This window comes from Streptomyces sp. WP-1 (assembly GCF_030450125.1).
Classification (GTDB): Bacteria; Actinomycetota; Actinomycetes; order Streptomycetales; family Streptomycetaceae; genus Streptomyces; species Streptomyces incarnatus.
In genome coordinates this window covers 1,195,792-1,311,134 of sequence record NZ_CP123923.1, presented here as the reverse complement: position 1 = coordinate 1,311,134, position 115,343 = coordinate 1,195,792, and the positions used below count along the sequence as shown (strand labels likewise).

The window sequence follows — 115,343 nt, the reverse complement described above, 5'->3', positions numbered from 1 at the left end:
CGGTCGCGGTGGTCAACACCGTCACGCTCCTCGTGACGGGGGTGATGGGCGCGCTCACGCTCCTGCTGTCCGTGTTCCTCCAGGACGTACGGGAGCTGAGCCCGCTGGCGACCGGCGCGGCCCTGCTCCCGCTGGGCCTGGTCACCGCGGCCGTCTCCCATGTGAGCCCTCGGCTGATGGCCGTCTTCGCGCCCCGGCGGGCGCTCGCGGGCGGAGTCGCGGTGTTCGCGGTGGGGCTGCTGGTCCTGGGGGCCGCGGTGGAGTCCGGGTACGACGGTCTGCTGTGGATCGGCATGGCCGTCTGCGGAGCGGGCTTCGGTCCGTTCTTCACCACGGCGACGGTGACCGCGACCCAGGACCTGCCCGCCGCCGACCAGGGTCTCGCGGGTGCCCTGATCAGCATGTCCACCCAGATCGGCACCGCGCTCGGCATCGCCTTCCTGGTCTCGCTCGCCGAACGCCACCCGGGGGACACCGCCTCGGGCATCGCCCTCGCGATGAGATCGGGCGCGGCGGCACTCGCGGTGGCCGTCGCCCTCACCCTGGCCGCACTCCGCGAACGCCGCTCCCGGCACGGTCCGACCGGTGCCTGAGACGGGCCGCGCCGACAGAACCCCGGCCGACCCCGGCCCCACGGCGTCTCTATGACTCCACGACTCCACGGCGACTCCACGGCTCTACGACACCACGGCGTCTCTACGGCTCTACGGCGCACCCCACGGCGCCCCCACCCCACCGCACACCCCCCACGGGCGTACCCCACGGCCACCCTCCCCGCCCCCCCCCGCGCCCCGGAACTCTCCGTAACCGACCCGCCCGTGCTCGTAGCGCGTTGGAGTCGGTCGCGCGCGTCGGTAGGCTCTGCGCCTCGGGGCCGGAGGCAGGCCCGGTAGGGCCTTCGGGAGGCGTACGTGGCGATACATCGGTTCTCGGTGCTCGGACCTCTGGGCGTGCATCGCGGAGCGGACGTCCTCGCCGCCGGGCCTCCCCAGCAGCAGGCGATGCTCGCGGTGCTCCTGCTCAGCCGGAACAAGACCGCGACCGCCTGCGATCTGCTGGACGCGCTGTGGGGCGACCGTCCGCCCGGTCGCCCCATGAGCACCATCCGCACCTACGCGTGGCGCTGGCGCAAACTGCTGGAGGCGGATCCCGCCACCCCCTGCCTGCTCGTCGCGCGCGGGGACGGCTACGAACTGGCCGTCCCCGACGACTGCGTGGACGCGCTGGTGGCGGAGCGCCTGATGGCCGACGCCGAGCGGGCACTGCGACGCGGTGAGCCGGACACGGCCCGCACCCTGCTGCGACAGGCGCAGGACCTGTGGCGCGGCGAACCCCTTCTCGGCGTGCCCGGCCCGTTCGCCGAGCGCCAGCGTCAGCGCCTGCGGGGGCTGCGGCTGGACCTGCTGGAACAGCGGATCACCCTGGACCTGCGCGGTGGCCGCACCGAACAGTGTGTCCGGGACCTGACCGAACTGGTGGCCGCCGATCCGCTGCGTGAACGCTCGCACGCCCTGCTCATGGAGGCGCTCCACCGGGAGGGCAAGCGTGCCGACGCCCTCGCCGCGTTCCGGCACGCCCGCAAGCTCCTCGTCGACGAACTGGGCGTCGAACCGGGCCCGGAACTGGCCGCACTGCACCAGAGCATCCTGACCGGTGCCCCGGCGGAGCCCGCCGTACGGGAGCAGAGCCAGTCCGACGACGACCACGACGGAGCCTCGCCCGGCCCCCGGCCGATGCCGCCCCCGCCCGCCCAACTCCCGCCCGCCCTGCCGGACTTCACGGGCCGTGAGGAACTCCTCGCCGGGCTCGCCGGGGCGCTCACCGAGCAGGACCGGTCCGCGCCGGCGATCGTCGCCGTGTCGGGCATGGGCGGCGTGGGCAAGACCTCCCTCGCCGTGCAGACGGCCCACCGGGTACGCCACTCCTTCCCCGACGGCCAGCTCTACGCCGATCTGCGGGGCAACGCCGGCCGTCCGGTGCCCGCCGAGACGGTCCTCGCCGACTTCCTCATGGCGCTGGGCACCGACCCGGCCTCCCTGCCCGAGGCACTCGCGGCCCGGTCCGCCCTGTTCCGCTCCGCCGTCGACGGCAGACGCCTGCTCCTCGTCCTGGACGACGCGCACGACGCCGCCCAGGTACGGCCGCTGCTGCCGGGCACGCCGGGCTGTGCCGTGGTGATCACCAGCAGGACCCGGCTGAGCTCCCTGCCGGCCTGCTTCCAGAAGGATCTCGACGTACTGACCCCGGTCGAGGCGCTGCGGATGCTGGCGCGCACCACGGATCGGCGGCGCGTCGACGCCGAGCCTGTCGCCGCCCGGGAGGTCCTCGACGCCTGCGGGCACCTCCCGTTGGCCGTACGCGTCGTGGCCGCCCGGCTGTCGGCGCGTCCCGGCTGGAGCATCGGCACGCTCGGGGAGCGGCTCCGGGCCGAGCACCGGCGTATCGACGAGTTGCGCACCGGCGACCTCGCGGTACGGGCCACGTTCGAGCTGGGCTACCGGCAACTGACGCCCGACCAGGCGAGGGCCTTCCGGCAGGCGGCGCTCCTGGAGGGCCCCCTCGTCGCGGTGTCCACGGCGGCCGCGGTCCTCGGGGTGCCGGAGCCCGACGCGGAGGGCCTGCTGGAGTCCCTCGTCGATCTGGCCGTCCTCCAGTCACCGCATCCCGATCGCTACCGCTTCCACGACCTGCTGCGGCTGTTCGCCCGGCAGAAGTCCCGGACGGAGCACCCGGGCGAGACGGTGTCCGTGCCACGTCGACAGCTCGACTTCCTCCTGGCCACGGCTCGCGAGGCGTTCCGCTGGGCGGTCCCCGACGACCCCGTCGGCGGGGTCCTCGCGGAGACGGGCAGCACGGGGCTGGCCTTCGCCGACTTCAAGTCCGCCCAGCGGTGGGCGGTGGACGAGAGCGAGGCCGCGCTCACCCTCGCCGGCCGGATCGCCGACGGCATCCTCGGCCCCGGCCGTCCGGTCGACCGGACCGACGGTGCCGTCGACCCTGCGGCCCCGCCCGGCGCGGACGGCGGACCGGCTCTCGGGCGGGCCGTGGACCTGCTGATCGCGCTGTCGCCGTTCGGCCCGGATCCGCGGCTGGGGGAGGGGCTGCCGACCGTGCGGCGGCTGGCGGAGGCGGCCGTCCGTCTCCAGGACCGCCGCACCGAGGGCCGGGCACGGTTCCTGCTCGGCACCTACCACCTGGCGGCGGGGGAGCCGGTACGGGCCGAGGCGCAGGCACGTGCCGCGGCCGAGGCGTGCCGGGAGAGCGAGGACCTGGTCGTCCTGCGCCAGGCGTCCAACGACCTCGGGCTGATCACCTCCTACCTGGGCCGCCCCGGCGAAGCCGTCGGCCACTACGACGAGGCGATCGCGCTCGCCCGCGCTCTGGGACACCGCTCGGGCGAACTGGTGACGACCGTCAACGCGGCACTCGCGCGGGCGCGCAGCGGGCAGGCCGCCGAGGCGGTCACCGCCTGCGAATCGGTCCTGCGCGGGCTTCGGTCGCGCCCCGACGACGTCGTACGAGCCTTCACCCACTACGTCTTGGGTCTGGCCCTGCACGCGCTGCGCCGCTACGAGGAGGCCGTCACCGCCTTCACCGACTGCCTCACCGTCTCCCGGGACGCGGGCCTGCGCAGCCACGGGGCCCAGGCACGCTTCCGGATGGCCGACAGCCTGCGGGCCCTGGGGAGACAGCGGCCGGCGCTGGAGCATGCGCGGGAGTCGCTGGCGGCGCTGGAGGAAGCGGGGGCCGCCCGGGACACCGCCCAGTGCCTCGTGGTTCTGGGCAGGATCTGGACGGACCTCGGCGACTTCACCGCGGCTCGCGGCTGCCTGGAGCGGGCCAGGGAGAGCAGCCTGCGCCTGGGGCTGCCCGAGACCGAGGAGATCGCCGCGCTGCTGGACGCCGTACCGGCCGCCTGACTTCGGTCGGGGTCCGGTACGGCGTCCGCGGAGCGCGGGTCAGGAGGGGTTGTAACCCGTCCCCATGCTGTTCCAGCTCACCCAGCTGTTCGCGCGCACCGCGGCGGGCGGCTGGGACGTGATGCGAGCCCCCACGAGCAGCACGGCGACGCCCAGCAGGGCCGCGGCTGCGGCGGTGCGGATTCCGGTGTTCCGGTAACGCTTGCTTCTGGCCATCGGTGGCCCGATCCCCCTCATGGACGGCAGCCGGCGCGGTCGTCGCGCCGGTTGAGCTGATTGGTGGTGGCGAGCCCAGGGTCGCGGCACCCGATCTATGTGCGATCGACGGCGATTCTACGGCCCGTGACCTCCCCCGTGGCACAGGAGTTCGTGCCGGGCCACGGCCGTCGACGCACCGTGGAGCGGGCGTGGCGCGCGGGCGTGGAACGGGCGCGGAGCGGGGCGTAGAACGGGTGTAGAGCACGCGTAGAGCGGGCGTAGAGCGCGTCTTGCGACGCTGCGCGGGAACAGCTCCTCCCGCTTGGAGAAAAGCCTTGCCCCCCAGCACCACACCTGTCCGGTCCGCCATGCCCGCCGTCGTCCCGGGCCGGCCGTACACGCACGAAATGGTCATCGTCCACCGGGTGTTCCGGCGCGAGTCCGCCCTTCTGCCCCGGCTCGTGCGCGCCGTACCCGCCGGTGACACCGTGCGGGCCCGGGCGGTCGCGGACTACGCGCGGGAGTACGCGGACGGCCTGCACCACCATCACCACCTGGAGGACGAGCTGATCTGGCCGCTGCTGGGCACCCGTGCGGGCGCCCAGCAGGAGTCGGTGGACCGCATGACCCGTCAGCACTCGGTGATCGACGCGACGCTGGCCCGCCTGCCCGGCCTGCTCGGCGAGTGGTGCGACGACGCGGACCCGGCGAGGGCACGGGCGCTGGCCGACCTCCTCGACGAGCACCGCGACGCGCTGACCGAGCACCTGGACGACGAGGAACGCCTGGTCCTTCCCCTGGTGGCCGACCATCTCACCGTCGCCGAATGGGACTTGGTGGGACGGCGCGGGCTGGAGGCCCTGCCGAAGAACAAGGTGCTGCCGGCACTGGGCGCGATCCTGGAGGACGCCACGGCCGAGGAGCAGGCGTGGTTCCTCGGCAGGGCACCGCTCGCCGGCCGTCTGCTGTGGCGGTTCGTCGGCCGACGCCAGTACGCGGCACGTTGCCGCACCCTGCGCGGGGCGTTGGGGACCGACTGACCATGTCCGCCCCCCTGCACCCCTTGAACCCCCTGCGCCCCCCGCGCCCCCCGCACCCCTCGCACTCCCTGGCCCCCGCTCATCGCGGCGGAGCCGGTTCCCCCGTCGGAGAGACCCGGACCATGCACCCGATCGACGCCGCACTCGGTGCGGCCATCGACGCCTACCGCACCTGCGAGTTCACCACCCTCGGCTCCGGCGGCAGGCCGCTGACCTGGCCGACCGCCGCCTCGCGCAATCCGGACGGGACCTTCCTGATCACCACCAGTCTCGCCTTCGCGCAGAAGGCGCTGAACGTACGCCGTGACGGCCGGGTGGCCCTGCTCTTCTCCGACCCGACCGGAAGCGGTGCCCCCGAGGCGCCCCAGGTCTTCGTCAGCGGTACGGCCGACTGCCCGGAGGAGATCCACACCGGGCCCGACGAGGCGGCCGAGTACTGGCGCACGATGTTCCGGCGCCAGCCGCACTCCCGGGCGTTCGTGCGCGGACCGGGCCGCTGGTTCATGGACTGGTACTACCTGCGGTTCTTCATCACGGTCAAGCCCGAACATGTCGAGGTACGCCCACCGCTCGCCCATGCCCTGGACACGCGCTCCCAGGAGGACCGGTCCGCCGGGGCCGCGCCGGGCGCACCGGCGGACATCCCGGGGGCCGACCTCATCGCCCGTTACCCGAGTGCCGTCCTCGGCGCGGGCGACGCCACCCGCGCACCGCTGCTGGCCCGGGTACGGCCCCGCATCACGACCGACGGCTTCAGCATCCCCGCGACGGCGCTGGAGGGCGCCGAACCAGGACGGGCCAGTCTGCTGGTGCACCGGCACGACGAACTGCTCAACGGCATGCACAACGCCCTGATCTGCGGAGAACTCGTGTCCCGCGACGACGAGTGGACACTGATCCCCGAACGCGTGGTCGAACCCTCCGGCTCGGGCGGCCCCCGGGACGCCTTTCGCACACTGCGTACGGCCCGCCGCTCGACCTCCCGCTATCTGCGTGCCCGCGGCCTCGCCCGCCCCCGCGTCCAGTGGGACCGCTTCCAGGACCTCGCCCGTCCGGAGAGCACCGGCTGAGACAAAACGGCGTCCCCGCCGACAGCTGTGCGCTGAGCCTGTCCCTCCGAGTACTGGTATCGGCGAGATCTGGAACGCGACGATCCGGCCGCCGACCATGAGGGCATGGCACATGTACTCGTCACCGGCGGGACCGGGTTCCTGGGATCCCATACGATCGCGCGGCTCCTGACCGCCGGGCACACCGTCACGACCACGGTGCGCTCACTGGCACGGCGATCCGAGGTCGAACGGATGCTCGCCGTGGCCGGGGCCCCGCACACGGACCGCGTCGCCTATGCGGAGGCGGATCTGACCTCCGACCACGGCTGGGACCGGGCCGTGGCGGGAGCCGACTACGTCCTGCACGTGGCCTCGCCGTTTCCCGGGGCGCGGCCGAAGCACGAGGACGAGGTGATCGTCCCGGCCCGTGACGGAGCCCTGCGGGTCCTGCGCGCCGCCCGGGACGCGGGCGTCCGGCGCACCGTGCTGACCTCCTCGTTCGCGGCCGTGGGCTACGGTCACGAACGGGCCGGGCGTACCGGGCGTACCGGGCAGGCCGGGCGGACGTTCGGCGAGGACGACTGGACGGTGGTCGACGGGCCGGGGGTGTCCGCGTACGTCAAGTCCAAGGCGGTCGCCGAGCGCGCCGCCTGGGGCTTCATCGGGAGCGAGGGAGGCGGGCTGGAACTGACGGTCGTCAACCCCGTGGGCATCTTCGGACCGGTCCTCGGACCCGACTACGCCGCCTCGGTCCGGATCATCCACGCCATGCTGACCGGCGCGATGCGGGCCGCGCCGCCGATCTGGACCAACACGGTCGACGTACGGGACGCCGCCGACCTGCATCTCCGTGCCATGACGGCGCCCCAGGCCGCCGGGCAGCGGTACCTCGCGCTCGCGGGCGAGCCGATCTCCTTCCACCAGATCGCCCTGACCCTGCGCGCACGGCTGGGCGAGGCCGCCGCCAAGGCCCCGACCGGAACCGCCCCGGCCTGGCTGCTGCGCCTGCTGGCCACGGTGAACCCCGCCCTGCGTGAGACGGTGCCGCAGCTGGGCGTCGTACGCCGTGCCTCCAACGCGAAGGCCCGCGAGGAACTGGACTGGGTGCCGCGTGCCAACGAGGACGCCGTGACGGCCACCGCCGAGAGCCTGATCCGCCTCGGGCTGCTGAGCGGTTAGCGTCGAGAGCATGGCACACGAGACGGCCGACACCCTGGGCGAGTTCCTGCGGGCCCGGCGCGGGCGGATCAGCCCGCAGCAGGCCGGGCTGCCCGCCGGTGCACGGCGCCGCGTACCCGGCCTGCGGCGCGAGGAGGTCGCCCAGCTCGCCGGTATCAGCCCCGAGTACTACCTGCGTCTGGAACAGGGCCGCAACCTCAACCCCTCCGACCGGATCCTGGCCGCCCTGGCCGGCGCGCTCCAGCTCGACGAGGACGCGCTCGCCTATCTGCACCGCCTCGCTCATCCCGCCCTGCCCGCCCGCAGACCGCGCACCCGCGCCCGCGCCCGTACGGACCAAGGTGATCTCCAGCCGCTCCTGGACAGCTGGCCGCACACCCCCGCCTACGTCCAGGGGCCCGGCGGACGTGTCGTCGCGGCGAACCGGCAGGCCGTCCTGCTGTGCCCCTTCTTCGCGGTGGGCCACAACCCGCTGCGGGCCGCCTTCCTCGAACCCGAGATGCGCGGCCTCTACCCGCAGTGGGACGACATGACCGCCAAGGCCGTCTCCGGACTGCGCGCCATGCTCAACCTCGACGAGGCCGACCCGGAACTGCTGGAGACCATCGGCGAACTCACCGTCGCCAGCGAACGGTTCAGCACCCTGTGGACCCGCCGCGAGGTCCGCCGCCGCGACACCGGCCGCACACGTCTGAACCATCCACGCGTCGGCGAACTCGACCTCCACTACGAGAAGTTGGTCCGCCCACAGGCCCGCCAGCTGATCGTCGTCTACTACGCCGACCAGGACTCCACCAGCGCCGAGCGCCTGGCGCACCTCAGCGACCTCTGACCGTACGACGGCCTCCGACCTGCGACAACGGCCCGCACCGGGGTCCGCGCGCGTGCGAGGCGACCGGTCTCCGGCTTCCCGGCCCGTTTCGTCCGAAACGCGAGGGGGGACCCGGCACGGACCAGCAGTGCCAGCTTGTCCGTCGTCCGGTGGGTCGGACCGCCGGGGAAGGAAGGGAGTGATCATGAAGGCCGCGGTATACGAAGGACCGCGTACGGTGACGGTCAAGGACGTGCCGGACGCCAGGATCGAGCACCCCTGCGACATTCTCGTCAAGATCACGACCACCAATATCTGCGGTTCGGACCTGCACATGTACGAAGGCCGCACGTCGTTCGAGACGGGCCGCAGCCTCGGCCACGAGAACCTCGGCGAGGTGGTGGAGATCGGCTCCGCCGTCAGCAAGGTGAAGGTCGGGGACTACGTCGTGCTGCCGTTCAACATCGCCTGCGGCTTCTGCAAGCAGTGCGAGAAGGGCCTGACCAACTACTGCCTGACCATGCAGCCGGAACCCGCGCTCGCCGGAGCCGCCTACGGTTTCGCCGAGATGGGGCCGTACCAGGGCGGTCAGGCCGAGTACCTGCGTGTTCCCTACGGCGACTTCAACGCCCTGCGTCTGGGCGAGGACGCGATGGAGCGGCAGAAGGACTACGTGATGCTCGCCGACGTCTTCCCGACGGGCTACCACGCCACCGAGATGGCGGGCGTCGGTCCGGGAGACCAGACCATCGTGTACGGCGCCGGGCCCGTCGGTCTCATGGCGGCGTACTCGGCGATCCTCAGGGGAGCCGGCAGGGTGTGGGTGGCGGACCACCAGCAGGACCGGCTGCGCAAGGCCGAAGAGATCGGCGCCATCGCGATCGACACGACTGAAGAGGATCCCGCCGAGGTCGTCAAGGAGGCGACGCTCGGGCTCGGTGCCGACAACGGCTGCGAGTGCGTCGGCTACCAGGCCCACGATCCCGGAGGCCACGAAGACGCCGCCCTCACGCTGAACGGGCTCATCGACAGTGTCCGCTTCACCGGATCCCTGGGCGTGGTCGGAGTGTTCCTCCCCGAGGACCCGGGCGGCGCCGAGGCCCAGGGCAAGCTGGAGGCCAAGGGCAAGATTCCCTTCGACTACGGCATGATGTGGTTCAAGGGCCAACGCATGGGCAACGGCCAGGCACCCGTGAAGCGCTACAACCGCGCCCTGCGCGACCTGATCGCCGGTGGCCGCGCCGAACCCGGCTTCATCGTCTCCCACGAACTCCCCCTGGACGAGGCGGCGTCGGCGTACGAACACTTCGACAACCGGGACGACGGCTGGATGAAGGTGCTCCTGCATCCCGACGGCGGGCACTGATCCACTCCCGGCAGGCTCCGCACCGCTTGTTCCGGAGAGCTGGACGGCGCGACCGCAGGCAGGGGAGCATCCCGAGCGGTGCCCTCGATCGTTTCTGGGGCCAGGTGGGGGGCTCGGTGAGGGAACTGAAGATTCCGGCGATCTACTGGGACGACGAACAGGCCGTGCGTCTGCTCGCCGAGTACTTCACCCGAGAACGCACCAGAGGGGATCTCTTCTATTCCGGCGCGCACTTCGAGCGTCTGGGCGGTGGCGGGGACGCGGAGGAGGTCGCGAACCGCTTCGACGCCGACGACCTGGTGGCCGTCAGCATGCTCGGTGTCTCGCCCCGGCCGCACGGAGCGATCAACTTGCTCACCGACCCGGGTGGTCACTGGACGCGGCTGCTGTCCCTGATTCCCCGTGACGCGCGTCTGGAAAGCCCCGCGAGCGACGCTCTCATGAAGAGGGGCGGGCCCGCCTGGGAGTTGTGGCAGCGCTTGGCCGGCGTGGGCCGTCCGCACAAGCCCGACGGCAGCGGTCCGACCGTCGCCGGCAAACTGCTGGCGCGCAAGCGTCCTCACCTCGTCCCCGTCTACGACGAACGCGTCAAGCGCCTCTTCGAGCGGCCGACGACGGACCACTCCTTCTGGGCGGCGCTGGCCTCGGCCCTGCGGGCGGACGACCACGCGTTCCGTGACCGGCTGATCCGGCTCCGCGACCGGGCCGGGATCGGCGAGGACATCGGTGTCCTGCGCGTGTTCGACGTCATCGCCTGGATGTACCAGGGCGCCCAGGACGAGGCAGCGGCGAGCTGAGCCCGCGGGGTCGGCACCGGGACCGGAGCCGACCCCGCTCACGCCCCCTTCGTCAGCAGTGTCCACGGTCGAGGTTCCGCCAGGGCCAAGCGGGGTTTTCGGGTGGCCCAGTGGTGGACCGCCGTCGTCATGGCGTCGGCAGGGTTGCGTACGGGGCGCGTCGGGGTGAAGGGGGTGGCCATGCTGGTGTAGCTCTGGAACATGGCCAGGAGCTTGACCGCCTCGGACTGGAAGGGGGAGAGGTAGCGGTCGGCGAGGGGGAGGAAGAAACGGGTCCAGGCGTCCGGGGGGACGATCGGGGGGCGGGCGATCGGCGGGGCGCCGTGTGTGGCGCGGAAGGTGTTCAGCGCCGTGCAGGTCACATCGATGAGCGTGGCGAGGCGGAGACTCTCGGGGCCGGCCGCCACGATCTCGGTACGGGAGGCGGGCGGCGGAACGGAGAGGGTGGCGTCCGTGATCGCGTCGGCGACCTCGTCCACCGGGCTGATCTCCGCGAAGCCGTCCGGATCGCCGACGACGACCGCGGCGAGCCCCGACACCAGGGCGTGCAGCAGCGTGTACGGGCCGGAGAAGCGGGCGATCCGGCCGTCGCGCCGCCGGCCGACGACCAGCGGCGGGCGGACGATCGTCAGGGGTCCGGGGTGCTCCTCGCGCACCACCTCCTCGCACACCGCCTTGGACCACTCGTAGCCGTTGCGGTAGCCGTCGAACTCCGTTGCGGCTGCGGCCCGTTCCCCGGAGACGTACGCCGTGGAGACATGCACCAGATGGGTGTCGCGGCCGGCGAGGGCGAGGACCGCGCGCAGCGGTTCCACGTTCGCGGCCAGTGCCTCCGCACGGGTCATCGTCCAGCGCGTGGAGGCCGCGGTGTGCACGATGACGTCCCAGTGGCCGCCGAGCAGCGCCGGCGCCGGACCCCGCCCGAGAGTCCAGGGCACGATTCCCGCGTCCGTCGCGCGTCGTGCCGTACGCACCAGGTCGTGCGGCGGTCCGTCGGCCGCGCGCAGGGTGTCGACGGTCTCGGTGCCGATCACACCGGTGGCACCGGTGACGAGGATGCGCATGGTTCCGTCTCCGAGCGTGCGCGAGGGTTCAGGGGGCGGGGGAGAGGACGAGGCAGGCGTTCTGGCCGCCGAAACCGAAGGAGTTGGACAGCACGGGAGCCGAACTGATGGCCCGGGGCTCGCCGGTGACCAGGTCCACGAGGTCGGCCTCGGGGCTGAGGCGGGTGTTGGCGATCGCCGGGACCAGCCCCGCCGAGGCGCAGCGCAGCGCCAGCGCCGCCTCCAACGCCCCGGAACCGCCGATGAGATGGCCGGTGACGCCCTTGAGCGCGGTGACCGGCGGGGACTGACCGGTGAAGCAGCGGTCGATCGCGGCGGCCTCGGCACGGTCGTTGAGCAGCGTGGAGGTGCCGTGCGCGTTGACATGGCCGATCGCCGCCGGTGCCAGTCCAGCGTCGGCGAGCGCCGAGCGCATACAGGCCGCGGCGACGGAACCGTCCTTGTGAGGGGCCACGATGTGGAAGGCGTCGCAGTTGTCCGCGTAGCCCGTGATCTCCCCGTGGATGCTCGCCCCGCGCGCCACCGCGAGGTCCCAGCGCTCCAGCACCAGCAGCGCCGCGCCCTCCCCGACCACGAACCCGTCGCGGTCCGCGGCGAACGGCCGACTCGCCAGCCAGGGCTCCTCGTTGCGCAGGGAGACGGCCCGCATCCGGGCGAAGCCGCTCATGATGACGGTCGTCACCGGCGCGTCGGCGCCACCCGCGAGTGCCACGTCCAGCTCGCCGTGCCGGATCTTGCGGGCCGCCTCGCCGAGCGCGGTGGTGCCGCTCGCGCACGCGGTGGCGTACGTGGTGCACGAGCCGCGGAACCCGAACCGCATGGCGATCCGGCACGCCGGGGAGTTGGTCATGGTCCGGGGCACGGTGTGCACCGGCATGCCCATCGGGAAGCCGCCGTGGTCGAGCGCGGTCGCCTCCATGCTGGGCAGGCCGCCGATGCCGGTGCCGAGCTGAACTCCCGTGCGTTGCGGGGGCAGATCGCCGGGCAGCCGGGCGTCGGTCACCGCGTCGGCCGCCGCGCACAGCGCCAGCATGGTCACCCGGTCGATCTGCCGGGCCTCGCGGCGGGTCAGATACGCCTCGGGCTCGAACGGCGGCACCAGGCAGGCGAAGCGCACCGGTACCGCCTCGGCCACCAGCCGGTCGACCGTCGCCGCCGTGGACTTGGCCGCCAGGAAGGTCTGGAACGCCTCCTCGGGCGTATTGCCCGCGGGTGACTTCACCCCGATGCCGGTGACGGCCACCCGGAACCGGCCGCGCGCGTCCCGGGCGTTCACCGCGGCTCCGCCAGCCGGGTCTCCAGCAGCTCCACGGCCTCGCCCAGGGTCTCGGCGGCCGTCAAGTCCCGTACCTGGATGCGCAGTCCGAGCGCCGACTCCAGCCGGGAGCCGATCTCCATGAGTTCGAGACTGTCGATCCCGAAGTCGTCCACCAGACTGGTGGCGCCGTGGAGTTCCTCCGGCTCGGTCCCGATCACATCGGAGACGACGGTGCGCAGCAGGAGGTCGAGCTGTTCGCGGGTCCGGGTGGGCATGGGGGTTCCGTTCTCTTTCGGCGGGGGCGCGGCGCGGACGGGCTTCGGGGTCATCTCTCGGCGCACCGGGCCTCGGCCTCGGCCGTGGCGTGATCCAGGGCGGCCAGCGCCTCCGCCACCTCCGAGGGGCCGCAGGCGAGCGAGGGCAGCAGGCGGACCGTGGTGGGGCGGCTCAGACAGGGGGAGACCAGCAGACCGGCGTCGGCCAGGCCGAGGACGACATCGCCGGCCAGATGCGGGGAGGCGTAGTCGACGCCCCACAGCAGCCCCCGGCCGCGCACCTCGCGCACCGCACCGGCGTGACGGGCCCGGAGCCGGGCCAGCCCCTCGGACATGGCACCGGCCAACTCGACGCCGTATGCAGCACGTTGCTCGATCGCCGTGAGGGCCGGTGGCAGCGCGGCGCACGCCAGTGGATGGCCGCCGAAGGTCGCCGAATGCAGGAACGGGTCCGCCTCCAGCGGCGCGTACAGCTCCTCGGAGCACACCACCGCCGACAGCGGTACGACGCCGCCGCCCAGCGGTTTGCCCACCAGCACCGCGTCCACCGGCAGCCCCTCCGCGAGCGCCACGGACCGCTCGCCGCAGCGCCGCAGCCCGCACTGGATCTCGTCGGCGACGACGAACGCGCCGTGCCGCCGGGCGTCCGCGCACCAGCGCCGCAGTACGGCCGAGGGCAGCGCCACGACGCCGTTCTCGCCCTGCACCGGTTCGAAGACCACGGCCGCCAACTCGCCCGAAGCGGCGGCGCGTTCGACTGCCTCGGCGTCCTCCGGGTCGGCGTGCACCACGTCGATCACGCTGCCGCGCAGCCCGGCGCGGAAGAGCGGGCTGTGGGTGAGGGCCAGCGCGCCGGTGGACTTGCCGTGGAACCCGCCGCGCACCGCGAGGACCCGGCCCCGCCCCGACGCCAGCCGGGCCAGCTTGACCGCGACCTCCACCGCGTCGGCGCCGTTCAGCCCGAAGTACACCTTCGGCAGGGCACCCTCGAAGTACCGCACCAGGGTGGCGGCCGCCCGCGCCGTCACCGGGTTGGCGAGGCTGCGGGTGGCGGTGGGCAGGGTCTCCAGTGCCTCCCGCACACCCGCCACGACCGCCGGGTGCCGGTGCCCGAGCAGCGGCACCGCGTAGGAGCCGAAGTCGAGCACGCTCCGGCCGTCGGAGAGGATCACCCGGCATCCCTCGGCGCCCACTTCCACGGCGCCCCGCCCCGCGAAGCTCCCGGTCAGGGCGAGCCGGGGCGAGAAGTGCCGGCGGACCAGGTCGAACGTCTCCCGGGCGTCCGGGAGTTCGTGATCCAGGGCGAGCCCCGCGGCCGGGCTCCCGGTCACCGCCGTACCCCCGCGTCCGTGTCCGCGGCCCCCAGCCGCCGTTCCAGCGCCCGCAGCATCTGGGCGGCGTTCTCCCGCAGCGCGTCCGAGGCGACCGGGTTGAGCATCTCGGCCAGCAGCGGGATGCCGATGTCGAAGTCGACGTGCAGGGACACCGTGCTGTGCGCCGCGCCCGCCGGTGTCACGGCCCAGTAGCCCGAGAAGTCCCCGAGATCACCGGTGACTTGGCGGAAGTCGAAGCGCCGCGCCCCGTGATCGAGCACCTCCGCCTCGGTCCACCGCAGGACCGAGCCCTTGAGACGGACCGACCATGCCGTCGTACGGTGCCGGGCGTCGCCGCGCTCGACCACCGTCACCGCCTCCACGTTGTCCATGCAGCCCGGATAGGACTCGACGTCGGCCACGGCGGCCCAGGCCTGGTCGGGCGAGGCGGCGATGCGCAGTTCCACGTCAACTCGGGGCATGCGAAGTCCTCTTCTCGGGCGCGGACGGCGGGGCGGCGACGGGTGCGGGGAGCAGATCGGCGTGCGGGCCGAGGGCCTCGGCCAGGGCGGTGTCCAGGGCGCGCGGCAGCAGGGCACGCAGCAGGGCGCGGGGGAGCGGGCGCCGGTGGGTGAGGGCGTAGGACTGGGCGACCAGGCCGCAGCCCAGCTCCACCTTCGGCGTGTACGCGGTCTGCGCGAACCGGATATGGGTGCAGCCCGACTCGATGGCCAGCCGGATCGCCGCGTAGTGCACGGCGTGGTACAGCCGCGCCTCGTGGGCGATCCGGTAGTCGAGGCCGATCCGCGCCCCGGTCGCGCCGGTGCCCCGGAACAGGCAGAGCAGGAAGGCCACCAGGCGGTCGTCCTCGAACGCGGCGACCAGCGCCCGCCGGGGTTCGGCGGATTCGGCCAGGGCGGCGAGGAAGGACGCGTCCAGGCGGTCCAGCGTCTGGTCCGCGCGGTCCATCACCTGTTCGTACAGGGCGAGTACATCGGGCAGCAGGGACGTGAAGTCCTCGACGATCTCGACGCGCGCCCCCGGCCAGGCCGCGAACTTGCGCAGCTTGCTGCGGGCGTTGCGCCGCGGCTTGGCGGGCAGCGCGCGGACGTACGCCTCGAACGACTCGTACCCGAGCCGCAGTTCGGTGTCCGGCATGCTGCGCGTGAAGAAGTACCCGGCGCGCTCCAACTCCGGTCGCAGAAAGGCGAGTTCCCGGTCGCCGAAATCCTTGAACACCACGGTCCCGAGCCCGGACCAGGCGGCCACGTCCCCGGCCGCCGCCACCAGTGGTCGTACGGCCTCCGGCGGCAGCGGTCCCGCCGCCGCGATGTGGCCCTGGCCCAGCAGGTGGCCGCAGAACAGCATGGGCACGCGCAGCAGCCCGGGGCACACGGCGCGCAGCGGGCGCAGCAGCCGGCGTTCGCGCGGCCCCACCACGTCGTCCAGGCGCAGCCCGGGAAAGAGGCACAGCGGCAGCACGGCCACCAACTCGCCGCCCCGGCGCAGCAGCAGATAGCGGTAGCCCTCGGGGCCGAGGCGGCCGCGTTCCATCGCCGCGAACACGCCCTGGGCCCACAGCGGATCGTCCGCCGGGGCCAGCTTCCGCCAGACGTCCGGCGGCACGGTGTCGACGGTGTCGGCGATCTCGACCCGGTAGGACGCCCGCGCGGGCGACGGTGCGCCCGGCCGCGGTGCCGCACCGTGCTCTCGCCTCATGAGTGCCTCCTCGACGGGGTGGGATCGAGGGCCGGAGCCCCTGCGCGCATCGCGTCGCTCAGCCGATGCGCAGCCGGGCGCCGCCGAGGTGCTCCCACAGCGGCCCGGCCATGCGGGCGCGCGACGGCGGATGGAAGCCGAGCCCGGCCGCGGCCGAGGCCAGATAGGTGCCGTCGGGCGAGCCGACGAACGCCATCCCGCCGAGGGCGGACAGACAGCGGGGCGCCGTGCGGGCGATGGCGTCCTGCGCCGCGTACCGGGCGTGCAGCGCCCGCACCAGCAGCGTGTCGTCCCAGGTCTCGGTCTCCATGGCCATCGCCACGGCCTCCACGGCGAGCATCGCGGCCTCGACGTCGACCAGGAACGGCGTCGGATCGCCGCCGAAGCCACCGGGTTTGGCCAGCACCCGTTCGACCAGAGCGCTGACCACTCCCAAGTACCCTGCGGTCAGCAGGAGTTCGAACCAGAGGAAGCCCGCGACATTGAGCGAGTCGGGCACCGCGTCGGCCGTGACCTCCGTGGTGACGACCATCTGCGGATCGAGTTCCACCTCGGTGAGCACCACCTCGTCGCTCTCGGCCCCCGCGAGCACCGGGCTGTTCCAGAACGGCCGCACGGAGAGCCCCGGGGTCTTCGCCGGTACGATCGCCACCGCGAGGCGTGCCACCCCGTCCGCGCCGGTGAGCGTGACGGAGGCGGTGAGCAGGTCCATCGAACGGGACAGGCTGCACGGTTTCTTGCTGCCGTTCAACACCACGCGGCCGTCCCGGAGTTCGGCCCTGATGGCCGGGCGCAGGATGTTCTGGCCGGAGTTGCCCTCCGCGAACCCGGAGGCCAGCAGCAGCCGTTCCCCGGCGACGGCGGTCAGCAGCAGACCCTCCATCCCGGTGCCGTGCCTGGCGGTCTCCACCAGACCGGTGACCGAGAAGTGATGCATGGTGGTGGCGACCGCGAGGGACGGGCAGCGGGCGCCGACGGCCCGCTGCGCCCGGACCGCCTGGAGCACGGTGGCCCCGGCACCGGAGTGCTCGGCGGGCACCAGCAGCCCCGGGCCGCCCGCCTCGCGGAACGCCTCGATCGCGGGGCTCGGCGCGCGCTCCAGCTCGGCCAGCGGATGCGCGGCGAGCGCGGCGTCCAGACCGGGGAGCAGCCGGTCGAGCACGGCGCGTTCGGTGTGCAGGAAGTTCACGGACGTCCCTTCTGTGGGCCGGGGCTCCGGGCGGGTGCGCTCAGCCCGAGGTGACGAGGGGCAGCCGGGTGAAGGCCCGCAGGCTGATGCTGTCCCGGCGCACCGGCGGCCGGGCGTGCGCCAGTCCGGGGAAGCGCGCCAGCAACTGCCGTACGACGGCGGCCCCTTCGAGACGGGCCAGGGCGGCGCCCAGGCAGTAGTGGGCGCCCGCGCTGAAGCTGAGCACCCGGATGTCGGGCCGCAGCACGTCGAAGGTGTCGGGGTCCGGATGCCGGGCGGGGTCGCGGCCCGCGGCGGCGAGCACGGTGGTGATGTTGCCGCCCTGGGGGATCGCGACGCCGCCCACGGTCAGCGGGCGGGTGGCGATCCGCTCCGTCATCCGCACCGGTGTGTCCCAGCGCAGGGACTCCTCCACGCCGTTGGGCACCAGGGCGGGGTCCTCGCGCAGCAGTGCCAGCTGGTCGGGATGGCTGAGCAGGGCGTGCACGGTCAGGCCGAGCAGGCTGGTGGTCGTCTCGAAGCCGGCCACGAACACCAGCAGCAGCATGTCCAGGAGTTCGCTCTCGGCGAGCCTGCCGTCGTCCATCTCGCGCACCGCGAGCAGCGCGGAGACCAGATCGTCGGCGGGTCTGCGCCGGCGCAGGGCGATGAGTCGGGCGAAGTAGCCGCGCAGGGCGGTCACGGCCTCGTCGGCGCGCTTCCAGTCCTCGTCGGTGCGCACCGGTTCCAGCAGTCGGCTGGCGTCCTGCCCGTAGTGGTGGAAGCGGTCCTGGTCCGCGTGCGGGACTCCGATCAGATCGCCCACGACGGCCACGGGCAGCGGGTAGCCGACCAGTTCCTGGAAGTCGGCCGCGCCGCCGTCGCGGGTGGCGTCGGCGAACCGGTCGAGGAGTGCCGCGGTGGTGGTCTCGATGCGCTCCGCGAGGACGGCGATCCGGCGGGCGCTGAAGCGGTCGGCCACCAGCCGCCGCAGCCGTACATGGTCGGTGCCGTTGGCGCGCAGCAGCGAGGAATAGAAGAACACGGCGGCCGGATGTTCCCGCCAGTCGGGCAACTCCGTTTCGCACCAGGTGAGATCGGGAGTGAGACAGGAAGGGTCGCTCAGGACCTGCTGGCAGTCGGCGAACCGGGTCAGGAAGTAGGTGTCGAGCTTCTCGTGATAATAGACGGGGGCGATACGGCGCAGTTCGGCCAGGGCCGGATAGGGGTCTTCCTTCCCCTCGGCCGTGAACATCGACGAAAGCAGTGTTTCCGAATCCACCGTTGCGGCCTTTCCGGCCATCCGGTCCGGGAGCGGAGTGGCACGTCGTCAGTATGTCCCTCAGCTGGTCCGACTGCCATGCCGGTGAATTGTCCGGCCAATTATGATCCACCTCTGGCCGGATCCCATAAGGGGCGTGAAATACGCGCCCTCTTCACCACCCCGGAGTGCGACGGGGTGGTGCAAGAAGGTGAATTATATAAGTCATATAAGCGGTCTTCGGGGTCGGATAATCCAGAGACCGGAAATGGACCGCTCTTCTCGCTCGGGCTCGCGCACGTCGGTACCGCTCGTGGTCATGGCCACCGCGGGCACGGCGGACACCCCCGGCTGACCGCCGCCCCGGTCGCCCGCCAGGCGCCCGGCGACACCTTCCGGGGCACCAGGGGCGGCATCAAGCTCGTCTGCTCCGCCGAGCCGGACGCCCTTGAGAACGCGCTCGGCAAGGCGGAGCGGGCGGACATCCCGGTGGTGGGCCCGAACTCCGGACAGGCCGACCGGAAGCGGTTCGGGCCGCTGGAGTTCTTCGGGCGGGACGAAAGCGTGGCGGGCGAGGCGTTCGGGAACAAGCTGAACACGACCGGCGCCGAACTGAACAAGGATCTCGTGAAGGCCGTACGGAACGGCAGTATCGAGTCCGCCGTAGCCGCCGCCCGCGGTGGCATCACCCACCTGGGCGACACCTTTCCCGAAGGGACCACCTGATCATGCCGCACGTACTCGACCGCGTCCGGGTCGGCTCCGCCCCCGACTCCTGGGGCGTCTGGTTCCCCGACGACCCGCGGCAGGTGCCCTGGGAACGCTTCCTGGACGAGGTCGCCGAGGCCGGCTACGCCTGGATCGAACTCGGCCCCTACGGCTACCTGCCCACCGACCCCGCCCGGCTCACCGAGGAGGTGGCCCGCCGCGACCTCAAGGTCTCCGCGGGCACGGTCTTCACCGGCCTGCACCGCGGCCCCGCCGTCTGGGCCGACACCTGGGCCCATGTCTCCCAGGTCGCCGCGCTCACCCAGGCGGTGGGCGCCCGGCACCTCGTGGTGATCCCGTCCTTCTGGCGCGACGACAAGACCGCCGAGATCCTGGAGCCGTCCGAGCTGACCGCCGAGCAGTGGGGCCACCTCGCCCGGGGCATGGAACGGCTGGGCCGCCAGGTGAAGGAGACGTACGGCCTCGACATCGTGGTGCACCCGCACGCCGACACCCATATCGACACCGAGGCCCACGTCGAACGCTTCCTCGACGCGACCGACTCCGGCTCGGTCGGCCTGTGCCTGGACACCGGGCACTACGCCTACTGCGGCGGCGACAGCGTCAGGCTGATCGAGACGTACGGCGAACGCATCGGCTATCTCCATCTCAAGCAGGTCGACCCGGCCGTGCTCGCCGAGGTCGTCGCGCGCGAGCTGCCCTTCGGTCCCGCCGTGGCCCGGGGCGTCTTCCGCGAACCACCGCACGGGGTACCGGAGTTGGGCCCCGTGCTGGAGGCGGCGCAGAAGCTGGGCGTGGACCTGTTCGCCATCGTGGAGCAGGACATGTACCCGTGCGCGCCGGACAAGCCGCTGCCGATCGCGGAGCGGACACGAAGGTTCCTGCGGTCCTGCGGGGCGTGAGGAGGGGCACCCGCCGCGTCGTCGCGGACGGCGCGCGCACGCCGTACGACCCGTCGCGCGTCCTCGCCGCGCCGGTCCGGCGCTGCCGGACATGACGCCCGAGAGGCGGGCGTCGTTCCTGCGCAACCCTGACGGATTCGCGCCAGACGCGGCCGGGAACCAACCGGGGGCACGTGGGCGTTGTTGAGGTGAACGGGGGCGCCCGCGCAGACGGGAGGACGAGGATGACACACCGTACGGAACCCCGGAACACGGCACAGGACACCGCCGACGCGGCGGCCCGGCGCCGGGAACGCTTCGGCACCCTGCCCGAGCGGATACGTCCCGAGGACACGGTCGAGACCAGCCCGGCCACGCTGCCGGACCCGGCCCGCGACCGGTATCACGCGGACGAGTGGCTGGTGCGGTACTGCGGCTGAGGAAGGCCCCGGTACCGCGTCCGTCAGACCTGCCGCACCTCCGCGACCGTCACCGGGCGGTGCTCGGCGCGGGAGAGCGTGCAGGCCTCGGCGATCCAGCCCGCCTCCAGGGCGTCCTCGACGGTGCACGGGGACGTCCTGGTGCCGGCCACCACCTCGGTGAACGCGGTGAGTTCGGCGCGGTAGGCGTCGGCGAAACGGTCCATGAAGAAGGCGTGCGGGGTGCCGGACGGAAAGCCGGCCCCGGGTTCGGCCGAGCGCAGCGGCAAACGCTCGTCCAGGCCCACGGCGATGGCGTCGGCGAAGCCGTGCAGCTCCATGCGGACGTCGTAACCCCGGCCGTTGTGACGAGAGTTGGAGACCAGCGCGATCGTGCCGTCGTCCAGGGTGAGGACCGCGCCCGCGGTGTCGGCGTCACCGGCCCGCGCGATGGGGCCGGCGCCGCGGTTGCCGCCGACCGCGTACACCTCGGTGACCTCGCGGCCCGTCACCCACCGGATGATGTCGAAGTCGTGCGCCGAGCAGTCCCGGAAGATGCCACCGGAGGCGGCGACGTACGCGGCCGGCGGCGGTGCCGGGTCCAGCGTCGTACAGCGCACGGTGTGCAGCGCCCCCAACTCGCCCGAGCGCACGGCGGCCCGCGCGGCGGCGAAACCCGCGTCGAAGCGGCGGTTGTAGCCGATCTGGACCGGCACCCCGCTGCCGCGCACCCGGTCGCGCAGCGCCACGCCCTCCGCCATGGTGCGGGCCACCGGCTTCTCGCAGAAGACCGGGACACCCGCCGCCACACCGGCGCGGATCAGCGCGGGATGGGCGTCCGTGGCCGCCGCCACGACCAGGGCGTCCACCCCGGCTGCCAGCAGGGCCCCCGGCGAGTCCGCGACCTGTGCCCCGAACCGCTCGGCGGCGGCCTTCGCGGCGTCCGCGAGCGGATCGGCGAACACGAGTGATGCGACGGCGTCGAGCCCGGAGAGGGTCTCGGCGTGGAAGACGCCGATGCGGCCGAGGCCGAGGATTCCGATACGCATGGGTGTTGCCGCTCCTCAGGGGTTCGGACGAAAGGGGCGAGAGGTCACGGGGTGGTCGCTCAACCTGCCTACAGATCGACCCAGTTGCCACTGGCCGCGGACTCGGCCATCGCGTCCAGGACGACCGCGCCGCGCACCGCGTCCGCGAGCGTCGCGCCGTACGGTCTGCCCTCGGCGATGGAGCGCAGGAACCGGTGGGCCTCGACGACCTTCAGATCGTCGTAGCCCATCGCGTTGGCCGCGCCCGGCTGGAACGCGGCGAACTCGCCGTCGCCCGGGCCGGCCTGCACGGTGCACACCGGCTGGTCCTGGATGGCCGTGCCCCGGCTGACCGCGAGTTCGTTCATCCGCCGGAAGTCCCAGAACACCGCGCCGCTCGTGCCGTGCACCTCGAAGCCGTAGGCGTTCTGCTCGCCGACCGAGACCCGGCACGCCTCCAGGACACCCCGGGCGCCGGAGGCGAAGCGCAGCAGGCAGCCGACGTAGTCCTCGTTCTCCACCAGGCCGCGCTCGGCGCCGCCGGTGAGGATGTGACCGGCGGTGGCACCGGCCGGGCGGGCGCGCTCGGGGACGAAGACCGCGGTGTCGGCGGTCAGCGCGGTGATGTCGCCGAGCAGGAAGCGGGCCAGGTCGGCGCCGTGCGAGGCCAGATCGCCGAGCACCCCGCTGCCGCCGCGCTCGCGCTCGTAGCGCCAGGTCAGGGCGGAGTCGGGGTGGGCGGCGTAGTCGCTGAACAACCGGATGCGCACATGGGTGACGGCGCCGATCTCACCCGCGGCGATCAGATCGCGGGCCCGTTCCACGGCGGGCGCGTTGCGGTAGTTGAAGCCGACGGTGCCCTGTACCCCGGCCCGCGCGGCGGCGTCCGCGACCGCGCGGGCGTCCCCGGCGGACAGGCCCACCGGCTTCTCGATCCACAGGTGCTTGCCCGCCTCGGCCATCGCCACCCCGATCCTGCGGTGCAGGAAGTTCGGCGCGGTGACGCTGACCGCCCGCACCCGGGGATCGGCGGCCACCTCCCGCCAGTCGCGGGTCGCGGTGGCGAAACCGAACTGCCCGGCGGCCTCCTCGGCCCGGCCCGGCACCTCCTCGGCGACCGCGATCAGCCGCGGCCGCAGCGGGAGCCGGGGGTAGTGGTGGGGGAGACGGGCGTACGCCCGGGTGTGCACCCGGCCCATCCAGCCGAACCCGACGACGGCGACACCCAGCTCCTCCACCCTGCCCGCCTCTCCGCGTCAGCACCCCGGGACCGGTCCACCGCCCCCGCCCGGCCACCTTTGTCCTGACATGGTGGCGCTGTCAACGCCCCGAACGGGGCGGGATGTCGAGATCGCCGGTTTCGGTGCGCCGCCTCCGGCAGTTCCGCGAGTGCCCTACAGATTGATGGCGTACGCCTTGCGGAGCGTCTCGTGCACGGTCCACGTCGTACGGTCGCCCGCGCGCAGCACCGCCATGTCGCCCGGCCCGACCCGCAGCGTCGGGCCGTCCTCGACGTCGATCGTGGCGGAGCCGCTGACCACGACGAACAGCTCGTCGGCCTCGGTGTCGGTGACCACGCCGGGGGTGATCTGCCAGATCCCGCGGATCTGCCGGCCGTCCGCCGACTCCCAGAGCACCTTCCCGGTGACCTCGGGGTTCCCGGAGACGATCTGTTCCGGGTCGAGGGGCTCGGGTTCGAGGTCGGCGTCGGGAATGTGGAGCGCGAAGCTGTGCGTCATGGGCCCGACCCTAACGGGGCCCGCGCCCCGGGCGCCGTCGACAGAGTGTGCGGCATCGGGCCTGGTCGCCGGACACTTCGTCGGGCCGCGCGGACTGGCGGGCGCGCGGGCCGGGGGTGATCGTGGAAGACATGGCCGACTCGACCGCGGCGGACGCCCACGGACAGGTGGCGGAGGGACCGCGCCCCGGCGGGCACAGCACCCGCGAGGCGCTCCTCTTCGGCGGGGTCTACGGCGCCGTCCTCGCCAGCTCGATGGTCGCCGCCCTCACCCGCTACGGCACCAGCACCCCCGCGACCCGCCGCTACGACGCGCTGTGGCTGCTGGTGACCGCCCTCGCCTCCGCCCTGGCCCACGGGTACGCCCACTACATCGCCGAGCGCGTCCCGCACCGCCGCTGGGACGGCCTGCGGGCGCTGCGCAACGAGTGGCCGCTGGTCGCGGCCGTCGCACCGACGGTCCTCCTGCTCGCGGGCGCGGGCTGGGGATGGTGGCCGGCCAAGGGCGTCGAATACCCCGCCTTCACCCTGAACGTCCTGATCCTCTTCACCCTGGGACTGACCACCGCCCGCCAGGCGGCCCGCCCCTGGCCCGCCGCCGTCCTCATGGGCCTCGGCGACGCCCTCCTCGGCCTGGTCGTGGTCGTCGCCAACGCCTTCATCAAGTGACCCGCCCCCGATGTCAGCGGGCACCCGCGCGCATACGGTAGTGTTGACCTGCGTGATCACGCGATACACCGCGTGGGCCGCATCGGGACGTGGCGCAGCTTGGTAGCGCACTTGACTGGGGGTCAAGGGGTCGCAGGTTCAAATCCTGTCGTCCCGACTCGACAGAGTCGCAGATCAGGGGCGGTTTCGGAGACATCCGGAACCGCCCCTCGATCATTTTTGGGGACCAGGTGGGGTCCAGCGTTCCTTGACCCGTGTCAGCGGGTGAGGACAGTGGGGCCGGGAAGGGCCGGGAAGGGAGCGGGGGACTCGCGGCAGTCACGTAGGACTGCGGTGGAGATGCGTCCTCCGCGTGTGCCGGTGAACATGCGCGGCCACGCGGTCGCGCCCGGCATCGTCGAGTCCCTCCAGCAAAACCTCGAACCAGCTCATGGAGTGCCCGGACTCATCCGCATGGGCGACGAAGGGCCGCCCGGAGCAGACCCGTGTCACTGCGACGGTCAACCTCGTGGGCGACCGGATGTAGTAATGCGGTCGGTAACCCGGGATTGGAGGGGGAGATGCCGGGCACAAGGTGGCCCGGAGGTTGATAATCATGGTTCCCCTGCTTCTCGTTCTTCTGCTCGCTCTGATCCTCTTCGGTGCCGGATTCGCACTCAAGGCCCTGTGGTGGATCGCCGTCATCGTGCTCGTCGTGTGGCTCGTCGGGTTCGTGGCCCGGCCCAAGGGCGGCAGCGCGCGCTGGTATCGCTGGTAAAGCCGACTGCCGACTGCCGACAGTCGGTAGGAGCATCACTGCGGGCCCCACCCCCACCCGGGGGCGGGGCCCGCGGATGCATGTCGTGGATCGGAAGCCGTTACCGGCTGACCCGGACGCCGCCAACGGTTCACGTCAAATGTTTTCGCAGGGCTCCTGTGAAATACACGAACGCGGGTAGAGGGATACGCATGCCGGGGCGGCTGCCGTGAGCGCACGGGAACCGCGCACCTCCAGACACGTCAGCCGTCCCGGTCTCACGTCGCCGTTCGAACGACTTCTTGAGACGGCCCGGAAAAAGCACGGCATGACCGCCCCGGCCACCGGCGGCAGCATCCGCGCCCGGTTGACGCCATCCTCGCCGCAGCCGTCCCCGAACTCGCCGGGCGGGTCCAGGCTGCCGGCTTCGACGAGGACACCGGCCGCCGGGACGTCGTTTCCCGACGTCCCGGCCGTCGGCACGAAGCTGCGCTGGAGCGCCCCGAAGCTCATCGCCGCGATCAACTGGCGGTGCCGGAGGCGAACGTGCGCGCCCTGCACGTCCTGGCGCCCGCGCCGTGAAGGCCGGCCCCGCCGCGGCGGCCGCCGCCCCGGGCCCCGCACCGGCCCGGCGTGAGCACTCGTCGGCGCCTTCAGGAATCGAAGGGTCGGTGTCGTCGCTCCTGGTCGGCGATGGAGGCCGGAGTGCGGTACGGCTCGATCGTCAGGTCGCCGGAGTCGAAGCGGGATCCGGAAAAGCCCAGCCCCTGGTAGCGCTTGCTCACTCGATGGAACTCGCAGATTCCGGTGTGCAGGTGCACGATCTCCGGTACGTAACGCCGCACGGCGGCGTGCTCGCCCAGCGCCGACCCGAGAATTCGATCGCGGATCCCGACAAGGTGGCGCTGCAGCACCTCGCACCTGCCCGCGAGCGCGTCGACGGCCTCCTGCAGATCCAGGTGCTCGTCGCGCATGACGAGCCAGACCGCGTTGAGGGGATCCCGTTCGGCCGCCTCCTTGCGCAGGGAGTAGAGATCACCGAACAGGACCGTGAGGTCGAAAGCCGTGTCCCGCAGCGCCGTGAGGTCCGGATGCCCGGCCGGTCCGCCGCTCATGTCGATGCCGAGGGCGTATTCGGTCAAGGCGGCCATCCAGTCGAGAAAGAAGTCGACTCGGCGCAATACCAGGTACTGATCGAGACTGAGCGCGTCCACCTGGCGTGCCGGCCGGGCGGCCAGGTTCTCGATCTGTTTCCGGACGGCCGCGACGAGCCGCGCCCCGGCCGCCGGGCGGACATCGGCCAGCACGGAAGCGAGCACCTCGGAGAACAGCTTCGCCAAAGGGGCTCCGGCGCGCGGCGCGGCGCCGTCGAGCACGTTCAGGTGGTCCTCGCGCAGCACGGCACACTGGTCGTCGTTGTCCAGCACGTCCGGCCGTGCGAATTCGTCGTCGAGCATGGCGATGTGTTCCAGGGCGCGCTGGAGGTGGAAGATCCGGTCGCCCTCGGCATGCGGCCAGCAGAGGCTGGCGAGAACGGGAACCCGGTGTGCGGCGAAGGCGGCGACCGCCCCGGCGTTCCCGTAGTGCGCTTCGAGGTACGGCTGGTCCGCGATCCGGGTGCGGCGCTCGGCCTCGTCGCCGCCGGGGTGCCGCAGGACCGGAAGCGTCAACTCGACCGGGGGCAGGTGCACCGTGGTGCCGAAGGACGGCATGACCGCCCTGGTCCGGCGCGACTGATCGGACCTGGTCGCGGGTCCGAGCGTGGCGATCAGGCTGGAGACGGCGACCTGGCCGGTGCGCAGTGCGGAGCTCCAGTTCCGGGCGTGGTCGGCGAGTTCGGCGAAGACCCTGGGGCGATCCGCGCCGGGATAGTGCCGCGCCACGTTCGCACCTATGTCGGTCAGCCAGCGGATAGAGTCGCCGACCGAGGGAAGCTGCCGCAGGTCGCGGAGCACGAAGCCGTGACGGTCGAGCGCTCGGGTGAGGTCGGTGACGGTCTTGCGGTGTCCGCTGGCGAGCCGGTCGTCCGGATCGGGTATCGCGGAGCGGTACCGATCGAGATCGGCGTAGGTGTGCTCGGAAATCACCACCGTGCCGCCCGGGCTCATCCGGCGCGCGAGGCCGGCGAGGGTCTCCTCCAGGATCTCCGGGCTGAGGTGGACGATGGCGCCGCGCAGGAGGACCAGGTCGTAGTGCTCGCCGGGGTCGGGCAGCCGGTCGACGTCCCGCGCAGCGCACAGGTACAGGTTGACCCGGCCGGCCAAGCCGGCCCGAGCGAGCCGCCGGGCCGCGTGGTCCAGCTGCGGCCGGCTGACGTTGACGATGTCGAGCCGCGGGCAGTTTGGGAACCGGGTGGCGAGGTACGAGGTCGCCGTGCCCCAGCCGGGGCCGAGTTCGAGAACGCGACGGGGAGGCTCGATCCCGGCGAGGTCGAGCTGGATCTCGAAGTGCCGCGCACCTGCCTCGTCGAGGCTCGTCCCCCGGTCGTAGACGCCGAACTGGAACCACATCGCCTCCCCGATGACCGGCCGCCACCGGTCCGGCGGGTCTTGGTAGACGCGTTCGACGGCGGCCTGGTAGGGATCCGGGGTCGGCCCGCTGATCGGGACGACCGGGATCGCGGCGGGCGTGTCCTGCACGGTGGTGCTCCCTTCAGGTCGCGAGGGTGACCGGGAGGTGGTTCAGCCCGCGGAAGACGGTGGTGGTGTGCCAGTCCAGCCGGTCGGGAGGGACCGCCAGGCGCAGTGCGGGCAGCACGGTGAGGGCCACCTCGGCTTCGAGCAGGGCGAGCGGGGCGCCGAGGCAGCGGTGGATGCCGTGCCCGAAGGAGAGGTGCCCGCCGCCGGTCCTGGTGATGTCGAGCCGGTCCGGGTCGGGGAACCGCCGCGGATCCCGGTTGGCCGGCCCGAGCCCCGCGAGGACGACTTCGCCCGCCGGGACGGTGACGTGGCCGAGCTGGACCGGCACGGTGGTGAACCGGTGTGTCGCCAGGTACACCGGGCTCTCGTAGCGGAGGAGTTCGTGCACCGCGCCGGGGACGAGCCCGGCGTCGGTCCGGATCAGGTCGTACTGCTGGGGGTGGGTCAGCAGGCACAACGTGCCGTTGCCGATCAGATTCGCCGTGGTTTCGTGGCCGGCGACCAGTAACGCGTAGGCCATGGCGACCAGTTCGGTTCTGGTGAGCCGTTCCCCGTCGCCGGGAGCGTTGACGAGCGCGGCCAGCAGATCGTCGGTGCCCTCGCCGCGCTTGGCACGGACGATCCGGGAGAGAACCTCGGCCATTTTGTTGGCCGCGGCGGTGTGGGCCGTGGTTCCGGAAGCGGCCGACCGCAACCGGGACCACGCCGCCCGGAAACCCGGCCGGTCCTCGTTCGGCACGCCGAGCAGCTCGCAGATGACCGTGAACGGCAGCGGAACCGCGAAGTCCGCGATGAGGTCTGCCGGGCCGTCGGCCCGGCGCATGCGGTGAACGAGGCGCTCGGCGACGCTTTCGATGCGCGGGCGCAGCGCCGCGACCCTCGCCGTGGTGAACGCACTGACGATCAGCCGACGCAGCCGGGTGTGCTCCGGCGGATCGGTGAACGCGATCATCCGGTCGATCTCGTGCACCGTTCCCGGCCGCTTGAGGGCTGCCCGGAGGCCGTCGGCGTCCTTGCCCATCGTCGGATCGTCGAGCACCGCCCGCGTGTCCTGGTACCCCGTGGTGATCCACAGGCCGGTGCCGTCGGGCGTGAGCACCTTGTGCGCGGGGGCCCGTGCGCGTAAGGCCGCCAGGGGCCGGTACGGATCACGGGCGAAGTCGTCGCCGAAGATCGGCGGAGAGTTCCGGTCCCCCACGTGAGAAGCCACCACCTTCCGTGGGAGCATCGGTTCAGCGTTCGTCCCGGCGTGCGACCACGCTGTAGGCGGAGACCTGATCGGTCAGCAGGGCCACGGACATGTTCAGGGCGGTGACCCGTAGATCCTCCAGCGCCCCGGTGACGCCGTCGGGAAACCAGGTCTCGATGTTGCTGCGGGTTTCGAGAAACCAGTGCGCCACGTCGGTGTTGGAGGGCAGCACCCGCATGTCCTCGATCGTGAAGCCCGCGCCCTCGATGGTGCCGGCGAAGTACGCCGGGCTCTTGCGATTGCCGCAGGCCAGCCGGTCTACCTCGTCGGGGATCGCGGACTCGTAGCCCTCCGGGGACTTGAACAGTGTGTCCGAGATGACCAGCAGTCCGCCGGGAGCGGTCCGGCGGGCCAGCGCGGCCAGGCATGTCTCGTAGGTGTCGCGCGGGAAGTGGGTGAAGACCCCACGGGCGACGACCAGGTCGTAAGGGTGGCCCCGGTCGGAGATCAGGTCCACGTCCCGGCCATTGCACAGGTAGAGCCGGGTACGGTCGGTGAGCCGGTGGCCGGCCAGGTACCGGGCGCAGTAGTCGAGTTGCTGGGGGCTGATGTTGATGCCGTCGATCAGCGGGCACTCGGGGAACCGGTCGGCGAGGTCCCGCATGATGTAACCCCAGCCGCACCCGAGGTCGAGAATCCGGCGCAGCGGGGGACGGCTGGTTGCCGTGAGCCCGGCCAGTTCGAGCTGTCGTTCGAAGAACCGTATGCCGGCTTCGTCGAGCGACACGGGGCGAGGGGAATCCGGGTGGTTGTAGACGCCCCACTCGAAGAGCAGGTGTTCGCCGAGCACCTTGTGCCAGTCCGCCGGGTCGTCCTCGTAGGTGCGGACGACCTTCTCCTCGTAGGGATCAAGCACACCGCCTCGGACGACGCTGTATTCCGGAGTCGTCTTACTCTTTCCGTCCATGGGCACTCCGCCGCGGAAAAGCGGGACAGGCGGTCACCGCACTTCTCGTATGTCCTCGTTGCCTGCCGCGGCCGGTATCGGTGTTCTCTCCGTCGGCTTGAATGCGCGCTGATCGATCTGGCCGCCTTCATCATTTTCTGGCGAGGCCGTGGTGATGAAATCTTGAGCCCGACCATGGGTCAGGTCCGGGCCGATGCGGGCCTGAGGGCCCGGAGTTACCGGTGATCTCGGGACGTCCCGGCCTCCGGATGCACGATGAGTCGGGGTCGTCATGCGACAACTCGGAGTGTAATCCCGCACGTTGCCGGATGCCAGCACTCCGGCCACCCGGAAAGCAAGGGGAACCAGCGGGAAATTCACGGACGTCGAAGCGTTGGTCCGGCGTACCAGGTGGCTCCGCACTCCGGGCAGCGAGACCGGGGCCGGGGGAGCCGTCGTCCTTCCAGCAGGGCCTTGTGCACCTCGATGGCGGCGAGGCGGGCCCGCTGCCGTACGCCAGGCTCGCGTACGGCAGCGGGCCGAGCAGTACTGCCGTGAGTGTCGGCTCCTAGTAGAAGGCGACCGACCAGGCGTGCGGCACCGTACGGACGTAGGTCGGCAGCAGAATGTCGACGAGGTCCTTGCAGGCCAGGTCCGAGTACACGTAGGCGATGCTGTCGGTGGCGTTGACGATCGTGGCGGGGTCGCCCGGCCAGTTGCTCGCGTGGCAGCCGGTGGGGTTCTCCCAGCGGCCACCGTTGAAGATCAGAACTCCGTTCGCGGCCGAGGCCGACTGAGTCGCACCGAGCGTGAGCGCAACACTCGCGCCGAGTACTCCGAGTGTGGTGGCAAGACGCCGCATGCACATCTCCCTTGATCCGAACCCTCGGTGCCGCCCCGCGCCAGAGCGGCGGGACGGCACCTGGACGATCCGAGCCTGCCGGGCACCCCGTCCGCGCCGCCACAATATCCAGGTACTTCGGGACGCTGGAACACGGAAGCACCCGTTGACCAGGGCAGCCGCAAGCAGCCTGGAACGCGGGCTGGAACGCCTGAGCGCTCCACCAGCCCCCATGCACGGCTCCACGGACGATCACATTGAAGGAAACCGCCCCTCAACCGGACCGCCCTGCGCTCGCGGGACTTGGACCTGGACCTCGGTTACATCCCGTGGGGGGGCAGGCATGAGGGGCAGCGTGGTGTCCGGCGTCGACCCGAGCCCGGATCGCGCTGGCGGCCGCGTTGGAGGCGGCTCGCACCGACGGCGGCGGCCAGAAAGCAAAGGCGAAGCCGCGGCTGATCCGTACGGTGTCGCCGGGACGGGCATGAGCCAATGGGCCTCGAAGCCGCGATCGGCGCGCTGGTCACCGAGCGCGCATGTGAGCTTCCGGCGGCGGCATCCTCGCCGACTTCGAGGCCATCCTTCGACAGTCGTCCTGTCGCACGTGGTCCCCTGGATGGCGTCTTTGGTCCCTGGCTCGACGACCTCCCGGTCCTTACCGTCTAGAAGTGCGGCTCTCCTCGGGAGAAGAGCCGACGCCTGAAGGCCGATGAACTCTGAAGGAGAACAAGTGGATTTGAAGGCCGCCCGCGTGACGTCATGAGCAACGCTCGCAGCCGTCCTGCCGATGGCCCGGAGGGCGCGCTCCTGGCGCCATTTCCGCAAGGCCAGAAAGCGCGGCCTGGTCCGGCGGCAAAGCGAGGCGATCTGCATATGCCACGGTCCAGAACATCCGATCAACCGTCACAGAATCGGACACACGGCGCTACGCCCGGGGCCGTGGGCATGCTGCGGGCCGATCCGGCCGTAATCGGGCTCGATCGCCTCCGCCTCGGCGGTCTCTCCCCCCGATCGCTTTGGACCAACCGCGCCACTGGCCGCTGTCTGTCGTGGACTGACCCATCCACGAGCGGCTTCTACCTCGGTACGCAGCCGGACTCACCATGGTGCGTCAACAACTACAACAACATTTTCTGGGACGATTCACAGAACAACGTATAGGCCCAGACCCGTGCCTTCTGGACGGAGAAGCCCACGGGAAACAGCCGTGAGTGCTTGGCCGCGAATGGGCAGGGCCAGGCATACATGGAGCCCTGTATCACTCCGCACGCGAACTGGAATGGGCAGTGGCAGGAGTGCTGGGTCGGAAACGGATTCAACCTCGTCAACCGCTGGTCGAGCCAGTGCCTCGACGCTAACAGTTCCGGGCGGGTTTAGACACTCCCGTGCAACGGTGCTCAGTACCAGGTTTGGTACTGAGCCCGGACCAACTGGTCGGGGCTGGGTAGGCATGACCCGGTCGGATTTCTGGTCGGGCGTCGTTCAAATTGAAGAATACGGGGAGAACTTACATGTCGAAGAAGCGCATAGGCCGTGCGGTCATGACGGTGGCGGCCGTACCTGCCCTCGTTCTGGCGGTCTCTACGTCCGCGCACGCTGACTCCAGGGTCAGTTGGCAGGATGCCGCCACGGGCGGCTGCCTCCGAACGTATTCCTATGACTATCACACGGTCGACACGGATGCCGGCGCGGGCCTTAACTGCTTCACCGGTAACAATCAGAACACCAACTGGATCGACTCGCAGAGCAACCTGGAGAATCCCGACGGCGCCTGGACCGAGAAGTCGGGGGGCAGATGCCTCACCGCCTATGGAAACTCCGTCTACATCGAGTCCTGCGGTACCGCTAACTACTACGAGCAGTGGTACGAGAAGTGGAACGGTAAAACATGGAATCTGGTGAACCGGCAAAGCGGCTACTGCCTGGACAGCAATTCCAGCGGTAACGTCTACGCCCAGCCGTGCAACGGCGGAAATTACCAGAACTGGAAATAAAATCAGGCAGGTGAGACTCTCGCGGCGGATTCAAGGTCCTGGAAATCGGCAATCCGTGCTCGTTGCGGGCGGTCTGCCGCTCCATCACTTCGGCGATGGCCGGGCCCCCGGGGGGGCCGGGTGGACTCGGCCGTTTCCTGGGTCACCCGGCGCTGGGGGACTTCCCGAGGGATGCGGCCGGGCCGTGCTCGACGCGGCGGCTCGGACCGGGCGTTTTCAACAAGTGGACCGACAAGGCCAACGGCGACTTCACCTGCTACGCGGAGTCCAATCCCAGCGACCCCACCGCCGCCAACATCAACAACTCGAACATCGAGGGCTGGCCGACTACTCAACTCGACCGCGGGGACAGGGATGTGGGACCCTGCCGACCACAACTTCCACCTGCGCAATTCGCGCACCACCGGCCCGAACGAGAAGGACTTCGTCTTCGGGGGCGCCGGGACGAGGCCGGTCCCGGGTGACTCGGACGGCATCGGCACCGACGGCGTCGGCATGTACGACTGCGCGAACCACATCGTCTGCCTCCGTGACAGCACCACCGCCTCGGCAAAGACTGCACCATCAGCTACGGCACCCCGGCGACGGGGACGGCCGGTAAAGCAGGGCACCCGACCCCTCAGGCGTACCCGCACTACTCACAGACGCCATCGGAATCGCGCTCTGCGTCACCGCCCACGACCTCCCGTCATCGGCTGACCGTGCCCCGGCTGACGGCCGCCCGCACTTGCGGGCCGACCGCCAGGTCGAGGGCAGGCCGGCTGGTCAACCGCTGGATGACGACGAGTTCGTGCCGCGCAGAGCGGAGGGGGTGGTGCCGTACCAGCGGTGTACAGCGCGCCGCAGGGAGCGTCCGTCTTTGTAGCCGGTACGGGCGGCTATCGCGTCGACACCGTAGTCGGTCTTCTGGAGCAGGTGTGTGATCTGCGTGCGGCGCAGAGCTTCGAGCTCCGTGTTCCAGGTGGTCCCGTGATCTTCGAGGCGGCGCTGGAGGGTGCGGGTGCTGATGGTCATGCGTTGTGCGACGGCGGCCAGGGTCGGGGCTCCCTCGGCGTGGGCAAAGGACAGGGTCCTACGGAACAGGTGCAGCCAGTCGTACAGGGGGGTGGCGGTGGTGAGTTGCTGCTCGGCCACCTGCCGCAGGACGCGAGGCAGACCGGGCTGGGTGAGCGGGTTGGGGGTTTCGAGGTCGGAGGCCAGGAAGGTGAGCGAGCTGGCGGGGGCTTCGAAGTCGATGGCGCGGGTGCCGTAGAGCTCGGTCAGGGTGTCGTGCCGGCGGGGCGCCTGCGTGGTGAGGGTGACGCGGAGGGGGATGACGGGGCGTCCTGCGGCCTGGCTCAGGCGCTGCCGGTACAGGCCGAGTGCGAAGCCGCGGATGGCGCAGGCCGCCTGGTTCGCCAGGTCGGCGTGGTTGAGGTGGCCGATGGTGACATGGTCGCCGTCTTCGGTGACGGTGAGCGTCTCGGTGGCTGGGTCGGCGACCACGGCGAACGAGGCAGCGGCGTCCTTGATGCCTTCCAGCGGCGTGGCCGCGCAGGTGATCAGGTAGTCCCACACCCCGAGGGCACCGACGGTCGACTGTTGCGCCAGCAGCTGGGAGACGTCCGTCCAGGGCGCGTGCGCCACTGTGAGTTCCGCGATGCGGTTGATGGTGGCGGCCGGGGGACGGCACAGGTCGTCACCGAGGTGCTCGGGGGCCAGACCCAGCAGGTGTCCGAACTCGCCGCGGGGCAAACCGACGCGGTGTGCGACGTTCACACTGAGGCGGGTCAGCGCCGCAGAGGCCGTTCCCTGATGGGCTGGCAATGATGTGGACACGACCAGCCATCATAGCCAGGGGAGTCGATGCACCCTCGCAGCGGTGGGATCTCGGTGGCGGGTGGCACGCACGGCCCCCCGGGCGGCACGCACGGCCCCTCGGGCGGCGCGCGGTCCCTGGTCGGGTGTGCTGGCGCTGCTTAGCGGTCGATTCCCGAAACCATTCGGGGGTTGCCGAAGCGGTAGGTGCCGTGCCAGAGGGCCGGGAGGATACCCGGGCGTGCGGCGGGGATCCCATGTGTGGGCGCCAGGACCTCCTCGGGGGTGCGGGCGCGGGGGCCCTGCCCAGACCGGGCTGGGCGGCGGGCGGCGTGGGGCGGCGGTGACGCGCCGCCCCACGCCCCCCGCCGCCCACCGCGCCGGCATCGGCACCGGACCCCGGGCGGAGTCCTCAGATCACGAACTTGTCCGGGGCGAACCCCTCCATCCGCGGCGAACCCGTCCGGGGCGGCCCCGTCTGGCTGGGGCGGGCCCGTCGCTCTGCCGCTCGACGGCGACGAAGGCCGTGCGGTGGACCGCAGGTCGCGGGGATCAGCGACCGTGCGGGCGAAGTACGGTGCGACGGGCGCCGGACGGGTCAGTGCCCGGGGCCGCCGGCTCCGTAGTAGCCACTGATCTGGTCCCGGTAGGCGGGGTCGCCCAGGTGCTTGTCCTTGTCGAACTCCGGCGCGCTCTTGATCTGCTCCTTGGAGCGGGCGACACTGACGGTCCTCGCCTCGTGGTCGATGAGGGTGATCGTCGCGGCCGGGAGCAGGACCTCCTTGCCGAAGATCCACACACCGGTGTCGACGACGATGTACTGCGATCCGACGTCGTTGGAGTGCTTGTCGACCTTGCCGATGTGTCCGTCCGTGGCCTCCACCGTGTAGCCGGTGAGATCGGCGTCAGGGGTGTGGCCGGCCGTCGGTGTGTAGTCCCACATGTTCTCGGTCATGCCTGTCCTCCGCGGATGCTTGTCGAGGGATGCCCGCGCATCCCGGTTTCCCTCTCGGGAAGCTCCGTCTGTCCGTGAAGCGGATCGGCAAACGCCTGATGCCGCCATCCGGGGTATGCCTGCGCCGGGGCTGCCGTCGGCGAGACCCTCAACGGTCGCCGACGGCTTTCCCTGCGGGAGACCTGAAGCGCTCAGTGCCCGCCGCCGTCCCCGTGGCTCCGTACGACCTCCTTCACTTTGGCCACCGCGAACCCCCAGCCCTGCTCGACGGTCGGCTTGGCCGGAACGGCGATCTCGTCGGGGTTGGTCAGGACGTCGAGCAGCACCGGCCCCGAGGTGCTGAACGCCCGGCGCACCGCGGCGTCCAGGTCGCCCGGGTCGGTCACGCGGATACCGGTGATGCCCATGGCCTCGGCGACGGCGGCGAAGTCGGGATTGTCGAGGACGGTGCCGAACTCGGGCAGGCCGACCTGCTCCTGTTCGAGCTTCACCATGCCCAGCCGACGATTGTCGAAGACGACCAGCTTGACCGGGAGCCGGTAGGTCTTCAGGGTCATGAGGTCGCCGAGCAGCATGCTCAGTCCGCCGTCGCCGCAGAAGGCCACGACCTGCCGTTCGCGGTCCAGGATCTGTGCGCCGAGCGCCTGCGGCATGGCGTTGGCCATCGAGCCGAGGTTGTAGGAGCCGATGAGGCGGCGTTCGCCACGCATCTCGACGAAGCGGGAGAGCCACACCGTGGCCATGCCGGTGTCGGAGGTGAAGACGGCGTCGTCGGCGGCGACCCGGTCGACCACGGCGGCGAGCGCCTCGGGGCGGATGTCGTGGCTGCGGTTGTCCAGCGCGGACCGGATCCGGCCCACGACGCCCTTGTCGTGACCGGGGTCGGCGAGCCGGGCCTGGCCGGCGCGCCATTGGTCGAAACGCTTGCGCGCCTTCTCCAGGTGGGAGCGGTCGCGGGCGCCGTCGGAGCCGGCCGGCGGGGTGTCGAGGCGCTCCAGCAGGTCCCGTACGGTGGCGCCGGTGTCGCCGACGAGTCCGATGTCGACCGGCACCCGGCGTCCGATGTGCGTGGCCTCGGTGTCGACCTGGATCACCTTGCGGCCCTCGGGATACCAGTCCCGGTAGGGGAAGTCGGTGCCGAGCAGGAGCAGGGTGTCCGCGTCCTGGAGGGCGGAGGCGGCGGCGGGGTTGCCGATCAGGCCGGTCTGGCCGACCTGGAAGGGGTTGGTGTCGCCCTCGAAACCGGCCTTGGCCTTCAGCGTGAGCACCATCGGCGCGGCCAGCCGGTCGGCGAGGGCGAGGACGTCGGCGCGGGCGGCGCGGGCGCCCTGTCCGACGAGCATCGTGATCCGCTCGGAGCCGTCGAGGAGTTCGGCGGCGTGGCGGACGGCCTCGTCGTCGGGACGGCTCAACGGGGGGTTCAGGGAGAACCGGGCGGGGCGGTCGGCGGTCAGCTCCCGCTCGCCCAGGTCACCCGGCACGGTGAGGACGGCGACGCCCTTGCGGCCCAGCGCGGTACGCACCGCCGTCTCCAGCATCTGCGGCAGCTGGTCGGGCGAGGTGATGGTGGCGCGGAAGACGGCCACGTCGCTGAAGAGGGCGTCGTTGTCGACCTCCTGGAAGTAGTCGCTGCCGAGTTCGGCGAGCGGTACCTGGCCGGCGATGGCGAGGACCGGGGCGTGGCTCTTGGCGGCGTCGTACAGCCCGTTGAGGAGGTGGACGGAACCGGGTCCGACGGTGCCCATGCACACGCCGAGGGTTCCGGTGAGCTGGGACTGGGCGCTCGCGGCGAAGGCCGCCGCCTCCTCGTGCCGGCAGCCCACCCATTCCAGGTTCTCGGTTTCGCGGATGGCGTCGGTCACGGGATTGAGGGCGTCTCCCACGACGCCGAACACCTGGCGCACACCGAGTTCGCTCAGCGCGTCCACGATGACGCGGGCAACGGTACGGGACATGTGGATCCTCCGGATCAGACGGTGAAACGGTCGGGGTCGGCGGCCTGCCAGTCGGCCGCCCAGGACTGTGGTGGCTCGGCGAGCAGTTGCCCGGGTTCGAGCCACTCGTACAGTTCTTCGTAGGAGCGTTCGGTGTGGGGGTCGATGCGGCGGTGGAGCATGTGGGGGCGCAGGTCGGCGGGATGGGTGACGCCCATGGAGGCCATGAGTTGCATCGCGCTGGCCACGGTCGCTTCCTGGAAGCGGTGGACGCGTGGGGCCTTGTCGGTGACGTCCAGGGCGCGGGCGCGGTGGGGGTCCTGGGTGGTGATGCCGGTGGGGCAGGTGTTGGTGTGGCAGCGCTGTGCCTGGATGCAGCCGACGGCGAACATCATCGCCCGGGCGGCGTTGGCGTAATCGGCGCCCTGGACCATGCGTTTGAGGAGATCGCTGCCGGTGGCGACCTTGCCGCTCGCCCCGATCCTGATCCGGTCGCGCAGGCCCGCCCCCACGAGGGCGTTGTGCACCGTGAGCAGGCCCTCGGTGAGCGGGGTGCCCATATGGTCGGCGAACTCCAGCGGTGCCGCGCCCGTTCCGCCTTCCGCGCCGTCCACCACGATGAAGTCGGGTGCGGTGCCCTCCTCCAGCATGGCCCTGCACACCGCGAGGAACTGCCGGCGTGAGCCCACGCACAGCTTGAACCCGGCGGGTTTGCCACCGGACAGCTCACGCATGCGGGCGATGAAGCGGACGAGTTCGCGCGGGGTGGAGAACACCCGGTGGTACGGCGGGGAGACGACCGTACGCCCCTCGGGCACGCCCCGGACCCGGGCGATCTCCGCGTTCACCTTGGCCCCCGGCAGCACGCCCCCGATGCCGGGCTTCGCCCCCTGGGACAGCTTCAGGGACACGCACCTGACCTGGTCGTGCGCCGCCTTCTCTGCGAACTGCGCCGCGTCGAAGTCCCCGTCCCGGGTACGGCAGCCGAAGTACCCGGTACCGATCTCCCACACCAGGTCGCCCCCCGGACGCAGGTGGTACTCCGACAGCCCGCCCTCACCGGTGTCCTGGGCGAAACCCCCCGCCGCGGCACCACCGCCCAGCGCCAGGACCGCGTTGGCCGACAACGAACCGAAACTCATCGCCGACACGTTCAGCAGCGCCATCTCGTACGGCCGACCGCAGTCCGGCCCGCCGATCCGCACCCGCGGCGGGGTCGTCGGCACCGGGCACGGCGCCATCGACGGCACCAGGAACTCATGACCCGGCCGGTACACATCGCGCTCGGTACCGAACGGCTCCTCCGCGTCCGTACCCTTGGCACGCTCGTAGACGATGCTGCGCACATCCCGGTCGAAGGGGCGCCCGTCGAAGTTCCGCTCGATGAAGTACTGCTGGAGCTCCGGGCGCAGACGCTCCAAGAGAAAGCGGGCATGGCCCAGAACGGGATAGTTGCGCAGCACCGAATGCCGGCGCTGCACCAGATCCCACCCGCCCAGCACGCCCAGGAACATCAGCGGAAGGGCCGCGAACCACCAGTAGGGCGACCTTCCGACGGCCACCGCGGCGCTCGCGATCGCGGCGGTCAGAGTCAGGAAGACGATCAGAATGCGTGTCACCATTGGCGCATTGCCCGATGACCGGCCTCCATGCGCCCTGACCTCCCAAGAACACGTCTTGGACGTCATCACGGGCGGTCTCGGCGACGCGGGTGGTGTCGGCCTTTTCGAGATCGGCGACCACGCCGATGACCTCGCGGCTGTGGCGGCGTGGTCGAGCATGCGTTGTGGGGTTCCGGCTCGGGTCTGGCAGGCACGGCCGACGGGTGACGGTCGTGCTGACGCGGGCTGGTGTCCTGCACCGCTGCAATGGCCCGATGGGCGTGGTCCCAAACCGGTCAAGCCATCCGTGCCCGTCCCCGGGGGCCCTTATCCGGTGCCGCAGCAATCAACGAGGCTTCGGGAGATCCATGCCGAGCTGACCAGGAAGGGCTACGGCCGTGTGCTGGCGGCCCCCGCAGCCGCCGCCCGGCGCTTGGTTCGTACCGCCTGTGCTGTCTGGGGGCTGGACGCATTGGCCGAGGACAGGGCGCTGATCGTGTCCGAGCTGGTGGCGGATGCTGTGCAGCACGCCCGGCGGGAGTCCACCCGGGTCGTCATCGACCGCCCCGGCACCGCGCGGGTGCGTGTCGGTGTCGCGGACCTCTCCCAGGTGCGGCCGGTGGAGCGCGAGGCGGACGACAGCGAAGAGGGTGGGCGCGGCCTGCTCCTCGTGGCGGCGCTGGCCGCCGACTGGGGTGCGGATGAGCGGCGCCGGGGCAAGATCGTGCGGGCGGACCTGGAGGGGCGCGGGTGACCACGGGAGAGACCCCGGCCGGTGGCTTGTGGCGCTGACCTGGACGTCTCCGAACCGCCTGGATCTCACGGACCCGGTGTGCGGAAAGTGCCGCGCCGACGGCCGTGGTCTTGTGGGTGCCCGGGTGCCCGGGTGCCCGGGTGCCCGGGTGCAGGCGTCAGGTGTGGGCGGAGCCCGGCGGGACCTACCGGGCCGTCGCTCCCGTACAGGCGGACGGTGCTCGTCGAGGAGGCATCCTCGGCGGGCTGATCGGGAACGGCAACGGCTCCGGGGACCGGCGGCCCGCGGCACCGGTCTCACGGTTCACGGCGCGGGAGCCGTCCTCGTCGCGCGCCCAGGGCCTGGGCGTGTGGACCCAGGGAGGGTGCGGCGGTTCCGCGTACAGGGAACGGCGATACGGTGTGCGGCAGTCGATCGCCTGTTCCGCGATCGCTGAGCCACTAGGGGGTTCCATGAAATTCCGCCACCCTCGCCGCCGTCGCAGAGTGATCGCCGGGGCGGTCGGTACGGCGAGCGCGCTCGCCGTCGTCCTGGGCGCGGGGACGCCGCCGGCGATGGCCGCCGGGGCGACGCACGGCAAGGACGTGGCCGGCGCGGCCGCGCCCGACGGCAAGGCGCCCTGGGCGCCGGAGAACGACGAGCCGTCGACGCGGCACAAGGCGCTCGCACCGTCGGCCACGCCGCGCGGCTCGATACGGGCGTCCGGGCTCAAGCTCAGCGTTCCCGCGCCGTCCGGGAGTCACAGCGTGGGCATGGTCGGGCTGCACCTGGTCGACAAGTCCCGCACCGACCCGTACGTGCCCGGCAAGAAGCCCCGCGAGCTGATGATCTCGCTCTTCTACCCGACCTCCGCGCCGTCGGGGCACTACCAGGCGCCGTGGATGTCGTCGCTCTCGGGCGCCCACTTCCTCGCCTCGCGCGGCCTGTCACCGCAGCAGGTGACGCTGCCGACGACCGCCGGGCACGTCCTCGCGCCGGTCGACACCAAGCTCGGCAAGCTGCCCGTCCTGCTGTACTCGACCGGGCTGCACTCCGACCGGGCGCAGGGCACCGCGCTCGTCCAGGACCTCGCCAGCCGCGGCTACCTCGTCGTCACCGTCGACCACACCCACGACGCCAACGAGGTGCAGTTCCCGGGCAACCGGGTCGAGGTCAACACGATGCCGTCCACCGCGCACTCCTCCGACACCCTCAACGTGCGCGCGGCCGACATCAAGTACGTCATCGACCAGCTCGGCGTGCTCAGCAAGGGCGGCAACCCGGACGCCGGGCACGCCACGCTGCCCACCGGGCTGACGAAGGCCGTCGACATGTCCCACATCGGCATGTTCGGCTGGTCGCTGGGCGGCGCGGCGGTCGACACCGCCATGCAGCTCGACCACCGGATCGCGGCGGGTGCCAACCTGGACGGCCAGTTCTTCGGCTCGGCCCCGAGCAAGAACCTGGACCGCCCGTTCCTGCTCTTCAGCTCCGGCACCCACAACCGCAGCAACGACAGTTCCTGGCGCACGCTCTGGTCGCACCTCAAGGGCTACCGGCTGGACATCCAGCTCCATGGCGCGGCGCACCTGTCGTTCAGCGACAACGAGTGGATGGTGCGTCAGGAGGCGCCCCTGCTCGGGCTCTCCCAGTCCCAGCTGCAGCAGCAGTACGGCACGATCGACCCGAAACGCGCGTTCACGGTGCAGAGCACCTATCTCGCGGCCTTCTTCGACCAGGAGCTGCGGCACAAGTCCCAGTCTCTGCTGAACGGGCCGAGCAAGACGTACCCGGAGATCTCGTTCGTCCGCTGACCGCCGGGCGGCCCCGGGCCGCGACCAGGTGGTACGAGGAGGGGCTGACCGCTTTGCCCGGGTCGGCCCCTCTTCTTCTGCCGCTTCTCCCGCCGCCGGGTCCCGGCCGGTACCGCGCGCGGCCGACGGCCGGTTCCGTCACCGTCGGCACCCGGTCACCCCCGGCGTTCGGCCGGAACACCCCCACTCGTACGAGACCGGGACGAAACCGTGATGGACATGCCATCACTCGGCACTAGAGTGTTCGTTCGCACCATCGAACGCTCATGCGCTCGGCCTCAGAGAGGAACCCCTGCCCTGCCCACCGAGTCCCGGGCGCCACGCCGACACCGTATCCGCCGCCGCGCCGATATGCCGCTCCTCGGCGGAGTGCGCCCACCCATAGCCTCGCTCGTCCTGCTGCTCCTCGTGGTCGCCGCCCTGACCGTGGCCGGTCTCGGCGCGATACACGCCGAGCGGGTGCCGTCGGCCGTGCTCACGGCCGAACAGCGGATCGCCGCGGACACCGCGCTGTCGGTGCGCACCTCGATCGACGTCGAGGCGAACACCGTACGGCGGAGCGCCGACACCTACACCCCGACCCGTACCACCTCCGCGCCCGCGAGCGCGCTCAAGGAGCTGACGTCCGGGAGGAAGGCCGTCCTCGGCGGCGCGCTGCTCGACGCGCGCACCGGTAAGCCGCTGGCCTCCGGCGGCAAACCCGTGCCGCTGGCCGGCCTGGACGCGGCCGAGCTGTCGTCCGCGCACGGCCCCCTCCCGCCCCGGCTGGTGACCTCCGAGGGCCCGGCGCGGCTGCTGTACTTCGCCCGGGTGACCCTGCCCGCGCAGGCGGAGGACGCCAACCAGGACCAGAACCAGGCGGACACCACCGAGCGGCGGTGGCTGCTGGTGGTCTCCGAGGCACTGCCCGCCGTCGCGGCGCACGGCCAGGGCGGCACCGCCCGGATCCTGGACGCCAAGGGCGACACGCTCGGCAGCGCGGCCCACGCCGCCGCGGCGCCGGCCGGGACCGACGACGGACTGTCCGCGTCGGTGTCCCGGGCGGCGAGCGCGTCGGCACCGGACACCGACGCCTCGGGCAGCCTGCTGGGCGCCACCACCGGCGACCGGCGCACCGTGGGCGGCTGGGCGCAGGTCGCCTCCGCGACCGGGCCCGGTGACACCGACGACCTCGGGCTGGTGGTCCTCACCTCCCGCCCGGTGCCCGTCCAGGCAGCCGCCGTCGACTACTCGGGCTTCGCGCTCAGGGCCGCGGCGGCACTCGCCGGGCTCGCCGTCCTGCTCGGGCTCGGGCTGTACCTCCTCGTCCAGCGGCCGCTGCTGCGGCTGTACCTGTCCGCGGGCCGGCTGGCCCGGGGCGCGTCCGAGAACGGGCCGGCCGCGTGGGCGGAGCTGGACCGGCCGGTCCCGGTGCACGGCTTCGGGGAACTGGCGCGCATCGGACGGGCACTGGAGTCGCTGCGCGGGCAACTGCGCGGTGACAGCGGCCCGCAGGAGTTCCCCGCCCGCCGTACCCCGGGTTACCGGGCGCTGGCCGTGGTCGGTGTGCTGCTGGTGGCCTGCTGGTCGGTGCCGATGATCTTCCTGCTGAACCGGGCCGACACCGCGACCGCCGTTCCCGCCCCGGTCCTCTCCGGTCAGCAGGTGCGCACCGAGATCGCGGCGAACCGGGTCCGGCAGTCGCTCGACGAGTCGTACAGCGCGCTGAGCGATGTGGCCGCCCGGCTGGCGGGACAGAGCCGGGGCGCGCAGAGCGAGGCGCTGCGCAAGACCCTGGACGAGCACAAGCAGTACCGCTCGCTGTATCTGCTGGACCGCTCCGGCGCCATCACGCTGCGGGTGGGCGACAGCCCGCTGCGCACCCTGGTGCACGTGCCCCAGGGCGGCGGGGTCACCACCGTCAACGACTCCGGCCGGATACCGGCCATCGCCGCCTACGCGCAGGTCCGGGCCGCCCGGGGCAAGACCCCGGCGGACGGGGTGGTCCTCTTCGGCGAGATCGACGTCAAGACCCTCAACTCGGTGCTGGACAGGCCGGATCTGGGCAGTGTCTGGGTGACCGACGAGAACGGCAAGGTGCTGGCGGCCAGCGTGGGGTACCGCGCCTTCCAGGCGTTGCCCGAGCCGGGCCTGTCCCGTCTCGCCCGCGGCGCGCAGAGCGCCCCGGGCACGGTGGGGGCCGCGACCTCGGCGGTGCTCGCCTCGTCCTCCGGGCCCTCGGTCGACGCCGCCGCACCGCTCGCGCAGAGTGGCCCGACGGCCCACCTCGGCTGGCGGGTGGTCACCGCGGAGCCCGCGGCGGCCCTGCGGCTGCCCGCCGTACAGGCCCAGCAGCGCACCATGCTCGCGGGCATCCTCGCCCTCGCCCTGGGCACCGCCTGCCTGGGCTGGCTGCACGTCGTGGTGATCCGGCCGCTGCGCGCGGTCGCCCGGCTCATCGAACAGCTCGCGGCCGGCGACCGTCGTACCGTGCTCCACCCCGTCAACCACGACGAGGTCGGCTCGGTCACCCGCGGCCTGGAGCTGATCCGCCAGGCACTGGCGGAGCGCGGCCGGGCGGGCCGGTCCGGACCCACCGCGGGCCTTCCCGGGCCGCGGCGCGAGAACTCACTCCAGCGGTAGAAAGACGATTCGGCGTGCTCTTCCTCTATGTCATCGTCCTGCTGTGCTGCTGCGCACTGTGGGTCGCCGGGATCCTCGAACAGAAACGGCACTTCGCCTCGCTGGAGCAGATACCGACGCGGGTGCTGGTCAACGGCATCCGCGGCAAGTCCTCCATCACCCGGCTGTGCGCGGGCGCGCTGCGCGGCGGGGGTCTGGTGACCGTGGCCAAGACCACGGGCACCGCGGCCCGGTTCATCCACCCGGACGCCACCGAGGAGCCGGTGTACCGCAAGTTCGGGCTGTCCAACATCGTGGAGCAGATCGGCATCGTGCGGCGGGCGGCGACCTACCGGCCGGACGCGCTGGTGATCGAGTGCATGGCGGTGATGCCCGCGCTGCAGGAGATCAACCAGGAGAAGCTGATCCGCTCCACCATCGGCGTGCTGTGCAACGTCCGTGAGGACCACCTGGAGGAGATGGGCCCGACGCTGGACGACGTGGCGCGCTCGCTGTCCCGCTCGATGCCGGTCGGGGGAGTGTGCGTGACCGCGGAGAAGGACCGGCTGCACATCCTCCAGGAGGAGGCCGACAAGCGGAACTGCCGTCTGGTGTCGGTCGACCCGGAGTCGGTGAGCGACGACGAGCTGCGTGGCTTCAGCTGGTTCACCTTCAAGGAGAACGTGGCGATCGCGCTCGCCGTCGCCGAACTCTGCGGGGTGGAGCGGCAGACCGCGTTGCAGGGCATGTGGGACGCGCCGCCCGACCCGGGTGTGCTGTCGGTGGAGCGCTATGTCACCCCCGACGGCAAGCGGCTGCGGTTCGCCAACGTCTTCGCGGCGAACGACCCCGAGTCGACGCTGATGAACGTCAAGCAGCTGCAGGACCTGGGCGCGATCAAGCATCCGGTGAACGTGGTCATCAACTGCCGCCCGGACCGGGTGGAGCGCAACGGCCAGATGGGCGCGATCGTCTCCGACCTCGCCGCCGGGACGGTCTTCCTGATCGGCCATCCGACCAAGAGCGCCCGCGACACCATCCCGGGCGGTTTCGCCGGGCGGGTGGTGGACCTCGGCGGCGACCGCCGGGACCCCGAGGAGCTGACCGCGGCGATCCTCGCCGAACTCGGCCCGGCTTCCTCGCTGGTGGCGATCGGCAACATCCACGGCCAGGGTGAGCTGTTCCTCGAATGCCTGGCCGAACTGCCGCTGGACGAGTCCGAGGAGGAGCCCTCCGCCGTACCCGCCGACGGGGCGGGCGCCACCGGCGACGGCCTCGACCAGGAGACCATCCAGATCGCGATGCCCCGGCGGATGGCGGTGTCCCCGCCGCCCGCCCCGGAGCCGTTCAGCTGGGTGGCACCGCTGGAGACACCGGCGTACGGCTTCCACGTCCCCGGTCAGCGGGAGCTGTCCCGCCGGCTCGCCGCCCGCCACGAACGGCTCGACCGGCACGACCGCCACGACGGCCACAGCGGGCACGGCGACGGCCACAGCGGGCACGGCGACGGGCACGACGGACACCGCGGTCACGGCGGCGGTCCCCACCGGCAGGAGCCGCATGACCGGCCCGACGGCTACGACCGGCAGGACCGGCCCCGTGCCGAGTGGCCCGAGGACGGCCCGCACCACCCCTACGAATCCCACCAGTTGCCGAGGAACCCGTAAGTGATCCCCGCTCACCTCACCGCACAGACCGCCGCGCTCGGGATCGCCCTCGGGCTGATCTTCTCGCTCGTCTGCTACCTCACCACCAACCTTTCCCCCGGTGGCATGATCACCCCCGGCTGGATCGCGCTCACGCTCGTCACCGATGTGCAGATGGCCGCGCTGATGGTGGGTGTCGCCGCGCTCACCTTCTTCATGACGAAGCTGCTGCAGCGCACGGTGATCCTCTACGGCAAGCGGCTGTTCGCCGCCGTGGTGCTGTGCGCCGTACTGATGCAGACCACCGTGATGCTCGCCCTCAACCACGAGTTCCCCCTGCTGTACACGTCGCAGACGCTGGGCTTCATCGTCCCCGGCCTGGTCTCCTACCAGATGGTCCGCCAGCCGCTGGCGCCCACGCTGATCTCGACCACGGCGGTGACGCTGGCCACGTACGTGGTGCTGGTCGCCGGACTCCTGCTCGGCGCCCTGCCCGTCGGCTGATCCGCCCGCCCCTGTCACCCCGCACCCTCCAGGAGGTCCGACCATGCATCCTGAACGCACCGGCAACCGCGGCCGCCCTACCCGCCGCGCCGTACTCGGGACGATCGCGGGCGTGGCGGCTGTCGGGGTGGCGGGCGGCTTCGGGTACGACCGCCTCGCCCACGGCGGTGGCGGCGGCGAGGGTGCCACGGGCTCGCGCGGCCGGGCGGGCGGCCCCCACAGCTTCGAGCGGCTGACCGGCCCCGGCCGCACCGTGGTCCGGGACGCCGACGGCGCCACCCTGGCCACCTTCACCGACGGCGCCCGTACCGCCGTACTGACCGGGCCCAGCCGTACCTTCAGCGAGCCGCGCACCACCACCGCCACGCTGACCACCAACGCCTGGGTACGGGTGCTGCCGCACACCTGGCAGCAGGGCGCGGAGAAGTCCGCCTGGTTCACGCCCTGGTTCACCAAGACGCTCGGTGACTCCGGACCGGACGTGTTCGCGGTGGCGTTCGAGTACAGCAGCGCCGGGGCACCGGACAAACGCGACTCCTCCGGTGTGCGCTACGCGGGCACCGCGCACTTCGGGCCACGCAACCAACGGGTCGCCAACCCGCTGGACTTCGCCTTCCACGACGAGCAGTCCGACTTCTACGACTACCTGGGCGTCCCCTGGACCTTCGCCGACGGCACCCGCGTCCAGCCCGAGCAGGCCCGCTACGGCGACGTCGACTGCTCCGGGTTCCAGCGGCTGCTGTGGGGCTACCGCATGGGCATCCCGCTGCACAACACCAACACCAAGGGCGTCGGCCTGCCGCGCCGCGCCTTCGCCATCGCCGCCTACGGCCCCGGCCTGACGGTGATCCCCGACAAGGGCCGCCAGCCGACCGAGCTGAGCGCCCTGCAACCCGGGGACCTGGTGTTCTTCGCCATCATCAAGGACCAGCCGAACTTCATCGACCACTGCGGTATGTACCTGGGCCTGGACGACCAGGGCCGGCACCGCTTCTACTCCAGCCGCTCCGCCGCGAACGGCCCCACCATGGGCGACCTCTCGGGGCACTCCCTGCTGGACGGCACCGACTTCTACGCCCGCGGCTTCCGAGCGGCCCGCCGCCTGTGAACCCGCCGCCCCACCCGAACGCCGATCCGAGGACCACTGCCATGGCCACCACCCCCGCCGCCCAGCCCACCGGGGCGCGCCCGCTGCACCGGCCGGACGAGCCGCCCGCCGGCCGGCCGGACGCGGCGCCGCGCTGGGAGCGTCCGGCGCTCGCCGCGGTGCTGGTCGCCGCCGCGGTGCTGTACTCCTGGGGCATCGGGCACGCCGCGCTCCACCCGTTCTACGGCGCGGCGATACGGTCGATGGCCGAGGGCTGGCGCGCCTTCTTCTTCGGCGGGCTCGACGCGAGCGGTTCGATCACCATCGACAAACTGCCCGGTGCCTTCTGGCCCGGTGCCGTCTGCGTGTGGCTCTTCGGCCCGCACACCTGGGCGGCGGCGCTTCCGCAGGTCGTCGAGGGCGTGCTCACCGTATGGCTGCTGCACCGGATCGTACGGGTGTGGGCCGGGCCGCTCGCCGCGCTGATCGCCGCGCTGGCGCTCACCCTCACTCCGGTCACCGCGGCCCTCAACCGGGCCACCATCCCGGACACCGCGCTGACGCTGCTGCTGGTGGCGGCCGCGGGTGCGTTGCAGAAGGCGGTGCGCACCGGCCGGTTGCTGCCGCTGATCACCTGCGGGGTCTGGGTGGGTCTCGCCTTCCAGGCCAAGATGCTCCAGGCGTGGCTGGTGCTGCCGGTGTTCTGGCTGGTATACCAGCTCGCGGCGCCGGGCACGCCGGTGCGGCGGGCGCTGCGCTCGCTGCTGGCCGGGGCGGTCGCCCTGGTGGTGTCCTGCTCGTGGACACTGCTCGCCTGGGCGACCCCGGCCGCCGACCGCCCTTACCTGGACGGCACCACCGGCAACAATCCCTTCGCCCTGGTCTTCGGCTACAACGGCCTGAGCCGGTTCACCGGGGACTCCACCGCCTTCGGTGCCGTCGCGAGCACCGCCGCCAGCCGCACCACCGGCAACACCGGCTGGTCGATGCTGGTCAACCACACGGTCGGCCCCCAGATCGCCTGGCTCCTGCCGCTCGCCGCGGCCGCCGCGGTGCTGGGCGTCGTCTGGCGCGCCGGGCAGCCGCGCACCGACGCGCTGCGCGCGGGGTTCGTCCTCTGGGGCGGCTGGCTCGTGGTGCACGCGCTGGTGTTCAGCGTCTCCAACGGCAACCACGCCTACTACACCGCCGTCATCGCCCCGGCCCTGGCCGCGCTGGCCGGCGGCGGGTTCGCGCTGTTGCGCACGGAGTACGAGGCGGGCGGGCGGCGGCGCGCGGTGCTTCCGGCGGCGATCGTGGTCACGGCGCTGTGGGCGCTGGTGCTCGACCTGCCCACCGGGTTCGTGTCCTGGCTGCTGCCGGTCGCCGTGATGCTCGCGCTGTGCGGCGCGGTGGGGCTGTGGTCCCGGGGGCCCCGCACCTCCCCGCGGATGGTGAACGGCGCGCTCGCCGCCGGGGTCGCGGCGACGCTGGTCGTACCGGCCGGGTGGGCGCTGTCCACCCTGGACCCGCTCTACGCGGGCGCCTCCACCTCGCCGATGGCCGGCCCGGTGGGCAACGCGTACGCCGAGGCGCTGCACAACCACCGGACCGTGGTCCGGGTCGGCCTCGGCCGGCCGAGCGCCCGCGACCGGGCCCTGCTGAGCTATCTCACCGAGCACCGCCACGGGGAGCAGTACCTGCTCGCCACCCAGGCCGCGTACACCGCCGAGCCGTTGCTGCGCGCGGCGCCGGAACCCGTGCTCGTCATGGGCGGCTTCACCGGCAACACCCCGTTCCCCGCGGCCCGGCAGCTCATCACCCTGGTGACGACCCACCGGCTCCGCTACGTCCTGCTCACCTCCCGGCGCCCCGCCACCGCCGACACGGCCTGGGTGAAGTCCCACTGCGCACGCGTCCGCCCCACGGCGTACGGCCGCCACACGGACGGCAGCTTCAAGCTGTACGACTGCGCGCCCAACTCCTGATCGAACCCGGTACGGAGGTGTCAGGCACTCCACGCGCCGGAGGTGTCACGGTGTCGTCCGCCGGGACACCTCCGTCGGCCGGAGGCATGGCCTCCCACCTGGTAATTTCTGTAGATGATCATTTCGCTTCGCTTATCCCGGCCGGCCCGGGCCGCTCTCATCTCCGCTCTCGCCCTGACCGTGCTGCCCGCCTCGCCCGCCACCGCCGCCGACGCGGCCACTCCTCATCTCGACGCCGTGGAGCGCACGTTGCGGGAGGTCTCGCCCGGCCTCGAAGGGGAGGTGTGGGAGCGGACGGCCGGCAACCGGCTCGACGCCGGGACGGACGATCCCGCCGGCTGGCTGCTCCAGACGCCCGGCTGCTGGGGTGACGCCGGCTGCCGGGACCGCGTGGGAACCCGGCGGCTGCTGGCCAAGATGACCGAGAACATCTCGCGGGCGACGCGCACCGTCGACATCTCCAGTCTGGCGCCCTTCCCGGACGGCGCCTTCCAGGACGCCGTCGTCGCGGGTCTGAAGTCGTCCGTGGCCTCCGGACACCGGCTCAAGGTCAGGGTCCTGGTCGGAGCCGCGCCGGTCTACCACATGACCGTGCTGCCCTCGAAGTACCGGGACGACCTGCGCGACAAGCTGGGCCCGGCCGCCGACGCCGTCACGCTGAACGTCGCCTCGATGACCACGTCGAAGACCGCCTTCTCCTGGAACCACTCCAAACTCCTGGTCGTGGACGGCGAGTCCGCGATCACCGGCGGCATCAACGACTGGAAGGGCGACTACCTCGACACCGGCCATCCGGTCAGCGACGTCGACCTCGCCCTGACCGGTCCCGCCGCCGGGACGGCCGGGCGCTACCTGGACCGGCTGTGGGGCTGGACCTGCCGCAACAAGGCCAACCCCGCCAGCGTGTGGTACGCCGCGTCGGGCGGATCGGACTGCATGGCCGCGATGGAGCGGGACACGAACCCCCGCGCGGTCCCGGCCACCGGCGACGTGCCGGTGATCGCCGTCGGCGGACTCGGCGTCGGCATCGAGGACTCCGACCCCGCCTCCACCTGGCGGCCGGCCCTGCCCGCCACCGCCGACACCCGGTGCGTGGTCGGCCTGCACGACAACACCAACGGGGACCGCGCCTACGACACGGTCAACCCCGAGGAGAGCGCGCTGCGTTCGCTGATCTCCAGCGCGACCCGGCACATCGAGATCTCGCAGCAGGACCTCAACGCGACCTGCCCGCCGCTGCCCCGCTACGACACCCGCGTCTACGACGCCCTCGCCGCCAAGCTCGCCGACGGCGTGAAGGTCCGGATCGTCGTCAGCGACCCCGCCAACCGTGGCGCCGTCGGCAGCGGAGGCTACTCGCAGATCAAGTCCCTCTCCGAGGTCAGCGACGTGCTGCGGGACCGGCTGGCCCGGATCACCGGTGACGAGACCAGCGCCGGGGCGGCACTCTGCTCCAACCTCCAGCTCGCGACCTTCCGCAGCTCTTCGAGCGCGCGCTGGGCGGACGGGCATCCCTACGCCCAGCACCACAAGCTGGTCTCGGTCGACGGCTCGGCCTTCTACATCGGCTCGAAGAACCTCTACCCGGCGTGGCTGCAGGACTTCGGGTACATCGTGGAGAGCCCCGGCGCGGCCCAGCAGCTCGACGCACAGCTGCTGAGCCCTCAGTGGACCCACTCGAAGGAGACCGCGACGGTCGACTACGAGCGGGGCGTGTGCCACATCTGACGCCCCGTCCGTTCGCGGTGACGGAACCTTCAGCTCCGAGGCCGCGAACGTCAGCGAACTCACCGGAGCACCGAGGCCGATCGTCATACAGGTACTCGGGGGCCGCCCCAGCGGATGTCCGTAGCTGTCCCGGGACAGACCGACGACGCGGGCGACACGGACGCCGAGCCTCGTCAGGGCGCCGGAGGTCGTCCCCTGGCGCGTGGGCGGAAACACGGTGCCCCAGCACAGGCCGAGCGAACCGGTGCCGGGAACGGTGCTCGGCGTTCCCCCCGGTGACCCGGCAGCCGTCCTGTCGCACGCGGTCCCCTGGACGGCGTCCGCGGTCCTGGTTCGACGGTCTTCCGGCCCTTATCGTTTTGGAACGCGGCTCTCAACGGGGGTAGAGCCGACACCTTAGAGGTCGGCACTCCGGGGACGGGTGTGTCCACCGCTCTCTGCGCGGTGGACACACCCGGAGCAGTGCTCCGTTCCTGCCGACGCGGGGTCTACCGGTTGTGCCGCTCCAGGTGGATGGAGGTGAACACGGCGACCTTGGCGCGCAGGGCCCAGGGGTCGAAGGGCTTGCTGATGTAGTCGACGGCGCCGGCCGCGTAGCCGCGTGCGGAGTGCTCGGAGCCGAGGCCCATCGCGGTCAGGAAGATGATGGGGATGTCCCGGGTCCGGGAGCGGCGCTTGATGTGGGCGCAGGTCTCGTAGCCGTCCATCTCCGGCATCTGGACGTCCATGATGATGACGGCGAAGTCGTCGTGGTCGAGGAGGGCCTTGAGGGCTTCCCGGCCGGAGGAGACGGTGACGAGTTCCTGTTCGAGCGTCGCCAGGACCGCCGTCATCGCCAGCAGGTTGTCCGGCTGGTCGTCGACGATGAGGATCTTGGGCATGCGCTGACGTCCCGGCGGCAGGGGGGCCGGGGCGGACTGCTCGACGGCCTCCAGCTGGCGTTCGAGCAGGTCGCAGCGGCTCTCCGCCGCGGCGCGCTGGGCCTGTGCCTCCTGGAGGGCCGCCCCGAGCCGTTCGACCTCCAGCTGGAGTTCGTCGCGTTCCTGGATGAGCCCGTAGACATCCGGATGCGCGTCCGCGAGCTCGTCCGCCCGTTTCCGTTCCGCGATGCGGTCGGCCTCCAGCTGGTTGAGCCGCGTCTCCAGGTCGGCGATGCGCTGGGTCCGGTCCAGCAGCGCGTCGCCGAGGACGTCACCGCGGACGCTGGACCGCCGGGAGACATGGTCGGCGTCGGCCAGCTGCTGCTCCAGGATCTCCACCGCGTGCTTGGGCGAGGACGCGGCGTCCACGGCCGATCCGTACAGGCCCCGCACCAGCTCGATGGCCTCGGTGGTGACGGCGGTGCCGCGATGCTCGGCGACATCGGTGAAGAGATCGTTGATCACCCCCCACGGGGGCAACCGGGTGCCGTTCAGATAGCGGGAGACCGTGCCGGGGTCGAGTCCGCGCCGGGCCGCGTACCGGCGCACGGACACATGAAGGCTCTCGAACAGCTCGCGCAGCGCCTCGGCCAGGGCCCGGGAGGCCTCGTTGAGGTCGTCTCCCAGGGGCCGTAATTCACCCATGGTCCGCCCCCGTGGCCGTCATCCCGCTTCTCGCCGTACCGGCGGGCAGAGGTGGCGCAGTCGGTCTCGGCGGTAGCAGGGGGTCCGGGTCCATCAAGTCCTCCATTCGTCCGAACCAGGATGGAGGAAGCCGGGAGCGTTGCGGCCCACGAATCAGCGGCGGGCTCCAACGAGGGCCTGTTGCGCGGGCGTTGTCGCCGTTCGCCGTGAAGTCCCCGGCAGGTCAGGGGCATTGGGGTGGCGGCCGTTGCCGGAGTGTTGCTCCGCAACGCTCTCGACGGCCGACAACACGGGCAACGCCCGCAACCCTCGCAACGCCCGCAACGTCGGCAACAGGGAGGGGACCGCGTACCGTTGCGTCCCGTCGCGCGGCTCCTCAGGAGGCGGGCGCAGAGGCCGAGTGGCGGTCCAGGAGGGCCTCCACGATTCTCATGAGCCGTTCACCCGCGTGCTCGACGCATCCGTTCTGGGCGCTCACCTGGGCCCCTTCGAGGATGAAGGTGATCTCCGCCGCCGCCTCGTCCGGAGCGGGCAGCCCGGCCCGTGCGCACAGATCGGTGAGCCGGCGCAGCTGCCCGGCCTTGTGGGTCTCGATCAGCCGGCGTGCCGGGTGCGCGCGGTCCGGCAGTTCGGCGAGCGAGTTGATGAACGGACACCCCCGGTGCGAGATCTCGGGAAGCCCGTCGGCGATGAACCGGGCCATCCCCAGGATCTGCTCCCGGGGCTCGTCGGGGTGCGCGTCCGCCAGCCGGTCGAACACGGCGGTGTAGTCGGCCGCGACGATGCGCAGCCACTCCTCGACCAGCGCGTCCTTGGTCGCGAAATGCCGGTACAGCGCCATCTTGGTGGTCTTGGCGCGGTCGGCGATCGCCTGGACCCCCACCGCCTTGATGCCCTCGCGGGAGAAGAGTTCCTCCGCCGCGTCGAGGATCCGTTCCCGCGGGGGCAGCTTGGCCACCCTGCTCTGCCTGCTGGCTCTGTCCATGGTCGCCGTACGGCTCCTCGTCGGTCCCGGTGGGCGGTGCGCCGCCCGATCCCAATGCTACGGTACCGATCAGTCCCGGACGATACCGCTCGGTATCGTCCGGGACTGATCGGTACCGTTTTTCTGAAGGGACGACCATGAAACTCTCCGAGTACGTGAGCTACGACGGCATCGGCCTGGCCGGCCTGGTGGCGCGCGGCCAGGTGACCGCCACGGAACTCGCCGCGACCGCCCAGGCGGCGTACGACGCGGTGAATCCGCAGCTCAACGCCGTGGTCGAGACCTGGCCCGCCCAGGACATACCGGCTCCCGGCAGCACGCCGCTGGCGGGGGTGCCGTTCCTGATCAAGGATCTCGCGGTCGCGATGGCCGGCCGGCGGCTGGAGCTGGGCAGCCGTATCGCGGCGGGGAACGTCGCCGGGGCCGACTCCTCGCTCATGGCGCGCCTGCGCCGCGCCGGGCTGGTGACGCTCGGCCGCACGGCGACTCCGGAGTTCGCGTACAGCACCACCACGGAAGGCGTCCTGTACGGCGCCACCCGCAACCCCTGGGACCCGGCCCGCAGCCCCGGCGGCTCCAGCGGCGGCTCGGGGGCCGCCGTCGCCGCGGGCATCGTCCCGATCGCGCATGCCACCGACGCGGCGGGCTCCATCCGGGTCCCCGCCGCCGCCAACGGCCTGTTCGGGCTGAAGCCGACCCGGGGCCGGATCTCCATGGGACCGGACACCGACGAGGTCTTCAACGGGCTCGCCGTCCACGGCTTCCTCAGCCGCTCGGTGCGCGACAGCGCCGCGCTGCTGGATCTCGTCCAGGGCCCCGAGGCCGGTGACCCCTACGCGGCCCAGCGGCCGGAGCGGCCGTACGCACAGGAGATCACCCGTTCCCCGGGCAGTCTGCGGATCGGCCTCCTCACACGGCCCTGGGGCGGCCGGGCCGTCGACGGCGCCATGGTCGACGCGACCCTCCGTGCCGCGCGACTGGCCGAGTCCCTGGGGCACCGGGTGGCGGAGGCCGAGGTCGAACTCGGCATCGGCTGGGAGGAGTTCGTCCTCGCCAACGCCCGTCTCTGGAGCACCAACCTGGTGACGTGGATCGACGGCTTCGCCGCCGCCTTCGGGCGCCCGATCGACCTCACCACCCTCGAACCCGAGACGCTCGCCAGTTACGTCTACGGACGGCAAGTCAGCGGCGCCGAGTTCGTGGACGCGCTCGCGATGCGCAACAGCGTCGCGCGCGCGATCGGCCGGTACTTCACGGAGTACGACCTGCTGCTCACCCCGACCCTGCCCGAACTGCCCGTCCCCCTCGGCACGTACGCCGGGAGCGCCGAGAGCATCGACGGGCTCGGCTGGCTCGAACGGGTCTTCCACCGCTCGCCGTTCACCGCCGCGTTCAATGTCGCCGGCACCCCCGCCATGTCCGTCCCCCTGGAGACGGACCCCGCCACCGGGCTCCCCATCGGCATCCAGTTCGCCGCGGGATACGGCCGCGAGGACGTCCTCTTCCGTCTCGCCGGGCAGCTGGAACAGGCCGCTCCCTGGGCGGGGCGCACCCCCGCCGTGTGGGCGGGCGGCCATCACGGCGCCTGACCGCGCTCCCGCCTGCCGGGCACGGCGCTAGGAAGCCGGTCGGTGCGGTCCGTCGGCGTCCTCCTCCAGGTAGGAGTAGCGCTGCTGCTTCCAGGGGTCGGCGATGTTGTGGTAGCCGCGCTCCTCCCAGAAACCGCGCCGGTCGGCGGTCATGTACTCGATGCCGCGCAGCCACTTGGCGCTCTTGTAGCCGTAGAGATGGGGGACGACCAGGCGCAGGGGGAAGCCGTGTTCGGCGGTGAGCGGCTCACCGTTGTGGTGGGTGACCAGGAGGGTCTCGGGTGAGGAGAAGTCGCTCAGGCGCATGTTGGCGGAGTAGCCGTACTCCGCCCACGCCATGACATGCCCGACCCCGGGCGCCGGCGGGACCAGCTCCAGGACGGCCGCCGCGGGGATGCCGTACCACTCGTGGTCGGTGGAGGTGGGGCCGCTCGCGCAGTGCAGATCGGCGACGACGGTGGTGCGCGGGAGGTCGGCGAGGCCGTCGAAGGTCCACTCGTGCGTCTCACCGGAGGCGGTGGCGCCGAAGACGCGCAGGTTCCAGCGCTCGGGGCGGAAGCGGGGGACCGGTCCGTAGTGTGAGACCGGCCAGCCGTGCACATGCCGTTGCCCGGGGGGAATGCGACCGGAGACACCGGCCGCGGGGGGAGGCGATTCGGCCACGGACCGCGCCCTTTCTCGTCATCTCGTCCTGTTGTCCTACGTCCCTTGCAGCGTAGGCGCTCACCTCTGGTGATGCCCGGCAGCGCGCGGGGAGCGGCGGACGCCCCGCCCCTGGCCGGCGGGAGAACCGAGCCGGCCGTCGCGGCCGGGGACGGTCCGGCTGTTACCTTCGGCGCCATGGCGGATGACGAACCCACGCGCGCGGCGCGACTGCTGGACGCCCAGGCGAAGGCCGAGCGGCTCTTCGTGGAGATCGAGGAGCGCGGACTGATCGCGCCGGGAGAGGGGGAGCGGGCGGTCAGCGACCGCGTCCGGGACCTGGCCAACGAGCTGTTCGGCACGACCCGGCACTGGCACAAGCGGATCATCCGCTCCGGACCGAACACGCTCAAGCCGTACCGGGAGAACCCGCCGGACCGGGTGATCGGCGCGGACGACATCGTGTTCGCCGACTTCGGGCCGATCTTCGAGGAGTACGAGGCCGACTTCGGCCGGACCTTCGTCCTCGGCGACGACCCGGTCAAGCACCGGCTGCGGGACGACCTGCCGAAGGTCTTCGCCGCGGGCCGCCGCTTCTTCGAGGCCGACCCGGACATCACCGGCGAGCGGCTGTACGCCGAGGTGCGGCGGCTGGCCGCCGAGGCCGGGTGGGAGCTGGGCGGCTGGCACGCCGGACATCTGGTGGGCGAGTTCCCGCACGAGCGGATCGACGGCGCGGACGTGGAGTCGTACATCGCCCCCGCGAACGAGACCCCGCTGCGGCGCACGGACAAGGCCGGGCGCCGCTGCCACTGGATCCTGGAGATCCATCTCGTTGACCGGCAGCGAAAGTTCGGGGGCTTCTACGAGGAGCTGCTCACCCTCGGCTGACCCGTCACCCCGGCCCGGTGCAGGGCGAGCCACACCCGGTCGCGGGTCAGCGGGAGTTCGGTGAAGCGGAGGCCGGTCGCGTCGCGCAGCGCGTTGGCGAAGGCGGGGGCGACCGGGTTGAAGGGGCTCTCGCTCATGGACTTGGCGCCGAGGGGGCCGATGGCGTCCGCGGTCTCCGTGAAGTGGACCTCGGTGCGCGGGACATCGGCGTACTGGGGGAGCCGGTACCGGCGGAACGCGGCCGTCTCGACCTCGCCGTGCCCGTCGATGCGGACGTTCTCGAAGAGCGTGGCCCCGAGCGCCTGCGCGACCCCGCCCTCCACCTGGCCCCGGCACTGCATCGGGTTCATGACCTTGCCCGCGTCGGCCGCGTGCACACTGCGCAGGATCCGTATCTCGCCGGTGCCGGGGTCCACGGCCAGCCGGAACCACTGGGCGTTGAAGGCGACCGAGCGCGGGGTGCCGCCGAAGTGGCCGTCCGCGGCGCACTCGACGCCGACCGCGCGGGCGGCCGCGTACAGCTCCTTCAGCGGCAGCCGCCCGCCCGGGTGCAGGACGGCCTCCTCCGCCAAGTGGCAGTCGCCACGCGGCACATGGAGGTGGGCGGCGGTGAAGTCGAGAAGCAGGTCGGCGAGGGCGCGGGCGGCCCGCAGCGTGGCCTTGCCCGCGACCACCACACCGGTCGAGGCGAAGGCGCCGGTGTCGTGGCGTACGACGTCCGTGTCGGACTGCCGGACGGCGATCCGCTCGACGGTGGTGGCCAGTTCCCCGGCCGCGATCTGCCGGTGCACGGTGGTGGTGCCGTTGCCGAACTCGGCGGTGCCGACGGCGAGATCGAAGCCTCCGTCCGGCAGCAGGGCGGCGCGGGCGTCGGCGATGTGGCCGCCCGGCGGGCCCGTGGCGATCATGGCCAGGGCCGCGCCCTCGCCGACCAGCCAGCCCTCGGGCGCGGGCTCGCCCCGGGGTTCCGTCCGGGCGCGGCGGACGATGCCCAGACACTGGTCGAGGCCGTAGCCGGCGATGTGCAGGTCCTCCTCGTGGCCGCCCGGGCTGAGCATCGGCTCGCCGGGGCCGATGATGTTGCGTGCCTTGAACTCCAGCGGGTCCAGGCCGAGTCGGCGGGCGAGTTCGTCCAGCGCGGACTCGACGGCGAACATGACCTGCCCGAGGCCGTAGCCGCGGAAGGCGCCGGCCGGGACGGTGTGCGTGTAGACGGCGTAGGCGTCGACCTTCTTGTGCGGGGCGCGGTAGACGGCCGTGGACTCGCCGACGCTGTGGAACATCACCGCCGGGCCGTGGTTGCCGTACGCGCCCGTATCGGAGACCACCCGCAACCGGAGCGCGGTGAGGGTGCCGTCGCTCCTGGCACCGGCCTTCACACCGATGGTGAAGGGGTGCCGGGTGGTGGCGCCGTAGAACTGCTCGGCGCGGGTGTACTCCAGCTTCACCGGACGCCGCAGCCGCAGCACCGCCAGCGCGACGATGTCCTCGACGAGCATCTCCTGCTTGCCGCCGAACCCGCCGCCGACCCGGCCCGCGACGACCCGGACCCTGTCGTGCGGGAGGCCGTAGAGGGCGCACAGGGCGCGGCGGGTGAGGAACGGGGTCTGGGTGCTGGACCGGACGTTCAGCCGGTCGTCCTCGTCGAGCCAGGCCACCGCGCCGTGCGTCTCCAGGCTGGCGTGCTGCACGCGCTGGGTGGGGAAGGTCGCCTCGTACACGGCGTCGGCCGCGGCGAAGCCTTCCTCGACGTCGCCGATCTCGCCGTGCGCCTCGCCGACCACGTTGTCCCGGGGGCGGGCGATCCGGGCCGTCACCGGGTCCTTGTCGTGGACGACCGGGGCGCCCGGCCGCATCGCCTCCTGCGGATCGAGGACGGCGGGCAGCACCTCGTACGCGACCTCGATCCGCCGGCAGCCCTCCTCGGCCGCCGCCTCGCTGTCCGCCACCACGGCGGCGACCCGCTGGCCGACGTACCGGACGGTGTCGTCGAGGACGCGGGTGTCGTCCGGGTCCTCCTCTGGGTGTTCGTGGCGGGCGGTGGAGAAGTGCCGTGCGGGAGCGTCCTCGTGGGTGAGTACGGCGTGCACGCCGGGGACGCGCAGGGCGGCGGCCGTGTCGATCGCGGTGACGCGGGCATGGGCGTGCGGGGAGCGCAGCAGCTTCATGTGCAGCAGGCCGGGGACGTCGATGTCGAAGGTGTAGCGGGCGGTGCCGGTGACGACCTGGGGTCCGGCCGGGGCGGGCAGGTTGCGTCCGACGGACTCGCCCGCGCCGGGAGCCTCCACGTGCTTGATCCCGCGTACGGCGTCCTCGATGGCCCGGTAGCCGGTGCAGCGGCACAGATTGCCCTTGAACGCCCGGGGCAGGTCGGCGAGTTGGTCCGCGTCCAGCGCGGCCGTGGTCATCAGGTACCCGGCGGTGCAGAAACCGCACTGGAAGCCCTGCGCGTCGAGGAACTTCCGCTGTACGGGATGGAGTTCGCCGTCCGGCGCGGCCAGGCCCTCCACGGTGGTGACCGCCCGGCCGTCGGCGCGGAAGGCCGGGTAGAGGCAGCTGTGGACGGGCTCGCCGTCGACGTGGACCGTGCAGGCACCGCAGTCCCCGGCGTCGCAGCCCTTCTTCACCCCGAACCAGCCGCGTTCGCGCACGTAGGTGCGCAGACACTGGCCGGGGCGCGGCTCCTCGTCGTGGACACGGCCGTTGACCTCGATGTTCATCCGGTCACCTCTCTGCGGATCTCCTCCGCGAACCGCAAGGTCATATGGCGCCGCCACTCGGGCAGCCCGTGGATGTCGTCGAACCACTCGTCGTCCGCGACGGCCGAGCCGATGGCCGCCCGCAGCGCCCCGGCGGACGGCGGCAGCGGGAACCAGAGCCGCACCGGCCGGACGGTCGACGCGGTGACGGTGAGCGCGAGGGAGCCGTCGACCGGGTCCAGCGCGCCGATGACCAGCACCCCGGAACGGCCCAGCCCGTACAGCGACGCCTGCCGGAACGCCGTACGGCAGGACAGGGCGCGGGCCGGCAGCGTGACGGACCGCAGCAGCTCGCCCTCGGCGAGGTCCTTGCGGCCCGCGCCGGTGACGAAGTCGGCGACGCGCACCTGACGGAGGGCGCCGTCCTGGGCCAGCAGCAGGCACCGGCCGTCCAGTGCGGCGGTGAGGGAGATCATCGGCCCGGCCGGGAGGGCGTTGCAGAGATTGCCGCCGACGGTGGCCATGTTCCAGATCTTGAAGGAGGCCAGGAAGGCCCGGCAGCACTGCTCGAACAGCGGTGCCGCCCGCGCCGTGAGCTGTTTCGCGAAGCGGGACAGCTGGGCGATGGTGCAGGTGGCGGCGATCTCCAGCGAACCGTCCGCGCGGAGTGCCACCGGGGTCCAGCCGGTGCGGCTCAGGTCCACCAGGCGCCGCAGGTGCGGCTGGGGCTCGGAGAAGAGATACGTGCCGCCGCCCAGCCAGGCGTCGCCCGGCCGCCAGGGCGCGGGGGTCCGGGCGTCCCGTACCTCGGCCACCGTGTTCAGGTCCATGACCGTCAGTGAAGCAACGCGGCCCGGCCGGGACGACTGGTTCACCACACGGAAACGCGGACTTTTCCGGGCCGATCCATGGAGGATCAACCAAGAGGCATACCGCCCGTCCCGTCTGGCATTTACCATGCGATCACTCGCATTCGCCTGGTGAATGCGAGGTGCCGGGCGCATGCCCCGTGCCCGGCCGCCGCACAGGGAGCCAGCGCACGTATGCACGTCGAACACCTCCTCGGGGACGAGTCCCTCGGCCTGCGTCTGCTGTGGGCAAAGAGCGCGTTGCTGCGGCGGGAGATCAACGGGGTGACCGTCACCGATCTGGAGGACCCCGCCCGCTTCGTCCGGCCGGGCGAGGCCGTGCTCAGCGGACTGGTGTGGTGGACGCCGGAGGCCGGCCGGGACAAGGCCGAGCGGTTCGTCTCCGCGCTGCGGGACGCCGACGCCGCCGTGCTGCTGGCGGGGGAGGAGACCCACGGCTCGGTCCCGGACGAGCTGATCGAGGCATGCTCGCGGCACGGCATCCCGGTGGCCGGGGTCCCGGCCCATGTGATGTTCCGGGCCGTCACCGAGACCGTCTATCTCCAGCAGTGGGGCGAACTGAGCCGCCACCACGCGCTGCCGGAGTACGTACGGGGGCGCCTCAGCCGGCTTGTGGCCCGCGACGCCGGTCCGCAGGAGATCGTCGCGACCGCCTTCGCGCACCTCGCGGACGGGGCCGTCGCGCACGTCCTCACCGCCGCCGGCCGTACCGTCGCGGCGACCGCGGGCGCGGACGTCCTGCCCGCGGCCGAGGCGGTCCGAGTGCTCGCGGACGGCGGTGGGGTCGCGGTTCCCGTCGACTCGGACGCCGCGTCCCCCTACGAGCGCTGGTACCTCCATCTGCCCGACCCCGCCGCCGCGCCACCCCGCCTGCTGTACGAGGTCGCCGCGCTCCTCGGCCGCAGCCAGGCGTCGCACGCACTGCTCCGGGCCACCGCTCATCGGGCGGCCGGGGAACTCGGCGCGCTGCTCGCCGCGGACGAGGCCGACGCGGTCGGCATCGAGGGCGCGCTGCGGGCGTGCGGGCTGCCCGCCGACGGGCCCTACCGGGTCCTGGCCGCCGCCACCGGCACACGGGCGGAGGGCATGGCGGAGAGCGCGCTCGCGGAGGTGCTCGCCGGTGTGGGTGCCGGGAGCGCGGCGGTCGGGTGGCTGCCGGACGGCACCGTCTTCGCCGCCGTACCCGAAGCCGCGACGGGGGACGTCACGACCACCGGAGCCGGAGCCGGAGCCGGAGCCGGGGTCGGGGTCGGAGCCGGGGTCGGGCTCGGGCTCGCGCTCGGCGAGGTGTGGTCGCGGGTCGCCGCGTGCGGGCGGCCCCTGCCGCTGCACGGCGGAACCGGCTCCCCGGCGACGGACCTCCGGGACCTGCCCAGGGCGCTGGCCGAGGCCCGCTACGCCCTGGCCTCCGCGCGCAGCACCGCGCCGGACGCGTCACTCCTCACCGACGCCAGGACGCTCACCAGCCTCGAAGCCCTGCTGACCGGGGTTCCGGCACAGGTACGCGCCGCGTACACCCGCTCCGTCCTCGGACCACTGCTCGACATCCGCGGCACCTCCGCCATACCGCTGCTGGAGACCCTGACGACCTTCCTCGCCTGCGACGGCTCCTGGGCCCGCACCGCCGAGGCCCTGCATCTGCATGTCAACACCGTCCACTACCGCATCGGACGGATCGAGCGCCTCACCGGCCGCGACCTGTCCCGCCTCACCGACCGCCTCGACCTGTGGGCCGCCCTGCTGTGCCGCACCGACGCGGGTGTCACCGGTGACCGACGCGCGCATTCGTCGCCGTCACGCGCGCGGTGAGCGTGACACCGACCGCGAGCCACGGCTGCGGGAAGGGCCCGATCGCGGTGGGGCGTGGCGGCCGAGGCAGCCGCCCGGGCGCCGGGTGAGGCAGGCGTTCCCGTGCCGACCGGGGCGGCCGTCCCGGTGCCGGGTGAGGCCGACCGCCCGGTGGGGCACGGCGCGCGCCCCGGGTCACTTCGCGGGCCTCGGCACCGGCGCGAGCCGCCCGTCCCGGACCTCGGCGATCCGGTCGGCGACCCCGAGGTGGGCGCGGTCGTGGGTGACCAGGACGGTGGCGGTGCCCCGTTCCTGGGTGAGCCGGGTGAGCAGGTCGAGGACGGCGGTGCCGCGTTCGTGGTCCAGGGCGCTGGTGGGCTCGTCGACGAGGAGGACGGTGGGGTCGTTCATCAGGGCGCGGGCGATGTTGACGCGCTGGCGCTGGCCCCCGGAGAGCTGGTGGGGGCGGCGCCCGGCCTGGCCGGTGAGACCGACCGCGTCGAGGAGCGCCATGGCCCGGCCGCGCGCCCCGGCGGGGGAGCGGCCGTCGAGGTGGGCCATCACCTGGAGCTGCTCGACGGCGGTGAGGGAGGGCAGCAGATGGGGCTGCTGGAAGACGATGCCGATCCGGCCCCGGCGCAGCTCGGCCAGCTCGCCCCGGCTCAGTCCGGTGGTGGGGGTGCCGTCGATGGTGACGGTGCCGGTGTCCGGCGTGATCAGGGTGGCGGCGACGGCCAGGAGGCTGGACTTGCCGGAGCCGGAGGGCCCGACCACGGCGGTCAGGCTGCCCCGGGGCACCTCCAGGCCGACCCGGTCCAGAGCGGTCAGCCGGGTGTCGCCGTCGGGATAGGTGAGCGTGACGTCGCTCAGACACAGGCTCATCGGGCGCTCCCCAGAGCGGTCAGCGGGTCGACGGAGGTGATGCGGCGGACGGACAGCGCGGCCCCGAGAACGCCGAGTACGACCGTCACCGCGGCCGGGACCAGGACGGTGCCGGGGGAGAGGACGAAGGGCACGGCACCGCCCACGACGAGGGCGCCCAGGGCGGCGGCGGTGCCGGTGCCGAGCAGGGTGCCGCCGACGAGCAGGACGACGGCCTGGCCGAGCGCGTCCCTGAGCAGGTGGCCGGTGGCGGCGCCCAGGGCCTTCAGCACGGCGACATCGGCGCCGCGCTGGATGGTCCACACGGTGAAGAAGGCGCCGACGACCAGCGCGGAGATGGCGAACAGGAAGCCGCGCATCAGCTGGAGGGAGCCGTTCTCGGAGGTGTAGGAGCCGATCGCGGACAGCGAGTCGGCGAGGGAGACGGTCCTGGTCCCGGCCCGCCGGTCGACGGCCGCGAGGTCGGCGCCGGAGGTGGTCAGGGCGAGGACGGTGGCGGCCGGGCGGCCCCCGTCGCCGGCGGGCGGCGCGGTCCCGCGCCAGACGTCGAGGCTGGTCCAGACGACCGGGGTGTGGCTGAAGAAGGAGTCGCCCCGGACCGCGGCGACCGTCAGCCGCCGTCCGGCGAGGGTGAGGGAGTCGCCGGCCGTCACGCCGAGTCCGTCGGCGGCCCCGGTGGAGAGCACCACCGTACGGTCGTCGAGCCCCACGCCGTCCGGGGCGAGGCGGGAGCCGGGCCGGACACCGAAGGCGGCGACCCCGGTGCTCCGGTCCCCGGCGGTGGCCTTGGTGGCGCTGATCCCGAGCGGTTCGGCGCGCTCGACACCGGGGGCCCCGGCCCACTGCCGCCGCTGGGCCTCGGTGACGGTGGAATCGGCGTACGACAGACCCTGGCCGCGGGCGGGGGCCTGGAAGGCGATCTCGGTGGCGGGCAGTCCCGTGATCGCCGAGACGTTCTGCCGGCCCAGTCCGGCCGTCAGCCCGGACAGCAGCCCGACCAGCAGGGTGATCAGTACGACGACGGTTCCCATCAGGGCGAAGCGCCCCTTGGCGAACCTCAGATCTCTCCAGGCGACGAACACGGCCTCGGCTGTCCTTCCGGCGGTGAAAGCGGGGCCCTCACCGTCGCCGCCGCGCCTCCCTGCGCGCGTCCGGCGCAGGACGGCACTTCACGGGCCGGAAGGCGGCGGCCGGGTTGCACCTTTCGACAGAGGCCGGCGGTCCGGTGGCTTCCGTAGCCTGGGAGGCACTGTGAACACCGCTTCCCCCGCCCCGACCCCGACCACCCGGGCCCTGTCCTGGTGCCTGCACCTGCTGGTCCTCGGCCTGCTCACGCCGGCCGCCTGGCGGGCCGTCGCCGAGGACCGGAGCGCCGCCTGGCCGGTCGTCGGCGTCGCCGTGGCCTGCGCCGGGGTGTACGCGGCCGGGCCGCTGCTGCCCCGCGTCCGCCGCTCCCGGCGGGCCGCCGCGCTGTGGCTCGCCGCGGTGGGCGCCGTACGGCGGCGGTGGCGGCGGCGATGGACCTCGGACTGATCCGGCGTTGACCGGGGGCGTATGCCGCAGGATTCCGGGTCGGGTCGACGACCCACCACACCGCTTCCCGACTTCCGCACACCCCTCTCCACCCCCCACCACAAGGGCATCCCTTATGTTCCTGGAGGCGTGTGAGGTCGGTTGTCAGGAGTGGGGGCGGCGAGGGTGGGGTACGACGGGCGGGAGGCACTCGCGGGCGGGGTGCGGCTGTACGAGGCGGCGCGGGCGGTGGCCGGTGACCACGCCAGGGCGGTCGAGGCGGTGCGCGCGGCGCTGAAGCCGATCCAGGACGCGCTGGTCAAGAAGGAACTCGACGCGATCCCGGTCGCCCGGCTCCAGGACGTCACCGAGGGACGGCTGCGGCTGGGCAACGTCGACAGGAGCGGTCTGCGCACGGTCGGCGAGGTCCTCGAAGCGGGGCCGTACCGGCTGCGGCAGATCCCCGGCGTCGGACAGCGCACCGTCGACCAGATGCTCGCCGCCGCCCGACGGCTGTCCGAGGCCGTGCACGAGACGGTGGCCGTCCATATCGACGTCGACCGCCCGGAACCGGCGACCACCGCACTGGTCGAGGCCCTGCACGTACTCGTGGAAGCGGGCCCCGCGGCCCGGCACACGGTGGACCGGGCCGCCACCCTCTCGGCACGCCTCGGCCCGCTGCTGACCGACGCGAAACCCGCCGCCGGACGGTTCAGGATGCTGCTGGCCGGGCGGGAGAAGCGCGCCCGCGCCCTGGCCGCCCTCGCCGAGATCCGCTCACTCGTCGCCGAGGCGGAGACCGCGGGGCTGCCCGAATCGCTGGCCCAGACCTCGGTGGACCTGCTGCGCGGCACCTCCTCCGACATCGCGGCCCGGGTGGACTTCGAATTCCGCTCCGCCGAGTACTACGGTCTGCTCGCGGAGATCTCCGGGCGTCAGCCGGACGCGGCCGCCGCCGAGGGTTTCCTGCCGGAGGAGGTCGCCGAGCGGGTCCGCACCCAGCGGCTCACCGAGGAACACCGGCGTGTCTCCCTGCGCGGCTACCAGGCGTTCGGCGCGCGCTTCGTCCTCGCGCAGCGCAAGGTGATCCTCGGCGACGAGATGGGCCTCGGGAAGACCATCCAGGCCATCGCCGTACTGGCACACCTCGCGGCCGAGGGGCAGAGCCACTTCATGGTCGTCTGCCCGGCGAGCGTCCTCGTCAACTGGACCCGGGAGATCGAGGCCCGCAGCACCCTGCGCGTGACGGTGCTGCACGGACCCGACCGGCACGAGGCGTTCGCCGACTGGGAGGGGCGCGGCGGGGTCGCGGTGACCACGTTCGACGCGCTGCGCGGATTCCCGGTGCCGGGCGGCGGCGAGGTCGGACTCCTCGTCGTGGACGAGGCGCACTGCGTGAAGAACCCGAAGGCCAAGCGGTCCCAGGCCGTGGCCGGCTGGTCGGAGCACTGCGAGCGGGCCCTGTTCATGACCGGAACTCCCATGGAGAACAGGGTCGTCGAGTTCCGCAACCTGGTCGGGATGCTGCACCGTGAGATAGCGGACTCCCTGGGAGAAGGGGACGCGCCGGCCGGCTCCGTGGCCTTCCGCAAGGCCGTCGCCCCGGTCTATCTGCGCCGCAACCAGGTGGACGTACTGACCGAACTGCCCAGCCTCCAGCAGACCGACGAGTGGGAGGAACTCAGCGCCACGGACGAGGAGGAGTACCGGGAAGCCGTGCGCGACGGCAACTTCATGGCGATGCGCCGGGCCGCCTACATGCGCCCGAAGGGGTCGGCCAAGCTGGACCGGCTCCGCGAGATCGTCCGGGAGGCCGGCGAGAACGGACAGAAGACCATCGTCTTCTCCAACTTCAAGGACGTCCTGGGCGTGGTGCGCGACGAACTCGCCCCGGACGCCGCCCTGTTCGGGCCGCTCACCGGAAGCGTCCCGGCCGCCCGACGCCAGCGGCTCGTGGACGACTTCGCCGCCGCGGCCGGCCCCGCGGTGCTCCTCGCGCAGATCCAGGCGGCCGGGGTCGGCCTCAACCTGCAGGCCGCGTCCGTCGTCATCATCTGCGAACCCCAGATCAAGCCGACCATCGAGCAGCAGGCGGTGGGCCGCGCCCATCGCATGGGGCAGGTCAGACCGGTACGGGTGTACCGGCTGCTCGCCACCGGCGGCGTGGACGAACGCCTGGTGAAGCTGCTCGCGGCCAAGACCCGCCTGTTCGACGCCTACGCGCGCCGCAGCGCCGTGGCCGAGGCGACCCCGGACGCGGTCGACGTGTCGGACACCGAGCTGGCCCGCCGGATCGTCGAGGAGGAGCAGGCACGGCTGGGCGTGACGGACGAGAGCCCGCTGCAACCCAGCGAGTGACCGAGGGGCCCGTCCGAGCCCTGCGTACGTCACCCGAGGGGCCCGCCCGAGACCTGCGTACGTCACCGAGGGGCCCGCCCGAGACCCGCGTACGTCACCCGAGGGGCCCCGTCCGAGTCCTTCGTACATCGCCCGCAGGGTTCGGGGACCTTCGTACATCACCCGGTCGGCCCACACCCCAGGCGCGTCGCCCCACGCGCGCGCCACGCTGGAGTCAGCCGGGAGCGCGATCCGACGCACCGGGAGACGAGCGTGGACGGGGCGGATCCGTGGCGGACGAGACAGGGGACCGGGACGCGCGCGAGGACGGTTCGCCGGCCTGCCTGGTGACCGGCGCCAGCGGATACATCGGCGGCCGGCTCGTACCGGAACTGCTGGACGCCGGGTACCGGGTGCGCTGCCTGGCCCGCACCCCGCACAAGCTGCGCGACCACCCCTGGGCCGACCGGGTGGAGATCGTCCGAGGCGATGTCACGGACGCCGGCTCGGTGGCGCGGGCGATGGCCGGCATGGACGTGGCCTACTACCTGGTGCACGCCCTCGGGACCGGCCGCGACTTCGAGCGCACCGACCGGCGGGCGGCCCGCGTCTTCGGCGAGCAGGCCCACCGGGCCGGGGTGGGCCGCCTGGTGTACCTCGGCGGGCTGACCCCGGCCGGGGTGCCCGAGCGCGAGCTGTCGCCGCATCTGCGCTCCCGGGCCGAGGTCGGCCGCATCCTGCTCGACTCGGGCGTGCCGACCGCCGTGCTGCGCGCCGCCGTCATCATCGGCTCCGGATCCGCCAGCTTCGAGATGCTGCGCTACCTCACCGAACGGCTGCCCGTGATGGTCACCCCGCGCTGGGTGCGCACCCGGATCCAGCCCATCGCCGTCCGGGACGTACTGCGCATCCTGGTGGGCTGCGCGCGGCTGCCACGGGACGTCAACCGGCCCTTCGACGTCGGCGGCCCCGAGGTGCTCACCTACCTGGACATGATGCGGCGCTACGCCGCCGCCGCCGGGCTGCCCAAGCGGGTGATCCTGCGGGTGCCGGTGCTCACGCCCGGCCTGTCCAGTCACTGGGTCGGGCTGGTGACCCCGGTCCCGGCCGCCATCGCGCGCCCGCTGACCGAGTCGCTGCGGCACGAGGTCGTCTGCCACGAGAACGACATCGAACGGTACGTGCCGAGCACGCCCGGCCGGCCCCTCGGCCTGGACCGGGCGCTCGCCCTGGCCCTCCAGCGGGTCCGCGAGGCGCAGGTCGTCACCCGCTGGTCCTCCGCCGCCGTACCGGGCGCCCCGAGCGATCCGCTGCCCACCGACCCGGACTGGGCGGGCGGCAGCCTGTACACGGATGTGCGCGAACGCGAGGCGGACGTGCCGCGCGAGGCGCTGTGGCGGGTGGTGGAGGGCATCGGCGGGGAGAACGGCTGGTACTCCTTCCCGCTGGCCTGGGCGGTACGCGGCTGGCTCGACCGGCTCGTCGGCGGGGTGGGCCTGCGCCGGGGCCGCCGGGACGCGCGGCGGCTGCGGGTGGGCGACTCGCTGGACTTCTGGCGGGTGGAGGAGATCGAACACGGCCGGCTGCTGCGGCTGCGCGCCGAGATGCGGCTGCCGGGCCTGGCCTGGCTGGAGATGCGGGTGGACGACGGCGACGCGGGCGTACGGTACCGGCAGCGGGCGCTGTTCCATCCCCGCGGGCTGCTCGGCCACCTGTACTGGTGGAGCGTCTCGCCCTTCCACGCGGTCGTCTTCGGCGGCATGGCCCGCAACATCGTGCGCGCCGCCGCCCGCACCCAGGACGACGACCGACGCCACGACCACGACCCGACCCCGACCGGCCACACCACCTCCCGCTGAGCCCGGCCCCCGGCCCCGACCCGCCACCCGGCCCTGACCTGGCGCATGGTCCTGTCCCGGCGCCCGGCTCTGACCCGGGCGCCCCGGGTCCTGACCCGGCGCGCGGTCCCGGACTGCCGCCCGGTCTGACCCGACCTCCGGCCCTGACCTGTCACCCGGCTCTGACCCGGCGCGCGGCCCCGGACTGCCGCCCGGTTCTGCCCCGGCCCCCGGCCCTGACCCGGCGCGCGGCCCCGGACTGCCACCCGGTTCTGACCCGGCCCCCGCCCTGACCTGCCCTCCGGTTCTGACCCGGCGCCCGGTTCTGCCCCGGCCCCCGGTTCTGACGCGGCGCGCGGCCCCGGACTGCCGCCCGGTTCTGACCCGGCGCCCGGTTCTGACGCGGCGCGCGGCCCCGGACTGCCGCCCGGTTCTGACCCGGCGCCCGGTTCTGACCCGGCCCCCGGCCCCGACCCGGCCCCCGGCCCCGATCCGCCCCGAGCCACCACCCCGCCCCGAACGGGCGACCGGTCCCGCCGCGCCGTCGTGGGATCGTGCCACCGCCACCCCCCGCGCTTAGGCTGACCGCCATGTCCGTCTCGGTCGTCCTGTTCACCTCCGACCTGCGTCTGCACGACCATCCGCCGCTGCGCGCCGCGCTGGCCGACGCCGACGAGGTCGTCCCGCTGTTCGTCCGCGACCGCGCCGTCGAGGCGGCCGGGTTCGCCACCCCGAACCGCTCCGCCTTCCTCGCCGACTGCCTGGCCGACCTGGACGCGTCCCTGCGCGGGCGCGGCGGACGGCTCGTGGTGCGCTCCGGCGACCTGGTGGCGCAGGTGTGCGGCGTGGCGGCGGAGGCGGACGCCGGCGAGGTGCACCTGGCGGCCGCGCACAGCGCCTTCGCCACGCACCGGGAGGACCTGCTGCGGCGGGCGCTGGAGGCCGACGGACGGCGGCTGCTCGTGCACGACGCGGTGACCGTGGCCGTACCGCCCGGCGAGCTGACCCCGGCCGGTTCCGACCACTTCGCGGTCTTCACGCCGTACCACCGGCGCTGGGCCCAGGCGGGGCTGCGCGCGCCGCTGGCCGTCCCGCGCCGGATCCGCGTGCCGGACGGGGTGAAGGGCGAGGAGCCGCCCGCCCGGAAGGATGTCACCGGCGTCTCGCCCGCCCTGCCGGCCGGCGGCGAGAGCGAGGGCCGCAAGCGGGTGAGCGCCTACTGGCGCACGGGCCTGGACGCCTACGACGACACCCGCGACGACCTGGCCGCCGACGCCACCTCCCGGCTCTCCGCGCATCTCCACTTCGGCACCCTGTCCCCGGTGGAGCTGGTCCAGCGGGCCCGCCGCCACGGCGGTCCGGGCGCCGAGTCGCTGGTACGGCAGCTCGCCTGGCGCGACTTCCACCGCCAGGTGCTCGCCGCCCGCCCGGCCGCCGCCCGCGCCGACTACCGCACCAAGGGCGACCGCTGGCGCACGGGGCAGGCCGCGCGCGCCGACATCGAGGCGTGGCGGGAGGGCCGTACCGGCTATCCGGTGATCGACGCGGCGATGCGGCAGCTGCGCCACGAGGGCTGGATGCACAACCGGGCCCGGCTGCTCACCGCGTCCTTCCTGACCAAGACGCTCTACGTCGACTGGCGGATCGGCGCCGACCACTTCCTGCACTGGCTGGTCGATGGCGACATCGCCAACAACCAGCTCAACTGGCAGTGGGTCGCCGGTACCGGCACGGACACCCGCCCCAACCGGGTCCTCAACCCCGTGGCCCAGGCCCGGCGTTACGACCCCGACGGCGGCTACGTGCGCCGCTGGGTGCCCGAACTCGCGGACGTCGCCGACCGGTTCGTGCACGAGCCGTGGCAGCTGCCCGGCGCGGAGCGTGCCGCACTGGACTACCCGGAACCGGTGATCGCGCTGTCCGAGGGCCTGGACCGGTTCCGCCGGGCCCGCGACCGGGGGAAGTGACCGCCTCCCCCCGGCCCGAGGGGCGCGGTTACGAGGTCTGCCGCTCGGCCGTCCGGGCCCGCCGGCCCGTCATCACCGCGTAGACGAGGACACCGGCGAAGAGGAACAGCGCGCCCTGGTACACCGCCGCGTAGCCGGCGCCCGCCATCAGCCAGATCGAGAAGGCGGCGGCGACCGAGGTGACCACCGCGTCCCGGACCAGCCGGCCCCGGTCCACCGGGTCGGCGCGGCCGGAGACGAGGTGGAAGAGCTGGGCGGCGGTGGCCAGCAGGTAGGGGACGGTCGCGGTGAAGGTGGTGACGAGGACCAGGACCTCGAAGACCTTGCCGGAACCGGAGAGGTAGTTGTACGCGGTGAGCAGGGACGCCAGCACCACGGTGACGCCGACGCCGACCGTCGGCACGCCCCGGCGGCGCCGGGTGAAGGCGGCCGGGAAGAGCCCGTCGCGGGCGGCGGCGTACGGGGTCTGGGCGCTGAGCAGGGTCCAGCCGTTCAGGCAGCCGACCATCGACACCAGCGCCGCGAGCGCCACCGCCCAGCCGCCCCAGCTGCCGCCGAACATCGCGTTCACGGCGTCCGAGAAGGGCGCGGTGGAGTGGACCAGCCGGTCGTGCGGGACCGTACCGAACACGGACAGCGTGCCCAGCAGGTACACCAGCGCGGCGCCCGCCGTGCCGATCACGGTGGCCCGGCCCACATTGCGCCGGGCGTTCCTGACCTCACCGGCGCTGACCGCCGCGGACTCCACACCGAGGTAGGAGAAGAGCAGCAGCGCGGCGGAGGCGGAGACCGCGCCGATCGCGCCATGGCCGCTGGAGTTGAACGGGCCGAGCCGGGACGGGTCGAAGAAGAACAGCCCGCCGACCGCCACCAGCAGCAGGGGCACGAACTTCAGCACCGTGGAGACCAGCTGCACGGCGCCCACGTACCGGCTGCCGGCGAAGTTGGCGAGCGCGGGCAGCCACTGGATCGCCAGCGCGGCCAGACACGCCGTCCAGCGGTGTCCGCTCACCGGGATCAGCACGTCCAGATAGCCGACGGCGGCAACGGCGAGCGCGGCGTTCGACACCCAGGTGGTGATCCAGTACGACCAGGCCGCGAGGAAGCCCGCGAAGTCGCCGAACGCCCCGCGGGCGTAGACGTACGGGCCGCCGGTGCGCGGATCGCGCGCGGCGAGCCTGCCGAAGGTCAGCGCGAGGGCGATGGCGCCGACGGTCAGCACCCCGAAGGCGACCAGGCTGACCGTGCCGTAGGGGGCGATGGAGGCGGGCAGCAGGAAGATGCCGCCGCCGATGATGTTGCCCATGACCAGCGCGGTGGCCACGGGCAGCCCGAACCGGCGCGCGTGCCGGCTGCCGGACGGGCCCCGGGGGTCCCCCACGGGCGCCGCGGGGCTCTCCGAGGGGGCCGGAGCCGGCGGGGGAGCGGTTCCGGTGACGTGCATGGATGGTGCGCCTCTCATCAAGCCGACGTCCCGGGATCGCCGGGACCCCGTCATGGTCGGCGATGCCCCTACCTGTCGCAAAATCGCCGTTTCTTGTCTCGTCCGGGCATTCCGCGCGCGGAAAAACTGCACCACAGGGGCCCTCGGGCCGCGATATCTCCGGTGCCGTGCGGGCCCTCCGCGATCACCCGGGGTGTCGTCGTCCGCGCTCTCGTCACCGGGCCCGCGCCGGTGCACCATGTGATCCGAGTGACGCGACGGGCGCGGGAGGCGGCATGAGCGGGTCGGCACAGGGCAGAGCGTCCGGGATCGAGGTCCGGTCCATCGACTACGTCCCGCTGGACGAGCGGCACGGCAGACTGTGGCACCTGGGGCCGCTGTGGTTCATGTCCAACGCCCAGATCGCCACCCTGGCCGTGGGACTGATCAGCATCACCGGCGGCGGCAATCTCATCTGGTCGCTGCTGGCCATCGTCGCCGGCACTGTCCTCGGCACCTTCTTCATGGCCTTCCACTCCGCCCAGGGACCCCAGCTGGGCCTGCCGCAGATGATCCAGTCGCGGCCGCAGTTCGGCTACGTCGGCGCGCTCCTGGTGTGGCTCTTCGCCTATGTGCAGTACGCGGGGTTCAACGTCTTCAACAGCATCCTCGCCGCCGACGCCCTGCACACCACGCTGCACGGCGGGGTGAAGCCCTGGGTCCTCGCGGTCACCGTGCTCGCGCTCGTCATCGCCCTGGTGGGCTACGACATCATCCACAAGGCGGAGCGGATCCTGACCTACGTCTTCCTGGTCGTCTTCGGGATCTTCACCGTCGGCATCCTGCTCACCCTGCACTACCCGGCCGGCTCCTTCGACCTCGGCGCCTTCAAGTGGACGCCGTTCCTCGCCCAGTTCGGCGTGGTCGCCGGCTACCAGATCAGCTGGGCCATCTACGTCTCGGACTACTCCCGCTACCTGCCGCCGGACGTGACCGTCCGCAGGACCTTCTACTGGACCTACTTCGGCTCCGCGCTCGGCGGCATCTGGATGATGGTCCTCGGCACCCTGCTCGCGGCCTGGGCGGGCGCGCACTTCGAGACGATCACCTCGATCGACGCGGCCGGTGACAAGGTCTTCGACGGCTTCGGCGCGATCGTGCTGCTCTTCGCCGCCCTGGGCCTGATCTCCGTCACCGCGCTCAACATGTACGGCGGCTCGCTGACCCTGATCAGCGCCATCGACTCGGTACGACGGGTACGGCCGACGCTCTCGACGCGGCTGCTCACCCTCGCTCTCACCGCCGCGCTCTCCGTGATCGGCGCGCTCGCCGCCACCGCCCACTTCCTCGCCGACTTCAACGACTTCCTGCTGCTGGTCCTCTATCTGTTCATCCCGTGGACCGCGGTCAACCTCATGGACTACTACGTGGTGCGCCGGGGCCACTACGCGGTCGCCGAGATCTTCAACCCCCGGGGCATCTACGGCCGTTGGGGCTGGCACGGCATCATCTCCTACCTGGCCGGCTTCGCGGTCATGGTCCCGTTCTTCTCCGTCGGCACCCTCTACGTCGGCCCCGCCGCGAAGGCGCTCGGCGGCGCGGACATCTCCCTGTTCATCGGGCTGCCCGCCTCCGCCCTCCTGTACCTGTGGCTGACCCGCTCCCTCGACGTCGAGGCGGAGGCACGGCTGGCACGGGCGGAGGCGGCGGAGCTGGAACGGGCGGCGTCCGAGCACCGGGAGCCCTGAGCGGCGGTTCCCCGTTCCCGGCGGTGGACACCCTCTTGACGCCGGGCCGAGGGGGATCGAGACTTCCTGGCAGGGAATCCTAGTGAACAGGTAGGGAACATGGCGCGCCTCGAAGCGGTCACCGGCCGAGCGGGCCGGACGCCGACGCGCACCCCGCTGCTCACCTCCCGCCGGCACATCGATCTGCTGCGCGTCAGCAGCGCCCTGGGCGACCCGCGCTGACGCGCTGAACCGCGCCCCTTCGCCGATCCGGCCCTCGCGGCCGCCGTCCGACTGCTCCCGCCGACGCGCCCTCGTACGCCCACGACCCGGGGAGACGCATGTCCATCACTCCGCTCGCCGCCGTCCCACCCGCCCATCGCGTCACCGCGCCCGACTTCCGGGGCCGGCTCGGCCGTGACGCGCGCAGCGGCCACTACGCCGTGCCCCACCGCTACCGCCTGCACCTGTCCACCGCCTGTCCCGAGGGGCTGCGCCTCGCCGTCGGCCACGCCCTGCTCGGCCTGGACGACAGCTGTCCGGTCACCTTCCTGCCCGCCCTCCCGGACGGCCACGACGGCGGCCACGCCCAACTGCGCCCGCTGTACGAGGCCAGCGCCCACCACTACCGGGGCCCGGCGCTCGCCCCCGTGCTCAGCGACGACTGGTCCGGACGCATCGTCAGCACCCACACCCGTGACATCCTGCGCGACCTGGACCGCTTCCCGCGCACCTGCGAGAACCCCCTGTTCCCGCCCGGCCAGGAGTCCGTGATCGAGGCCGTCGATCGGATGTGCGCCGAGGGCATCGAGGAGGCCGCCCAGCGCGCCGGACGGGCCGGCGCCGGCCCGGCGGAGCGGGCCGCCGCGCTCGACGTACTGCTGGACACCCTGGACCGGCTGGAGCAGCGGCTGGCGGGGGAGGAGTACCTGGCCGACGGCAGGCTCACCGCCGCCGACGTCGAACTCTGGGTGTCCCTGGTGCAGTTGGACCTGGTGCACCGCTGCCACCTCGACGCGTCCGCCGTGCAGCGCATCGCCGAGCACCGGGCCCTGTGGTCCTACGCCCGCCGCCTCGCCGGCCACCCCGCCTTCGGCCGCCACCTCGACCTCGACGGCATCGCACGCCGCCACCAGGGCCGGTGCCGGGGCCTGGAGGCCGCCGGAGCCGCCGTCCAGATCCTGGACTGGGCGGCCCACGCGACCGACTCCCCGGACACTTTCCGCAGGTGAGATCGGTCCCGGGGATGTCCACATGACGGACGGACGTTGACATTCGCGGCGCCGACTGGATTACTTGCGGCTCAGATGCGGTCAAGAGCGTCAGCGCCAAGCCCTGGCTCGCTGACCGGCAACCCTCGCGACGCGGTGGGGTGCCCCAGGTGACGACCGGACCGGACGACGACTTCGGTAAGCGCGAGGCCCCACGGGGCCATGACAGTGACAGGTGACGCCATGTACGCAGCTCCCCGGACGGCCCCGAGCCGCCCCCAGGGCTGCGTACCGCCGCGCACCGCCCTGGTCGCCGACCGCGCCGTCGACCTGCTGCGCGTCAGCAGCGCGCTGTGTACCGCGCCGGGCGCGATCCGCGGCTGCCGGGGCTGATTTCCACCGCCACGCCCCGGCGGCCGTAGCCCCGGACATCGGGCCCGCCGCCTCAGCGGCCCGCCCCGCTTCCCGCTCCCCGGATCAACTCCCCTCCCGTTGCCGCGCGTTCCGGCGCGTCCCGCCGCACGCCCCGAGCCGGGCGGCGGGCCGCGGCCCGGTCCGTCGTACCCCGCACCCCCCGCTCCTTCCCGTCACGCCCCGCCCCTCGCCGGAGCCCGCCATGAGCCAACCCCCAGGCGCCGCCGTCTCGCTCGCCGAGGCGCCGCCCGCCGCAGAGCCGTCCAGACCCCTCGCCGCACAGCGCGTCCAGCCGCTGCGCCGGCCCGGCCGGTGGATCGCCACCGCCGTCGTCCTGGTGGTCGTCGCCCAGATCGCGCACGGCCTGGCCACCAACCCGTTCTACCAGTGGGACCGCTTCCGCTACTGGTTCCTGCGGCCCACGGTCCTGAACGGTCTCCTCGTCACCCTCGAAGTCGCCGCCCTGAGCGCCCTGCTGGGCTTGGCCGGAGGCGTGCTGCTGGCCCTCGCGCGGCAGTCCGGGAGCCCGGTGCTGCGCGCCGTCAGCTGGACCTACACCTGGCTGTTCCGCTCCGTGCCGCTGATCGTCGTACTGATCTTCCTCTACAACTTCTCCGCGCTGTACAGGACATTGAGCCTCGGCATCCCCTTCGGACCCGCCTTCGTCACCTTCGACGAGTCCAGGCTCGCCACCGACATGACGGTCGCCGTCATCGGACTCGGCCTCAACGAGGCGGCGTACGCGGCCGAAGTGGTGCGCGGCGGGCTGCTCTCCGTCGACCAGGGCCAGCACGAGGCGGCCGCCGCGCTCGGCCTGCCCAAGGGCTACCAGTTCACCCGGATCGTGCTGCCGCAGGCGCTGCGCTCCATCACGCCCAACTACGTCAACCAGCTCATCGGCCTGGTCAAGAGCACGTCCCTGGTGTTCTACGTGTCGCTGCTCGACCTGTTCGGCTCCGTGCAGACCATGGGCAGCACCTACCCCGGCGACATCGTGCCGCTGCTGCTGGTCGCCACCGTCTGGTACCTGATCCTCACCAGCGCCGTCTCCGTCGTCCAGTTCTACGTCGAGCGGTACTTCGCCCGGGGTGCCACCCGCACCCTGCCGCCGACCCCGCTCCAGAAGGCACGCGCCGGCCTCACCGCGTTCCGGGCCCGGCTGCGCAGGGAGGCCGCCGTATGACCGCCACCGCCACCACCGCCCAGGAGACGGTCCCGGCCGCGCTGGAGGTGCACGACGTCCACAAGTGGTACGGCACCCACCGCGTCCTGGACGGCATCGACCTGACCGTCCGCCCCGGCGAGGTCACCGTCGTCATCGGGCCCTCGGGCTCCGGCAAGTCCACGCTGCTGCGGGTCATCAACCACCTGGAGAAGCCCGAGATCGGCCATGTCAGCGTCGGCGGCGAACTCATCGGCGTCCGCAGCGTGGGCGGCCGGCTCAAGGAGCTGGGCGAGCGCGCGATCCTGGCCCAGCGCGGCCGGATCGGGTTCGTCTTCCAGAACTTCAACCTCTTCCCGCATCTGACCGTCCTCGACAACGTGGCCGCCGCACCCGTCGCCACCGGCCGCCTCGGCAAGGCCGAAGCACGGGAACTCGCCCGGGAGCTGCTCACCCGGGTCGGCCTGGGCGAGCGCACCGGCGCCTACCCGCGCCAGCTCTCCGGCGGCCAGCAGCAGCGCGTCGCCATCGCCCGCGCCCTCGCGCTGCGCCCCGGCATCATCCTCTTCGACGAGCCGACCTCCGCGCTCGACCCGGAACTCGTCGGCGAGGTCCTGTCCGTCATCAAGGACCTCGCCACCAGCGGCACCACGCTGGTCATCGTCACCCATGAGATCGGCTTCGCCCGCGAGGTCGCCGACCGGATCGTCTTCATCGACGGCGGCCGGATCGTCGAACAAGGCCCGCCCGCCGAGGTGTTGGACCGCCCTCGGCACCCCCGCACCCGGGACTTCCTCGCCAAGGTCCTCTGAACCCGCCGCCCCCTCTCCTCCCACCTTTCCCTCTCCGTTCTCCGCTCTCCGCAGACGCACCATCGAACGACAAGGACAGCCATGCCCAGCCACCCCACCCGACGCAGCCTGATACGCGGTCTGTCCGCGGCCACCGTGGCCGCCTCCCTCGCCGGCACCCTCGCCGCCTGCGGCGGCAGCAGCGACGCGGCCACCACGACCGACGCCGCGGGCACGGTGACCGTGGGCCGGGTGTCCAACGGCGCCGCCAGACAGACCGAGTTGAAGGTCTCCGAGGTCAAGTCGCTCAACGCCGAACTGCCCGCCGCCGTCCGCGCGCGGGGCACCCTGAACATCGTCGTGGGCGCGCTGCCCGACGGCTTCCCGCCGCTCGCCTACATCGGCGGCGACCAGAAGACCCTCACCGGTGCCGAGCCCGACTTCGGCCGCCTCGTCGCCGCGGTCCTCGGCCTCAAGCCCCGACTGGCCAACGCCACCTGGGAGAACATGTTCGTCGGCATCGACAGCGGCAAGGCCGACGTCGGCTTCGCGAACATCACCGACACCGAGGAACGCAAGAAGAAGTACGACTTCGCCTCGTACCGCAAGGACAACGTGGGCTTCGAGGTGCTGAAGAGGAGCACCTGGAATTTCGGCGGGAACTACGAGAACCTCGCCGGGAAGACCGTCGCCGTCGACAACGGCACCAACCAGGAGAAGATCCTCCTGGAGTGGCAGAGCAAGCTGAAGGCCGAGGGCAAGAACCTCACCGTCAAGCACTACGCCAGCAAGAACGCCACCTATCTGGCGCTGTCCGGCGGCCGGATCGACGCCTACTTCGCGGCCAACCCCGGTGTCGCCTACCACGTCACCCAGACCGCGAAGTCGCCGGACCCGACCCGCAGCGCGGGCACCTACTCCGGGGCGGGCGCGAGCCTGCAGGGGCTGATCGCGGCCACCACGAAGAAGAACAGCGGCCTCGCCAAGCCCCTCGCGGACGCCATCAACCACCTGATCGAGAGCGGTCAGTACGCGAAGTGGCTGGCCGCGTACAACCTTTCCGACGAGGCCGTGGCGAAGTCCGAGGTCAACCCGCCCGGACTGCCGCTCAGCGATTCCTGAGCGGCCGGCCACAACATCTCCCGCGGCCGCCCCACGCGGCCGGGAACACCGAGTGGGGCCGGGGCGTTGTGCCTCATGACGAGATGGGCGCGGCCGCCGTGCACGCGGCCCGCCGAGCGCGGTGGACGGAGGTGGCGGAGATGACCGGGGACCCGAGGCGCCTCCCGTGCGCGCGCGTCCTGCGCACCGCCCGTTCCACCGTGCTGCACTCCCGGCCCCATATCGACCTCCAGCGCGTGGCCGGCGCGCTCTGTCGCTCCTGACGCTCCCCCTCTGCCCGGTCCCCGCGGCCGCGCGGATCCCTTCGTCCCGCCGCGCCCGCCCGCCGCCGTGCCCCGCCCCCGGCGCGGCCCGGCGCGCCCTCGTACGGACACCCAGGAAGGCGCCAACCCGTGTCCTCTGCCAGCTCTTCCACTCACCCCGACGCCCATCCCCACGCCCACCCCGCCCCCCACTCCGACGCCCGCCTGCACCTCGCCGCCGCCCTCGACGGCACCGGCTGGCACCCCGCCTCCTGGCGCGAGCCCGTCGCCCGCCCCGGGGAGCTGTTCACCGCCGGATACTGGGCCGACCAGGTCGCCGAGGCCGAGCGCGGCCTGCTCGACTTCGTGACCATCGAGGACGGCCTCGGCCCGCAGTCCTCGCACCTGCTGGAGCCCGACGACCGCACCGACCAGGTACGCGGCCGGCTCGACGCGGTGCTCGTCGCCTCCCGCGTCGCCCCGCTCACCCGGCACATCGGCCTGGTCCCGACCGTGGTGGCCACCCACACCGAGCCGTTCCACATCTCCAAGGCGATCGCCACCCTCGACTACGTCAGCACCGGCCGTGCCGGGCTGCGGGTGCGGATCACCGCCCGGCCGGACGAGGCCGACCACTTCGGCCGCCGCGGTGTCGAGCGGATCCGGGCCTACGACAGCCCGGACGCGCGGGGCCTGGTCACCGACCTGTTCGACGAGGCCGCCGACTACGTGGAGGTGGTGCGCAGGCTCTGGGACAGCTGGGAGGACGACGCCGAGATCCGCGACCGCGCGACCGGCCGGTTCGTCGACCGGGACAAGCTGCACTACATCGACTTCGAGGGCCGCTTCTTCAGCGTCAAGGGCCCCTCCATCACACCCCGCCCGCCCCAGGGGCAGCCGCCGGTCACCGCGCTCGCCCACGACACCGTGCCGTACCGGCTGCTGGCCCGGCAGGCCGACGTCGGCTACGTCACCCCGCGCGACGCCGAGCACGCCCGCGCGATCCTGGCCGAGATCCGCGCCGAGCAGGAGAGCGCCGGGCGGGCGGGGGAGACCCTGCATGTCTTCGGGGACCTTTTGGTCTTCCTGGACGACAGCCGGGGCGAGGCCGAGGCGCGGCGGCAGCGGCTGGACGCGCTCGCGGGAGAGCCGTACACCGGCGACGCCTCGGTCTTCACCGGCACGGCGGCCCAACTCGCGGATGTCTTGGAGGAGTTGGCGGGCGCCGGGCTGACCGGGTTCCGGCTGCGGCCCGCCGTCACCGGGCACGACCTGCCCCGGATCAGCCGCGACCTGGTGCCCGAACTCCAGCGCCGGGACCGGTTCCGCACCGCCTACGAGGCGGACACCCTGCGCGGCCTGCTCGGCCTCGCCCGCCCCGCCAACCGCTATGCCGCCGCCACTGCCGCTGCGGCCACCGCCGTCTGAGCCGGAGGACCGTACGACCATGAGCAAGCCGCTGAAGCAGATCCATCTGGCCGCCCACTTCCCCGGCGTCAACAACACCACCGTGTGGAGCGACCCGGCCGCCGGCAGCCACATCGAGTTCAGCTCCTTCGCGCACTTCGCGCGCACCGCCGAACGCGCCAAGTTCGACTTCCTGTTCCTCGCCGAGGGCCTGCGCCTGCGCGAACAGGGCGGTCGGATATACGACTTGGACGTGGTCGGCCGCCCCGACACCTTCACCGTGCTGGCCGCGCTCGCCGCCGTCACCGACCGGCTCGGCCTGACCGGCACCATCAACTCCACGTTCAACGAGCCCTACGAGGTGGCCCGCCAGTTCGCCAGCCTCGACCACCTCTCCGGCGGCCGCTCCGCGTGGAACGTGGTCACCTCCTGGGACGCCTTCACCGGCGAGAACTTCCGCCGCGGCGGGTTTCTGCCGCAGGAGGAACGCTATTCGCGCGCCAAGGAGTTCCTGGCCACCGCGCACGAGCTGTTCGACTCCTGGCGCGGCGACGAGATCCTCGCCGACCGGGCCACCGGCGCCTTCCTGCGGGACGCGCGGGCCGGCGCCTTCGTGCACCGGGGGCAGCACTTCGACATCCACGGCCGGTTCAACGTGCCGCGCTCCCCGCAGGGCCGCCCGGTGATCTTCCAGGCGGGCGACTCCGACGAGGGCCGGGAGTTCGCCGCCGCCGGCGCGGACGCCATCTTCAGCAGGTACTCCCACCTGGAGGAGGGCCAGGCGTTCTACGCCGACGTCAAGGGCCGGCTCGCCAAGTACGGCCGCCGACCGGACCAGTTGCTGATCCTGCCCGCCGCCACCTTCGTACTCGGCGACACCGACGCCGAGGCCGACGAACTCGCCCGCGAGGTGCGCCGCCAGCAGGTCAGCGGCGCCACCGCGCTCAAGCACCTGGAGTTCGTCTGGAACCGGGACCTGTCGGGGTACGACCCGGAGGGCCCGCTGCCCGACATCGATCCGCTGGTGAGCGAGGAGCACATCTCCCGGGGCCGCGCCCAGGTGCGGATGTACCGGGACCCGGTCGCCATCGCGCGCGAGTGGCGGGAGCTGGCCGAGGCCAACAAGTGGTCCATCCGCGATCTGGTGATCAACACCGGCAACCGGCAGACCTTCGTGGGCGCCCCCGCCACCGTGGCCCGGACCATCAACGAGTTCGTGCAGGCGGACGCCTCCGACGGATTCATCCTCGTCCCGCACATCACCCCGGGCGGCCTCGACCCGTTCGCCGACAAGGTGGTCCCGCTCCTCCAGGAACAGGGCGTCTTCCGCGCCGACTACGAGGGCACCACCCTGCGCGACCATCTGGGCCTGGCCCACCCCGACGCCACCGCCCCGGCCGAGCGGGCCGCCTCGTAGCCACCGGCAGGGCACCGGCGCGGGCGCGTACGTCACCTCCCCCGTGGGTGACGTACGCGCCCGCTCCCCCGGAGCCGGGCCCCGGGCCGTGCCGCCCGCGTGTGCTCACCAGCACATCACCGCCGTCTGCCCCGCCCCCCAGACGGAGTAGACGCGGACGCGGACGAAGTAGCGGCGTCCCCGGACGAGCCGCACCCGCAGCCGGGCGCTGTCCGGAGTGCCGCCGTCGTCGTGGCCGGCGAGGAAACGCGGCTCCCCGTCCCGCTCCTCGAAGACCACGAGCACGGTGTCGGCGTCGCCGAAGGTCCCCACGGTGTAGTCGCGGGTCCCCGTCGGCTCGACGACGAAGTCCGCCTGCTCGCCCGGACCCAGGCCCAGCGGTGCCGAACGGAACGGCACCAGCGGGTCGGGTCCGGGCGCGGTACCCGGGTACCAGCGCAGGACGAACTCCCGGTCCCGGTCCGAGGGTCGCTCGGCCGGACGCAGCCCCCCGCGGTACTGCTCCGGCTCCAGCACGAGCCCCGGACCGAACGGCAGGGCCATCACCGAGCGCGGGTCCCACACCGCGCCCCTGGACTCCCCGGCGTCCAACGCCCGCAGGACGTTGGTGTACGCCGTCTCCCGGCTCCAGTGGTTCGGCGGCCCCGCCAACTCCGCGTAGACGGCCTCGTCGTCCCAGTGCAGCCCGGCGCAGGGGTTCTGGTGCTCGTGCACCAGGCCCAGCGCGTGCCCGATCTCATGCAGGACCGTGCCGCGCTCCCCCTGCGCGGTCACGTCCCAGCCGAGATTCATGGTGCGCTCGCCCCGGCCGACGGCGAGGGCCTCGCGGCCCACCGCCGACCAGGAACCCCCGCCGCTCTGGAACCCGATCCGCAGCTCGGCCTCCCCCCGGTCGCCGACCTCCGCGAAGGCGACCCCGATGCCGAGCGCCTCCCACTGCGCGAAGCACTCGCGGACCACGTCCAGCTGCTCCTTGCCGCCCGCCCACGCCACCCGGCGCAGCTCCCCGGTCCCGGGGACCGGGATCACCGAGGCGTCGTGGTCGGTGTCGAGGAAGCAGTAGTGCAGGACCGTGCCGTTGACCCACATGCGCCGTCCGGCGAGCAGCGCGGCCTGCCGTTCGGCGGTCAGCCCCGGTCCGAAGGACGGGGCCGGCTGCCGCGACAGCGAGCACAGGCGTCGGGTCATGCGGCCAGCGTGCCCGTCCCGCGGCCGCGGGCGCCTGAGTCGAGGGCTACTCAAGTCGCCCTGTATCAAACCTGAGTACGCGTGCTCTGGTTGGTGTGAGGACTTACGAGCAGGACGCGAGGACTTTCGAACTGCCCTGGCCGTTCACCGGCCGGGAGGACGAACTGGAGCTGGTGCGGGGGGCGACGGCCGCGGGCCGGCGCGGTGTCGTGGTGACCGGTCCGGCCGGGCGCGGCAAGACCCGGCTGATCACGGAGGCGGTCCGGGGCACCGACCACGTCCGGGTGACCGGCACGCCCGAGGCCCGCCATCTGCCCCTCGCGGCGTTCGCGCACCTCTTGGACGGCACCGGCTCGCTGCCCGGCGTGGTGCGGGCCCTGTCCGGCGTCCGGCTCCTCGTCGTGGACGACGCCCATCTGCTGGACGAGGACTCCGCCGCGCTGGTCCACCAGCTGGCCGCGAACGGGCGCACCCGGCTGGTCGTGGCCGCGTGCGACGAGACGGCGCCGCCCGGCGCGGTCTCCCGGCTGTGGGCCGGGGAGCTGCTGCCCCGGCTGGCCCTCGCCCCGCTGCCCGAGGAGGACACCGCCGCCCTCCTCGGCGCGACCGGCTTCGAGGCGCTCACCGTGCGGCGGCTGCACCGGCTGTGCCGGGGCGATCTGCGGCTGCTGCGCTCCCTGGTGGCCGCGCTCGTGGCGGGGGAGGGCCTGCTCGCCGTCCCCGGCACCGGTGAGCGCGCCTGGCGCGGGCCGCTGCCCCTCACCCCGGCCGTCCGCGACCGGCTCACGCCCCTGCTGGAGCACCGCACACCCGGCGAGCGCGAGATCCTGGAACGCCTCGCCTTCGCCGAGCCCGCGCCGCTGCCGCTGTACGGCCTCGACCTCGACGTCCTCGAAGGGCTGGAGACGGCCGGCCTGATCGCCGTGGACGACGCGGGCGGGGCCGCGCTCGCCGACCCGCTGCACGGACCGGCGCTGCGGGCGGTGACCGGACGGCTGCGCGCCCGCAGGCTGAGCCGGGCCGGAGCGGACCGAGGCGCCGCGCTCGAAGCCGAACAGGGATGTCTGGAGGGGCGGTTGGCCGAGCTGGACGTACGGCCGCCGGCCACACCGGTGGGGGACTGGGTGGTGGCCGAGGGGCAGCCGGTGCCGGCCGGGTACGCGGCCGTCCGGGCCCGGTTCGCCCGGCTGGGGGGCGCGGTGCGGGACGCCGCCGCATGGGCGCGGGAGGGGCTGCGATGGGCGCCGGGGGACGCCGGGTGCGTGGCGGAACTCGCCCTGGCGCAGGCCGAGTCGGACGAATCAGGGCGCGGCTTCGCCGAGGGGGACGCGTACGCGCGCTACGGGGCCGTACGCGTCGGGCGGCCCGCAGGCGCGCTCCCCGCGGGCAGTGTGCTCGCGCGGCACGCCGAGGCGCTGGCGCGGGGGGACGGGGACGCGCTGGACCGTGCCGCGACCGCCCTGGCGGAGCGCGGGTTCCTGCTGTTCGCGGCGGAGGCCCACGCCCAGGCCGTACGCGTCCACCGCGACCCCCGGGCCGGGCGCCGCTCCCGCACCCGGGCCCTCGCCCTCGCCCGCCGCTGCCAGGGCGCGCGCACCCCGGCACTGGCCGACCTGGTGCTCGGCGAACTCACCGCGCGGCAACGGCAGGTGGTGGCCCTGGCGGCGGCGGGGCTGAGCAACCGGGAGATCGCCGAGCGGCTGACGCTGTCCGTGCGGACGGTCGGCAACCATCTGTACAGCGCGTACACGCGGCTGGGTACGGGCGACCGGGGCGCGCTGCCCTGCCTGCTGGACAGGTCGGCCTGACCGACTCGCGCCCCGCCCGGCCGGCCTACGCCGCCCCGAACGCCGCGAAGGCCCACCCCGTCGCCTGGTGCACCGTGTCGGACGGCAGGGTGGTCCGCGCGTCCCGCAGCGACTCGGCCAGCGAGAGGCCCGCGGTGAGGCCCTTGTGCAGGGCGAGCATCAGCGGGATCACCGCGGCGTCGTTGACCGGGGCGCTGCTGGCGACCACCCCGGCCGTGCCCAGCGGGAGCAACGCCGTGACCAGACCGAGGAGTTCGTCGGCGCCGACCGAGGCGAGCCGCGCGGTGTCGCAGCTGGAGAGGATGATCCGGTAGGGGCTGCGGGCCAGGCGCTCGAAGTCGTGCACGATCAGGGGACCGTCCGACATCCGCAGCGCGGAGAACAGGGGGCTGTCGGCGCGGAAGGTGCCGTGGGCGGCGAGATGGGCGAGCCCGGCGCCGTCCAACTCGGACAGCACCCGGGGGACTTGGGCGTCGTCACCCTCCAGGACCGTCGCCGTGCCGTAGCGGTCGGCGAGTTCGGGCACCTCCGCGCCGCCCGTGGCGAGACCGGGCCCGCGCACCAGGACGGTGCGGCCGTCGCGCGGCGGCTCCGTCTCCCGGGCCCGCAGCCAACTGCCCGCCGACGGCGACACGCTGAGCACCCGGTCGCGCAGCGCGGGCAGCAGCGCCCACGGCACCCGGTGCAGCGCGCCCGGCGGCACGATCACCACCGGGCCCGCGCCCAGCTGCGGCACCGCCCCGGCCAGCAGCAGCTCCTGGAGCCGGGCGCCCGCCGCCTCCACCAGCGGCAGCCGCGCCTCCGCGCCCGGGTGCGCGAGCCTTCGCAGCCCCGCCTGCACGTACTCCGCCTCGGCCACCGCGTCCGCGAGCGGGCCGCCGACGAACCGCCGCACCCTGCCCCGGCCGCACAGCAGCACATGCACCCGCCCGTCCACCACGGCGAGTTCGACCAGCCGGTCCTCGCCGAGCCGGTCCAGCAGCCGGGACACGTCGAAGCGGGCCTCCTCGTGCGGGGCGGAGCCCCGGATATGGCGGGTGCGGGAGCGGATCTCCCGTTCCAGGCGCCGCTGTTCGCGCTCCAGGGCCGGCACCGGACGGCCCTCCATCCGGGACTCCTCCGCACGGGCCGCGATCTCCCGGTACGCGGTCAGGCCGCTGAGCAGCGCCGCGTCGGCGGGCGGCCGGGTCGGCGGGGTGGACAGCACGGTCGCCCGCCACCGCTCGCTCCACTCCAGCAGCCGCCGGGGCCCGCCGTGGGTGAGGCTCGCCTCCTGGGCCAGCGCGGCCAGTTCGGCGCCCTGCGCGGTCACATGGGCGCGCAGCTCCGAGGCACCCAGCGTCATCCGGTGGTCGTCCAGGACGTCCAGACCGCGCCGGCACGCCTCCAGGACACCCCGCCGGGACCCGGCGGCGCGGGCCCGCAGCGCCTGCGCCGCCCAGCCGGTCACCCGGGCCGTGGGCGGTCCGCCCCGGCGGCTGCGGGCGGCGACCGCCAGATGCCGTTCCGCGTCCGCCGTCCAGCCCAGCGCCAGCGCGATCCGGCCCGCGAGCAGCGAGGCCTCGGGGGCCGCGGGCGAGCCGAAGGAGGCCAGCCGCTCGGCCACCGCCGCCGCGTCCCCGACCAGCCGCCCCGAGCGCCGCCCGGCCGCCACCCGCGCCTCGATCAGCACCAGCCGGGCGTGCGTCTCCCACCACAGCCGCCGCTGCGCCGCGAACAGCCGTACGGCGACGGCCGCGCGGGCGATCGCGGTGTGCGCGTCCCCGGCCGAACGGGCCGCCCGCGCGGCCGCCAGCAGCAGCTCGGCCTTGCGGGTGGACTGACCGCCGAGCCGGTCCAGCAGGGCGATCGCCGCGTCCGCCTCCGCCAGCGCCTCCGGGGCGAGCCCCGCGGCCATCAGCACCTCGCAGCGCCGTACCGACAGCATGTAGGGGGGCGTGCCGAGCTTCGCGTACCGCTCCTCGGCCTCGTCGAGCAGCCGCAGCGCGCGGGGGATGTCCCCGGAGCGGAACGCGGCCAGGCCCCGGCTCTCCACCGCGTCCGCCTTGTCGTGCTCCTGGCCCGTGGTGTCCCACAGCCGCTCCGCCGCCGTGAAGTCCGCGTCGGCCCGCTCCACCGCGCCGAGCGCCAGATGCACCGTGGCCCGCAGGGTCAGCGCCCGCGCGGTCCAGATGTCGTCGCGCACCTGCCGCAGCACCGGCAGCGCCCGCCGTACGTCCTCCAGCGCCTCCGGGTGATGCCCCAGCACCCACCAGACGTACGCCCGCCGGTACAGCACCCGGGCCCGGGTGTGCCCGGTGCCCCGCGCGACGCCCCGCTCGAAGGAGGCGAGCCCCTGCCGTGTGCGCCCCGCGTGCACCAGTGCGACCCCCAGGGTCGCCAGCACATCCGCCTCCCGGTCGGCGGAGTCGGCGCGCGCGGCCAGGTCCCGGGCCCGGCGCAGATGCGTCAGCGCGATCCGCAGATCGCCGAAGTCCCGCTGCCAGATGCCGAGGACCTGGTGGGCGATGCTGGCGGGCAGCGGCGCCGGGGCGGAAGCGAGCAGCAGTTCGGCGCGCGCCCGTGCCTCGCCGGGGTCGGCGAACACCAGGGGCAGCAGTTGGAGGGCCGCTTCGCTTCCCGCTGTCACGCCTCGCATGGTAGTGGCCTGTATCAGACGGCGGACCGGCGGCTCTCACTGTCGTACACCGCCGCACAGGGGGAGGACACGGCATGGCACTCCAGCGATTCCGCGAGCAGTTCGATCACATCCAGCGCTCGATGCCCGACGTCCCGTTGGCCATGGGCCCGGACGACGACGCCCATCCGCTGTACGAGAAGGGGGTCGTCCTCGCCCGGTCCGGTGAGGAGGCCCGCGCCGTGGAGGACGCGGTGCGCGCCCACTTCACCGAGACCCGGGGGCTGCTCCCCGACCATGTGCGCCGCGACGGCCCGGACGGCGGCCGGGGCGGGGTCACCCGCATCCGGGTCGGCGCCCCCGACCTCGGGGACGACGTCGTGCCGCACGCCCTGGGCGCCCTGCGGGCCGCCGAGGAGCGGCACGGACGCCGGCTGGTCAGCCGCAACCACGTGGTGCACATCGCGGTCAACGCCTGCCCCGGGGACGAACCGGTGCCCATCGCGCGCTCCGCGGCGCCCAACCCGGCCGCCGCCGGCACCGCTCACGACCCCGGCACCGCCGTCCGCGTCCTGGTCGTCGACACCGGCCTGGTGCACGACCACCACGCCTACCCGCTGCTCGCCCACACCACCGGCGACACCCAGGCGGCCGAGACCGACGACGGCGGGGTGCTGCGCCAGTACGTCGGCCACGGCACGTTCATCGCGGGCATCCTCGCGGCCGTCGCGCCCAACACCGACATCACCGTCCGCGGCACCCTCAACGACGCGGGCGCCGTACTGGAGTCGGAGTTCGGCGCCCGGCTCTTCGAGGCCGTCGACGGGGCCGGCTGGCCCGATGTGATCAGCCTCTCCGCGGGCAGCCCCGCCCCGGGTCTGCACGGGCTGCTCGGCCTGGACGCGTTCATGCGCGAACTGCGCGAGCAGCGCACCCTGCTGGTCGCCGCCGCCGGGAACAACGGCAGCGACGTGCCGTTCTGGCCCGCCGCGTACTCGGCGCTGCCCGAGTACGCGGACAGCGTGGTGTCGGTCGGCGCGCTGCGCTCGGACGGCGAGGGCTCCGCCTGCTTCAGCAACCACGGCCGCTGGGTACGCGTCTTCGCCCCCGGCGAGCGCCTCACCAGCGCCCTCACCGGCTTCGGCACCCCGGTGCCGTACCTCTACCAGCACTCCACCTACGACGACTGCCGGTACGGCTTCGACTACTCCTGCACCTGCCAGTACCCGCGCCACACCGGCGCGTTGAGCGAGGCGCGGGAGAGCAGCGGCGGCAAGCCGGACCAGGTGATGTTCGACGGGTTCGCGCAGTGGAGCGGCACCTCCTTCGCCACCCCGGTCGCCGCCGGGCTCGTCGCCGCCCTGATGACGTCCGAGCGCGAGCGCGATCCGCGCACGGCGGGCGCCCGGCTGCTGGCGGACGCGACCCACCGCACCGACGTCCGCGGGGCGAAGGTGCGCGCGCTGCGGCCGCCCACCTGGCGCCCGGTCCCGGTCACGGCCCCGGCGCTGCCCGCGTGAGCGCCGGAACCCTCCGTTCCACGGCGTACCATGACGAGCCCTATACGAGGGGTGCAGCCGTGGACCGAACAGAGGTCGGCGCGCTCGTCCGGTCCGCCGTCGACGGGGACGCCGCGGCCTGGAAGGCGCTGGTGGAGGGCATGAGCCCGCTGGTGTGGTCGGTGGTGCGCGCCCACCGGCTCTCCGACGCGGACGGGCACGAGGTCTACCAGACCGTGTGGTTCCGCTTCGCCCAGCACCTGGGGCGGATCCGGGAACCGGACAAGACCGGCGCCTGGCTGGCGAGCACCGCCCGCCACGAATGCCTGAAGGTCATCAAGGGCATGACGCGGCTCACCCTCACGGATGATCCGCAGGTCCTGGACCGGGCCAGCGACGACCGTACGCCGGAGCAGACACTGATCGACTCCGAGGAGGCGGCGGACCGGGCCGAACGGGTCCGCCGTCTGTGGCAGGAGCTGGACGGACTGGGCGAGCGCTGCCGTCAGTTGCTGCGCGTGCTGGTGTCCTCACCGCCGCCCAGCTATGTGGAGATCTCGGCCGCGCTCGGCATCGCGGTCGGCAGCATCGGCCCCCTGCGCCAGCGTTGTCTGCGCAGGCTGCGGGCCCGGATGGACCAACGGGGTGCGGCATGAACAAGGACAACGGGTTCCCGTACGACGGAGCGGACGGGGACGGAGACGGGCCGGCGGACGCGCTCACGGCGGACACGCTGCTGGAGGAGGAGCTGCGGCAGGCCGCGGCCGTCCTCGACCCGGTGCCCGACCTCCTGCGCCAACTCGCGCTGGAGGCCTACGCCTTGCACGATCCGGACGCGCGGATCGCCGAGCTGACCTTCGACTCGCTGGTGGACGCGCTGCCGGTGCGCGGGGCCACCGGGGCGCCGCGCATGCTGACCTTCCGCGCGGGCGCGCTCACCGTCGACGTCGAGGTCACGGGGGACGGGCTGATCGGGCAGGTGCTGCCGCCGGGTTCGGCGCGGATCGAGGTGCTCGGCGGTCCGGGCGCCGCCCGCCCGGTCGCCGTCGACACCCTCGGCCGCTTCACCAGCGACGACCCGCCCCGCGGGCCCTTCGCCCTGCGGCTGCGCACCGGCACGGAGGTGATCGTCACGGAGTGGCTGCGGGCCTGAGCGGCGACCGGCTCACCAGGTCACCGGCAGGGTGCGCGGCCCCCGGATCATCGTCTGCTGCCGCCACCGGACCTCCTCGGGCGGCACGGCGAGCCGCAGCCCCGGCAGCCGCTCCAGGAGCGTGTCCACCAGCAGCTCCAGCTGGAGGCGGGCCAGGACCGCGCCGGTGCAGTAGTGGTGGCCGTTGCCGAAGGCGACATGCGGGTTGGGGTCCCGGTCCGGGACGATGCCGTCCGGGTCCGGGAAGACCTCCGGGTCGCGGTTGGCGGCCAGGTAGGAGACGTAGACCGCCTCGCCCGCGGCGATCCGGTGCCCGGCGATCTCCACGTCCTCCAGGGCGATCCGGGCGAGTCCGACGGTGCTGCGGTGCGGGATCCAGCGCAGCAACTCGTCGAACACCGGGCCGCGTTCGTCGGGCCGTGCGCGCATGCGCGCCATCAACTCCGGCCGGGTCAGCAGCAGATAGAGCATCTGCCCGCAGTTGTGGGTGACCGCCTCGCCGCCGATCTGGAGCGGTCCGGCGAGCCCGACGGCCTCCTCCTCACCGATCTCACCGCGCGCCACGGCGCCCCCGAGCATCGAGTAGACGTCCTCGCCGGCGCTGCGGGCGCGGGCCCGGACGATCTCGGTGATCCAGCCGTACAGCCCGTTCTTGGCCCGGTCCGCGGCCTCCGCGCCCCCGCACAGGGAGATGATCTGCCGCGTCCAGTCGTGCACCTGCTCCCGGTCGGTCTCGGGGACGCCCATCACCTCGCTGACCACGTACAGCGGGAACGGCTCCAGCACCCGCTCGACCAGGTCGGCGGGCGGGCCCTCGCGGACCACGCCGTCCACCAGCTCGTCCAGGATCTCCTGGGCGCGGGGCCGCAGCCGCTTCATCGCGCCGACCGTGAAGGCGCCGGCGATGGGCTTGCGCAGCCGGTTGTGGTCCGGCTGGTCGGCCCAGGCGAGCGAGCCGGGGCGGGGCGCGAAGTTCGGGGCCAGCCGGGTGACCCGGCCGCGGGCGACCTCCGCGCGGCTGAACCGCGGATCGTTGGTGATCAGCTTCACGTGCTCGTAGCGGGTGGCCAGCCAGGCCCAGCCCTCGCCGAAGGGCAGCCGTATTCGGGTCAGCGGCCCCTCGCGCACCAGTCCCGCGAGCACCGGGTCGAACTCGGTGCCGTCCAGGTCGATCGCGGGCCAGTCCCGGACGGGGGGCGGTTCCTGGCCGGTGGGCGCACTGGTCTCCATGGTCGTCATGCCCTCCACGATGGGCCGGGGCGCGGCGGGTGTCGTGCGGGACTGCTCCAGGCGGAGGGTGTACGGGCCGCCGACCGGCGTGGCTGCGGTGCATTCCGCCGGGACCGGCTAGAGCGCGTCGGCCAGCGCGGCCAGCGCCGCCGCGAGCCGGTCGAGCCCAGGGCCGGCCGGTCCGCCGGGCTCGTCCATGTAGGTGTCCCGCCGGATCTCGATCATCAGCGCCTCCACGCGGGGGTCGGTGCCGTAGTACTCCAGCGGCACATAGGTCCCGGCGAACGGGCTGTCCAGCCCCGTCTCCCCGCACTCGGCGAACGCCTCGCGGGCGGCGGCGAGCAGTCTCGACGGGGTGTGGAAGGGGTCGGTGCCCAGGCACACCGGCGGGCGCGGGCCGTCCCCGTGCAGCTCGTAGGGGAGCGCCCGCGCCGGGTAGGAGTGCACGTCCACGATCACGGCCCGCCCGGTCGCCGCCAGCCGCCCGGCCACGGCCCGCGTCATGGCCTCGGCGTACGGCCGGAAGTAGCGTGCGACCAACGGCTCCGGGTCGGTGTCCGCGGGCCGCAGCCGCACGCGGTGCGTGGTGTGCGTGTACACGGCGCCCATCCCGGCGGCGAGCATCTCCTCCCGCTCGTCCGGGAACCGCTCCGGGTCCACCACCAGCCGCGACAACCGATTCACGAACCGCCACGGCGCGCGCCCGGCCGCCCCCGCCGCCCGCCCGGCCAGCTCGGCGGTGTGCGCGTCCGTGATGTGGTCCAACTCCCGCTCCAGCGCGCTGTCGTCCAGCAGGATCCCGGCCCGGACGTCCTCGGGGATCGCGCGGGCGGAGTGCGGCACATGCAGCAGGACGGGGGAGTCGGGTGCGCCGGGCAGGAGTTCGAACGCGGGCATCGGCGGCTCCCGGGCGTCGGCGGTGGCGTCTTTGTCGGTGGCGTCGTTGTCAGTGGCGTGGTGCAGGATCGCGGTATGAAGGAACATACATTCCTGGCGGCGCTGTACCGGGACGCCTACTACCCGGACCACGTCCTGGACAAGGCCCGGTCGATCCTGCTCGCCCTGTGCGCCCGCATCGAGGCCGAGCGGCCCGCCGACCTGCCCGCGCTCTACCGGCTCACCCACGCGGCCACCGAGGAGTTCAACGCGCTGGAAGCCGAGTTCGAGGCCGCCGGCAGCGGGATCGAGACCGTGGCCCGGGACGAGATAGGCGGCGAGTTCGGCTGCATCGCGCATGCGTACGGCTTCGAGGAGGCGGACGTGGAGGAGCTGATCGCCCCGCGCGAGTGGTGACGATCAGCCCAGCAACTCCGTGACCAGCGAGCCCACCTGCTCCGTCTCGATCAGGAACCCGTCGTGCCCGTACGGCGATTCCACCACCCGCGTCCGGTCGGCGCCCGGGATCGCGGCGGCCAACTCGTGCTGCTGGGCGAGGGGGTAGAGGCGGTCGGAGTCGACACCGGCGACCAGCGTGGGGGCCGTGATGCGGGCGAGGGCCGGGCGCAGGCCGCCCCGGGAGCGGCCGGCGTCATGGGCGTTCATGGCCTCCGTGAGGACGACGTAACTCGCCGCGTCGAAGCGTCGTACCAGCTTCTCGGCGTGATGGTCCAGGTAGGAGTCCACCTGGTAGCGGCCGCCCCGCCAGGGGTCCTCCGGGTCCTGCGGGGTCCGGCCGAAGCGGGCGGCCAGCTCCGGTTCGCTGCGGTAGGTGACGTGGGCGAGCCGGCGGGCGAGGCCGAGGCCGGTGTGGGGGCCGCGCGCGGCATCGTGGTAGTCGCCGCCCCGCCAGTCGGGGTCCGTGCGGATCGCGCGCAGCTGGATGCCCGCCCAGGCGATCTGCTCCGCGCTCGCCGCCCCCGTCGTGGCGAGCAGCAGCAGCGACCCGGTGCGCTCCGGGTACGACACCGCCCACTCCACCGCCCGCATCCCGCCCATCGAACCGCCCGCCACCAGGGCCCAGCGGTCGATGCCGAGCGCGTCCGCGAGAGCCGCCTCCGCCGCGACCTGGTCCCGCTGGGTGAGGAACGGGAAGGCGCCGCCCCAGGCCCGGCGGCCGTCCGGACGCGCCGAGGACGGGCCCGTGCTGCCCTGGCAGCCGCCCAGCACATTGGGGGCCACCACGAACCACCGGTCGGTGTCCAGCGGCCGTCCGGGCCCGACCAGCGGCTCCCACCAGCCGGGCGTGGGGTGCCCGGGCCCGGCGGGACCGGCGACATGGCTGTCACCGGTGAGCGCGTGCAGCACCAGCACCGCGTTGGACGCGTCCGGCGCCAGCCGCCCCCAGGTCTCGAACGCCAGCCGTACGCCGGGGAGTTCACCCCCCGCCTCCAGCGGCAGCGGCCGGCCGGCCGTGAACCACCGCCGGTGGCCCGGCGGGTCCCCCTCCCGCCAGGCCCCGGTGGCCGGCACCCGCTCGGCCGCCGTGACCGCGCCCACCTACGCGCCCTTCGCCGCGCGGAAGCCGGCCTCCAGATCCGCCTTGAGATCGGCCAGGTTCTCGATGCCGACCGACAGCCGCACCAGACCCGGCGCCGTGCCGGTGGCCGCCGCCTCCTCCTCGGTGAGCTGGCTGTGCGTGGTGGACGCCGGGTGGATGATCAGACTGCGTACGTCGCCGATGTTCGCGAGATGGCTGAACAGCTCGACCGCGTCCACGAACCGCTTGCCCGCCTCGATCCCGCCGCGCAGCTCGAAGGAGACAATGGCCCCGGCCCCGCGCGGCAGGTACTTCTGCCCGGCCTCGTACCACGGGCTGGACTCCAGGCCCGCGTAGTGGACGCTCGCCACCTCGTCGCGCCGCTCCAGCCACTCGGCCAGCGCCTGCGCGTTGGCGGTGTGCCGCTCAAGGCGCAGGCTCAGCGTCTCCACGCCCTGGAGCAGCAGGAACGCCGAGTGCGGGGCGAGCGCCGGGCCGAGGTCGCGCAGCAGCTGCACCCGCAGCTTCACCGCGTACGCGCCCGGTCCGAGCGCCGGCCAGTAGCGCAGCCCGTGATAGCTCGGGTCCGGCCCGCTGAAGTCCGGGAACCGGTCCGCGTGGGCGCCGAAGTCGAAGGTGCCGCCGTCCACCACCACACCGGCGACCGCGGTGCCGTGCCCGCCGAGGAACTTGGTCGCCGAGTGCACCACGATGTCCGCGCCGTGCTCGATCGGCCGCAGCAGATACGGGGTCGGCACGGTGTTGTCCACGATCAGCGGCACCCCGGCCGCGTGCGCCACGTCCGCGACCGCCCGTACGTCCAGCACATTGCCGCGCGGGTTGCCGAGCGACTCGGCGAACAGCGCCTTGGTGGTGGGCCGGATCGCCGCCCGCCAGGCCTCGGGGTCGTCCGGGTCGTCCACGAACGACACCTCGATGCCGAGCCGCGCCAGCGTGTGCCGGAAGAGGTTGTACGTGCCGCCGTACAGCGCCGTGCTGGAGACGATGTGGTCACCGGCGCCCGCCAGGGTCAGGATCGCCAGGGTCTCCGCGGCCTGCCCCGAGGCCAGCGCGACCGCCCCGACCCCGCCCTCCAGCGCGGCGACCCGCTGCTCGAACACGTCCGTCGTGGGGTTGTGGATCCGGGTGTAGATGTTGCCGGGCTCGGCCAGCGAGAACAGGTCGGCCGCGTGCTGGGTGTCCCGGAACACGAACGAGGTGGTCTGGTAGACGGGGGTGGCCCGTGCGCCGGTCGCGGGGTCGGGGGCGGCGCCCGCGTGGATCTGCTTCGTCTCGAAGGACCAGGCGGCGGTGTCGGGCTGCGTGCTCATGGTGCGGGCTCCTCGTGCGCGGGAGGCGGTGACGTGGCACGAGGCAACCACGCGCGTACGCCGGCCGACAGGCTTACGCGCGAGGCGACATGAGGACGTCATGGACGACACGCGGCCGCAATGCTCCCGACACGGGGACCCGACACGGGAGCGGCCCGGAGCGATCGTCCATGCGGCGCGCCCGGGGCGATCGTCTTAGCCGGGTACCGGTTGTCACCGTCCCGTCACAGCCTCGGGGCCGGTGTAACCCGTGCTCCCGGACCGCTGTCTGTCCCGATGTCAGCAGATCTTCGCAGCATTCGTAGCAGAGGAAGCTCCATGAACCACCGCCACGTCTCCGCCGCCCTCGTCGCCGCCTCGGCCGCGGCCCTGCTCGCCACCGCGTCCGGGTCCGCCGGCGCCGCCCCGAGGCAGGCGGCCGCCCCGGCCGCCGCGGCCACCACCTGGAAGCCGTGCCACCTGCCCGCGGGCCGCCACTTCCTGAAGCTGGACTCCGCCAAGAACGTCAAGGGCAAGGCCGTCGTGCGCGTCACCCCGCAGACCTGCAAGGTGAACACGAGGAACGACGAGGACGTCGTCTACACCCCGAGCGGCGCCGCCCGCTCGCTCGGCTTCGCGTCGGGCGCCTCCGTCGAGGTCCTGCGCGACACCACGACCGTGAAGGTCGCGCCGACCTGGCTGGCGAACCACAAGCTCGCCAACACCCCGTACTTCACCTACCACGTCAACGCCAAGGGCCAGATCACCGCCCTGTCGGAGATCTACCACCCGTAAGCGGGAACAGCAGCGCGCCCCACCACCCGACGAGGGCGGTGGGGCGCGCCGCTGTGATGAGCCGGGATCAGCTCAGCGAGGCGAGCGCCGCGTTCCAGGTGGCCGACGGACGCATCACCGCGTCCGCCTTCTCCTGGTCGACGCGGTAGTAGCCGCCGAGGTCGACCGGCCGGCCCTGGACGCTGTTCAGCTCGGACACGATCTGCTGCTCGTCGGCCGCGAGGGACTCGGCGAGCGGCGCGAACGCCTTGGCCAGGTCGGCGTCGTCGGTCTGCTTGGCCAGCTCCTGCGCCCAGTACAGGGACAGGTAGAAGTGGCTGCCGCGGTTGTCGATGCCGCCGAGGCGACGGGTCGGGGACTTGTCCTCGTTGAGGAAGGTCGCCGTGGCGCGGTCCAGGGCGTCGGCCAGGACCTTGGCGCGGGTGTTGCCGGTGGCCGCCGCGTACTGCTCCAGGGAGGGGACGAGCGCGAAGAACTCGCCGAGCGAGTCCCAGCGCAGGTAGTTCTCCTTGACCAGCTGCTGGACGTGCTTGGGCGCGGAGCCGCCGGCACCGGTCTCGAACAGGCCGCCGCCCGCCATCAGCGGGACGACCGACAGCATCTTGGCGCTGGTGCCCAGCTCCAGGATCGGGAACAGGTCGGTCAGGTAGTCGCGCAGCACGTTGCCGGTGACCGAGATGGTGTTCTCGCCGCGGCGGATGCGCTCCACCGACAGCTTGGTGGCCTCGATCGGGGACAGGATCCGGATGTCCAGGCCCTCGGTGTCGTGCTCCGGCAGGTACTCCTTGACCTTGGCGATCAGCTGCGCGTCGTGGGCGCGGTTCTCGTCCAGCCAGAACACGGCCGGGTCGCCGGTGGCGCGGGCGCGGGTGACGGCCAGCTTGACCCAGTCGCGGATCGGGTCGTCCTTGGTCTGGCAGGCGCGGAAGATGTCGCCCTGGGCCACGGCCTGCTCCAGGACCACGTTGCCGGCCGCGTCGACCAGGCGGACCGTGCCGTCGGCCGGGATCTCGAAGGTCTTGTCGTGGGAGCCGTACTCCTCGGCCTTCTGCGCCATGAGGCCGACGTTCGGCACCGAGCCCATGGTGGACGGGTCGAAGGCGCCGTTGGCGCGGCAGTCCTCGATCACGGCCTGGTAGACGCCGGAGTAGCTGTGGTCCGGCAGCACCGCGAGGGTGTCGTGCTCCTGGCCGTCCGCGCCCCACATGTGGCCGGAGGTACGGATCATCGCGGGCATGGAGGCGTCCACGATGACGTCCGAGGGGACGTGCAGGTTGGTGATGCCCTTGTCGGAGTCGACCATGGCCAGCGCCGGGCCGTCGGCCAGCTCGGCGTCGAAGGACGCCTTGATCTCGGCACCCTCGGGCAGGTTCTCCAGGCCCTTGTAGATGCCGCCGAGGCCGTCGTTCGGGGAGAGACCGGCCGCCTTGAGAGTCTCGCCGTACTTCGCGAACGTCTTCGGGAAGAAGGTGCGCACCACGTGACCGAAGATGATCGGGTCGGAGACCTTCATCATCGTGGCCTTCAGGTGCACGGAGAACAGCACGCCCTCCTGCTTGGCGCGGGCGACCTGCGCGGCGAGGAACTCGTTGAGGGCGGCGGCGCGCAGCACGGCGGCGTCCACGACCTCACCCGCGATGACCTTGAGCGGCGCGCGCAGCTCGGTGGTGGTGCCGTCGGCGCCGACCAGCTCGAAGCGCAGGGTGGTGTCCTCGGCGATCACGGTGGACTTCTCCGTGCTGGCGAAGTCGTTGTCGCTCATGGTCGCCACATTGGTCCTGGACTCGGCGGTCCAGGCGCCCATGCGGTGCGGGTGGGTCTTGGCGTAGTTCTTCACCGAGGCCGGGGCGCGGCGGTCGGAGTTGCCCTCACGCAGGACCGGGTTGACCGCGGAGCCCTTGATCTTGTCGTAGCGGGCGCGGATCTCGCGCTCCTCGTCCGACTTCGGGTCGTCCGGGTAGTCCGGCAGCGCGTAGCCCTTGCCCTGCAGCTCGGCGATGGCGGCCTTGAGCTGCGGGATGGACGCCGAGATGTTCGGCAGCTTGATGATGTTGGCCGAGGGGGTCTTGGCAAGCTCGCCCAGCTCGGTCAGCGCGTCCGCGATGCGCTGGTCCTCGTTCAGGTACTCCGGGAATACGGCGATGATGCGCCCGGCCAGCGAGATGTCGCGGGTCTGCACGGGCACACCGGCCTGCGAGGCGTACGCCCGGACCACCGGCAGGAACGAATGCGTCGCCAGGGCCGGGGCCTCGTCTGTATACGTGTAGATGATGGTCGAGTCAGTCACCGGGTGCTCCGCTCCACGTCTGCAACATTGCTCGACATCAAGATATCTCGTGCCGGGGGCGGGCTCGACAGGGGTGGCTCCCGGGGCCGCTGTTTTCCGCCGACCGGCCGCCCTGCCTGGTCAGGCGCCTCCGCTTGGTTCCCCGGCCCCACGGGTGAGCTCGCGCTCGATCCAGCGGCAGATCACCTCCACGACGTACAGGTGTTCGTCCCTGGTCAGCTGTCGTCCCTTGGGGATGCCGTGCCACCGGAGCAGGCAGTTCCGGCAGCAGGTGGCGGTCGCGTGCTGCGCCACGAAGACGGGGTGGCCCCGGTACGGCGTCTGCTTTCCGTCCTTGTACGGCTCGGCCGGCGCGAGCCGCTTGGCGACCAGGTCATAGGCGTGCCACCGGATCGTGGCCACCCCCTTCTCCTCGGCGGTGACCCGCTCCGGCCCCCGCAGATGAAACCGGGCCCGGAACGGCTGCCGGGCAAGGGCGTCGAGCCGCTGGTCGAGGGGGTGGGGGTCGGGGGAAACGGTCATATCGGTACGAGGGTACGGGGTGGGGCGGGGATCGTGCGGGGGCCGGGGGCCGGGGACCGGGGCCTGCGCTGGGGGCCGGGGGCCTGGGGCCCGGGCCGGGTCGGGTCGGGCGGGCAGGGGTCGGGTGCCGGGTCCGGGTCCGGGTAGCGGGGTGTGGGGTGCCGGGTCCGGGTGGCTGTGTGCGGTGCGGGGTGCCGGGTCCGGGTGGTCGGGTGCGGGGTCGGAGGCGGGGTGCGGGTTCCGCTTAGGGCTTGGCCGGCCCCTCGGTGAGGTGTTTCTGTCTTGGCTGCGGGCTTCCGCATCCGCCCCGGTGGCCGCCTCGCTCCCTGGCCTGCGTGTACGGCCCCCACCCCGGGCCGCCTGTACGACGGCCCTCGCGCTCGGGCGTGCCCGGCTCCCGTGCCCGGCGGCCGTGCCGGGAGGCGGGATCCGGCTTTTGTGGCGCGATCTGTTCTGCGGCCCGCGTTCTCGGCGGCCCCCAGTTCCCGGCTTCCGCTTTGGCTGCCGGTGTGCGGCTCGTCCGGCCTCGGTGGTCGGCGTTCGTCTCCGACCTCCTGCGGTGACGGGTCCCCACCCGCCCGGCCGGCCCCCGCCGAGGAGGCGGAGCTTCGCCTCTGTGACCGGTCTCAGCCGCGCGCTCCTGATCTCCGCGAGCGACGGCCCCCGTCCCCGCCCGTAACCATGACGCGCCCCCATCCCCGTCGGCGGTCGGGTCCCCGTCCTCCCGATCGGTGCCCCGCTCAGCGGCTTCCCGCGCCCTGCACGAGCGACGGGCCTCCGTCCCGACGAGCGACGGGCCTCCGTCCCGCCCGCGATCATGGCGCGCCCCCACCTCCCTCGGCGGCCGGGCCCCCGCCCCCGCCAGCGACCCCCTACTCGGCGGGCTCCCGTGACACGTCCCCCGCGCTCCGCTGCTGCGGAATCGTGAAGGAGCCCTGCTGGATGGCGACCGTGCGGACCGGGGAGGGGATGCGGATGTTCTCCTCCTGGTAGCGGCGGTGCAGGCGCTTGATGAATTCGTGTTTGATCCGGTACTGGTCGCTGAACTCGCCGATGCCGAGGATCACCGTGAAGCCGATGCGGGAGTCGCCGAAGGTGTGGAAGCGGATCGCGGGCTCGTGGTCCGGCAGCGCCCCCGGCACCTTGCGCATGACCTCCACGACCACCTCGGCGGTCACCCGCTCCACCTTCTCCAGGTCGGCGTCGTAGCTCACGCCCACCTGCACCGGCACCGTGAGCCGCTGCTCGGGCCGGGTGTAGTTGGTCATGTTGGCCTTGGCGAGCTGGCCGTTCGGGATCACCACCAGGTTGTTGGACAGCTTGCGGACCGTCGTCTGACGCCAGTTGATGTCGACGACGTACCCCTCCTCACCGCTGCTCAGCTGGATGTAGTCGCCCGGCTGGACGGTCTTGGACGCCAGGATGTGGACGCCCGCGAAGAGGTTCGCGAGAGTGTCCTGGAGCGCGAGCGCCACCGCGAGACCGCCGACGCCCAGCGCGGTGAGCAGCGGCGCGATGGAGATCCCCAGCGTCTGGAGCACCACCAGGAAGCCGATCGCCAGGACCAGCACCCGGGTGATGTTGACGAAGATGGTCGCCGAGCCCGCCACCCCCGACCGCGACTGCGTGAACGTGTGCACCAGACCGGTGATCACCCGCGCCGCGGACAGCGTGGCCACGAGGATCAGCCACACCTCCAGCACCTGGTCGGTGTGGTGCTGCACGGACCTGGTGAGGGGGAGCACGATCGCCGCGGCCGCCACCCCCGCCGCGACCAGCGCCCACGGCACGATCGAGCGCAGCGCGTCCACGATGATGTCGTCGCCGCTCCACCGGGTCCGCTTGGCGTGCTTGGCCAGCCAGCGCAGCAGCGAACGGGAGAGGAAGGCGGCCAGCAGGCCCGCCGCGACCGCGACGCCGGCGACCACCGCGTCGTCCAGGGTCAGCGCACGGTTCACCGCTCACCCCCAAAACCCGGGATCCGTACGGAGGGCCGTATGCGAGGTCTCGTCACGTTGTCACCTGCTCGATGTGCGGGAAGTACGAACGTGCCGGCCCCGGAACTCCGGTGACCGGCACGAGCGTTCATCCTGCCGTATCCGGAACGCGCCCTCTCACCGGGCCCGCTGGAGCACCGGGGCCCTCGATCAGATGATGCCCTCGGCGAGTTCGGCCTGGTCGCGGTCGCTGCCGTACGCCGCCGTCGGGGTGCCGTACGAGCGGCGGGCGACGTACCACCAGGCGCTGGCGAGGAGGAGGACGACGGCCAGTGCCACGGCCGCGTAGTTCATCGTGCCGACGGTGACCGGCGAGGACTGCGGCAGGCAGAACAGGACCGTGACACCCGCCACCCAGACCACCGCGACCCAGCCGACCGGCCTGCTCCACCGGCCCAGATGCCAGGGCCCGCGCCGGAACCGGTCGCCCGCCCGCAGCCGCAGCAGCACCGGGATGGCGTACGCGGGGGTGATGCCGATGACATTGATCGCGGTCACCGCGTTGTACGCAGTCGCCGAGTACAGCGACGGCAGCGCGAGGACCCCGGCCACCCCCACCGACAGCCATACGGCGGCCACCGGGGTCTGGGTGCGGCCACTGACCGTGCGCCACAGCCGGGAGCCGGGCAGCGCGCCGTCCCGGCTGAACGCGAACACCATCCGGCTGGCCGCGGCGACCTCGGCGTTCCCGCAGAACAGCTGGGCCACGATCACCACCAGCAGCAGCGCCTTCGCGCCACCCGTGCCGAGGCCGTCGAGCAGGATCTGCGCGGGCGGCACCCCGGTGGCAGTGGTGCGCGTGGCGTCGTAGTCCTGGATGGCGAAGGTCAGCCCGGCCAGCAGCACGAAGCCCGCGAGCCAGGAGACCCAGATGGCCCGGACGATGCCCTTGGCCGCCGACACCGAGGCGCGCGAGGTCTCCTCGGAGAGATGGGCGGAGGCGTCGTAGCCGGAGAAGGTGTACTGGGCGAGCAGCAGGCCGATCGCCGCGACGTAGACCGGGTTCGACCAGCCGGTCCCGTTGACGAACGTGGTGAACACGAAGGACGGCGAGCGGTGGTGGTCGGGGACGATCGCGAGCGCGCCGACGATCAGCGCGACGCCCGCCAAGTGCCACCAGACACTGACCGAGTTGAGGAGGCTGACGACGCGGACGCCGAACAGGTTCAGCACCGCGTGCAGCAGCAGGACGGCGCAGAAGATCAGCATCGTCCTGCCCGGGGTCGGCACGAAGCCCCACTGGAGGTTGGCGAACGCGCCGGCGAACAGGGCGGCGCCGTAGTCGATCCCGGCGATCGCGCCGAGCAGCCCCAGCAGGTTCAGCCAGCCCGTGTACCAGCCCCAGCGGCGCCCGCCGAGCCGGTCGGCCATGTAGTACAGGGCGCCCGACGTCGGATACGCGCTGGTGACCTCGGCGAGCGCGAGCCCGACGCACAGCACGAACAGCCCGACGCCCGCCCAGCCCCACAGCATCACGGCGGGCCCGCCCGTGTTCAGGCCGAACCCGTACAGGGTCATACAGCCGGACAGGATCGAGATCACCGAGAAGCTGATCGCGAAGTTGCCGAAACCGCCCATGCGGCGGGCGAGTACGGGGCGGTAGCCGAGTTCGCGCAGGCGCCGCTCCTCGTCCTGCTGGGGCAGCTCGGGGGAGGGGGACATGGGGGGGACCTCCGGGGGTGGGGGGGGACCTGGGGGTTCGGGAGTGGACCGGGACGGTGGGGGCGCTCAGGGGCGGGTTCCGGTGCGGGTGCGGGGCTCGGCGCAGGCATCGGCACAGGCTTTGGCGGGGGTGCCCGTGGCGGTGTCGCCGGCCAGGGCGCGGCAGTGGTCGCGGGCCCGTGTGAACACGTCCACCGGGCGTTCCCCGTCCCGGGCGCGGTACATCCAGGGCGGCGGGCTGAAGTACGGGCCTATCGCCTCGAACACCCGGTCCGCGCAGGCGAATTGACGGGCACCCCACAGGGCGTGCGCCAGATGGTTGAGGTCCGGTTGCGCGCGCCGGCCGGGTGGCGCGTGCTCGAACCAGGCATGCAGGGCACCCCGCGCCTCGTCGACGGCGGCGTCCGTGGCCCAGTGCGTGTGGTCGGGGCGGTGCGCGCGCCGGTGGCGCTCGACACGGACGTGGAGGGGAAGGAGGTGGAGCGCCGATCCGGGTGGCGCCTGCGCCGCGGCCCAGCGGGCGTAACCGGCGGCGTCCGTCAGGCTGTTGGCGTCCTCGTCGGGGCCCCGCGCTCCCGTACGACCGTCCACGCCGCGTCGCGCGTACAGGAACTGGAGCATCCGGTGATGCGCCTCGCGGTTGAACGGATCCCGCTCGGCGGCCTCGGCCAGCAGCCCCCAGGGGCCCGGCACGAGGTGCGGCTCGGGCGGATCGGCCCGGTGCTCCGCCCAGCGCTGCTCGGGGTCCAGCTGGGCGAGGGCGAGCAGGCAGATCCAGGGCACGGGATCACGCGGCGCGGGCAGGGTCGCGGTCTCGGCGGCGTCCCATGCCTCGATCCACAACTCATGGGCGCGCAGATGCCGTTCGCGGCGCGCCCGTAACGCCCGTTCCACACCGATCCGGGCCCGCATCACCTGGGCGTGGGCGCTGTCCGGCTCCTCCGCGAGCCAGGCGCGCACCACGTCGCTGCCGGCGGCCGCCGCCGCGAGGATCTGGGTGCGCCGGGTCCACATCCACCACTCGGTGGTCTCCGCGAGCAGGGTGCGCATGGCCACCCAGCGCCCGGCGCGCACCTCCTGGAGGACCGCGCGCAGGGCGTGGTCGGGTCCTGCGGGGTCGTAGGAGGGTCTCGCTCCCTCGCGTGCCATCAGCCGATGCCCCGGAGCCGGTGACGCACGGACGAGGCGGCGGAATGAGGTGGCAACAGCCCTCCCCTGGGCGGTGCGTGGTGGTCGGCGGCCACTATAGGGGTGGTCGTTCTGCCTCACCATTGTTGCCAACTCAATGAGCCAGCCGGGTGAGTTGGAAGATCATCGGTCTGCCACGGGTCGGCTTGACGCCGGATGCGCGCGGCGGCAGGCTGACGCGGTGATCTCTGGTGCCGGGCGCGGGAGGGGTACGGATGGCAGGGGCGGTACGGTGACCGGGCTGCCGCGAGGGACGACGGGGGCGGCGGGCCGGACGGCCGCACCGGGGTGGTGGACGGCTGGATCCGAGCGGTGGACGGCCGTACCGGAGCGGCAGACGGCTGGACCGGCGTGACGGCGGGGCCGGTGCTCGCCGTCGACCAGGGCACCTCCGGCACCAAGGCGCTCGTGGTCTGCCCGGAGCGCGGCGTCCTCGGCACCGGATACGCCGAGGTCCGTCCCCGGTACCGGCCCGGCGGGCTGGTCGAGGTGGACCCGGACGCGCTGTACGACTCGGTGGTCACGGCCGGCCGGAGCGCCCTCGCCGAGGCCGGGGAGCCCGTCGTCGCCCTGGGCCTCGCCAACCAGGGCGAGACCGTCCTCGCCTGGGACCCCGCCACCGGCCGCCCGCTCACCGACGCCCTGGTCTGGCAGGACCGCCGCGCCGAGCCGATCTGCGCCGAACTGGCCGACAATGCCCAGGAGTTGCGGCATCTCACCGGGCTCCCCCTGGACCCCTACTTCGCCGCGCCCAAGATGGCCTGGATCCGCCGCCATCGCACCCGCGAGGGCGTCGTCACCACCTCGGACGCCTGGCTGGTGCACCGCCTCACCGGCGCCTTCGTCACCGACGCCGCCACCGCCGGCCGTACCCAGCTCCTCGACCTCGACCACGTCGCCTGGTCGTCCCGCGCCCTCGACCTCTACGGCCTCACCGGCGAGCGCCTCCCGGAGATCACCGACGTCGCCCAACCGGTCGGTAGCACCAGGGAGTTCGGCTACGACATCCCGCTCACCGGCCTGATCGTGGACCAGCAGGCCGCGCTGCTCGCCCAGCGCGTCACCACCCCGGGAGCCGCCAAGTGCACGTACGGCACCGGCGCGTTCCTGCTCGCCCACACCGGCGAACGCCCCCGGCGCGGCGACTGCGGGCTGGTCAGCTGCGTGGCGTGGCGGCTGCGCGGGACCACCAGTTACTGCCTGGACGGCCAGGTCTACACGGCCGCCTCCGCCGTGCGCTGGCTCGCCGACCTCGGCGTCATCGGCTCCGCCGCCGACCTCGACCCGGTCGGCGGCACCGTCCCCGACAGCGGCGGCGTCACCTTCGTACCCGCCCTCGCCGGACTCGCCGCCCCCTGGTGGCGCGGCGAGCTGCGTGGCTCCCTCACCGGGCTCGGCCTCGACACCACCGCCGGCCATCTGGTGCGCGCCCTGTGCGAGGGCATCGCCGCCCAGGTCGCCGAACTCGCCGGGGCCGCCGCCACCGACCTCGGCACCCCGCTCGGCGCGCTGCGCGCCGACGGCGGCCTCACCCGCTCCGCGCTGCTCATGCAGACCCAGGCCGATCTGCTGCAACTCCCCGTAGAGGTGTCCGCGTTGCCCGACGCCACCGCGCTCGGCGCCGCCGCCCTCGCCCGCCTCGGCGCCGACCCCGCCCTCGACGCCGCCGACGTCCTGCCCGAGGAGCGCCCCGCCGCCGTGTACGAGCCCCGTATCCCGGCCGACCGGGCGGCCGAGCGCCGCGCCCGCTTCCGCGCGGCCGTCGCCGCCCTGCCCGGCGCATGAGCGGCCCCGCGCCCCCGACCGTCACCGCCGAGGGCCCCCTGCCCGACCGGCCGTACGACATCGCGGTCGTCGGCGCCGGGGTCGTCGGCTGCGCCATCGCCCGCCGGCTCGCCCGCCACCCGCGTCTGAGCGTGGCCCTGATCGAGGCGCGGAACGATGTGGGCCAGGGCACCTCCAAGGCCAACACCGCGATCCTGCACACCGGTTTCGACGCCGTGCCCGGCACCCTGGAGGCCCGGCTCGTCCGCGAGGGATCCGCCCGCCTCGCGGCCTACGCGGCCGAGTCCGGCATCCCGGTCGAACCCGTCGGCGCGCTGCTCGTCGCCTGGGACGAGGAACAACTCGCCGCCCTGCCACGGCTCGCGGAGAAGGCGGAAGCCAACTCCTACCACGACGCGCGTCCGTTGAGCGGAGCGGAGCTGTACGCCCGTGAGCCGCACCTCGGTCCCGGCGCGCTCGGCGCCCTGCACATCCCCGGCGAGAGCATCATCTGCCCCTGGACCACCACCCTGGCGTACGCCACCCAGGCCGTCCGCGCCGGAGTCCACCTGCACCTGAACGCCACGGTGGAACAGGCGACGTGGGACGGCGGCCACCACCTGCACACCTCCCGTGGCGCCCTGCGCGCCCGCTACCTCGTGAACGCGGCCGGGCTCGGCGCCGACACCCTCGACCGCCGCCTCGGACGCGACGACTTCACCGTCACCCCGCGCCGCGGCCAGCTCCTGGTGTTCGACAAGTTCGCCCGTCCGCTGGTCCGGCACATCCTGCTGCCCGTACCGACCGCGCTCGGCAAGGGGATTCTGGTCGCCCCCACCGTGTACGGCAACGTCCTGCTCGGCCCCACCGCCGAGGACCTGGACGACAAGCGGGCCACCGGCACCACCGCCGACGGCATCGCCACGCTGCGGGAGCGGGGCCGCCGTATCCTGCCCGCGCTGATCGACGAGGAAGTCACCGCCGTCTACGCCGGGTTGCGCGCGGCCACCGGGCAGGAGGACTACCGGATCGCCGCGCACCCCGAGCGGTCGTACGTCACCGTCGGCGGCATCCGATCCACCGGCCTGACCGCCTCCCTGGCCATCGCCGAGCACGTCACCGCGCTGCTCGCCGCGACGGGCCTCGACCCCGGCCCCGAGCGCGACCTCGATCCGGTGCGCATGCCCAACCTCGGCGAGGCGTTCCCGCGCCCCTACCAGCGGCCCGGACCGATCGCCGCCGACCCGGCCTACGGCACCCTCGTCTGCCACTGCGAGCGGGTCTCCCTCGGCGAGATCCGCGACGCCCTCGCCGCCCCGGTCCCGCCGCGCGACCTGGACGGCCTGCGCCGCCGCACCCGGGCCCGGGCGGGCCGCTGCCAGGGGTTCTACTGCGGTGCCGCGGTACGGGAGTTGTTCGAGCGGCAGGGAAGGGGCGAGCGGGCGTGACGGCGGTACGACAGGTCGACGTCCTCGTGGTCGGGGCCGGGCCCGCGGGTCTCGCCGCGGCGGCCCGGCTCGCCGCCGCCGGTGCCGGACGCGTGGAGGTCCTGGAGCGGGAGGCGCGGCCCGGGGGAGTGCCCCGGTACTGCGCCCACGGCGGCTTCGGCACCTGGACCCGACCGCTGACCGGCCCGCAATACGCCCACCTGCTCGCGACGGCGGCCGAGCGGGCAGGCGCGGTGATCAGAACCCGAACCACCGTGCTGGACTGGGAAGGTGGAGCCGCCTCCGGCACGAACGTCCTGCTGACCGTCGGGCCCGACGGACCCGAGGCCCTCGCCGCGCGGGCCGTCGTCCTCGCCACCGGGGCCCGTGAACGCCCCCGCGCGGCCCGCCTGGTGCCGGGCACCCGGCCCGCCGGCGTCTACACCACCGGTGAACTCCAGCAGACAGTACACCTGTTCGGGCAGCACATCGGTACCCGGGTGGTCGTGGTGGGCGCGCAGGACGTGTCGTACGCGGCGGCCCGGACCGTCCGCACGGCCGGTGCCGAGGTCGTCGCGCTGGTCACGGAACACCCCCGGGCCCGGACGAGCCGCGCCCGCGCGCGATCCGCCCGTCTGGTCCAGGGCGTTCCGCTGCTGACCGACACCACGGTCACCGAACTCCTCGGCCACGGGCGGCTGTCCGGCGTCCGCGTACGCCACCGGGACGGCCGTACGACCGTACTGCCCTGCGACACCGTCGTGTTCACCGGCGACTTCGTCCCGGACCACGAACTCGCCCGGCGCGGCGCCCTCGCCCTCGACCCCGGCACGCGGGGCCCCGCCGTGCCCACCACCCTGCACACCTCGCGCCCCGGCGTCTTCGCCGCCGGGAACCTCCTGCACGCCGTGGAGCCCGCCGGCACCGCGGCCCGCGAGGGGGCCGGGGCGGCCGGTGCCGTCCTCCACCACCTGGCGGGCGCCCCCTGGCCGCGCCCCGGTGTCCCGGTCACCGTCGAACCGCCGCTGCGCTGGATCACCCCCAACCGCATCACCCCCAACGACCTTGATCCCAAGGGCCTCGATCTCAACGGCCTTGATCCCGGCCGCATCGACCCGGCCGCCCCGCCCCCACCCCACCTCCTGCGCACCGGCACCCCCCTGCCCCGCCCCGTCCTGTACGTCCACCAGGACGGCCGCCTGCTGCACCGCGCCCGCCTCGGCCCCGGCACCGCCCAGCCCTACCGCACCCTGAAGCTCGACGCGTCCTGGCACGGGCGGGTGGACCCCGAGGGCGGGGAGGTGAGGGTGAGCGCGGGCTGAGCCGGGGGCGTTGTCAGTGGCGTGTGCGACAGTGCGGTCGTGACTGAGATCAACACTGCGGTGCCCGCCGCGCTGTCCGGCCTCGACGCCGTCGACTGGTCCGCGCTGACGCACGCCTACGGCCCCGCCGACGACGTGCCCGGACTGCTGCGCGCCCTGTGCTCCCCGGACGAGGAGCAGCGCCACCAGGCCCTGGGCGCGCTGTACGGCAACATCTTCCACCAGGGCAGCCGGTACCCGGCCACGGCCGCCGCGGTGCCGTTCCTGATCCGGATGGCGGCGGACCCCGCCCTGCCCGACCGTGCCGTGTGCCTCCAACTGCTGGCCGCCCTCGCCATCGGCTACGACGAGGCCCAGCTGCCCGGCGGGATCGCGATCGCCGAGTGGCGGGCCGCCGTCGAGGAGGTCCGCGCGCAGGACCCGGAGGCGATACGCGCCGAGTACGACGCGTGGGTCGAGGCGGCGGGCGACGACAGGGAGCGGCGCATGCGGGAGTTCCGCCGCGACATGTACGACCATGACCAGCATCTGGAGGCCATGGCGGCGGAACTGGGCGCCTACGACGCGGTGCGCGCGGGCATACCGGCACTGCTGCCCCTGCTCGGGGACACGGACGCGGCCGTACGGACGGGCGCGGCCTATGTGCTGGCCTGGTTCCCGGAGGCGGCCGGGGAGAGCCTGCCGAGGCTGCTCACGAGGCTGGACGAGGAGCGCGACCCGGTGGCCCTGGCCACCGCCCTGGTGACCGCCGGGCTGCTCGGCGACGACGGCAGCGGACCGGAACTGGCGCTCCGGCTGCGGCCGTTCCTCACCGCCGGGGAACCGGTGGTGCGCTGGGCGGCGGCCACGGCGCTGGCCCGGCTCGGCGGCAAGGGCGTCGAGGCGGCCGTCACCGCCGACATACTGGCCGAACTCGTGTCCTGCGCCGGGGAACCGGGGCCGGACGAGCCCCGGGTCCCGTTCCACGAGGGCGACACGCGCGGCTACTCCGCGGCCTCCCTCACCCTGCTCGCCGACCGGTACCCGCGGGAGGCCCTGGACGCGGTGACCGACGGACTCGCCGCCACCACCGGACCGGCGAGCTTCCCCGTCGCCACGGCCGCGCTGCGGCTGGCCTTCGGCGACCCCCGCCCGGACGGACCCGGCGCCTTCACGGACCTGACCGAACCCCAGCGCCGCCTGGTCCGGGTCCTCGCCGGGCTCGACAAGGACACCTGGCGGTGGGCGAACTTCTGGGACATCGTCCGCTCCTGGGGCCTGCCCACCCCGCGCGACGCACTGCGCGCCTACGCCGGGCTGCCCGAGGAGTGACGACCGTGAGGGGGGTGCTCGAATGAGGCGTGGGCGGATGAACTGCGCGCGTACGAGGCGTGCTTGTACGCGGTGTGCCCGTACACGCTGCACCCGTACACGCTGCACACGCACACGCTGCACCCGCGGGCGACGCACTCGCATCCGCTGCTCTCGCACGTGGCGTACTCGCATGCGGCGTACTCGTGCTCGTGCGCGGTGCGTTCAGCTGAACGAGCCGTGCCGCCCCGCCCCCGAGGCGAACCGGGCGGCGCCCTCCGCGCTCTGCGCCAGCACGCCCGCCCCATGGCGGAGTTCACCGAGCAGCGCCGCCTCCTCCGGCAGGCCCTCCTGGTCGAGGACCGAGGCGCGGTCGCTGCGCAGGCACGCCTGCGGGAACCGGGCGATCTCCGCGGCCAGCGCCTCCGCCTCCGCGCGGGCGGTGCCGGTCGGCACCACGCGGTTGGCGAGCCCCATCGCGTACGCCTCCGGCGCCGCCACCGGACGGCCGGTCAGGATCAGGTCCATGGCCCGGCTCGTCCCGATCAGCCGGGGCAGTCGTACGGTCCCGCCGTCGATCAGCGGCACCCCCCAGCGGCGGCAGAACACGCCGAACACCGCGTCCTCCTCGGCCACCCGCAGATCGCACCACAGGGCCAGCTCCAGGCCGCCCGCCACCGCGTGCCCGGCGACGGCCGCGATCACCGGCTTGGACAGCCGCAGCCGGGTCGGACCCATCGGCCCGTCGCCGTCCTCGGCCACCCGGTTGCCCCGCTCGGTGCCGATCGCCTTCAGATCTGCGCCCGCGCAGAACGTGCCGCCCTCGCCCCACAGCACCGCCACCCGGGCGTTCTCGTCCCCCTCGAACTCGCGGAACGCGGCGACGAGTCCGGCCGCCGTCGGACCGTCCACGGCATTGCGGGCCGCGGGCCGGGACAGGACGACGGTGGTGACGTACTCCTCGCGCTCCACACGGACCGGCACGGCGGGTTCTCCCTCTCCAGGCGGCTGGGAGGGCCACTCTGCCTCAGATGACCTTCAGCCGCACCAGCGCCCCCAGCGTCAGCGCCCCCGGCAGCAGCGGCGCCCAGACCGTGATGATCCGGTAGGCCAGTACCACCGCCGTGGCCGGTGCCCCCGGACCGCCGACCGCGACCAGGGCCACGATCAGCGCCGCCTCCACCGAACCGAGCCCGCCCGGGGTGGGCACCAGGGCCACCGCGACCGTCGCCGCGAGATAGGCGAGCGCCATATGGGCGGGCGGCACCGGCAGTCGCAGCGCCCGGCCGACCGCGGCGAGCCCGGCCGCCTGGAGCGCGGGGAAGGCCAGCGAACCGCCCCACAGGGCCAGGGCACGGACCGGCCGGGTGTGCACGGAGCGCGCCTCGCCCACGGCGTCCCGTACGAACGCGGCGGCCCGGACGCGCAGCGGTCGTACCAGCGCCCCGGCGGCCACCGCGGCCACCAGCAGCCCGGCCGCGCCCAGCAGCAGCGGCGGGGCCGAGCCGTGCGGCAGCAGCGGGCCGAGCCGCAGCGCGTCCGGGAAGGCGAGCAGCAGCACGGCCAGCAGACCGAGCCGGCCCGTGCTCTCCGCGAGCAGATACAGGGCGAGCGCCGCCGAGGAACGGGCCGGCGGCACCCCGCACACGGTCATGAAGCGCAGGTTCACCGCGCCCGCGCCGAGCCCGGTGGGCAGCAGATGGTTGGCCGAGGCCGCCGCGAACTGGGTGGCCAGCAACCGGCCCTTGGGCAGCGCCTGGACCACCGCGCCCTGCCGGGTGACGGCCGCCGCCACCCAGGTCAGACAGGTGGCACCGGCCGCCGCGAGCAGCCAGGGCCAGGAGGCGGTGCGCAGCTGGCCGAAGCCCGCGGCGAGCAGCGAGCGGTCGCGTACGGCGGCCACGGCGACCAGCGCGAGCGGCAGCAGGCACAGCGCCTGGCGGACGGGCACGCGACGGGGGAGTCGTACCCGGGAGAGCGGGGGAGTGGGGACGGCAGTCACATCCGCAGAGGGTCCCGGCGCCGCCCCAACCGGAGGTGGCGTCGTCGGGGACGGCGGCTTAAGGGCAGTGGTCGGCGGAGCGGGTGAAAACCCCCGGATGTTGACCTCGACGAAGCTTGAGGTTCTACGTTCTCCACATGAGCATGGAGACCACCGCATGGACGCAGCTGCACAGCGTGATGAACGTGCAGGCCGAGCGCCGTCCCTTCGCCCGCGTCACGCTGCGCCGCATCGCCGCCTTCGCCCGCCCGCACCGCGCCGGGATCATCCGCTTCGTCCTGCTCGGGGTCCTGACCGCCCTGCTCGCCGTGGCGACCCCGGTGCTCGCCGGGCACGTCGTGGACGCCATCGTGTCGGGGCGCGACTCCGGGACCGTGGTCCGCCTGTCGCTGCTGATCGCACTGGTCGCCCTCGCCGAGGCCGGGCTCGGCATCCTCGGCCGGCGCCTGTCGTCCACGCTCGGCGAGGGACTCATCCTCGACCTCAGGACGGCCGTGTTCGACCATGTGCAGGGGATGCCCGTCGCCTTCTTCACCCGGACCCGCACGGGAGCGCTGGTCAGCCGGCTCAACAACGATGTGATCGGAGCCCAGCGGGCCTTCGCCAACACCCTCTCCGGCGTGGTGACCAACCTGGTCACCCTGCTGCTGACGCTCGCCGTGATGCTCACCCTGTCCTGGCAGATCACCCTGCTCGCCCTCGTGCTGCTGCCCGTCTTCGTGCTGCCCGCGCGCCGCATGGGCAGCCGGATGGCCCGGATGCAGCGGGAGGCGGCGGCGCTGAACGCGGCCATGGGCACCCGGATGACCGAGCGGTTCTCCGCGCCCGGCGCCACCCTGGTCAAGCTGTTCGGCCGCCCCGACGAGGAGTCCGCGGAGTTCGCCGCCCGCGCGTCCCGGGTCCGGGACATCGGGGTGCGTACGGCCACCGCCCAGTCGGTGTTCATCACCTCCCTCACCCTGGTCTCCGCCCTCGCGCTCGCCCTCGTCTACGGCCTCGGCGGCTGGTTCGCGCTGCGCGGCACCCTGGAGGCCGGCGCGGTCGTCTCGCTGGCCCTGCTGCTGACCCGCCTCTACGCCCCGCTCACCTCGCTGGCCGGGGCTCGGGTGGAGGTGATGAGCGCCCTCGTGAGCTTCGAACGGGTCTTCGAGGTGCTGGATCTGAAGCCGCTGATCGAGGAGAAGCCGGACGCGACCGAGGTGCCCGAGGGCCCGGTGGCCGTCGAGTTCGACGCGGTCCGTTTCGCCTACCCGGCCGCCGACCAGGTCTCCCTCGCCTCCCTGGAGGAGGTCGCCGCCCTCGACACCCGCGGCGGCACCGAGGTCCTGCACGGCATCTCCTTCCGCGCCGAACCCGGACAGACCATCGCCCTGGTCGGCTCCTCCGGCGCCGGGAAGTCCACCATCGCGCAGCTGCTGCCGCGGCTGTACGACGTCGACGCGGGCGCCGTCCGGGTCGGCGGGGTGGACGTGCGCGATGTGACGGCGGCCTCGCTGCGGGCCACGCTCGGCATGGTCACCCAGGACGGCCACCTCTTCCACGACACCGTCCGCGCCAACCTGCTGCTCGCCCGCCCCGGCGCCGCCGACGAGGAACTGTGGGACGCCCTCGGCCGCGCCCGCCTCGCCGAGGTCGTACGGTCTTTGCCCGACGGCCTCGACACGGTCGTCGGCGAGCGCGGCTACCGGCTGTCCGGCGGCGAGCGCCAGCGGATGACGATCGCCCGGCTGCTGCTGGCCCGCCAGCGTGTCGTCATCCTCGACGAGGCCACCGCCCACCTGGACAACACCTCCGAGGCCGCCGTCCAGGAGGCCCTCACCGAGGCTCTGGAGGGCCGCACCGCGGTGGTCATCGCCCACCGCCTGTCGACCGTCCGCGCCGCCGACCAGATCCTCGTCATCGAGTCCGGGCGGATCGCGGAACGGGGCACGCACGAGGAACTGCTGGCGGCGGACGGACGGTACGCCGAGCTGTACCGCACCCAGTTCGCGCAGGGACCCGGGGCGGGGGACGCGGCGGTCGTGACGGCGGAGGCGGGGGCGGTCTGACGCGGCGTCCGCCCGCCCGTGAACGGTGAGCGGTCCATCGGAGTTCGGCCCTCAGTTCCGGCCGGGGGCCGCCGGGTCGGCGAGGTCGAGGGTCACCTTGGACAGCGGACAGCTGACGCATGTCAGCACATGGCCGTCGGCCTTCTGCTCGGGAGTGAGGCAGGTGCCTTCAGGCCGCGTGACTTCTCCGCCGCGTACGCGCACCCTGCACGCGCCGCAGTTGCCGACCGTGCAGGAGTACGGCATGGGCAGTCCCGCGGTGAGAGCGGCGTCGAGCAGGGTCTGGCCGGGTTCGACCACGGTGGTCCCGACGAGGCTCCCGTTCCTCTCGACTCGCAGCTCCTGGGGTTGTGCGGCGACGGCGGGAGCGGTGGCGCCGCCGGTGAAGCGCTCCTGGTGGATGAATTCCTCCGGTACGCCGAGCTGTTGAAGGACGTCGTGGACGGTGGCCATGAGTGCCTTGGGACCGCAGACGTAATGGTGTGCGCTGTCGGACGGGGGCAGGCCGGTCACCCACCGGCGGATGCCCTCGGCGTCGAGTCGGCCGTCGCGGCAGGTGAGGACGTGGGTGACGGTCAGCCGGCCGGGATGGTCCTTCTCCATACGGCTCAACTCGTCGCGGAAGATGATCTCTTCGGGGCTGCGGCTGCTGTAGAGAAGGTCGATTCCGCCGTCCGACGCGGGATCGGCCAGGTGGGTTCGGATCATGCTCATCAGAGGCGTGATGCCGCTGCCGGCCGCGACGAGCACCAGGTGTCCGGGTGCCCGATCCGGTGCGTGGAAGGTGCCGGAGGGGCCGCGTACCGCGAGGCGGTCCCCGGGGCGCAGGCTGCCGTGAGCGTGGGTGGAGAAGAGCCCGCCCGGCACCTGTTTGACGGTCACTTCCAGTCGGAGGCCACCGGGGGCCGAGGAGGCCGAGTAGGCGCGCCGTACCGGGTGGCCCTCGATCTCCGTGACCAGGGTGAAGAACTGTCCGGGGCGGAAATCGAAGGGCTCGGCCGTTCCGTCGGCGTCTTCGAGGACGAGGGTGCGGGCGGTGGGTGTCTCCTGCCGTATCTCGCGGACGCGCACGGGCCGCAGCGGGCTGTCCGCCGGCTTCTCCGCGGGCACCTCGCGGTGGCGATCGGTGACGGGGGCCCGGACGTCGTCGTAGCCCTCCTTGCGCAGTCCGGCGACGTAGGCACGGTCGATGGCCTTCCGCATCAGCCGACTCACGCCGGGAATGGAGGTGATGAGCTTGGCCGACCATCCGGACACGCGTCCGGAGTCGGCCGCCCCGGCGGCCAGGTGCGCGCCGCCCAGGGCCATCATGTCGGGTGCCTCCCCCTGACCGGTCCGGCCGTCCGGCGTCCACAGCCGTGCCCGGGCCACGGCGTCGTTGGCGCGCACCTCTGCGTACTCGACGTCGATGAGGAGCGCGAGGTGCGGTGGCACTCCGCGCAGCGCCATCGACTCCAGGAGCGGGGCGTCGTCGGTGATCGCCGCGCGCCCGTGCAGATGCAGCACGCCGCTGCGGCCGGGGACGAGCGCGGCGAGCGAGAGCCGGTCGTCCTGGAGCAGGTTGTGCAGGGTGTCCGCGCGCCTGTTGCCCTTGCGGTCGGCGAGGACCAGGGTGCGGCCGTCCACGACGCGGGCCGCCGCCTGACGCTCCCCGCGCGGGCTGGTGTCGCTGCCGTTCCCGGTGTCCCAGGTGGTCAGGGCCAGGAACGGCGCGGCGGCCAGGAAATCGCTCACGCCGGGGCCGGTCAGCGGGCCGTCCCCCGCCACGGGTCCCGCCGTCCGGTGCGGTGCGGGCGGTTCCCACAGACCGGAGCGGATGACGGCCTGTGCGCAGTGCACGTATGCCTCGGTGACGTCCACGGCTGTCTCTCCGCTCGTGAGGGTGGACGCGGTGCCGTTGACGCGCAGCACCTCGCCCACACCGGGCAGCAGGAAGAACAGCGAGGCCGGACCGGGGGCGGCGGCCGGCCCGGTGAGGGGGAAGGAGAACCGCTTCGGGGAGTGGACGCGCGCGAAACCGGGCCTGCCACCGACGAAGGTGGTCCGGGCGGTGCCGGTCGCGTCTCGGTACCCGAAGGCCGCGACCGGGCTGAAGGCCAGGACCTCGCGGCATCCCGCGTCGAGGGCGCTGATCTGCTTGCGCGTGATCATCGCGGCCGGGCGGCCGACGACCGCCTCGACCTCCTCGGCGGAAGAGAGCCGGTGCACAGAGTCGGGCCGGTGTGTCTGTTCCAGCCGGTGTGTCTGTTCCATGGGACTCCTTGTCGGCCGGGGCGGACCGGCCGGGTCGCGGGCAGCCGGGGAAGAAGACGTCCCGCCCAGGCAGCCGCGGTCGTCGGCCAGGGGCTGCCGGATGCGGTCGGCCGACCAGATCCGGCGGCCACTTGCGCGGATATCTCCGCAGCTCATGGCACTATTCTGAGCAGAAGCTCAGCTTTTTGCTACTCGCTTTCCGCTGCCCGGAAGGACCGACGGATGACCGCCTCGGAACGCCGACTCGCCCCACGTCGCAAGCCTCGCCAGGTACGTGCCGAACTCACCCGGGAGCGCATCCTCGACGCCGCTGCTCAGGTTTTCGCCGAGCACGGCTACGCCGCCGGCACCACCAACCGCATCGCCGAGCACGCCCGCCTGTCCATCGGCTCGCTCTACCAGTACTTCCCGAACAAGGACGCCATCCTGGCCGAGCTGCTGGTCCGGCACATCGACCGCGGGGCCTGGGAGGGAGCCGAAGAGCTGGA

Annotated in this window: 94 protein-coding genes, 1 tRNA gene and 1 riboswitch (2 of these 96 only partly in view); of the genes, 52 read left to right on the top strand and 43 right to left on the bottom strand. The window is 73.0% G+C overall.

Annotation, left to right across the window (positions count from 1 at the left end; translation table 11 throughout):
• Together QHG49_RS05430 and QHG49_RS05425 are read left to right on the top strand one after the other, a co-directional pair.
• Window positions 1-593, top strand: the end of a protein-coding gene (locus QHG49_RS05430; protein ID WP_301487450.1) for an MFS transporter. It extends 799 nt beyond the left edge of the window; only the last 593 of its 1,392 coding nucleotides appear in the window; its start codon lies off the left edge, out of view; it ends in the stop codon at window positions 591-593.
• A gap of 318 nt (window positions 594-911) precedes the next feature.
• Window positions 912-3,920, top strand: a complete 3,009-nt coding sequence (locus QHG49_RS05425; protein ID WP_301487447.1) for a BTAD domain-containing putative transcriptional regulator — start codon at window positions 912-914, stop codon at window positions 3,918-3,920.
• A gap of 39 nt (window positions 3,921-3,959) precedes the next feature.
• On the opposite strand, the gene QHG49_RS05420 is transcribed toward QHG49_RS05425, so the two are convergent.
• Window positions 3,960-4,136, bottom strand: coding sequence for a hypothetical protein (locus QHG49_RS05420; protein ID WP_159706674.1), 177 nt, complete (start codon window positions 4,134-4,136; stop codon window positions 3,960-3,962).
• A gap of 350 nt (window positions 4,137-4,486) precedes the next feature.
• Between QHG49_RS05420 and QHG49_RS05415 the strand changes: the two genes are divergently transcribed.
• The 6 genes from QHG49_RS05415 to QHG49_RS05390 all read left to right on the top strand — a co-directional run bounded on the left by QHG49_RS05415 (window position 4,487) and on the right by QHG49_RS05390 (window position 10,363).
• Window positions 4,487-5,158, top strand: coding sequence for a hemerythrin domain-containing protein (locus QHG49_RS05415; RefSeq protein ID WP_301487445.1), 672 nt, complete (start codon window positions 4,487-4,489; stop codon window positions 5,156-5,158).
• 122 nt (window positions 5,159-5,280) lie between these two features.
• A complete protein-coding gene (locus QHG49_RS05410; RefSeq protein ID WP_301487442.1) occupies window positions 5,281-6,228 on the top strand; it encodes a pyridoxamine 5'-phosphate oxidase family protein in 948 nt (315 codons plus the stop codon).
• 105 nt (window positions 6,229-6,333) lie between these two features.
• Window positions 6,334-7,389, top strand: a complete 1,056-nt coding sequence (locus QHG49_RS05405) for an aldehyde reductase (protein ID WP_301487439.1) — start codon at window positions 6,334-6,336, stop codon at window positions 7,387-7,389.
• Between the two features lie 10 nt (window positions 7,390-7,399).
• Window positions 7,400-8,221, top strand: coding sequence for a helix-turn-helix domain-containing protein (locus tag QHG49_RS05400; RefSeq protein WP_301487437.1), 822 nt, complete (start codon window positions 7,400-7,402; stop codon window positions 8,219-8,221).
• Window positions 8,222-8,405: 184 nt separating this feature from the next.
• Entirely contained in the window at window positions 8,406-9,566 is a 1,161-nt protein-coding gene (locus QHG49_RS05395) for a glutathione-independent formaldehyde dehydrogenase (RefSeq protein WP_159706693.1), read from the top strand.
• A gap of 116 nt (window positions 9,567-9,682) precedes the next feature.
• Window positions 9,683-10,363 carry a DUF6308 family protein gene (locus tag QHG49_RS05390; protein WP_301487433.1) on the top strand — a complete coding sequence of 227 codons (681 nt, stop codon included), beginning with the start codon at window positions 9,683-9,685 and terminating at the stop codon, window positions 10,361-10,363.
• Between the two features lie 38 nt (window positions 10,364-10,401).
• Here QHG49_RS05390 and QHG49_RS05385 read toward each other — a convergent pair whose 3' ends face one another.
• The 8 genes from QHG49_RS05385 to QHG49_RS05350 are packed head-to-tail and all read right to left on the bottom strand — an operon-like array spanning window position 10,402 to window position 18,415.
• Window positions 10,402-11,427 (bottom strand): SDR family oxidoreductase, encoded by a 1,026-nt coding sequence (locus QHG49_RS05385; RefSeq protein ID WP_301487431.1) that lies wholly within the window; start codon window positions 11,425-11,427, stop codon window positions 10,402-10,404.
• A gap of 28 nt (window positions 11,428-11,455) precedes the next feature.
• Window positions 11,456-12,703, bottom strand: coding sequence for a beta-ketoacyl synthase (locus QHG49_RS05380; protein WP_301487429.1), 1,248 nt, complete (start codon window positions 12,701-12,703; stop codon window positions 11,456-11,458).
• On the bottom strand, window positions 12,700-12,960 hold the full coding sequence (locus QHG49_RS05375; protein ID WP_145490632.1) for an acyl carrier protein: 261 nt from the start codon (window positions 12,958-12,960) through the stop codon (window positions 12,700-12,702). Before QHG49_RS05375 ends, QHG49_RS05380 begins: the two co-directional genes overlap by 4 nt.
• 50 nt (window positions 12,961-13,010) lie before the next feature.
• Window positions 13,011-14,291, bottom strand: coding sequence for an aspartate aminotransferase family protein (locus tag QHG49_RS05370; RefSeq protein WP_301487426.1), 1,281 nt, complete (start codon window positions 14,289-14,291; stop codon window positions 13,011-13,013).
• The gene (locus QHG49_RS05365; protein WP_145490635.1) at window positions 14,288-14,755 is read right to left on the bottom strand and encodes a type II toxin-antitoxin system RatA family toxin; all 468 of its coding nucleotides are present in this window, start codon (window positions 14,753-14,755) and stop codon (window positions 14,288-14,290) included. The genes QHG49_RS05370 and QHG49_RS05365 overlap by 4 nt, the downstream gene beginning before the upstream one ends.
• Window positions 14,742-15,992, bottom strand: coding sequence for a GNAT family N-acetyltransferase (locus QHG49_RS05360; protein WP_301487423.1), 1,251 nt, complete (start codon window positions 15,990-15,992; stop codon window positions 14,742-14,744). Before QHG49_RS05360 ends, QHG49_RS05365 begins: the two co-directional genes overlap by 14 nt.
• A 58-nt stretch (window positions 15,993-16,050) precedes the next feature.
• Entirely contained in the window at window positions 16,051-17,181 is a 1,131-nt protein-coding gene (locus QHG49_RS05355; RefSeq protein ID WP_301487422.1) for an acyl-CoA dehydrogenase family protein, read from the bottom strand.
• A gap of 40 nt (window positions 17,182-17,221) precedes the next feature.
• Window positions 17,222-18,415, bottom strand: a complete 1,194-nt coding sequence (locus QHG49_RS05350; RefSeq protein ID WP_301487420.1) for a cytochrome P450 — start codon at window positions 18,413-18,415, stop codon at window positions 17,222-17,224.
• Between the two features lie 204 nt (window positions 18,416-18,619).
• Here QHG49_RS05350 and QHG49_RS34035 point away from each other — a divergent pair, with 204 nt between their 5' ends.
• The 3 genes from QHG49_RS34035 (at window position 18,620) to QHG49_RS05335 (ending at window position 20,471) form a co-directional block, all read left to right on the top strand.
• On the top strand, window positions 18,620-19,147 hold the full coding sequence (locus tag QHG49_RS34035; protein ID WP_370530427.1) for a hypothetical protein: 528 nt from the start codon (window positions 18,620-18,622) through the stop codon (window positions 19,145-19,147).
• A 2-nt stretch (window positions 19,148-19,149) separates the two neighbouring features.
• Window positions 19,150-20,052 carry a sugar phosphate isomerase/epimerase gene (locus QHG49_RS05340; RefSeq protein ID WP_159706709.1) on the top strand — a complete coding sequence of 301 codons (903 nt, stop codon included), beginning with the start codon at window positions 19,150-19,152 and terminating at the stop codon, window positions 20,050-20,052.
• Between the two features lie 224 nt (window positions 20,053-20,276).
• On the top strand, window positions 20,277-20,471 hold the full coding sequence (locus QHG49_RS05335) for a hypothetical protein (protein ID WP_145490652.1): 195 nt from the start codon (window positions 20,277-20,279) through the stop codon (window positions 20,469-20,471).
• A 23-nt stretch (window positions 20,472-20,494) separates the two neighbouring features.
• Here QHG49_RS05335 and QHG49_RS05330 read toward each other — a convergent pair whose 3' ends face one another.
• The 3 genes from QHG49_RS05330 to QHG49_RS05320 all read right to left on the bottom strand — a co-directional run bounded on the left by QHG49_RS05330 (window position 20,495) and on the right by QHG49_RS05320 (window position 23,217).
• Window positions 20,495-21,499 carry a Gfo/Idh/MocA family oxidoreductase gene (locus QHG49_RS05330; protein WP_301487417.1) on the bottom strand — a complete coding sequence of 335 codons (1,005 nt, stop codon included), beginning with the start codon at window positions 21,497-21,499 and terminating at the stop codon, window positions 20,495-20,497.
• Window positions 21,500-21,567: 68 nt separating this feature from the next.
• Window positions 21,568-22,716 (bottom strand): Gfo/Idh/MocA family protein, encoded by a 1,149-nt coding sequence (locus QHG49_RS05325; RefSeq protein WP_301487415.1) that lies wholly within the window; start codon window positions 22,714-22,716, stop codon window positions 21,568-21,570.
• 156 nt (window positions 22,717-22,872) lie between these two features.
• The gene (locus QHG49_RS05320) at window positions 22,873-23,217 is read right to left on the bottom strand and encodes a cupin domain-containing protein (protein ID WP_145490660.1); all 345 of its coding nucleotides are present in this window, start codon (window positions 23,215-23,217) and stop codon (window positions 22,873-22,875) included.
• Window positions 23,218-23,348: 131 nt separating this feature from the next.
• Here QHG49_RS05320 and QHG49_RS05315 point away from each other — a divergent pair, with 131 nt between their 5' ends.
• The 3 genes from QHG49_RS05315 to QHG49_RS05305 all read left to right on the top strand — a co-directional run bounded on the left by QHG49_RS05315 (window position 23,349) and on the right by QHG49_RS05305 (window position 24,642).
• Window positions 23,349-23,885, top strand: a complete 537-nt coding sequence (locus QHG49_RS05315; protein ID WP_159706713.1) for a hypothetical protein — start codon at window positions 23,349-23,351, stop codon at window positions 23,883-23,885.
• Between the two features lie 83 nt (window positions 23,886-23,968).
• A tRNA-Pro gene (locus tag QHG49_RS05310) sits at window positions 23,969-24,042 on the top strand.
• A 438-nt stretch (window positions 24,043-24,480) separates the two neighbouring features.
• Window positions 24,481-24,642: a hydrophobic protein gene (locus QHG49_RS05305; RefSeq protein WP_093680146.1), complete on the top strand. Its 162-nt coding sequence runs from the start codon at window positions 24,481-24,483 to the stop codon at window positions 24,640-24,642.
• A 135-nt stretch (window positions 24,643-24,777) separates the two neighbouring features.
• On the opposite strand, the gene QHG49_RS05300 is transcribed toward QHG49_RS05305, so the two are convergent.
• The 5 genes from QHG49_RS05300 to QHG49_RS05280 all read right to left on the bottom strand — a co-directional run bounded on the left by QHG49_RS05300 (window position 24,778) and on the right by QHG49_RS05280 (window position 30,257).
• Window positions 24,778-25,182, bottom strand: a complete 405-nt coding sequence (locus tag QHG49_RS05300) for a hypothetical protein (protein ID WP_301487409.1) — start codon at window positions 25,180-25,182, stop codon at window positions 24,778-24,780.
• Window positions 25,183-25,274: 92 nt separating this feature from the next.
• Window positions 25,275-27,260, bottom strand: a complete 1,986-nt coding sequence (locus QHG49_RS05295) for a methyltransferase domain-containing protein (protein ID WP_301487407.1) — start codon at window positions 27,258-27,260, stop codon at window positions 25,275-25,277.
• Window positions 27,261-27,273: 13 nt separating this feature from the next.
• Window positions 27,274-28,458, bottom strand: coding sequence for a cytochrome P450 (locus QHG49_RS05290; RefSeq protein ID WP_201300714.1), 1,185 nt, complete (start codon window positions 28,456-28,458; stop codon window positions 27,274-27,276).
• A 34-nt stretch (window positions 28,459-28,492) separates the two neighbouring features.
• Window positions 28,493-29,416, bottom strand: a complete 924-nt coding sequence (locus tag QHG49_RS05285) for a cyclopropane-fatty-acyl-phospholipid synthase family protein (protein WP_301487403.1) — start codon at window positions 29,414-29,416, stop codon at window positions 28,493-28,495.
• A gap of 547 nt (window positions 29,417-29,963) precedes the next feature.
• The gene (locus QHG49_RS05280; RefSeq protein WP_159706721.1) at window positions 29,964-30,257 is read right to left on the bottom strand and encodes a hypothetical protein; all 294 of its coding nucleotides are present in this window, start codon (window positions 30,255-30,257) and stop codon (window positions 29,964-29,966) included.
• A 1,490-nt stretch (window positions 30,258-31,747) separates the two neighbouring features.
• Here QHG49_RS05280 and QHG49_RS05275 point away from each other — a divergent pair.
• Window positions 31,748-32,230 carry a ricin-type beta-trefoil lectin domain protein gene (locus QHG49_RS05275; protein WP_301487399.1) on the top strand — a complete coding sequence of 161 codons (483 nt, stop codon included), beginning with the start codon at window positions 31,748-31,750 and terminating at the stop codon, window positions 32,228-32,230.
• Window positions 32,231-32,995: 765 nt separating this feature from the next.
• Here QHG49_RS05275 and QHG49_RS05270 read toward each other — a convergent pair.
• From QHG49_RS05270 to QHG49_RS05255, 4 genes are all read right to left on the bottom strand, one after another.
• Window positions 32,996-33,988, bottom strand: coding sequence for an AraC family transcriptional regulator (locus QHG49_RS05270; protein WP_301487398.1), 993 nt, complete (start codon window positions 33,986-33,988; stop codon window positions 32,996-32,998).
• A 637-nt stretch (window positions 33,989-34,625) separates the two neighbouring features.
• Entirely contained in the window at window positions 34,626-34,982 is a 357-nt protein-coding gene (locus QHG49_RS05265) for a PRC-barrel domain-containing protein (protein ID WP_159706727.1), read from the bottom strand.
• A gap of 191 nt (window positions 34,983-35,173) precedes the next feature.
• Window positions 35,174-36,937: a thiamine pyrophosphate-dependent enzyme gene (locus QHG49_RS05260; protein WP_301487396.1), complete on the bottom strand. Its 1,764-nt coding sequence runs from the start codon at window positions 36,935-36,937 to the stop codon at window positions 35,174-35,176.
• Window positions 36,938-36,951: 14 nt separating this feature from the next.
• Window positions 36,952-38,535 carry an FMN-binding glutamate synthase family protein gene (locus tag QHG49_RS05255; RefSeq protein ID WP_301492704.1) on the bottom strand — a complete coding sequence of 528 codons (1,584 nt, stop codon included), beginning with the start codon at window positions 38,533-38,535 and terminating at the stop codon, window positions 36,952-36,954.
• A gap of 316 nt (window positions 38,536-38,851) precedes the next feature.
• Between QHG49_RS05255 and QHG49_RS05250 the strand changes: the two genes are divergently transcribed.
• The 8 genes from QHG49_RS05250 (at window position 38,852) to QHG49_RS05215 (ending at window position 50,597) form a co-directional block, all read left to right on the top strand.
• Window positions 38,852-39,271, top strand: coding sequence for an ATP-binding protein (locus QHG49_RS05250; RefSeq protein WP_370530426.1), 420 nt, complete (start codon window positions 38,852-38,854; stop codon window positions 39,269-39,271).
• Between the two features lie 452 nt (window positions 39,272-39,723).
• Window positions 39,724-41,064 carry a hydrolase gene (locus tag QHG49_RS05245; RefSeq protein ID WP_301487394.1) on the top strand — a complete coding sequence of 447 codons (1,341 nt, stop codon included), beginning with the start codon at window positions 39,724-39,726 and terminating at the stop codon, window positions 41,062-41,064.
• 369 nt (window positions 41,065-41,433) lie between these two features.
• Window positions 41,434-43,686 carry a cache and HAMP domain-containing protein gene (locus QHG49_RS05240; RefSeq protein ID WP_301487392.1) on the top strand — a complete coding sequence of 751 codons (2,253 nt, stop codon included), beginning with the start codon at window positions 41,434-41,436 and terminating at the stop codon, window positions 43,684-43,686.
• Window positions 43,687-43,700: 14 nt separating this feature from the next.
• The gene (gene pgsB, locus QHG49_RS05235) at window positions 43,701-45,332 is read left to right on the top strand and encodes a poly-gamma-glutamate synthase PgsB (RefSeq protein ID WP_301487389.1); all 1,632 of its coding nucleotides are present in this window, start codon (window positions 43,701-43,703) and stop codon (window positions 45,330-45,332) included.
• The gene (locus tag QHG49_RS05230) at window positions 45,333-45,815 is read left to right on the top strand and encodes a poly-gamma-glutamate biosynthesis protein PgsC/CapC (protein WP_145487297.1); all 483 of its coding nucleotides are present in this window, start codon (window positions 45,333-45,335) and stop codon (window positions 45,813-45,815) included. It begins immediately after the preceding gene.
• 43 nt (window positions 45,816-45,858) lie between these two features.
• On the top strand, window positions 45,859-46,923 hold the full coding sequence (locus tag QHG49_RS05225; RefSeq protein ID WP_159706731.1) for an NlpC/P60 family protein: 1,065 nt from the start codon (window positions 45,859-45,861) through the stop codon (window positions 46,921-46,923).
• Window positions 46,924-46,964: 41 nt separating this feature from the next.
• Window positions 46,965-48,869 (top strand): glycosyltransferase family 39 protein, encoded by a 1,905-nt coding sequence (locus tag QHG49_RS05220; RefSeq protein WP_301487385.1) that lies wholly within the window; start codon window positions 46,965-46,967, stop codon window positions 48,867-48,869.
• A 114-nt stretch (window positions 48,870-48,983) separates the two neighbouring features.
• Window positions 48,984-50,597, top strand: a complete 1,614-nt coding sequence (locus QHG49_RS05215) for a phospholipase D-like domain-containing protein (RefSeq protein ID WP_301487383.1) — start codon at window positions 48,984-48,986, stop codon at window positions 50,595-50,597.
• A gap of 488 nt (window positions 50,598-51,085) precedes the next feature.
• On the opposite strand, the gene QHG49_RS05210 is transcribed toward QHG49_RS05215, so the two are convergent.
• Window positions 51,086-52,162 carry a PleD family two-component system response regulator gene (locus tag QHG49_RS05210; RefSeq protein ID WP_201300715.1) on the bottom strand — a complete coding sequence of 359 codons (1,077 nt, stop codon included), beginning with the start codon at window positions 52,160-52,162 and terminating at the stop codon, window positions 51,086-51,088.
• Between the two features lie 376 nt (window positions 52,163-52,538).
• Window positions 52,539-53,147 (bottom strand): TetR/AcrR family transcriptional regulator, encoded by a 609-nt coding sequence (locus QHG49_RS05205; protein ID WP_145487301.1) that lies wholly within the window; start codon window positions 53,145-53,147, stop codon window positions 52,539-52,541.
• A gap of 137 nt (window positions 53,148-53,284) precedes the next feature.
• On the opposite strand from QHG49_RS05205, the gene QHG49_RS05200 reads away from it, so the two are divergent.
• Window positions 53,285-54,736 carry an amidase gene (locus tag QHG49_RS05200; protein ID WP_301487382.1) on the top strand — a complete coding sequence of 484 codons (1,452 nt, stop codon included), beginning with the start codon at window positions 53,285-53,287 and terminating at the stop codon, window positions 54,734-54,736.
• Between the two features lie 27 nt (window positions 54,737-54,763).
• Here the strand turns inward: QHG49_RS05200 and QHG49_RS05195 are convergent, their stop codons facing one another.
• On the bottom strand, window positions 54,764-55,399 hold the full coding sequence (locus QHG49_RS05195) for a molybdopterin-dependent oxidoreductase (RefSeq protein WP_301487381.1): 636 nt from the start codon (window positions 55,397-55,399) through the stop codon (window positions 54,764-54,766).
• Window positions 55,400-55,576: 177 nt separating this feature from the next.
• Here QHG49_RS05195 and QHG49_RS05190 point away from each other — a divergent pair, with 177 nt between their 5' ends.
• Window positions 55,577-56,269, top strand: coding sequence for a M24 family metallopeptidase (locus QHG49_RS05190; protein ID WP_301487380.1), 693 nt, complete (start codon window positions 55,577-55,579; stop codon window positions 56,267-56,269).
• Here the strand turns inward: QHG49_RS05190 and QHG49_RS05185 are convergent.
• Both QHG49_RS05185 and QHG49_RS05180 read right to left on the bottom strand, forming a co-directional pair.
• Entirely contained in the window at window positions 56,242-58,989 is a 2,748-nt protein-coding gene (locus tag QHG49_RS05185) for a molybdopterin-dependent oxidoreductase (protein WP_301487379.1), read from the bottom strand. The genes QHG49_RS05190 and QHG49_RS05185 overlap by 28 nt on opposite strands.
• Entirely contained in the window at window positions 58,986-59,798 is an 813-nt protein-coding gene (locus QHG49_RS05180; RefSeq protein ID WP_301487378.1) for a xanthine dehydrogenase family protein subunit M, read from the bottom strand. Before QHG49_RS05180 ends, QHG49_RS05185 begins: the two co-directional genes overlap by 4 nt.
• Window positions 59,799-60,011: 213 nt before the next feature.
• Here QHG49_RS05180 and QHG49_RS05175 point away from each other — a divergent pair, with 213 nt between their 5' ends.
• On the top strand, window positions 60,012-61,646 hold the full coding sequence (locus tag QHG49_RS05175) for a PucR family transcriptional regulator (protein ID WP_301487377.1): 1,635 nt from the start codon (window positions 60,012-60,014) through the stop codon (window positions 61,644-61,646).
• 174 nt (window positions 61,647-61,820) lie between these two features.
• Here the strand turns inward: QHG49_RS05175 and QHG49_RS05170 are convergent, their stop codons facing one another.
• Window positions 61,821-62,507: an ABC transporter ATP-binding protein gene (locus QHG49_RS05170; protein WP_301487376.1), complete on the bottom strand. Its 687-nt coding sequence runs from the start codon at window positions 62,505-62,507 to the stop codon at window positions 61,821-61,823.
• A complete protein-coding gene (locus QHG49_RS05165) occupies window positions 62,504-63,589 on the bottom strand; it encodes an ABC transporter permease (protein WP_301487375.1) in 1,086 nt (361 codons plus the stop codon). The genes QHG49_RS05170 and QHG49_RS05165 overlap by 4 nt, the downstream gene beginning before the upstream one ends.
• A 169-nt stretch (window positions 63,590-63,758) precedes the next feature.
• Between QHG49_RS05165 and QHG49_RS05160 the strand changes: the two genes are divergently transcribed.
• From QHG49_RS05160 to QHG49_RS05145, 4 genes are all read left to right on the top strand, one after another.
• Complete coding sequence (locus tag QHG49_RS05160) at window positions 63,759-64,040, top strand: hypothetical protein (RefSeq protein ID WP_301487374.1); 282 nt, start codon at window positions 63,759-63,761, stop codon at window positions 64,038-64,040.
• Window positions 64,041-64,205: 165 nt separating this feature from the next.
• On the top strand, window positions 64,206-66,377 hold the full coding sequence (locus tag QHG49_RS05155; protein WP_301487373.1) for a DEAD/DEAH box helicase: 2,172 nt from the start codon (window positions 64,206-64,208) through the stop codon (window positions 66,375-66,377).
• Window positions 66,378-66,646: 269 nt separating this feature from the next.
• Complete coding sequence (locus QHG49_RS05150; protein WP_301487372.1) at window positions 66,647-68,215, top strand: SDR family oxidoreductase; 1,569 nt, start codon at window positions 66,647-66,649, stop codon at window positions 68,213-68,215.
• A gap of 569 nt (window positions 68,216-68,784) precedes the next feature.
• Window positions 68,785-70,161, top strand: coding sequence for a deoxyribodipyrimidine photo-lyase (locus QHG49_RS05145; RefSeq protein ID WP_301487371.1), 1,377 nt, complete (start codon window positions 68,785-68,787; stop codon window positions 70,159-70,161).
• Between the two features lie 28 nt (window positions 70,162-70,189).
• Here QHG49_RS05145 and QHG49_RS05140 read toward each other — a convergent pair whose 3' ends face one another.
• A complete protein-coding gene (locus QHG49_RS05140; RefSeq protein WP_301487370.1) occupies window positions 70,190-71,605 on the bottom strand; it encodes an amino acid permease in 1,416 nt (471 codons plus the stop codon).
• A gap of 275 nt (window positions 71,606-71,880) precedes the next feature.
• Here QHG49_RS05140 and QHG49_RS05135 point away from each other — a divergent pair, with 275 nt between their 5' ends.
• The 10 genes from QHG49_RS05135 to QHG49_RS05095 all read left to right on the top strand — a co-directional run bounded on the left by QHG49_RS05135 (window position 71,881) and on the right by QHG49_RS05095 (window position 81,077).
• Window positions 71,881-73,332, top strand: coding sequence for a cytosine permease (locus tag QHG49_RS05135; protein WP_301487369.1), 1,452 nt, complete (start codon window positions 71,881-71,883; stop codon window positions 73,330-73,332).
• Between the two features lie 99 nt (window positions 73,333-73,431).
• On the top strand, window positions 73,432-73,554 hold the full coding sequence (locus QHG49_RS05130) for a putative leader peptide (RefSeq protein WP_260864767.1): 123 nt from the start codon (window positions 73,432-73,434) through the stop codon (window positions 73,552-73,554).
• Between the two features lie 98 nt (window positions 73,555-73,652).
• Complete coding sequence (locus QHG49_RS05125; RefSeq protein ID WP_301487368.1) at window positions 73,653-74,543, top strand: glutathione S-transferase C-terminal domain-containing protein; 891 nt, start codon at window positions 73,653-73,655, stop codon at window positions 74,541-74,543.
• Between the two features lie 79 nt (window positions 74,544-74,622).
• Window positions 74,623-74,733, top strand: a riboswitch (SAM riboswitch).
• A 32-nt stretch (window positions 74,734-74,765) separates the two neighbouring features.
• Window positions 74,766-74,915, top strand: coding sequence for a hypothetical protein (locus QHG49_RS05120; RefSeq protein WP_159706765.1), 150 nt, complete (start codon window positions 74,766-74,768; stop codon window positions 74,913-74,915).
• Window positions 74,916-75,138: 223 nt separating this feature from the next.
• Window positions 75,139-76,119, top strand: coding sequence for an amino acid ABC transporter permease (locus tag QHG49_RS05115; protein ID WP_159706767.1), 981 nt, complete (start codon window positions 75,139-75,141; stop codon window positions 76,117-76,119).
• Entirely contained in the window at window positions 76,116-76,910 is a 795-nt protein-coding gene (locus QHG49_RS05110) for an amino acid ABC transporter ATP-binding protein (protein WP_159706769.1), read from the top strand. The genes QHG49_RS05115 and QHG49_RS05110 overlap by 4 nt, the downstream gene beginning before the upstream one ends.
• Window positions 76,911-76,991: 81 nt before the next feature.
• Entirely contained in the window at window positions 76,992-78,011 is a 1,020-nt protein-coding gene (locus QHG49_RS05105; RefSeq protein ID WP_159706771.1) for an ABC transporter substrate-binding protein, read from the top strand.
• Window positions 78,012-78,094: 83 nt separating this feature from the next.
• Window positions 78,095-78,274, top strand: coding sequence for a putative leader peptide (locus tag QHG49_RS34030; protein WP_360057829.1), 180 nt, complete (start codon window positions 78,095-78,097; stop codon window positions 78,272-78,274).
• Between the two features lie 204 nt (window positions 78,275-78,478).
• Complete coding sequence (locus QHG49_RS05100; protein ID WP_301492702.1) at window positions 78,479-79,681, top strand: LLM class flavin-dependent oxidoreductase; 1,203 nt, start codon at window positions 78,479-78,481, stop codon at window positions 79,679-79,681.
• A gap of 19 nt (window positions 79,682-79,700) precedes the next feature.
• Complete coding sequence (locus tag QHG49_RS05095; RefSeq protein WP_159706775.1) at window positions 79,701-81,077, top strand: NtaA/DmoA family FMN-dependent monooxygenase; 1,377 nt, start codon at window positions 79,701-79,703, stop codon at window positions 81,075-81,077.
• A 105-nt stretch (window positions 81,078-81,182) separates the two neighbouring features.
• Here QHG49_RS05095 and QHG49_RS05090 read toward each other — a convergent pair whose 3' ends face one another.
• Window positions 81,183-82,265, bottom strand: a complete 1,083-nt coding sequence (locus QHG49_RS05090) for a M12 family metallopeptidase (protein ID WP_301487367.1) — start codon at window positions 82,263-82,265, stop codon at window positions 81,183-81,185.
• 95 nt (window positions 82,266-82,360) lie between these two features.
• On the opposite strand from QHG49_RS05090, the gene QHG49_RS05085 reads away from it, so the two are divergent.
• Window positions 82,361-84,073: a LuxR C-terminal-related transcriptional regulator gene (locus QHG49_RS05085; RefSeq protein ID WP_301487366.1), complete on the top strand. Its 1,713-nt coding sequence runs from the start codon at window positions 82,361-82,363 to the stop codon at window positions 84,071-84,073.
• A gap of 25 nt (window positions 84,074-84,098) precedes the next feature.
• On the opposite strand, the gene QHG49_RS05080 is transcribed toward QHG49_RS05085, so the two are convergent.
• Window positions 84,099-86,711, bottom strand: a complete 2,613-nt coding sequence (locus QHG49_RS05080; RefSeq protein ID WP_301487365.1) for a CHAT domain-containing tetratricopeptide repeat protein — start codon at window positions 86,709-86,711, stop codon at window positions 84,099-84,101.
• Between the two features lie 74 nt (window positions 86,712-86,785).
• Between QHG49_RS05080 and QHG49_RS05075 the strand changes: the two genes are divergently transcribed.
• The 3 genes from QHG49_RS05075 to QHG49_RS05065 are packed head-to-tail and all read left to right on the top strand — an operon-like array spanning window position 86,786 to window position 89,342.
• A complete protein-coding gene (locus QHG49_RS05075) occupies window positions 86,786-88,210 on the top strand; it encodes a S8/S53 family peptidase (RefSeq protein WP_301487364.1) in 1,425 nt (474 codons plus the stop codon).
• A 59-nt stretch (window positions 88,211-88,269) separates the two neighbouring features.
• Complete coding sequence (locus QHG49_RS05070) at window positions 88,270-88,845, top strand: RNA polymerase sigma factor (protein ID WP_145487323.1); 576 nt, start codon at window positions 88,270-88,272, stop codon at window positions 88,843-88,845.
• On the top strand, window positions 88,842-89,342 hold the full coding sequence (locus QHG49_RS05065) for a hypothetical protein (RefSeq protein ID WP_301487363.1): 501 nt from the start codon (window positions 88,842-88,844) through the stop codon (window positions 89,340-89,342). Before QHG49_RS05070 ends, QHG49_RS05065 begins: the two co-directional genes overlap by 4 nt.
• A gap of 12 nt (window positions 89,343-89,354) precedes the next feature.
• Here QHG49_RS05065 and QHG49_RS05060 read toward each other — a convergent pair whose 3' ends face one another.
• Window positions 89,355-90,581 (bottom strand): cytochrome P450, encoded by a 1,227-nt coding sequence (locus QHG49_RS05060; protein WP_159706793.1) that lies wholly within the window; start codon window positions 90,579-90,581, stop codon window positions 89,355-89,357.
• 108 nt (window positions 90,582-90,689) lie between these two features.
• Complete coding sequence (locus QHG49_RS05055) at window positions 90,690-91,469, bottom strand: N-formylglutamate amidohydrolase (RefSeq protein WP_159708769.1); 780 nt, start codon at window positions 91,467-91,469, stop codon at window positions 90,690-90,692.
• Window positions 91,470-91,544: 75 nt separating this feature from the next.
• Here QHG49_RS05055 and QHG49_RS05050 point away from each other — a divergent pair, with 75 nt between their 5' ends.
• Window positions 91,545-91,865, top strand: coding sequence for a DUF5713 family protein (locus QHG49_RS05050; RefSeq protein WP_159706795.1), 321 nt, complete (start codon window positions 91,545-91,547; stop codon window positions 91,863-91,865).
• Window positions 91,866-91,868: 3 nt separating this feature from the next.
• Here the strand turns inward: QHG49_RS05050 and QHG49_RS05045 are convergent, their stop codons facing one another.
• A complete protein-coding gene (locus tag QHG49_RS05045; RefSeq protein ID WP_201300719.1) occupies window positions 91,869-93,008 on the bottom strand; it encodes a homoserine O-acetyltransferase in 1,140 nt (379 codons plus the stop codon).
• Window positions 93,009-94,319 carry a bifunctional o-acetylhomoserine/o-acetylserine sulfhydrylase gene (locus QHG49_RS05040; protein WP_301487362.1) on the bottom strand — a complete coding sequence of 437 codons (1,311 nt, stop codon included), beginning with the start codon at window positions 94,317-94,319 and terminating at the stop codon, window positions 93,009-93,011.
• Window positions 94,320-94,637: 318 nt separating this feature from the next.
• Here QHG49_RS05040 and QHG49_RS05035 point away from each other — a divergent pair, with 318 nt between their 5' ends.
• On the top strand, window positions 94,638-95,093 hold the full coding sequence (locus QHG49_RS05035) for a hypothetical protein (RefSeq protein ID WP_301487361.1): 456 nt from the start codon (window positions 94,638-94,640) through the stop codon (window positions 95,091-95,093).
• A 67-nt stretch (window positions 95,094-95,160) separates the two neighbouring features.
• Here the strand turns inward: QHG49_RS05035 and QHG49_RS05030 are convergent, their stop codons facing one another.
• From QHG49_RS05030 to QHG49_RS05010, 5 genes are all read right to left on the bottom strand, one after another.
• Window positions 95,161-97,380 (bottom strand): NADP-dependent isocitrate dehydrogenase, encoded by a 2,220-nt coding sequence (locus QHG49_RS05030; protein ID WP_301487360.1) that lies wholly within the window; start codon window positions 97,378-97,380, stop codon window positions 95,161-95,163.
• A 120-nt stretch (window positions 97,381-97,500) separates the two neighbouring features.
• On the bottom strand, window positions 97,501-97,902 hold the full coding sequence (locus QHG49_RS05025) for a DUF4186 domain-containing protein (protein ID WP_301487359.1): 402 nt from the start codon (window positions 97,900-97,902) through the stop codon (window positions 97,501-97,503).
• An 872-nt stretch (window positions 97,903-98,774) separates the two neighbouring features.
• Window positions 98,775-99,860, bottom strand: a complete 1,086-nt coding sequence (locus QHG49_RS05020; protein ID WP_301487358.1) for a mechanosensitive ion channel family protein — start codon at window positions 99,858-99,860, stop codon at window positions 98,775-98,777.
• Window positions 99,861-100,049: 189 nt separating this feature from the next.
• A complete protein-coding gene (locus QHG49_RS05015) occupies window positions 100,050-101,561 on the bottom strand; it encodes an amino acid permease (RefSeq protein WP_301487357.1) in 1,512 nt (503 codons plus the stop codon).
• A gap of 66 nt (window positions 101,562-101,627) precedes the next feature.
• Window positions 101,628-102,710, bottom strand: coding sequence for a hypothetical protein (locus QHG49_RS05010; protein WP_301487356.1), 1,083 nt, complete (start codon window positions 102,708-102,710; stop codon window positions 101,628-101,630).
• A 351-nt stretch (window positions 102,711-103,061) separates the two neighbouring features.
• Here QHG49_RS05010 and QHG49_RS05005 point away from each other — a divergent pair, with 351 nt between their 5' ends.
• From QHG49_RS05005 to QHG49_RS04990, 4 genes are read left to right on the top strand one after another with little or no spacing between them, the layout of a single operon-like run.
• Window positions 103,062-104,534, top strand: coding sequence for an FGGY family carbohydrate kinase (locus tag QHG49_RS05005; protein ID WP_301487355.1), 1,473 nt, complete (start codon window positions 103,062-103,064; stop codon window positions 104,532-104,534).
• Window positions 104,531-105,961, top strand: a complete 1,431-nt coding sequence (locus QHG49_RS05000; RefSeq protein WP_301487354.1) for an NAD(P)/FAD-dependent oxidoreductase — start codon at window positions 104,531-104,533, stop codon at window positions 105,959-105,961. Before QHG49_RS05005 ends, QHG49_RS05000 begins: the two co-directional genes overlap by 4 nt.
• Window positions 105,958-107,262, top strand: coding sequence for an FAD-dependent oxidoreductase (locus QHG49_RS04995; RefSeq protein ID WP_301487353.1), 1,305 nt, complete (start codon window positions 105,958-105,960; stop codon window positions 107,260-107,262). Before QHG49_RS05000 ends, QHG49_RS04995 begins: the two co-directional genes overlap by 4 nt.
• A 39-nt stretch (window positions 107,263-107,301) precedes the next feature.
• Window positions 107,302-108,573 carry a HEAT repeat domain-containing protein gene (locus tag QHG49_RS04990; RefSeq protein WP_301487352.1) on the top strand — a complete coding sequence of 424 codons (1,272 nt, stop codon included), beginning with the start codon at window positions 107,302-107,304 and terminating at the stop codon, window positions 108,571-108,573.
• Window positions 108,574-108,777: 204 nt separating this feature from the next.
• On the opposite strand, the gene QHG49_RS04985 is transcribed toward QHG49_RS04990, so the two are convergent.
• The gene (locus QHG49_RS04985; protein ID WP_159706805.1) at window positions 108,778-109,536 is read right to left on the bottom strand and encodes a crotonase/enoyl-CoA hydratase family protein; all 759 of its coding nucleotides are present in this window, start codon (window positions 109,534-109,536) and stop codon (window positions 108,778-108,780) included.
• Window positions 109,537-109,579: 43 nt separating this feature from the next.
• The gene (locus tag QHG49_RS04980; protein WP_301487351.1) at window positions 109,580-110,554 is read right to left on the bottom strand and encodes a lysylphosphatidylglycerol synthase transmembrane domain-containing protein; all 975 of its coding nucleotides are present in this window, start codon (window positions 110,552-110,554) and stop codon (window positions 109,580-109,582) included.
• A gap of 137 nt (window positions 110,555-110,691) precedes the next feature.
• Here QHG49_RS04980 and QHG49_RS04975 point away from each other — a divergent pair, with 137 nt between their 5' ends.
• Complete coding sequence (locus tag QHG49_RS04975; protein WP_301487350.1) at window positions 110,692-112,602, top strand: ABC transporter ATP-binding protein; 1,911 nt, start codon at window positions 110,692-110,694, stop codon at window positions 112,600-112,602.
• 51 nt (window positions 112,603-112,653) lie between these two features.
• Here the strand turns inward: QHG49_RS04975 and QHG49_RS04970 are convergent, their stop codons facing one another.
• Window positions 112,654-114,855, bottom strand: coding sequence for a 2Fe-2S iron-sulfur cluster-binding protein (locus QHG49_RS04970; protein WP_301487349.1), 2,202 nt, complete (start codon window positions 114,853-114,855; stop codon window positions 112,654-112,656).
• Window positions 114,856-115,077: 222 nt separating this feature from the next.
• Here QHG49_RS04970 and QHG49_RS04965 point away from each other — a divergent pair, with 222 nt between their 5' ends.
• Window positions 115,078-115,343, top strand: the start of a protein-coding gene (locus QHG49_RS04965) for a TetR/AcrR family transcriptional regulator (protein ID WP_301487348.1). It continues 355 nt past the right edge of the window; only the first 266 of its 621 coding nucleotides appear in the window; its start codon is at window positions 115,078-115,080; its stop codon lies beyond the right edge, outside the window.

Excerpts from the sequence above, each read along its gene's own strand:
- QHG49_RS05190 (WP_301487380.1), top strand. The coding sequence starts at position 55,577 with ATGGCGGATGACGAACCCACGCGCGCGGCGCGACTGCTGGACGCCCAG.
- QHG49_RS05140 (WP_301487370.1), bottom strand. The coding sequence starts at position 71,605 with ATGCACGTCACCGGAACCGCTCCCCCGCCGGCTCCGGCCCCCTCGGAG.
- QHG49_RS05050 (WP_159706795.1), top strand. The coding sequence starts at position 91,545 with ATGAAGGAACATACATTCCTGGCGGCGCTGTACCGGGACGCCTACTAC.
- QHG49_RS04970 (WP_301487349.1), bottom strand. The coding sequence starts at position 114,855 with ATGGAACAGACACACCGGCTGGAACAGACACACCGGCCCGACTCTGTG.
- QHG49_RS05210 (WP_201300715.1), bottom strand. The coding sequence starts at position 52,162 with ATGGGTGAATTACGGCCCCTGGGAGACGACCTCAACGAGGCCTCCCGG.
- QHG49_RS05220 (WP_301487385.1), top strand. The coding sequence starts at position 46,965 with ATGGCCACCACCCCCGCCGCCCAGCCCACCGGGGCGCGCCCGCTGCAC.
- QHG49_RS05330 (WP_301487417.1), bottom strand. The coding sequence starts at position 21,499 with ATGCGTATCGGAATCCTCGGCCTCGGCCGCATCGGCGTCTTCCACGCC.
- QHG49_RS05095 (WP_159706775.1), top strand. The coding sequence starts at position 79,701 with ATGAGCAAGCCGCTGAAGCAGATCCATCTGGCCGCCCACTTCCCCGGC.
- QHG49_RS05385 (WP_301487431.1), bottom strand. The coding sequence starts at position 11,427 with ATGCGCATCCTCGTCACCGGTGCCACCGGTGTGATCGGCACCGAGACC.
- QHG49_RS05275 (WP_301487399.1), top strand. The coding sequence starts at position 31,748 with ATGTCGAAGAAGCGCATAGGCCGTGCGGTCATGACGGTGGCGGCCGTA.
- QHG49_RS05375 (WP_145490632.1), bottom strand. The coding sequence starts at position 12,960 with ATGCCCACCCGGACCCGCGAACAGCTCGACCTCCTGCTGCGCACCGTC.
- QHG49_RS05025 (WP_301487359.1), bottom strand. The coding sequence starts at position 97,902 with ATGACCGTTTCCCCCGACCCCCACCCCCTCGACCAGCGGCTCGACGCC.
- QHG49_RS05315 (WP_159706713.1), top strand. The coding sequence starts at position 23,349 with ATGGCCGACTCGACCGCGGCGGACGCCCACGGACAGGTGGCGGAGGGA.
- QHG49_RS05175 (WP_301487377.1), top strand. The coding sequence starts at position 60,012 with ATGCACGTCGAACACCTCCTCGGGGACGAGTCCCTCGGCCTGCGTCTG.
- QHG49_RS05125 (WP_301487368.1), top strand. The coding sequence starts at position 73,653 with ATGTCCATCACTCCGCTCGCCGCCGTCCCACCCGCCCATCGCGTCACC.
- QHG49_RS05285 (WP_301487403.1), bottom strand. The coding sequence starts at position 29,416 with ATGGACGGAAAGAGTAAGACGACTCCGGAATACAGCGTCGTCCGAGGC.
- QHG49_RS05180 (WP_301487378.1), bottom strand. The coding sequence starts at position 59,798 with ATGGACCTGAACACGGTGGCCGAGGTACGGGACGCCCGGACCCCCGCG.
- QHG49_RS05340 (WP_159706709.1), top strand. The coding sequence starts at position 19,150 with ATGCCGCACGTACTCGACCGCGTCCGGGTCGGCTCCGCCCCCGACTCC.
- QHG49_RS05110 (WP_159706769.1), top strand. The coding sequence starts at position 76,116 with ATGACCGCCACCGCCACCACCGCCCAGGAGACGGTCCCGGCCGCGCTG.
- QHG49_RS05360 (WP_301487423.1), bottom strand. The coding sequence starts at position 15,992 with ATGAGGCGAGAGCACGGTGCGGCACCGCGGCCGGGCGCACCGTCGCCC.
- QHG49_RS05010 (WP_301487356.1), bottom strand. The coding sequence starts at position 102,710 with ATGGCACGCGAGGGAGCGAGACCCTCCTACGACCCCGCAGGACCCGAC.
- QHG49_RS05245 (WP_301487394.1), top strand. The coding sequence starts at position 39,724 with ATGAAATTCCGCCACCCTCGCCGCCGTCGCAGAGTGATCGCCGGGGCG.
- QHG49_RS05105 (WP_159706771.1), top strand. The coding sequence starts at position 76,992 with ATGCCCAGCCACCCCACCCGACGCAGCCTGATACGCGGTCTGTCCGCG.
- QHG49_RS05185 (WP_301487379.1), bottom strand. The coding sequence starts at position 58,989 with ATGAACATCGAGGTCAACGGCCGTGTCCACGACGAGGAGCCGCGCCCC.
- QHG49_RS34030 (WP_360057829.1), top strand. The coding sequence starts at position 78,095 with ATGGGCGCGGCCGCCGTGCACGCGGCCCGCCGAGCGCGGTGGACGGAG.
- QHG49_RS05395 (WP_159706693.1), top strand. The coding sequence starts at position 8,406 with ATGAAGGCCGCGGTATACGAAGGACCGCGTACGGTGACGGTCAAGGAC.
- QHG49_RS05115 (WP_159706767.1), top strand. The coding sequence starts at position 75,139 with ATGAGCCAACCCCCAGGCGCCGCCGTCTCGCTCGCCGAGGCGCCGCCC.
- QHG49_RS05075 (WP_301487364.1), top strand. The coding sequence starts at position 86,786 with ATGGCACTCCAGCGATTCCGCGAGCAGTTCGATCACATCCAGCGCTCG.
- QHG49_RS05215 (WP_301487383.1), top strand. The coding sequence starts at position 48,984 with ATGATCATTTCGCTTCGCTTATCCCGGCCGGCCCGGGCCGCTCTCATC.
- QHG49_RS05065 (WP_301487363.1), top strand. The coding sequence starts at position 88,842 with ATGAACAAGGACAACGGGTTCCCGTACGACGGAGCGGACGGGGACGGA.
- QHG49_RS05090 (WP_301487367.1), bottom strand. The coding sequence starts at position 82,265 with ATGACCCGACGCCTGTGCTCGCTGTCGCGGCAGCCGGCCCCGTCCTTC.
- QHG49_RS05305 (WP_093680146.1), top strand. The coding sequence starts at position 24,481 with ATGGTTCCCCTGCTTCTCGTTCTTCTGCTCGCTCTGATCCTCTTCGGT.
- QHG49_RS05055 (WP_159708769.1), bottom strand. The coding sequence starts at position 91,469 with ATGCCCGCGTTCGAACTCCTGCCCGGCGCACCCGACTCCCCCGTCCTG.
- QHG49_RS05060 (WP_159706793.1), bottom strand. The coding sequence starts at position 90,581 with ATGACGACCATGGAGACCAGTGCGCCCACCGGCCAGGAACCGCCCCCC.
- QHG49_RS05225 (WP_159706731.1), top strand. The coding sequence starts at position 45,859 with ATGCATCCTGAACGCACCGGCAACCGCGGCCGCCCTACCCGCCGCGCC.
- QHG49_RS05120 (WP_159706765.1), top strand. The coding sequence starts at position 74,766 with ATGTACGCAGCTCCCCGGACGGCCCCGAGCCGCCCCCAGGGCTGCGTA.
- QHG49_RS05405 (WP_301487439.1), top strand. The coding sequence starts at position 6,334 with ATGGCACATGTACTCGTCACCGGCGGGACCGGGTTCCTGGGATCCCAT.
- QHG49_RS05135 (WP_301487369.1), top strand. The coding sequence starts at position 71,881 with ATGAGCGGGTCGGCACAGGGCAGAGCGTCCGGGATCGAGGTCCGGTCC.
- QHG49_RS05145 (WP_301487371.1), top strand. The coding sequence starts at position 68,785 with ATGTCCGTCTCGGTCGTCCTGTTCACCTCCGACCTGCGTCTGCACGAC.
- QHG49_RS05400 (WP_301487437.1), top strand. The coding sequence starts at position 7,400 with ATGGCACACGAGACGGCCGACACCCTGGGCGAGTTCCTGCGGGCCCGG.
- QHG49_RS05015 (WP_301487357.1), bottom strand. The coding sequence starts at position 101,561 with ATGTCCCCCTCCCCCGAGCTGCCCCAGCAGGACGAGGAGCGGCGCCTG.
- QHG49_RS05420 (WP_159706674.1), bottom strand. The coding sequence starts at position 4,136 with ATGGCCAGAAGCAAGCGTTACCGGAACACCGGAATCCGCACCGCCGCA.
- QHG49_RS04975 (WP_301487350.1), top strand. The coding sequence starts at position 110,692 with ATGAGCATGGAGACCACCGCATGGACGCAGCTGCACAGCGTGATGAAC.
- QHG49_RS05335 (WP_145490652.1), top strand. The coding sequence starts at position 20,277 with ATGACACACCGTACGGAACCCCGGAACACGGCACAGGACACCGCCGAC.
- QHG49_RS05265 (WP_159706727.1), bottom strand. The coding sequence starts at position 34,982 with ATGACCGAGAACATGTGGGACTACACACCGACGGCCGGCCACACCCCT.
- QHG49_RS05170 (WP_301487376.1), bottom strand. The coding sequence starts at position 62,507 with ATGAGCCTGTGTCTGAGCGACGTCACGCTCACCTATCCCGACGGCGAC.
- QHG49_RS05415 (WP_301487445.1), top strand. The coding sequence starts at position 4,487 with ATGCCCGCCGTCGTCCCGGGCCGGCCGTACACGCACGAAATGGTCATC.
- QHG49_RS05365 (WP_145490635.1), bottom strand. The coding sequence starts at position 14,755 with ATGCCCCGAGTTGACGTGGAACTGCGCATCGCCGCCTCGCCCGACCAG.
- QHG49_RS05280 (WP_159706721.1), bottom strand. The coding sequence starts at position 30,257 with ATGCGGCGTCTTGCCACCACACTCGGAGTACTCGGCGCGAGTGTTGCG.
- QHG49_RS05080 (WP_301487365.1), bottom strand. The coding sequence starts at position 86,711 with ATGCGAGGCGTGACAGCGGGAAGCGAAGCGGCCCTCCAACTGCTGCCC.
- QHG49_RS05200 (WP_301487382.1), top strand. The coding sequence starts at position 53,285 with ATGAAACTCTCCGAGTACGTGAGCTACGACGGCATCGGCCTGGCCGGC.
- QHG49_RS05410 (WP_301487442.1), top strand. The coding sequence starts at position 5,281 with ATGCACCCGATCGACGCCGCACTCGGTGCGGCCATCGACGCCTACCGC.
- QHG49_RS05040 (WP_301487362.1), bottom strand. The coding sequence starts at position 94,319 with ATGAGCACGCAGCCCGACACCGCCGCCTGGTCCTTCGAGACGAAGCAG.
- QHG49_RS05260 (WP_301487396.1), bottom strand. The coding sequence starts at position 36,937 with ATGTCCCGTACCGTTGCCCGCGTCATCGTGGACGCGCTGAGCGAACTC.
- QHG49_RS05205 (WP_145487301.1), bottom strand. The coding sequence starts at position 53,147 with ATGGACAGAGCCAGCAGGCAGAGCAGGGTGGCCAAGCTGCCCCCGCGG.
- QHG49_RS05320 (WP_145490660.1), bottom strand. The coding sequence starts at position 23,217 with ATGACGCACAGCTTCGCGCTCCACATTCCCGACGCCGACCTCGAACCC.
- QHG49_RS05035 (WP_301487361.1), top strand. The coding sequence starts at position 94,638 with ATGAACCACCGCCACGTCTCCGCCGCCCTCGTCGCCGCCTCGGCCGCG.
- QHG49_RS05130 (WP_260864767.1), top strand. The coding sequence starts at position 73,432 with ATGGCGCGCCTCGAAGCGGTCACCGGCCGAGCGGGCCGGACGCCGACG.
- QHG49_RS05350 (WP_301487420.1), bottom strand. The coding sequence starts at position 18,415 with ATGTTCACGGCCGAGGGGAAGGAAGACCCCTATCCGGCCCTGGCCGAA.
- QHG49_RS05000 (WP_301487354.1), top strand. The coding sequence starts at position 104,531 with ATGAGCGGCCCCGCGCCCCCGACCGTCACCGCCGAGGGCCCCCTGCCC.